Annotated in this window: 102 protein-coding genes and 1 other RNA gene (1 of these 103 running past the window's edge); 68 read left to right on the plus strand and 35 right to left on the minus strand. The window is 64.4% G+C overall.

Translation table 11 applies throughout. The features are described 5' to 3' along the window. Window positions 1-3,091 carry the 5' portion of an efflux RND transporter permease subunit gene (locus tag NFG57_RS06875; RefSeq protein WP_348815759.1) on the minus strand. The gene continues 23 nt to the left of window position 1, outside the view, so 3,091 of the gene's 3,114 nt are visible here — the first part of the coding sequence; its start codon is at window positions 3,089-3,091; the stop codon falls past the left edge of the window. Further along, window positions 3,091-4,215: an efflux RND transporter periplasmic adaptor subunit gene (locus tag NFG57_RS06880; protein ID WP_348815760.1), complete on the minus strand. Its 1,125-nt coding sequence runs from the start codon at window positions 4,213-4,215 to the stop codon at window positions 3,091-3,093. The genes NFG57_RS06875 and NFG57_RS06880 overlap by 1 nt, the downstream gene beginning before the upstream one ends. 435 nt (window positions 4,216-4,650) lie before the next feature. On the opposite strand from NFG57_RS06880, the gene NFG57_RS06885 reads away from it, so the two are divergent. Continuing rightward, complete coding sequence (locus NFG57_RS06885; RefSeq protein ID WP_348815761.1) at window positions 4,651-5,826, plus strand: NAD(P)/FAD-dependent oxidoreductase; 1,176 nt, start codon at window positions 4,651-4,653, stop codon at window positions 5,824-5,826. Window positions 5,827-5,845: 19 nt separating this feature from the next. Here the strand turns inward: NFG57_RS06885 and NFG57_RS06890 are convergent, their stop codons facing one another. Further along, window positions 5,846-6,748 (minus strand): LysR family transcriptional regulator, encoded by a 903-nt coding sequence (locus NFG57_RS06890; RefSeq protein WP_108132603.1) that lies wholly within the window; start codon window positions 6,746-6,748, stop codon window positions 5,846-5,848. 124 nt (window positions 6,749-6,872) lie between these two features. Between NFG57_RS06890 and NFG57_RS06895 the strand changes: the two genes are divergently transcribed. The 6 genes from NFG57_RS06895 to NFG57_RS06920 all read left to right on the plus strand — a co-directional run bounded on the left by NFG57_RS06895 (window position 6,873) and on the right by NFG57_RS06920 (window position 15,472). Beyond that, window positions 6,873-7,937, plus strand: coding sequence for a tartrate dehydrogenase (locus NFG57_RS06895; RefSeq protein WP_045993316.1), 1,065 nt, complete (start codon window positions 6,873-6,875; stop codon window positions 7,935-7,937). A gap of 188 nt (window positions 7,938-8,125) precedes the next feature. Next, the gene (locus tag NFG57_RS06900) at window positions 8,126-9,103 is read left to right on the plus strand and encodes a TAXI family TRAP transporter solute-binding subunit (RefSeq protein ID WP_045993315.1); all 978 of its coding nucleotides are present in this window, start codon (window positions 8,126-8,128) and stop codon (window positions 9,101-9,103) included. A gap of 229 nt (window positions 9,104-9,332) precedes the next feature. Further along, window positions 9,333-11,387, plus strand: a complete 2,055-nt coding sequence (locus NFG57_RS06905) for a TRAP transporter fused permease subunit (protein WP_261395561.1) — start codon at window positions 9,333-9,335, stop codon at window positions 11,385-11,387. Window positions 11,388-11,664: 277 nt separating this feature from the next. After that, the gene (locus tag NFG57_RS06910) at window positions 11,665-12,228 is read left to right on the plus strand and encodes an RNA polymerase sigma factor (RefSeq protein WP_348815763.1); all 564 of its coding nucleotides are present in this window, start codon (window positions 11,665-11,667) and stop codon (window positions 12,226-12,228) included. Window positions 12,229-12,434: 206 nt separating this feature from the next. Beyond that, window positions 12,435-14,384 (plus strand): VWA domain-containing protein, encoded by a 1,950-nt coding sequence (locus NFG57_RS06915; protein WP_348815764.1) that lies wholly within the window; start codon window positions 12,435-12,437, stop codon window positions 14,382-14,384. 53 nt (window positions 14,385-14,437) lie between these two features. Further along, the gene (locus tag NFG57_RS06920) at window positions 14,438-15,472 is read left to right on the plus strand and encodes a CHAD domain-containing protein (protein ID WP_348815765.1); all 1,035 of its coding nucleotides are present in this window, start codon (window positions 14,438-14,440) and stop codon (window positions 15,470-15,472) included. 62 nt (window positions 15,473-15,534) lie between these two features. On the opposite strand, the gene NFG57_RS06925 is transcribed toward NFG57_RS06920, so the two are convergent. From NFG57_RS06925 to NFG57_RS06945, 5 genes are all read right to left on the minus strand, one after another. Beyond that, on the minus strand, window positions 15,535-16,269 hold the full coding sequence (locus tag NFG57_RS06925) for a ParA family protein (RefSeq protein ID WP_124804312.1): 735 nt from the start codon (window positions 16,267-16,269) through the stop codon (window positions 15,535-15,537). A gap of 235 nt (window positions 16,270-16,504) precedes the next feature. After that, on the minus strand, window positions 16,505-16,804 hold the full coding sequence (locus tag NFG57_RS06930; protein ID WP_045993311.1) for a YqjK-like family protein: 300 nt from the start codon (window positions 16,802-16,804) through the stop codon (window positions 16,505-16,507). Between the two features lie 38 nt (window positions 16,805-16,842). Next, window positions 16,843-17,259, minus strand: coding sequence for a phage holin family protein (locus NFG57_RS06935; RefSeq protein WP_045993310.1), 417 nt, complete (start codon window positions 17,257-17,259; stop codon window positions 16,843-16,845). After that, complete coding sequence (locus tag NFG57_RS06940; protein WP_045993309.1) at window positions 17,259-17,648, minus strand: YqjD family protein; 390 nt, start codon at window positions 17,646-17,648, stop codon at window positions 17,259-17,261. The genes NFG57_RS06935 and NFG57_RS06940 overlap by 1 nt, the downstream gene beginning before the upstream one ends. A gap of 136 nt (window positions 17,649-17,784) precedes the next feature. After that, window positions 17,785-18,909 (minus strand): phospholipase A, encoded by a 1,125-nt coding sequence (locus NFG57_RS06945; protein WP_348815766.1) that lies wholly within the window; start codon window positions 18,907-18,909, stop codon window positions 17,785-17,787. Between the two features lie 151 nt (window positions 18,910-19,060). On the opposite strand from NFG57_RS06945, the gene mscK reads away from it, so the two are divergent. Then, window positions 19,061-22,495, plus strand: a complete 3,435-nt coding sequence (gene mscK, locus NFG57_RS06950; RefSeq protein ID WP_045993307.1) for a mechanosensitive channel MscK — start codon at window positions 19,061-19,063, stop codon at window positions 22,493-22,495. Between the two features lie 129 nt (window positions 22,496-22,624). Here mscK and NFG57_RS06955 read toward each other — a convergent pair whose 3' ends face one another. Next, window positions 22,625-23,383 carry a TlyA family RNA methyltransferase gene (locus NFG57_RS06955; RefSeq protein ID WP_348815767.1) on the minus strand — a complete coding sequence of 253 codons (759 nt, stop codon included), beginning with the start codon at window positions 23,381-23,383 and terminating at the stop codon, window positions 22,625-22,627. 1,010 nt (window positions 23,384-24,393) lie between these two features. Between NFG57_RS06955 and NFG57_RS06960 the strand changes: the two genes are divergently transcribed. From NFG57_RS06960 to NFG57_RS06980, 5 genes are all read left to right on the plus strand, one after another. Beyond that, window positions 24,394-24,849: a hypothetical protein gene (locus NFG57_RS06960; protein WP_348815768.1), complete on the plus strand. Its 456-nt coding sequence runs from the start codon at window positions 24,394-24,396 to the stop codon at window positions 24,847-24,849. A gap of 89 nt (window positions 24,850-24,938) precedes the next feature. Beyond that, the gene (locus NFG57_RS06965) at window positions 24,939-25,286 is read left to right on the plus strand and encodes a GFA family protein (RefSeq protein WP_261395562.1); all 348 of its coding nucleotides are present in this window, start codon (window positions 24,939-24,941) and stop codon (window positions 25,284-25,286) included. A 165-nt stretch (window positions 25,287-25,451) separates the two neighbouring features. After that, window positions 25,452-25,862: a VOC family protein gene (locus NFG57_RS06970; protein ID WP_348815770.1), complete on the plus strand. Its 411-nt coding sequence runs from the start codon at window positions 25,452-25,454 to the stop codon at window positions 25,860-25,862. A gap of 641 nt (window positions 25,863-26,503) precedes the next feature. Further along, on the plus strand, window positions 26,504-26,887 hold the full coding sequence (locus NFG57_RS06975) for a VOC family protein (RefSeq protein ID WP_315900852.1): 384 nt from the start codon (window positions 26,504-26,506) through the stop codon (window positions 26,885-26,887). 83 nt (window positions 26,888-26,970) lie between these two features. Continuing rightward, a complete protein-coding gene (locus NFG57_RS06980) occupies window positions 26,971-27,534 on the plus strand; it encodes a GNAT family N-acetyltransferase (protein ID WP_348815771.1) in 564 nt (187 codons plus the stop codon). A gap of 253 nt (window positions 27,535-27,787) precedes the next feature. Here the strand turns inward: NFG57_RS06980 and NFG57_RS06985 are convergent, their stop codons facing one another. Next, complete coding sequence (locus tag NFG57_RS06985) at window positions 27,788-29,809, minus strand: hypothetical protein (RefSeq protein WP_348815772.1); 2,022 nt, start codon at window positions 29,807-29,809, stop codon at window positions 27,788-27,790. A gap of 174 nt (window positions 29,810-29,983) precedes the next feature. After that, window positions 29,984-31,207, minus strand: coding sequence for a carboxylate--amine ligase (locus NFG57_RS06990; RefSeq protein ID WP_045993197.1), 1,224 nt, complete (start codon window positions 31,205-31,207; stop codon window positions 29,984-29,986). Window positions 31,208-31,531: 324 nt separating this feature from the next. On the opposite strand from NFG57_RS06990, the gene ffs reads away from it, so the two are divergent. After that, window positions 31,532-31,628, plus strand: an RNA gene (gene ffs, locus NFG57_RS06995) — signal recognition particle sRNA small type. A 305-nt stretch (window positions 31,629-31,933) separates the two neighbouring features. Here ffs and NFG57_RS07000 read toward each other — a convergent pair. After that, window positions 31,934-32,896, minus strand: coding sequence for a hypothetical protein (locus NFG57_RS07000; RefSeq protein ID WP_108132611.1), 963 nt, complete (start codon window positions 32,894-32,896; stop codon window positions 31,934-31,936). A gap of 221 nt (window positions 32,897-33,117) precedes the next feature. On the opposite strand from NFG57_RS07000, the gene NFG57_RS07005 reads away from it, so the two are divergent. From NFG57_RS07005 to NFG57_RS07020, 4 genes are all read left to right on the plus strand, one after another. Further along, on the plus strand, window positions 33,118-34,143 hold the full coding sequence (locus NFG57_RS07005) for an aldo/keto reductase (protein WP_348815773.1): 1,026 nt from the start codon (window positions 33,118-33,120) through the stop codon (window positions 34,141-34,143). Window positions 34,144-34,314: 171 nt separating this feature from the next. After that, complete coding sequence (locus NFG57_RS07010) at window positions 34,315-35,685, plus strand: NAD-dependent succinate-semialdehyde dehydrogenase (protein ID WP_222516928.1); 1,371 nt, start codon at window positions 34,315-34,317, stop codon at window positions 35,683-35,685. Between the two features lie 248 nt (window positions 35,686-35,933). Further along, window positions 35,934-36,677 (plus strand): tellurite resistance TerB family protein, encoded by a 744-nt coding sequence (locus tag NFG57_RS07015; RefSeq protein WP_108132614.1) that lies wholly within the window; start codon window positions 35,934-35,936, stop codon window positions 36,675-36,677. Between the two features lie 209 nt (window positions 36,678-36,886). Continuing rightward, window positions 36,887-37,918 (plus strand): histone deacetylase family protein, encoded by a 1,032-nt coding sequence (locus NFG57_RS07020; protein WP_108132615.1) that lies wholly within the window; start codon window positions 36,887-36,889, stop codon window positions 37,916-37,918. A gap of 18 nt (window positions 37,919-37,936) precedes the next feature. On the opposite strand, the gene NFG57_RS07025 is transcribed toward NFG57_RS07020, so the two are convergent. Continuing rightward, the gene (locus NFG57_RS07025) at window positions 37,937-39,214 is read right to left on the minus strand and encodes a hypothetical protein (RefSeq protein WP_348815774.1); all 1,278 of its coding nucleotides are present in this window, start codon (window positions 39,212-39,214) and stop codon (window positions 37,937-37,939) included. Between the two features lie 282 nt (window positions 39,215-39,496). On the opposite strand from NFG57_RS07025, the gene dnaX reads away from it, so the two are divergent. The 6 genes from dnaX (at window position 39,497) to NFG57_RS07055 (ending at window position 44,980) form a co-directional block, all read left to right on the plus strand. After that, window positions 39,497-41,863 carry a DNA polymerase III subunit gamma/tau gene (gene dnaX, locus NFG57_RS07030; protein ID WP_348815775.1) on the plus strand — a complete coding sequence of 789 codons (2,367 nt, stop codon included), beginning with the start codon at window positions 39,497-39,499 and terminating at the stop codon, window positions 41,861-41,863. A 39-nt stretch (window positions 41,864-41,902) separates the two neighbouring features. Then, complete coding sequence (locus NFG57_RS07035) at window positions 41,903-42,229, plus strand: YbaB/EbfC family nucleoid-associated protein (protein WP_045993209.1); 327 nt, start codon at window positions 41,903-41,905, stop codon at window positions 42,227-42,229. Between the two features lie 92 nt (window positions 42,230-42,321). Beyond that, window positions 42,322-42,927: a recombination mediator RecR gene (gene recR, locus NFG57_RS07040; RefSeq protein WP_045993210.1), complete on the plus strand. Its 606-nt coding sequence runs from the start codon at window positions 42,322-42,324 to the stop codon at window positions 42,925-42,927. A gap of 36 nt (window positions 42,928-42,963) precedes the next feature. Then, window positions 42,964-44,097, plus strand: coding sequence for a ribonuclease D (gene rnd / locus NFG57_RS07045; RefSeq protein ID WP_045993211.1), 1,134 nt, complete (start codon window positions 42,964-42,966; stop codon window positions 44,095-44,097). A gap of 126 nt (window positions 44,098-44,223) precedes the next feature. Further along, window positions 44,224-44,517: a YcgL domain-containing protein gene (locus NFG57_RS07050; RefSeq protein WP_045993267.1), complete on the plus strand. Its 294-nt coding sequence runs from the start codon at window positions 44,224-44,226 to the stop codon at window positions 44,515-44,517. A gap of 4 nt (window positions 44,518-44,521) precedes the next feature. Continuing rightward, entirely contained in the window at window positions 44,522-44,980 is a 459-nt protein-coding gene (locus NFG57_RS07055) for a YcgN family cysteine cluster protein (protein WP_348815776.1), read from the plus strand. Window positions 44,981-45,075: 95 nt separating this feature from the next. On the opposite strand, the gene NFG57_RS07060 is transcribed toward NFG57_RS07055, so the two are convergent. Continuing rightward, window positions 45,076-45,984 carry a LysR substrate-binding domain-containing protein gene (locus NFG57_RS07060; RefSeq protein WP_045993213.1) on the minus strand — a complete coding sequence of 303 codons (909 nt, stop codon included), beginning with the start codon at window positions 45,982-45,984 and terminating at the stop codon, window positions 45,076-45,078. A gap of 132 nt (window positions 45,985-46,116) precedes the next feature. On the opposite strand from NFG57_RS07060, the gene NFG57_RS07065 reads away from it, so the two are divergent. From NFG57_RS07065 to NFG57_RS07090, 6 genes are all read left to right on the plus strand, one after another. Further along, window positions 46,117-46,872 (plus strand): 5-oxoprolinase subunit PxpA, encoded by a 756-nt coding sequence (locus NFG57_RS07065; protein WP_045993214.1) that lies wholly within the window; start codon window positions 46,117-46,119, stop codon window positions 46,870-46,872. Between the two features lie 81 nt (window positions 46,873-46,953). Continuing rightward, window positions 46,954-47,211 (plus strand): acetyl-CoA carboxylase, encoded by a 258-nt coding sequence (locus NFG57_RS07070; protein WP_045993215.1) that lies wholly within the window; start codon window positions 46,954-46,956, stop codon window positions 47,209-47,211. After that, entirely contained in the window at window positions 47,208-48,596 is a 1,389-nt protein-coding gene (locus NFG57_RS07075; RefSeq protein WP_348815778.1) for an acetyl-CoA carboxylase biotin carboxylase subunit, read from the plus strand. The genes NFG57_RS07070 and NFG57_RS07075 overlap by 4 nt, the downstream gene beginning before the upstream one ends. Then, on the plus strand, window positions 48,593-49,507 hold the full coding sequence (locus tag NFG57_RS07080) for an allophanate hydrolase subunit 1 (protein WP_348815779.1): 915 nt from the start codon (window positions 48,593-48,595) through the stop codon (window positions 49,505-49,507). The genes NFG57_RS07075 and NFG57_RS07080 overlap by 4 nt, the downstream gene beginning before the upstream one ends. Then, on the plus strand, window positions 49,497-50,513 hold the full coding sequence (locus NFG57_RS07085; RefSeq protein ID WP_348815780.1) for a biotin-dependent carboxyltransferase family protein: 1,017 nt from the start codon (window positions 49,497-49,499) through the stop codon (window positions 50,511-50,513). The genes NFG57_RS07080 and NFG57_RS07085 overlap by 11 nt, the downstream gene beginning before the upstream one ends. A 210-nt stretch (window positions 50,514-50,723) precedes the next feature. After that, entirely contained in the window at window positions 50,724-52,058 is a 1,335-nt protein-coding gene (locus tag NFG57_RS07090; protein ID WP_348815781.1) for an allantoin permease, read from the plus strand. A gap of 87 nt (window positions 52,059-52,145) precedes the next feature. On the opposite strand, the gene NFG57_RS07095 is transcribed toward NFG57_RS07090, so the two are convergent. Next, window positions 52,146-53,024, minus strand: a complete 879-nt coding sequence (locus NFG57_RS07095) for a hypothetical protein (protein WP_348815783.1) — start codon at window positions 53,022-53,024, stop codon at window positions 52,146-52,148. 57 nt (window positions 53,025-53,081) lie between these two features. Beyond that, a complete protein-coding gene (locus NFG57_RS07100) occupies window positions 53,082-55,265 on the minus strand; it encodes a prolyl oligopeptidase family serine peptidase (RefSeq protein ID WP_348815784.1) in 2,184 nt (727 codons plus the stop codon). 70 nt (window positions 55,266-55,335) lie between these two features. Between NFG57_RS07100 and NFG57_RS07105 the strand changes: the two genes are divergently transcribed. From NFG57_RS07105 to NFG57_RS07145, 9 genes are all read left to right on the plus strand, one after another. Then, window positions 55,336-55,788, plus strand: a complete 453-nt coding sequence (locus NFG57_RS07105) for a hypothetical protein (RefSeq protein WP_045993220.1) — start codon at window positions 55,336-55,338, stop codon at window positions 55,786-55,788. Window positions 55,789-55,968: 180 nt separating this feature from the next. Beyond that, window positions 55,969-57,783 carry a vWA domain-containing protein gene (locus tag NFG57_RS07110; protein ID WP_045993221.1) on the plus strand — a complete coding sequence of 605 codons (1,815 nt, stop codon included), beginning with the start codon at window positions 55,969-55,971 and terminating at the stop codon, window positions 57,781-57,783. Next, complete coding sequence (locus NFG57_RS07115; protein ID WP_045993222.1) at window positions 57,776-58,561, plus strand: class II glutamine amidotransferase; 786 nt, start codon at window positions 57,776-57,778, stop codon at window positions 58,559-58,561. Before NFG57_RS07110 ends, NFG57_RS07115 begins: the two co-directional genes overlap by 8 nt. A 125-nt stretch (window positions 58,562-58,686) precedes the next feature. After that, window positions 58,687-60,375 (plus strand): AMP-binding protein, encoded by a 1,689-nt coding sequence (locus NFG57_RS07120; RefSeq protein WP_045993223.1) that lies wholly within the window; start codon window positions 58,687-58,689, stop codon window positions 60,373-60,375. A 156-nt stretch (window positions 60,376-60,531) separates the two neighbouring features. Then, window positions 60,532-64,554 (plus strand): ATP-dependent RNA helicase HrpA, encoded by a 4,023-nt coding sequence (gene hrpA, locus NFG57_RS07125; protein ID WP_348815785.1) that lies wholly within the window; start codon window positions 60,532-60,534, stop codon window positions 64,552-64,554. Between the two features lie 92 nt (window positions 64,555-64,646). After that, window positions 64,647-65,774 carry a beta-ketoacyl-ACP synthase III gene (locus NFG57_RS07130; protein ID WP_045993224.1) on the plus strand — a complete coding sequence of 376 codons (1,128 nt, stop codon included), beginning with the start codon at window positions 64,647-64,649 and terminating at the stop codon, window positions 65,772-65,774. 160 nt (window positions 65,775-65,934) lie between these two features. Continuing rightward, window positions 65,935-66,705, plus strand: a complete 771-nt coding sequence (locus NFG57_RS07135) for a VacJ family lipoprotein (RefSeq protein ID WP_045993225.1) — start codon at window positions 65,935-65,937, stop codon at window positions 66,703-66,705. 12 nt (window positions 66,706-66,717) lie between these two features. Continuing rightward, window positions 66,718-67,911: a SpoIIE family protein phosphatase gene (locus NFG57_RS07140; protein WP_045993226.1), complete on the plus strand. Its 1,194-nt coding sequence runs from the start codon at window positions 66,718-66,720 to the stop codon at window positions 67,909-67,911. Further along, window positions 67,898-68,407, plus strand: a complete 510-nt coding sequence (locus NFG57_RS07145; protein WP_045993227.1) for an STAS domain-containing protein — start codon at window positions 67,898-67,900, stop codon at window positions 68,405-68,407. Before NFG57_RS07140 ends, NFG57_RS07145 begins: the two co-directional genes overlap by 14 nt. A gap of 210 nt (window positions 68,408-68,617) precedes the next feature. Here NFG57_RS07145 and tal read toward each other — a convergent pair whose 3' ends face one another. Then, the gene (gene tal, locus NFG57_RS07150) at window positions 68,618-69,556 is read right to left on the minus strand and encodes a transaldolase (RefSeq protein ID WP_045993228.1); all 939 of its coding nucleotides are present in this window, start codon (window positions 69,554-69,556) and stop codon (window positions 68,618-68,620) included. A 132-nt stretch (window positions 69,557-69,688) separates the two neighbouring features. Between tal and NFG57_RS07155 the strand changes: the two genes are divergently transcribed. The 6 genes from NFG57_RS07155 (at window position 69,689) to pstB (ending at window position 76,408) form a co-directional block, all read left to right on the plus strand. Then, window positions 69,689-70,888, plus strand: coding sequence for a Bcr/CflA family multidrug efflux MFS transporter (locus NFG57_RS07155; RefSeq protein ID WP_045993229.1), 1,200 nt, complete (start codon window positions 69,689-69,691; stop codon window positions 70,886-70,888). Beyond that, window positions 70,885-71,655, plus strand: coding sequence for a sulfite exporter TauE/SafE family protein (locus NFG57_RS07160; RefSeq protein WP_308812435.1), 771 nt, complete (start codon window positions 70,885-70,887; stop codon window positions 71,653-71,655). Before NFG57_RS07155 ends, NFG57_RS07160 begins: the two co-directional genes overlap by 4 nt. Window positions 71,656-71,973: 318 nt before the next feature. Further along, window positions 71,974-72,987, plus strand: coding sequence for a substrate-binding domain-containing protein (locus NFG57_RS07165; RefSeq protein ID WP_108132630.1), 1,014 nt, complete (start codon window positions 71,974-71,976; stop codon window positions 72,985-72,987). 106 nt (window positions 72,988-73,093) lie between these two features. After that, complete coding sequence (gene pstC / locus NFG57_RS07170) at window positions 73,094-74,350, plus strand: phosphate ABC transporter permease subunit PstC (RefSeq protein ID WP_108132631.1); 1,257 nt, start codon at window positions 73,094-73,096, stop codon at window positions 74,348-74,350. Window positions 74,351-74,368: 18 nt separating this feature from the next. Beyond that, the gene (pstA, locus tag NFG57_RS07175) at window positions 74,369-75,535 is read left to right on the plus strand and encodes a phosphate ABC transporter permease PstA (protein WP_108132632.1); all 1,167 of its coding nucleotides are present in this window, start codon (window positions 74,369-74,371) and stop codon (window positions 75,533-75,535) included. 63 nt (window positions 75,536-75,598) lie between these two features. Beyond that, complete coding sequence (pstB, locus tag NFG57_RS07180) at window positions 75,599-76,408, plus strand: phosphate ABC transporter ATP-binding protein PstB (protein WP_045993272.1); 810 nt, start codon at window positions 75,599-75,601, stop codon at window positions 76,406-76,408. Between the two features lie 182 nt (window positions 76,409-76,590). Here the strand turns inward: pstB and NFG57_RS07185 are convergent, their stop codons facing one another. Together NFG57_RS07185 and NFG57_RS07190 are read right to left on the minus strand one after the other, a co-directional pair. Then, window positions 76,591-77,781, minus strand: a complete 1,191-nt coding sequence (locus NFG57_RS07185) for an MFS transporter (RefSeq protein WP_108132633.1) — start codon at window positions 77,779-77,781, stop codon at window positions 76,591-76,593. A 174-nt stretch (window positions 77,782-77,955) separates the two neighbouring features. Then, window positions 77,956-79,140 (minus strand): acetyl-CoA C-acyltransferase, encoded by a 1,185-nt coding sequence (locus tag NFG57_RS07190; RefSeq protein ID WP_045993234.1) that lies wholly within the window; start codon window positions 79,138-79,140, stop codon window positions 77,956-77,958. Between the two features lie 231 nt (window positions 79,141-79,371). Between NFG57_RS07190 and NFG57_RS07195 the strand changes: the two genes are divergently transcribed. The 9 genes from NFG57_RS07195 (at window position 79,372) to NFG57_RS07235 (ending at window position 89,428) form a co-directional block, all read left to right on the plus strand. Beyond that, on the plus strand, window positions 79,372-79,938 hold the full coding sequence (locus NFG57_RS07195) for a TetR/AcrR family transcriptional regulator (protein WP_045993235.1): 567 nt from the start codon (window positions 79,372-79,374) through the stop codon (window positions 79,936-79,938). Between the two features lie 373 nt (window positions 79,939-80,311). After that, window positions 80,312-81,964, plus strand: a complete 1,653-nt coding sequence (locus tag NFG57_RS07200; protein ID WP_213228712.1) for an AMP-binding protein — start codon at window positions 80,312-80,314, stop codon at window positions 81,962-81,964. Between the two features lie 106 nt (window positions 81,965-82,070). Continuing rightward, a complete protein-coding gene (locus tag NFG57_RS07205) occupies window positions 82,071-82,832 on the plus strand; it encodes an SDR family NAD(P)-dependent oxidoreductase (protein WP_213228710.1) in 762 nt (253 codons plus the stop codon). A 121-nt stretch (window positions 82,833-82,953) separates the two neighbouring features. Continuing rightward, the gene (locus NFG57_RS07210; RefSeq protein ID WP_286985214.1) at window positions 82,954-84,765 is read left to right on the plus strand and encodes an acyl-CoA dehydrogenase C-terminal domain-containing protein; all 1,812 of its coding nucleotides are present in this window, start codon (window positions 82,954-82,956) and stop codon (window positions 84,763-84,765) included. Between the two features lie 260 nt (window positions 84,766-85,025). Next, a complete protein-coding gene (gene siaA, locus NFG57_RS07215; RefSeq protein WP_348815786.1) occupies window positions 85,026-87,095 on the plus strand; it encodes a biofilm regulation protein phosphatase SiaA in 2,070 nt (689 codons plus the stop codon). Further along, on the plus strand, window positions 87,083-87,613 hold the full coding sequence (gene siaB / locus NFG57_RS07220) for a biofilm regulation protein kinase SiaB (protein ID WP_108132639.1): 531 nt from the start codon (window positions 87,083-87,085) through the stop codon (window positions 87,611-87,613). Before siaA ends, siaB begins: the two co-directional genes overlap by 13 nt. A 15-nt stretch (window positions 87,614-87,628) precedes the next feature. Then, the gene (gene siaC / locus NFG57_RS07225; protein ID WP_249742852.1) at window positions 87,629-88,021 is read left to right on the plus strand and encodes a biofilm regulation phosphoprotein SiaC; all 393 of its coding nucleotides are present in this window, start codon (window positions 87,629-87,631) and stop codon (window positions 88,019-88,021) included. Next, window positions 88,018-88,803, plus strand: a complete 786-nt coding sequence (locus NFG57_RS07230; RefSeq protein WP_213228706.1) for a diguanylate cyclase — start codon at window positions 88,018-88,020, stop codon at window positions 88,801-88,803. The genes siaC and NFG57_RS07230 overlap by 4 nt, the downstream gene beginning before the upstream one ends. Before the next feature lie 85 nt (window positions 88,804-88,888). Further along, window positions 88,889-89,428, plus strand: coding sequence for a GNAT family N-acetyltransferase (locus NFG57_RS07235; protein ID WP_213228705.1), 540 nt, complete (start codon window positions 88,889-88,891; stop codon window positions 89,426-89,428). A gap of 11 nt (window positions 89,429-89,439) precedes the next feature. On the opposite strand, the gene NFG57_RS07240 is transcribed toward NFG57_RS07235, so the two are convergent. Continuing rightward, window positions 89,440-90,345: a cation diffusion facilitator family transporter gene (locus tag NFG57_RS07240; RefSeq protein ID WP_213228704.1), complete on the minus strand. Its 906-nt coding sequence runs from the start codon at window positions 90,343-90,345 to the stop codon at window positions 89,440-89,442. 110 nt (window positions 90,346-90,455) lie between these two features. Here NFG57_RS07240 and NFG57_RS07245 point away from each other — a divergent pair, with 110 nt between their 5' ends. Then, window positions 90,456-90,806 carry a hypothetical protein gene (locus tag NFG57_RS07245; protein WP_222516947.1) on the plus strand — a complete coding sequence of 117 codons (351 nt, stop codon included), beginning with the start codon at window positions 90,456-90,458 and terminating at the stop codon, window positions 90,804-90,806. Between the two features lie 50 nt (window positions 90,807-90,856). Here NFG57_RS07245 and NFG57_RS07250 read toward each other — a convergent pair whose 3' ends face one another. Beyond that, window positions 90,857-91,174, minus strand: a complete 318-nt coding sequence (locus NFG57_RS07250) for a winged helix-turn-helix domain-containing protein (protein ID WP_213228702.1) — start codon at window positions 91,172-91,174, stop codon at window positions 90,857-90,859. Between the two features lie 223 nt (window positions 91,175-91,397). Between NFG57_RS07250 and NFG57_RS07255 the strand changes: the two genes are divergently transcribed. The 4 genes from NFG57_RS07255 (at window position 91,398) to NFG57_RS07270 (ending at window position 94,716) form a co-directional block, all read left to right on the plus strand. Continuing rightward, a complete protein-coding gene (locus tag NFG57_RS07255) occupies window positions 91,398-91,943 on the plus strand; it encodes an iron transporter (protein ID WP_108447658.1) in 546 nt (181 codons plus the stop codon). Window positions 91,944-91,955: 12 nt separating this feature from the next. After that, window positions 91,956-92,354, plus strand: a complete 399-nt coding sequence (locus NFG57_RS07260; RefSeq protein WP_231498632.1) for a cupredoxin domain-containing protein — start codon at window positions 91,956-91,958, stop codon at window positions 92,352-92,354. Continuing rightward, entirely contained in the window at window positions 92,351-93,193 is an 843-nt protein-coding gene (locus NFG57_RS07265) for an FTR1 family protein (protein WP_348815787.1), read from the plus strand. The genes NFG57_RS07260 and NFG57_RS07265 overlap by 4 nt, the downstream gene beginning before the upstream one ends. Window positions 93,194-93,300: 107 nt before the next feature. Next, on the plus strand, window positions 93,301-94,716 hold the full coding sequence (locus NFG57_RS07270) for a 4Fe-4S binding protein (RefSeq protein WP_315900854.1): 1,416 nt from the start codon (window positions 93,301-93,303) through the stop codon (window positions 94,714-94,716). A 321-nt stretch (window positions 94,717-95,037) separates the two neighbouring features. On the opposite strand, the gene bioA is transcribed toward NFG57_RS07270, so the two are convergent. From bioA to NFG57_RS07335, 13 genes are all read right to left on the minus strand, one after another. Continuing rightward, complete coding sequence (gene bioA / locus NFG57_RS07275) at window positions 95,038-96,312, minus strand: adenosylmethionine--8-amino-7-oxononanoate transaminase (protein ID WP_348815788.1); 1,275 nt, start codon at window positions 96,310-96,312, stop codon at window positions 95,038-95,040. Between the two features lie 179 nt (window positions 96,313-96,491). Next, the gene (locus tag NFG57_RS07280; RefSeq protein ID WP_124804346.1) at window positions 96,492-97,016 is read right to left on the minus strand and encodes a hypothetical protein; all 525 of its coding nucleotides are present in this window, start codon (window positions 97,014-97,016) and stop codon (window positions 96,492-96,494) included. A gap of 51 nt (window positions 97,017-97,067) precedes the next feature. After that, entirely contained in the window at window positions 97,068-97,337 is a 270-nt protein-coding gene (locus NFG57_RS07285; RefSeq protein WP_045993249.1) for an HPr family phosphocarrier protein, read from the minus strand. Between the two features lie 2 nt (window positions 97,338-97,339). Then, window positions 97,340-98,221: an RNase adapter RapZ gene (gene rapZ, locus NFG57_RS07290; RefSeq protein ID WP_222516951.1), complete on the minus strand. Its 882-nt coding sequence runs from the start codon at window positions 98,219-98,221 to the stop codon at window positions 97,340-97,342. 53 nt (window positions 98,222-98,274) lie between these two features. Next, the gene (gene ptsN, locus NFG57_RS07295; protein WP_045993251.1) at window positions 98,275-98,760 is read right to left on the minus strand and encodes a PTS IIA-like nitrogen regulatory protein PtsN; all 486 of its coding nucleotides are present in this window, start codon (window positions 98,758-98,760) and stop codon (window positions 98,275-98,277) included. Window positions 98,761-98,765: 5 nt separating this feature from the next. Continuing rightward, window positions 98,766-99,074: a ribosome-associated translation inhibitor RaiA gene (raiA, locus tag NFG57_RS07300; protein WP_108447660.1), complete on the minus strand. Its 309-nt coding sequence runs from the start codon at window positions 99,072-99,074 to the stop codon at window positions 98,766-98,768. Between the two features lie 159 nt (window positions 99,075-99,233). Next, on the minus strand, window positions 99,234-100,646 hold the full coding sequence (locus tag NFG57_RS07305) for an RNA polymerase factor sigma-54 (RefSeq protein ID WP_213228699.1): 1,413 nt from the start codon (window positions 100,644-100,646) through the stop codon (window positions 99,234-99,236). A 272-nt stretch (window positions 100,647-100,918) separates the two neighbouring features. Continuing rightward, entirely contained in the window at window positions 100,919-101,644 is a 726-nt protein-coding gene (gene lptB, locus NFG57_RS07310; protein ID WP_348815789.1) for an LPS export ABC transporter ATP-binding protein, read from the minus strand. Beyond that, the gene (lptA, locus tag NFG57_RS07315; RefSeq protein ID WP_348815790.1) at window positions 101,644-102,174 is read right to left on the minus strand and encodes a lipopolysaccharide transport periplasmic protein LptA; all 531 of its coding nucleotides are present in this window, start codon (window positions 102,172-102,174) and stop codon (window positions 101,644-101,646) included. The genes lptB and lptA overlap by 1 nt, the downstream gene beginning before the upstream one ends. Window positions 102,175-102,186: 12 nt before the next feature. Continuing rightward, window positions 102,187-102,762 (minus strand): LPS export ABC transporter periplasmic protein LptC, encoded by a 576-nt coding sequence (gene lptC / locus NFG57_RS07320; RefSeq protein ID WP_108132651.1) that lies wholly within the window; start codon window positions 102,760-102,762, stop codon window positions 102,187-102,189. Further along, the gene (locus NFG57_RS07325) at window positions 102,759-103,325 is read right to left on the minus strand and encodes an HAD hydrolase family protein (RefSeq protein ID WP_108132652.1); all 567 of its coding nucleotides are present in this window, start codon (window positions 103,323-103,325) and stop codon (window positions 102,759-102,761) included. Before NFG57_RS07325 ends, lptC begins: the two co-directional genes overlap by 4 nt. Before the next feature lie 32 nt (window positions 103,326-103,357). Next, the gene (locus NFG57_RS07330; protein ID WP_108447960.1) at window positions 103,358-104,356 is read right to left on the minus strand and encodes a KpsF/GutQ family sugar-phosphate isomerase; all 999 of its coding nucleotides are present in this window, start codon (window positions 104,354-104,356) and stop codon (window positions 103,358-103,360) included. A gap of 30 nt (window positions 104,357-104,386) precedes the next feature. Next, window positions 104,387-105,337, minus strand: coding sequence for a calcium/sodium antiporter (locus NFG57_RS07335; protein WP_108195019.1), 951 nt, complete (start codon window positions 105,335-105,337; stop codon window positions 104,387-104,389). 249 nt (window positions 105,338-105,586) lie between these two features. Between NFG57_RS07335 and NFG57_RS07340 the strand changes: the two genes are divergently transcribed. From NFG57_RS07340 to hisD, 9 genes are all read left to right on the plus strand, one after another. After that, window positions 105,587-106,399, plus strand: coding sequence for an ATP-binding cassette domain-containing protein (locus NFG57_RS07340; RefSeq protein WP_045993258.1), 813 nt, complete (start codon window positions 105,587-105,589; stop codon window positions 106,397-106,399). After that, window positions 106,396-107,178, plus strand: coding sequence for a lipid asymmetry maintenance ABC transporter permease subunit MlaE (mlaE, locus tag NFG57_RS07345; RefSeq protein ID WP_045993259.1), 783 nt, complete (start codon window positions 106,396-106,398; stop codon window positions 107,176-107,178). Before NFG57_RS07340 ends, mlaE begins: the two co-directional genes overlap by 4 nt. Window positions 107,179-107,195: 17 nt before the next feature. Next, window positions 107,196-107,660 carry an outer membrane lipid asymmetry maintenance protein MlaD gene (gene mlaD, locus NFG57_RS07350; RefSeq protein WP_045993260.1) on the plus strand — a complete coding sequence of 155 codons (465 nt, stop codon included), beginning with the start codon at window positions 107,196-107,198 and terminating at the stop codon, window positions 107,658-107,660. Window positions 107,661-107,694: 34 nt separating this feature from the next. Next, on the plus strand, window positions 107,695-108,345 hold the full coding sequence (locus tag NFG57_RS07355) for an ABC transporter substrate-binding protein (protein ID WP_045993261.1): 651 nt from the start codon (window positions 107,695-107,697) through the stop codon (window positions 108,343-108,345). Beyond that, window positions 108,342-108,677 (plus strand): STAS domain-containing protein, encoded by a 336-nt coding sequence (locus NFG57_RS07360; protein ID WP_045993262.1) that lies wholly within the window; start codon window positions 108,342-108,344, stop codon window positions 108,675-108,677. The genes NFG57_RS07355 and NFG57_RS07360 overlap by 4 nt, the downstream gene beginning before the upstream one ends. Before the next feature lie 282 nt (window positions 108,678-108,959). Further along, window positions 108,960-109,214 carry a BolA family protein gene (locus tag NFG57_RS07365; protein ID WP_045993263.1) on the plus strand — a complete coding sequence of 85 codons (255 nt, stop codon included), beginning with the start codon at window positions 108,960-108,962 and terminating at the stop codon, window positions 109,212-109,214. 13 nt (window positions 109,215-109,227) lie between these two features. Next, complete coding sequence (gene murA, locus NFG57_RS07370) at window positions 109,228-110,490, plus strand: UDP-N-acetylglucosamine 1-carboxyvinyltransferase (protein WP_108132653.1); 1,263 nt, start codon at window positions 109,228-109,230, stop codon at window positions 110,488-110,490. Window positions 110,491-110,578: 88 nt separating this feature from the next. Then, window positions 110,579-111,229 (plus strand): ATP phosphoribosyltransferase, encoded by a 651-nt coding sequence (gene hisG, locus NFG57_RS07375; protein ID WP_045993265.1) that lies wholly within the window; start codon window positions 110,579-110,581, stop codon window positions 111,227-111,229. 66 nt (window positions 111,230-111,295) lie between these two features. Further along, the gene (gene hisD / locus NFG57_RS07380) at window positions 111,296-112,609 is read left to right on the plus strand and encodes a histidinol dehydrogenase (protein ID WP_348815792.1); all 1,314 of its coding nucleotides are present in this window, start codon (window positions 111,296-111,298) and stop codon (window positions 112,607-112,609) included. Between the two features lie 156 nt (window positions 112,610-112,765). Here hisD and NFG57_RS07385 read toward each other — a convergent pair whose 3' ends face one another. After that, window positions 112,766-114,019, minus strand: a complete 1,254-nt coding sequence (locus tag NFG57_RS07385; protein ID WP_222516955.1) for a Do family serine endopeptidase — start codon at window positions 114,017-114,019, stop codon at window positions 112,766-112,768. Window positions 114,020-114,119 lie beyond the last annotated feature (100 nt).

Below are 114,119 nucleotides of genomic sequence, written 5' to 3' on the forward strand. Positions count from 1 at the left end.
CCATCTCTCGCTCCAGCTTGCGCGCCACGTCGCCGGGCGAGCCGGTGCGCCGTGCCATCAGATCGTAGGCCACCGGTACCACGAACAGCGTAAAGAAGGTGGCGGCGGCGACGCCGGTGAAGATCACGGTGCCGATGACGATGCGCGTCTCGGCGCCGGCGCCGCTGGACAGGATCAAGGGCACGCTGCCGGCGATGGTGGTGACCGAGGTCATCACGATGGGACGCAGGCGGGTCATGGCTGCACGCATCAGCGCCTCGCGGAACTCGGTGCCTTCGTCCCTGAGCTGGTTGGCGAACTCGACGATCAGAATGCCGTTCTTGGCGGCGAGCCCCACCAGCATGACCAGGCCCACCTGGCTATAGATATTCAGCGACTGACCGGTCAGCCACAGGCCGAGCAGGGCCCCGCCGATGGCCAGGGGCACCGTCAGCATGATCACCAGCGGATGGACGAAGCTCTCGAACTGGGCCGCCAGCACCAGGAAGACCACCAGGGTGCCGAGTACCAGCAGGAAGGTGGTGGCGCCGGTGGACTCGCGATAGTCCCGGGCCGCGCCCTTGACGTCGGTCTGCACGCCCGCCGGCAGCACCTCACTGACGGCGTTCTCGAGGTAGTCCAGCGCTTCGCCCATGGAGTAGCCGTCGGCCAGATCGGCCTGCAGGGTGATCGCGCGCAGGCGGTTGTAGCGGTTGAGCTGGCTGGGCCCGGCGAAGGCCTCGACGGTGACCAGGCTAGACAGCGGGACCAGCTCACCGGTGCGGTCCGAGCGCACCCGCACGTTGTCCAGGGAACTCGGCGTGGGGGTGGAGCCGCGCTCGCCTTCGAGGATGACGTCGTATTCTTCGCCCTGGTCGGTGAAGCGGGTCACGGTGCGGCCACCCAGCAGTGTCTCCAGGGTGCGGCCGATCTCGCTGACGGTGACGCCGAGATCCGCGGCGCGGGTGTAGTCGATATTGACGTTGAGCTGGGGCTGGTTTTCCTCGTAGTCGCTCTCGAGGTTCAACAGTCTCGGATTGGTCTGGCGAATATGGTCCATCAGGGCGTCGCGCCAGGTCACCAGCTGCTCGTAGCTGCCCCCGCCAAGCACGAACTGCACGCCCTGTTCGGTGCCGCCGCCGAAGCCCTGGCGCATCACCGGGAAGGCGCGGATGCCGGGCAGGTCGGCCAGTGACTGGCGCACCTCGTTCATGATCGGCCAGGCGGGCCGGCGCTCGGCCCAGTCCGACAGGCCGACGATGGCGAAACCGGAGTTGAAGTTCTCGGTGTTGCCGCGCCCCTGGGGAGCGATGATCAGCACCCGTTCGACCTCGCCGGTCTCGCGCAGGGGCAACAGCCGCGCCTCGACCTCGTCCATGTAGTCCTCCATATAGGAGAAGGTGGCGCCGGGCGGGCCGCTGATGATGACGAAGAAGGTGCCGCGGTCTTCCCGCGGGGTGTACTCGGCCGGCAGTTGAGGATACAGCCAGGCGATCCCGGCCAGCATCGCCACAAAGCAGGCTACCACCAGCCAGCGCGCCTTGAGCACGACCTCCAGGCAAGCCCGGTAGACGCCCTGGGCCCAGTTCAGCCCTTCGTCGACCCAGTGGGCCAGGCGTCCCTCGTGAAGACTCGGCGACAGGATCTTGGAGGCCATCATCGGGGTCAGGGTCAGCGCCAGCAGGGTGGAGATGGCCACCGCCGCCGACAGGGTCAGGGCAAACTCGGTGAACAGCTTGCCGACGTCGCCCTGGATAAAGCTCAGGGGCACAAACACCGCGATCAGCACAAGGCTGGTGGCGATGACCGCGAAGGCCAGCTGGCGGGCGCCGCGGAAGGCAGCCACCAGCGGTGTCTCGCCGTACAGGTGCATGCGTCGATGGATGTTCTCCAGCACCACGATGGCGTCGTCCACCACCAGGCCGATGGCCAGCACCAGTGCCAGCAGGGTCAGCAGGTTGATGGTGAAGCCCATGGCCGCCAGGGCGGCGAAGGTGCCGATCAGGGTGACCGGCACGGTGACCGCCGGCACCAGGGTGGTGCGCAGGTTACCGAGGAACACGAAGATCGCCACGACCACCAGGCCGATGGCGATCAACAGGGTGCTGACCACCTCGCGAATGGCGCCGGACACGAAGGTGGAAGCGTCGTAGTTGAGTGACAGGCTCATGCCGTCCGGCAGGCGAGGGGACAGCCGTTGCATTTCGGCGCGCACCGCCTTGGACAGCGCCATGACGTTGGCGGTGGACTGCTTGACCATGCCAAGGCCCACCACCGTCTGGCCGTTGCCGCGAAACAGCGAGCGCTCCTCCACGGTGCCGAGTTCCACCCGGGCCACGTCGGCCAGGCGCACCAAATAGCCGCCTTCGCCGCGATCGAGCACCAGGGCGCGGAAGTCCTCGGGGGTCGAGAAGCTTCGTGGCAGGCGCACCATGAACTGACGATCCTGTGACTCCACCGCGCCGCCGGGCAGCTCGACGTTTTCAGCCCTGAGTGCGGACTCCACGTCGCTGACGGTCAGCCCGCGGGCGGCCAGGGCGTCATTGTCGAGCCACACCCGCATGGCGTATTCCTTGGCGCCGCCGACGAACACCCCGGAAACGCCTTCCTGCACCGAGAAGCTGTCCACCAGGTAGCGCTCGGCGTAGTCGGTCAGCTCCGCCGTGGTATAGCCCTCGCCGGACAGCATCAGCCACATCACCACCTCGGAGCTGGTGTCCTCCTTGCGCACCTCCGGTGGGTCGGCCTCGTCCGGCAGATTGTCGACGGCGCCGGAAATACGGTCGCGCATGTCATTGGCGGCGGCGTCGATGTCGGTGGACAGGCTGAACTCGACGTTGATATTGGAGCTGCCGTCGGTGGAGGTGGAGGAGATCACCTCGATGCCGGCGATGCCGGCGATGCGCTCTTCGAGTACCTGGGTGATACGGGTCTCGACCACGTCGGCGGACGCCCCGGGGTAAGCGGTGCGGATGCTGACGATGGGCGGATCGATGGTCGGGTATTCCTGCAGCGGCAGACGGGTCAGCGCCAGCAGGCCGAAGGCGACGATCAGGGCGGCGAGGACGGTGGCCAGCACCGGGCGCTGGACGGAAACGTCGGACAGGCGCATCAGGTGTCGTCTCCCTGGCGCTGCTCGAGCAGGATGTCACTGACGCTGGTGGTGTCGTCCTCGATGCCGATCAGCGTGATCCGGGAGGCTTCATGCAGGCGGTCATTGCCGTGGGTGACCACCAGCTCGCCGGCCTCGAGTCCCTTGACGACTTCCACGTCGCCTTCGCGCCGCGAGCCTACCTCGATATCCCGGCGGACCACCTCACCGGCCTCGGTCGACGTCGGCTCGCGGGTGGTCAGTACCCACACCCGCTGGCGCTGACCTTCAGGGACCAGCGCGGACTCGGGAATCACCAGCGCCTGACGAGGGCTTCTGGCGATGGTCACCCGCATCAGCATGCCGGGACGCAGCAGCCTCTCTTCGTTGTTGAGCAGGGCACGCACCGAGATGCTGCGGCTGATCGGGTCGATGCGCGAGTCGATGGTGGCGATCTCGCCCTCGAACACCCGGTCCGGGTAGGCCGCGGTGGTGGCGGTAAGCGTGAGCCCCCGTGACAGCGAACCGAGCTGGACCTCGGGCACGTCGAAGTCGAGCTTCATGTGGGAGACGTCGTCCAGGGTGGTCAGCTCGGTGCCCGGGGTGACTAGGGTGCCGACGCTGATGTCACGCACCCCGACCACGCCGTCGAAGGGCGCCTTGACCCGGTAGTTCTCGAGCATCGCCTCGAGCCCGGCGATGGTCGCGTCCACCTGCTGAAGCTGGGCACGGCTGTCCTCGACGTCGGCGCGGGGCGCCAGATTGCGGCTTTCGAGTTGGGCGAAGCGATTGACCGCGTTCTGTCGCTCGGTGCGCAGTGCCTGGGCCTCGCGCAGGGCGGCGCGTTCCTCGATATCGGACAGCTCCACCAGCACATCGCCTTGGCTGACCTCTTCCCCGCCCTCGAAGTTGAGCGCCGAGACGGTGTCGGTCACCGTGGCCGACAGGGTCACGCTCTCGTTGGCCGACAGCGTCCCCAGCGACTCCAGCGGATCGGACCAGGCCTCCTGGGTCACCTCGGCGGCGATCACCGGGGTGGGGGGAGGCCCCTGGGTGCCGGCACCGCGCTGCTGCGCCAGGCTGGGCGACACCACACCCGCCAGCACCGGGGCCAACACCAGAGCCAGGGCCAGGCGAACCCCCATCCTCCCTGGTCTCGACGTGCGATGCGATAGGGTCCTGGGGCAACGAACTGACGGCATGGCAAGCTTCCTGCGTTGGGCATTCTACGGTGGACGGCGCTCGAGGCGTGGCCGACGCACAGCGTAAACGATCGGATACGATGGTCGTACACAAGTGTCCGAGGATAGCGACAGCATGCCTGAGACATGGCCTCGCTGGCTTGAGCAAGGTGCGGGTTGCACAATCTTTTCGCAAGTCGTTCGCCGAGTAACAACAGGCCGTTGCATGCCACGGTGTTTCAGGGCGAATCGAGTGGACGGCTCTGCTAGTATGGCGGGCTTTTGTTGCGCCAAGGGTTTCGGCAGCGCGCTTGCACATGGCGACCAGCCCAGGGTGAGGCGCGGCCGACGAGGGCGCCAGGGCGTGATGCGAACAACGGGCGGTGAGGGGAATGATCCATGAAGGTTGACGTGGTAGTGATTGGTGCCGGAGCCGCCGGTCTGATGTGTGCGCTGACGGCGGGCTACTCCGGACGCTCGGTGCTGGTGATCGATCACGCCAACAAGCCGGGCAAGAAGATCCTGATGTCCGGCGGCGGGCGCTGCAACTTCACCAATATGGCGACGACCCCGGCCAACTTCTTCTCCGCCAATCCCCACTTCTGCATCTCGGCGCTCAAGCGCTATCGCCCGGAGCACTTCGTCGAGCTGGTCGAACGCCACGGCCTCGAGTACGTCGAGAAGGCGCCGGGACAGTTGTTCTGCGCCGACTCCGCCAAGGACCTGCTCCAGGTGCTGCTGACCGAATGCGACTGGGCCGGCGTCGAGCTACGCCTGAAGACCAGCGTCGAGCGCATCGAACGCCAGGGCGAGGGCATGCGCCTGGCCACTTCCGCCGGGCGCATCGATGCCGGTGCAGTGGTCGTCGCCACCGGTGGGCTGTCGATCCCCAGCATGGGCGCCACCGGCTTTGGCTACGATATCGCCCGTCAGTTCGGCCTGGAGGTCACCGATACCCGGGCGGCGCTGGTGCCCTTTACCCTCACTTCGCAGTGGAAGGAGCGGGCGGCGGCGCTTGCCGGGGTGTCCACCGACGTCGTCGCCCGCTGTCGCGGGGGCGAGTATCGTGAACCCTTGCTGTTTACCCATCGTGGGCTGTCCGGTCCCGCCATGCTGCAGATCTCCAGCTACTGGCAGCCCGGCGACGACCTCGAGATCGACCTGATGCCCGGCAAGGACGCCTTCGAGGCGCTGTGTCAGGCCCGCCGCGATACCCCCAAGCGTCGCCTGTCCACCTGGCTGTCCGAGCACTACCCCAAGCGCCTGGCGCAGTCCCTGGTGGAGTGGCAAGGCGATGACGGCGTACTCGCCGAGCGCTCCAACGCAAGCCTTGCGGCCTGGGCGGACTTCCTCAACCGCTTTCGCATCAAGCCCGCCGGCACCGAAGGCTGGCGCACCGCCGAGGTGACCATGGGCGGCGTCTGCGTCGACGCCATCTCGTCGAAGACCTTCGAAGTCCAGGGCCTGCCCCAGCTTCGCTTTATCGGCGAGGTGCTCGATGTCACCGGCGAACTCGGCGGCTACAACTTCCAGTGGGCCTGGGCGTCGGCCGTGGCCTGCGGCCAGTCGGTGTAGACGCTTCGTCCCCCCCTGCCTACTCATGCGACGGCAAGGCCTCCATCTCGCTGACCAGATGGTCGATGAAGCGGCGGATGCGGATCGGCAGGTGATCGGCGTAGGGGTAGACCGCGTAGATGTCGGCGTTGGGTAGCTGGTAGTCCGGCAGCACCCGTACCAGGCGTCCCTGCTCCAGATGTTCGTGCACGTCCCACTCGGCGCGCACGGCGATGCCGTGGCCGCGAATGGCCCAGGTCAGCACGCTCTCGCCGTCGTTGGCCGACAGGTTGCCACGGACCTTGACCTGATGGTGACGTTCTCCCCGGGTGAAGCGCCAGTTGCCGTAGGTGTCCTCGTTCTGTCTGAGCACGATGCAGTTGTGTTCGCTCAATGCTTCCGGGGTGTCGGGATGCCCGTGTTTCTTCAGATATTCGGGTGATGCACAAAGCAGACGTCGGTGGGAGGCGATCTTTCTGGCATGCAGTCCCGAGTCGGGAAGGGTGCCGAATCGGATACCGATATCGAAGGCATTTGCCACCAGATTAAGCGGGTGATCCGAGAGGTGAAGCTGACAGTCGATATCGGGGAATTGTTCGACGAAAGATGCGACGAAAGGAGCAATATGACGTCGACCGAATCCGAAGGGGGCGTTGATTCTTATCTGTCCCGAGGCTTCGTCGGCGTTCACCTTTAGTGCATGGTGAAGCGCTTCCATGTCGGCCAGCATGCGCTTCGCGTAGCGCAACATGACGACCCCGTCCGGGGTCAGACTCATGGCTCTCGGGGTGCGGTAAAAAAGCTGGGTGTCCAGGGATTTTTCCAGATTTGCCAAGCGCTTGCTGGCAGCAGCCGGGGTGATGTCGAGATCCTTTGCGGTGCGCGACAGGCTGCCCGCTTCACACAGGATGACAAAGAATTCGAGGTCGGCAAGCGATTTCATGGTTAACCCAGGCGTCATGGTAGCTTCAACCGCCAGTCTATTGCCGCCAATTGTCCCTGTCACCTAGCCTTCGTGAACCCGGCAAGACCTCCGGTTTACAGAATCTTCAGTGAGGTGACAGCAGATGAGAACGCATAAGGTGGCGGTGATTCCCGGTGACGGTATCGGCCTTGAGGTCATCGAGGCAGGCAAGCAGGTCATCGAGGCGCTGGCCAAGAAGAGCGGCGACTTCAACTTCGAATTCGAGGACTTCGACTGGAGCTCGAAGCGCTATCTGGAACAGGGCGAGTACATCCCCGAGGGTGGCCTTGCGAAGCTCGCGAAGTTCGACGCCATCTACTTTGGCGCCGTGGGCAGCCAGGACGTGCCCGACCACGTGTCGCTGTGGGATCTGCGCCTGGCCATCTGCCAGGGCTTCGATCAGTACGCCAATGTGCGCCCCGCTCGGGTGCTGCCGGGTGTGAAGAGTCGTCTCGAGGGCGCCGACAAGATCGACTGGGTGATCATCCGCGAGAACAGCGAGGGTGAGTACTCCGGCAACGGCGGGCGCGTGCACCAGGGGCTGCCCGACGAGATCGGCACCGAGCTTTCCATCTTCTCGCGCAAGGGCATCGAGCGGATCCATCGCTTTGCCTTCGAGATGGCCCAGAGCCGCCCGCGCAAGAAGCTGACCCTGGTGACCAAGTCCAATGCCCAGCGTCACGGCATGGTGCTGTGGGACGAGGTGTTCTTCGAGGTGGCCAAGGACTTCCCCGAGGTCGAGATCGATCGTGAGCTGGTCGATGCGGTGACCACCCGCATGGTGCTCAAGCCCGAGACCCTGGATGTGGTGGTCGCCACCAACCTGCACGCCGACATCCTCTCGGATCTTGCGGCAGCGCTTTCCGGCAGCCTGGGTATTGCGCCTACCGCCAACCTCAACCCCGAGCGCAGCTTCCCCTCCATGTTCGAGCCGATCCATGGCTCTGCCTTCGATATCGCGGGCCAGGGGATCGCCAATCCGGTGGGCTCGTTCTGGACCGCGGCGATGATGCTCGAATACCTCGGCGAGAACACCGCCGCCGAGCGCCTGATGGCAGCCATCGAGCGCCTGACCGAGTCCGGCATGCAGACCAAGGACCTGGGCGGCGACGCCATGACCCGCGACGTGACGGCGGCCATCTGCGCCGACATCGAGGCCCAGGGCTGAGTCTGAGATCCCCGTCGTTTCCTGCCCCCTGCGGGCAGGAGGCGATGACCTTGTCCCCGTCGGATGGCATCGATGCCGAAACACCGACGCGGGATTCGGGGAGGCTCGGCTTTCGAGCAGAGACTCCCCGCTCCACGAGCCCATCGAGAGGCTTGGCAGTAACAATCACAACGCCAAGGAGCAACGCCATGAAATCCCAAACCCTTCTTTTCAGTGCAGTGATCGCCGCGGTGGCGGCGAGTCCGAGCATGGCCGCCGACGACCAGAGTGACTGGCCCCAGAGTGTCACCATCGGCACCGGTAGCCAGGGCGCTACCTACTACATCTACGGCAGCGGCTGGGGCAACCTGGTCGGTGAGCGCACCGGCATCTCGTTCGGCGCCGAGGTCACCGGTGGCCCGGTACAGAACGTCACCATGGTGCAGATGGGCGAGCACGAGTTCGGCATGGTCACCATGGGACCGGCCTACCAGGCCTGGCAGGGCAACAGCAAGCTGGCTCCGGGGGTCGAGCACACCGACGTGCGCGCGGTCTTCCCGATGTACCAGACGGCGCTGCAGGTGATCGCGCTCGAGGACTCGGGCATCGACTCCATCGATGACCTCGACGGCAAGACCGTCGGTATCGGGCCGGCCGGTGGTACCGGCGATCTGTATTTCCCGCAGATCTTCGACAAGCTCGGGATCGAGGCAGATACCCGCAACGGCGGCGCTGCCGACCAGGCCGGTCAGGTCCAGGATGGCCTGCTCGATGCGTTCGCCTTCGCCTCGGGGATTCCGGTATCGGCGTTCAGTCAGCTGGAAGCCCAGGCCGACGTCAACATCTTCTCGTTCTCGCCGGAGGAGAGTGAGCAGTTCCTTGAGGACTTCCCGGCACTCAGCGCCTCGTCGATCCCGGCCAGCGCCTATCAGTCGCTGGACGAGCCGACACCGGCGGTGTCGATCTGGAACTTCGCCATCACCCACAAGGACATGCCGGAGGGGCTGGTCTACGAGGTGACCAAGGCCGTGATGGAAGAGCATGAGCGCATGCTCAAGGTCCATGGCTCGGCGAAGGAAACGCTGCCGGAAAACTTCTCCCAGAACAGCTTCATGCCTTGGCATCCGGGCGCCGTGCGCTGGTTCGAGGAGAACGGCTACGACATTCCGGACGATCTGGAAGGCTGAAGTGCTATGGCGCCGGCCGTCTGAGACGGTCGGCCCTTGAAGCTCGTGAGCCGGGGTCCGCCAGGGCCTCGGCCCTCGTGACCTGAGGTACAGCGAGATGACAACGACAAGACAACCGGAGCCCGCCGACGAGGTGGCTCCGCTTCAGACGGTGGTGGCGGATGGCGCCGACGAGCTGCCCCGTGCCCACAACGAGCGCGTCCTCGGCGGGCTGGTCGGCAGGACAGTGATGCTCGGCTGCGTGCTGTTTACCGCGATGCACCTCTACGCGCTGAATATCGCGCCGATCGAGACCTGGACCTTTCGCATTCTGCACATCGCCGGTGGACTGATGGTCGGCTTTGCCATCACCGCAGCGATGTCGGTGGACCCTGAAGGCGGGGCCGGCAAGGGCTCAAGGCCAGCAGGACTCGAACGTCTCGCTGCGCTGATCACGGCACTCGCCAGTGGCTACGCGGGTGCCTGCGCGCTGGCCCTGTGGGGGCTGAGTGAAGGCCCTGGTGTGGCGGTGACCAACTGGCTGCCGCTGCATCTGGCGGTGGCGCTGGCGATCGCCAGCGTGGCGGGGGTGGTATCGAGCTGGTGCTTTCCCAGTCGTGGTGATCGCATTCACTGGCCGGATCTGGCGCTGATGGTATCGGCGCTGGTGGTGGCGGCCTTTCTGATCTTCGTACTGGGACGCTGGCGCATGGCGGCGGGCACTCCGCTGGTGGGCACGCCTGAACTGCTGGTCTCGGCCAGTGGGGTGCTGTTGATCATGGAGCTGACCCGGCGTATCGCCGGTCTGGCGCTGATCGCCATCACCAGTGTCTTCCTGCTCTACGCCTTTGCCGGGCCCTACCTGCCGGGCATCCTCGAACATGACGGCTACACGGCCAAGCGCTTCTTCACCTACCTGTACACCGACAGCGGGGTGCTGGGGCCGACCACCGCGGTGTCGTCCACCTACATCATCCTGTTCATCACCTTCGCCGCCTTTCTGCAGGCCTCCAAGGTCGGGGACTACTTCGTCAACTTCGCCTTCGCCGTGGCCGGGCGTTCGCGCGGTGGCCCGGCCAAGGTGGCGGTGTTCGCCTCGGGGCTGATGGGCATGATCAACGGCACCTCGGCGGGCAATGTGGTGGCCACAGGCTCGCTGACCATCCCGTTGATGAAGCGGGTGGGCTACCATCCGCTCAGCGCGGGCGGCATCGAAGCGGCAGCTTCCACCGGTGGCCAGATCGTGCCGCCGATCATGGGCGCCGGCGCCTTTATCATGGCCGAGATCACCGGCATCCCCTATACCGAGATCGCCTTCGCCGCGCTGATACCGGCGGCGCTGTACTTCCTCGCCATCTATCTGATGGTGGACCTGGAAGCCCGCCGCGACGGCATGCAGGGTCTGCCCAAGGACCAGTTGCCGCTGGTCACCGAGATGCTCAAGCGGGTCTATCTGTTCCTGCCGATCATCATCCTGATCACCACCCTGTTCATGGGCTATTCGGTGATCCGTGCCGGCACCCTGGCGATGGCCAGCGCCGCCGTGGTGTCCTGGCTGACGCCGCACTGGATGGGGCCCAAGGCCTTGCTGCGGGCGCTGGAACTGGGGGCCCGAATGTCGGTGCCCTTGATCGCAGTGTGCGCCTGTGCCGGCATCATCGTCGGCGTGATCTCGCTGACCGGCGTCGGTGCGCGCTTTGCCTCCATGCTGCTGGGGCTGGCCGACACCAGCCACTTCCTGGCGCTGTTCTTCGCCATGTGCATCTCGATTCTGCTTGGCATGGGCATGCCGACCACGGCGGCCTACGCGGTGGCGGCGTCGGTGGTGGCGCCGGGGCTTCAGCAGATCGGTATCTCGCCGCTGGTGTCACACTTCTTCGTGTTCTACTACGCGGTTCTGTCCGCGATCACGCCACCAGTGGCGCTGGCCGGCTACGCGGCGGCGGCGATCTCCAACACCAATGCGCTGAAGACCGCGGCCACTTCGTTCAAGTTCGGCCTGGCGGCGTTCATCGTGCCCTTCATGTTCTTCTACAGCCCCGAGCTTCTGATGCAGGGGGCCTGGTGGGCGATCCTGAGGGTGGCGATCACCGCCGGTATCGGCATCTATCTGCTGGCGGCGGCGCTTCAGGGCTATTTCCTGGCGGCTCCGGCGAATCTGCTCCAGCGTGTGGTGCTTGGGGCAGCCGCCCTGGCGATGATCTCCGGTGGCCTCGTCACCGACTTGATCGGCCTGGGACTGGGCGCGGCGATCTGGGGCGTGCAACGCTGGCGCCACAAGAGCGCCGGTACGCTGCCCTCCTGAGGAGCGCAAGGCAGCAAAGCCAGGACGCCGCGGTACCTGGCGTCCTGGACCTGAGCGCAAGCCCAGGTGGTAAATCGCGGGGGAGGCGGCCTACGGGCCGCCTCTTTTTGTGCTACTACCGTTTGCAGACGTGGAGGCTTCCTGTTCAAGCGATCCCTGTCCGCCACTTTTTTTCTCAGCCGCCCAAGGAATCGGCTACCAGCGACGTCTTTACATGTAGATGCCCCCCTGTGGGCTGATGTGTATTTCCGAGAGCCCGACCGCGAGGAGCGGCCACTTGTCGATTCAAGAGCCCGAAACCCGGGCGCCAACGGATGTAGAACTGGTGAAGGGCGCCGCCGGAGGCGAGCGTGAGGCCTTTGCGTGCCTGCTGTCTCGCCACTACGACCGGCTGTTTGCGCTGGCCTGGCGGCTGACCGGCAGCCGCGCCGAGGCCGAGGATCTGACCCAGGACATCTGTCTTGCGTTGCCCGACAAGCTAATCCGCTTCGATGGGCGCGCCGCCTTTACCACCTGGCTCTATCGGGTCGCGGTCAACGCCGCCCACGATCGTCGCCGGCAGCAAGCCACGCGGCGCAAGGCTGCCGAGGGCTGGGAGGCCTGGGAGCGTGGCCGACACCAGCGCAATCGACAGCGCGACGATGAACAGCGCTGGCTCGCCAGGGCGATGGCGACGCTATCGACTGACCTGCGTGACACCGTGGCGCTGTCCCTGGGCGAAGGCATGACCCAGGCGCAGGTGGCCGAGGTGCTGGAGGTTTCAGAAGGTACCGTGGCCTGGCGCATGAGCGAGGTGAAACGACAATTGAGCGCGCTGGCCCAGGCGGAGGAGGAAAGATGAGTGATGAGCTGAAGCGCCTCGAACGGGCCTTGTCATCGGCACCCGTGCCGGAGGCGGAGGTGAAGTCCGGGCATCTAAAGGCGGCGCTTGACCGGTTCGATCAACGTCAGGCCGCCGACCAAGAGTCCAACGCCGAGCCACGTCTCTCGGGGGAAGGTCGCGATGACATCAGGTCGCGGCCGCGTTCACCCCGGAGGGATGCCAGCATGAACCGATCGCTTAGCCACAGCCCGTCACACCGTCGCCCATTGCATCGTCGCCCATTGCATCGTCGACCATCAGTGGCTGCGGCCGCCTCGCTGGCGGCGCTGTCACTGGGGCTTTACCTGCTGTGGCCCCAGGGCCAGGACTTCGACGCCATGACAGGGCCCGAGCCGAGCCAGGATGCCGAGATGGCCGTCTCGCCACCTCGAACAGCCAGCAAGCCCGAGTCTGCCCCTGAGTCGACCGAGGGCGAACGTCTGGCGATTGTGGCGAGCAAGACAGGACCGGTGGCAGACCAGATGGCCGGTGACATGCCCCTTGATACGGCCGTCGTGACGGCTGTCGAGACGGAAAGCAAGTCTGCGGGGCAGGTCACTCAGTTGGCCGAGGCACCGAGGCTCTCTGTGTCGCGATCTCCCGCGCTCTCTTCTTCACCATCGACGTCGCTCTCTCCTTCGACATCGATGGAGATGCGCGGCCTGATGCCGAGTCAGGAGGTCGCACGGATAGCGCCCTTGCCGAGCCCGGGACCTTCGGTCCAGATGCCCACCGCCTCCTCGGAAGCCTATCCCGAGTTCGACGCCTCGAGTGTCAGGGTGACCGCCGAGACGCCGGTGTCGACCTTCTCGGTGGACGTGGACACGGCAAGCTACGCGGTGGTGCGTTCTTCGCTGATGCAGGGACAGTTGCCGCCGCCCCAGGCGGTGCGTATCGAGGAGATGATCAACTACTTCGGCTACGACTACCCCCAGCCGGACGCCGAGGCGTTTCGCCCTATGGTCGATGTCTTTGCCTCGCCGTGGAATCCCGAGCGTCAGCTGGTGCGGGTGGCGCTGCAGGGCAGGGCGGCCACGCCTGGGCCCCGCTCGCCGGTCAACCTGGTGCTGCTGATCGACACCTCCGGCTCGATGCGCTCGCCAGACAAGCTGCCCTTGCTCAAGCGCTCCATGTCGCTGTTGCTGGGTGAGCTGAATGACGACGACGAGGTCGCCATCGTCACCTACGCCGGCAGCGCCGGGGTGGCACTGGCACCGACTGCGGCATCGAACACAGAGGAGATCATGCAAGCGCTCGAGAGCCTGGCGCCCAGCGGTGGTACCGCCGGCGAAGCCGGCCTGAGCCAGGCCTATCGGCTGGCGGGGCAGATGAACGGCGAGGACGAGGCGACCCGGGTGCTGCTGGCCACCGACGGCGATTTCAATCTGGGGCTGAGTGATCCCGAGGCGCTAGAGCGCTTTATCGCCGACCGGCGTGAGGGCGGAGTGTATCTGTCGGTGCTGGGCTTTGGCCGAGGTAATCTCGACGACGCCGTGATGCAGTCGCTGGCCCAGCATGGCAACGGCCAGGCCGCCTATATCGACAGCCTGGCCGAGGCGCAGAAGGTGCTGGTGGACCAACTGGCGGCGTCGCTCGAGCCCATCGCCAACGACGTCAAGGTGCAGGTCGAATTCAATCCGGCGCGGGTGCAGGAGTATCGCTTGATCGGCTACGAGACCCGAGCGCTCAGGCGGGAGGACTTCCGCAACGACCGTGTCGATGCCGGCGATATCGGCGCGGGTCATCAGGTGACGGCGCTCTACGAGATTGCCCCGGTGGGCTCGAGCGCTGCCCTGACCCGGCCATCCCGCTATCAGCAGGGACAGCAAGTGACGGGGGGCCAGCATGACGAGCTGGGGCATGTGGCGCTGCGCTACAAGGTGCCGGGGGAGTCGCAAAGCCGCCTGATCGAAACGCCGATCTCGCCAGGCCTGACGACAGCCGACAGCGAGGCGTCCTTCGCCGCCGCCATCGCCGGCTTCGGCCAGCTGCTGGGTGACGATCGCTACCTGGGCGACTGGGGGTGGGATGAGGCTATCGCGCTGGCAGAGGCCAGCAAGGGCAAGGACCGCTACGGCTATCGCGCCGAGGCGGTACGCCTGATGCGCCTGGCCGGCGGACTGTCGGATCGCTGAGTTTCTGCGCTACGCTTGAATGCATCATCTATTTCTTGTTCAGGAGAGAGTGTATGGCCAAGGCGCTGGGACAACGGCGGCTGGGGACGGTGCTTGAAGCCGTCATCCTTGAGATGCTCGATGAGGCTCGTCAGGCCTATCCGCGCATCCAGGACCCCGAGGACAGCGAAGGGCTGCACGATTTTCGGGTGGCCTTGAGGCGCCTGCGCAGCACCATCAAGGAGTTTGGCGATCAGCCGGGGTTTGCGATCGACAAGGCGCTGTTGCGCCAGTTGACGGCGCTGGCGCGAGCCACCAACGACGCTCGTGACGGTGAGGTGATGCTGGCCTGGCTCGATAGTGTGGCCGAGACGACGGGAGCGCCGGAGCGTGGCGCCATCGGCTGGTGGCGGGAGCGCCTGGCGGCGCAGGTGGAACAGGCGTACGCCTCCATCGACGCCAGTGTGGCGGGGTTTCCGCTGCTCGACACCCGCCTGCGCGAGGCTGCCGGCAAGGCCGCTCTCAAGGACAAGGGCAAAGACAAGGACAGCAAGAAGAAGGACAAGAACAAGGACAAGAAAAAAGGCAGCAACAAGGCCGGCAAGGAGCCTCGGTTTGGTGACGCCTCGGCCCAGGTGCTGGCCCGGCTTGGTGAGGGCTGGCTTGAGGAGCTCGCAGCGGTAAAAGGGCGCGAGGAAGAAGAGACGCTGCACCGGCCGCGTATTACCGGCAAGCGGCTGCGCTACCTGCTGCGTCCCTGGCGGGAGCAGGGCGAGGTCTTCGCCGAGCTCGAGGAAGAGCTGAAGACCTTTCAGGATGCCTTTGGCGATCTCCACGACGACCTGGTGAGGGGCGACGTGCTGACCACGGCGGCGCTCTTGCATACCGAGGAAGAAACCCTGGATCGCCTGGAGGCAGCGCTCGAGCAGGCCTCACCCAGGGCCACCGCGCCTCGCCATCTACGCGGCTTCATGCTGCTGCACGCGCACCACGAGGCGCAGACAGAGCAGAACCTCAAGCGGGTGCAGGCGCTATGTCGCAAGCCGCGCCTGGAGCGTCTCGAGGCCAGGATCAATGAGGCCGTGACACTGATGAAGGCTCCGCAATAGCGCTGAAAAAGACCCAGGGCGGCCCTGAGGGCGCGCCCGAGAACAAGCCTCGGGCCGTTCAATCAGGCCAGGCGCTGTTCGATCTCCTTCCACAGGCTGGCGTAGGCGCGACACGCTGGGGTATAGGGGGCGAAGTGGCGTACTGGGGCGCGCTCCAACCCCATGCGCTCCACCGCACTTGCCGCCGGGATGACGCTGGACAGCCGTAGCGGCCAGCGCTTGCCGAAGCTTTCCATCACCTCGCGATGCATGGTGCGGCGACGATCGGCCAGGGTGATGAAGGGCCACAGCGGGCAGACCAGGTCCTGGTCGTCGAGGAAGGTCTCGAGTTGCTCCAGGGTGCGTAGCGAAAGGGTGGAAGGCACCACCGGCACCAGCAGGGCGTCGACGCTGGTGAACATGTTCTCGGACATGTGGGACAGCGTCGGTGGGCAGTCCAGGATGACCAGATCGTACTCGTCGCGTACCTTGCCGAGGATCTGACGCAGATGACTGGAGCCATGATGCTCGAGCAGCTGGTCCATCTCGCGGGAGTCCAGCGAGGCCGGCAGCACATCGAGGCCATCCACGTTGGTCGAGCGGATGACCTTGTTGAAGGCCGCCTTGCCTTTCACCAGCTTCTCGACGCCACCGCGGATCTTGGGCTTGATCTTCAGATAGAACGTCGTTGCCGCCTGGGGATCCAGGTCCCACAGCAGCACCCTGTGGCCACAGGCGGCGGCTTCGCAGGCTAGATTGACCGCCGACGCCGTCTTGCCCACGCCCCCCTTGATGCTGTAAAGCGACAACATCCGCATCGCAATTCGCCCCGTGAATTTGATGAACTAGAACAACGACTTTAGCACAGCTTTGTGCAGTGAATTGCGTTGTTCACCAGGGGATATTGACGTTGTTTTGTATACGGTCTTGGTAGTCGCTGCAACAACAACCTTTCTTGATTGAAGTTCTGGGCGCTGAAGGTTGGGGTGCTGAAGGTCTGGGCGCAGAGGGGCTGGGTGCTGTAGAGCTGGACAGTGGGGTGGCGGTGTCCTGTCAGCGCTTGACCAGGCGCCTGACGCGCTGGATGGCGAGACCGGTCACCACCAGCTTGCGACCCCAGCGAGCCAGTCGGCCGGGGTGGCGCAGCACGGGAATCAGCGCCGTGCCGGCGGCAAGCAGGGCCGGCGTGCGATAGCGACTGAGGGCCTGCCAGCCGGCGTCGATGCGCTCTCCGGCAAGATGGAAACGGCGCGAGGCCAGCAGGATGTCCAGCCGCTGCTGTTCGATGGTGGCCTCGAGTTCGGCCTTGCGCTCGGCGCGAGAGGGGCTCGCACGGCGGTCATCGCGGCTCATGGCATTGCTCCCTGACGTGTCGGCAGAAAGATGGCGGCTCATCGACGATGTGGCTCATCGACGTCCGGCCGCATCGATTCTTCGGCAAGCTCTCGATCCAGGGCCAGGTGCTTCAAGGTGCTGACCAGCAGCGTGCGACGGCGTGCCAGGCGCATCGCCGCCAGGGCCAGCCCGACGCCTCCTGCCAGAAGCACCGCCGCGCATACGGCGATGGCGGTAAGCCGGAAGGAGTTCCAGAACAGCACCACGACGAAGGCCGTCAGGGTGGCGATGCCGAGCATCAACAGCACCATGCTCAGCCCCAGCAACAGGGCCAGGGTTACCAGTCGAGCGCGTTCTTCCTCGAGTTCCAGAACGGCGAGACGCAGGCGCGTCTCGCCGGTGGCGATCAGGGTCGAGAGGACCCGCTTGCCCGCCCCGAATAGCCGTTGTGCCGGTCCTTGGCTGTCTGCCATCAGCGCCGCCCGATCAGCATACCGACGATGCAGCCGACGGCAGCACCGATGCCGATGCTCTTCCAGGGGTTGTCGTGGACGTAGCGATCACAGGCATCGACCTGGTCGGTGACGCTGTCGCGGGTCTGACGATAGACGCGCTCTCCAGTGGCTTCGAGGCGAGCACGGGTATCCTTCAGTCGCGCCTCTGCCTTGCTGCGCCATTCCTTGACGGTCTCGCTGGAGTCGTCGGCGGTGGCGCTCAGCAGGTCTTCGAGGGTGCTCGACAGCTGCTTGAGGTCGTCCCTGAGCTGCTCGGTGGAGGCGCTGGAGCTGCTGGTGTCCGCGTCGCTTGCAGCGCTCTTGGCGTTGGACTTGCTGGCGGTGGTGCTGGAGCTTCGTGTAGCCATCGTGTCTTCCTTTGACGCAGGTGGATTAATTGTACCAAGGATGAATCTTTACCCGTTCATGCTCGCATCAGAATAGCAGTCACGGCAATGGCCGGCGGCCGACCGTGCAAAGAAGCACAATTGGCCGCCGCCGGCATCACGGATTGAAGCCGCCCGCCGAGAACAGCGGGTTCATGCTGAAGCCGATACCCAGGCGATTGACGCGCTCGTCGTAGTCGATAAGGCTCTCGCCGTAGCCATAGTAGTACTGCACGTGGCCACGCACCTTGCCGAACAGCGGCCAGGAGTAGTCGAGTTGGGTGCCGTAGTTGCCTTCGTCGGGGTTGCCGCGCATCAGCAGGCTGGCTTCGTGGGTGTCGAACATCTGCCGGGCCACGGTGACGTCGGCATAACCCACGTAGTCCTCGATGTCGGGGTTGTCGTCATCACTATCGTCTTCCGGGATGCGCCAGAACGGCGAGACTGCCAGCGCCCACTCGTCGTTGATCCAGGAAGTGGTGCCGATGACCCGGTTCCAGCTGCGAGACAGCGGGTCCGAGCGGCCATTGGACTGGTGATTGAGCGAGATGCGGTTGTTGACGTTGGTCCAGCCCCACAGGGTGGTGTCGTTCTGGAAGTCGATGAAGAACTCAGGCTCGTAGTTGGTCTCGCGAAATGGCGAGGACTCGTCGCTGTTGTAGGCCTGCCACCAGCTCTTCTGGGTGTAGGCGAAGTAGAGGTCGGCGTTGTCGAACAGCACGTCCTCGGCGATGTTGAACTTGGCACTGAACTGAAACTTGAGTTCGGTGTTGTCCATGTCAGCATCGTCTTCACCGGCACGAAAGGCGCCGGAATTCGGGTTGGTGTTGTAGCTGATCGGCAGGATGTAGTTGCGCCGGTGGGTGGTGATCGAGAACGGGTTGCTCTCGGACTCCTGCTCCAGCTGACGACGCTCCTCGACGGTCTCCTCGATGGGCTTGCCCGAGGCACGTGCAACGATCTCCTCGGAGGCGGGCAGACCGGTGGTGTCGGGGGCTTCGGTGTTGACCGTCGATGAAGTGCCGGCGCTACTGACGGCCACGGCCTGTGCACCCTCGCGCTGGGCCTCGTCATCGTCGAGTTCATTTTCCAGCTTGGCGAGCTCAGCCTTCAGGGCCTCGATACGCGCCTCCTTGGCCGCGCGCTCGGCGTCGGTCAGGCCGCCGTCGGCGACGGCCTGTCCACTGATGGCAAGCGCCAGCAGGGAAGGGAACAGGGAGGAACGGACGGCGGGGCGGGTCATAGGGTGAATCCATTCGACAGGTGGAGGCGTTGTTCTACCATGGCGGCGCAGCGAGTCAACTTCGTGGAAGAATCTTGCACTGGATTGCCATACTGACACACTGGGTTGAGAATCTCGCCTCCTCCACGCTGCGACAGGAAGTTCTCTTAAGATGCCCAGCTCGCCTTCTTCGCTGTTCCGAATACTCCCCCTCTTGCTGGTGTTGCTGCTGTCTCTGCTGTCGGTATCTGCGGTGGTGGCCCAGGAAGCGCCCGAGAAGAGGCTGCCGGACAAGCAAGAGCTGCAGTCGCGCCTTGACGAGCGCGTCGCCAATGCCAGCGATCCGCCAAGCGCCACGGCGCAGGAAGAGATCGATGCGCTGTCAGAGGCGATCGATGCGGTGGAGAAATTGGCCGAGGTCGAGCGTGACCTGGAGAGTCTAGAGCGGCGTATCGAGGAGGCACCCGAACGGCTGGCGGCGCTTGAGGAAGCGCTGCGCCAGAGTGAAGAAGGCGAGTCGCACAATCTGGCTGAGCTCGAGGGGCTGAAGATGCCGGCCGTCGAGCAGCGCCTGAGCGACGCCACCCGAGTGCTGCAGTCGACCCAGGATACCCTGACCAGTGTGCAGAGCCAGTTGCTGGGGGCCCAGACGCTGCCGGAGCGGGCGCAACAGGCCATCACCGAGGCCAATCGGGAGATGGATGAGGCGAGGGTCAAGCTCGAAGACCTCAATCGTCGTGACGTGCCGGAAGATGCCCCCTTGCGGGTGGCGGCGCGGGCGCGCCAGGCTCTGGCCGAGGCTCAGCTCGAGCTGCACCAGCGTCAGCTCAATACCAATACACGTATGCGTGAGGTGCTGCAGCAGCGCCTCGCGCTGTTGAAACTGGAGGCGGCAAGCGAGGAGGCCTGGGTCTCCGCGCTGCAGGGTCGGCTCGATCGACTGCGCCGCGAGCAGACCGAGCGGGCCATCGCCGAGGCGGTACGCGATGAGCCAGAGGCCATCTCACGGCATCCGGTGATTCAGGCGGCCCAGACCACCAACCGTCAGCTCTCCAAGGACTTGCTCAACGCCACCTCGCGAGCCAACGATCTGGTGCGTGACGGACTCGAAGTGCGTCGCCAGCTCGAACGGGTGCGTCGCCTGCAGCAGGGGCTGACCCAGAACATCGAGGCGGTGCGCGGCAGTGTACTGTTGTCGCGCATCCTGCGTGAGCAGCGCGGATCGCTGCCCGAAGTGCAGCCACGGCCGGGCCTGCGTGACGAGATCGCCGATGTACGCCTGGCGCAGTTCGAACTCGACAGCGAACGCGACGCCTTGCGCTCCCCGGAGGCACTGGCAAGGGAGGTGTTGGCGCAGGCCGAGGTGGATGAGCCCGAGCCCCTGGTGGAGCCGCTGGTGCAGCTGTTCAATTCTCGGCGTGAGCTGATCAGCCAGCTAGAGCCCACCTACGGTCAGATCCTCACGGCTGCCATCGATATGCAGCTCAACCAGCAGCAGTTGCTCGACATCAGTGCGCAGTTGCGCACCAGCATCGACGAACAGCTGTTCTGGGTGGCTAACGCCAGGCCCATCGATCTCGGCTGGCTGATGAAGATCCCCCAGAACCTGATGATGGAGTGGCGGGAAGGCGAGTGGCGCCAGATCCTGCCTCACAACTGGCGCTGGCCGGGGCCTGGTGCCTGGGTAGCGGTCCCGGTACTGCTGGTGGTGTTGCTGCTGCTGGCGCTCAGGCGCGCGATCATGCGTCGACTGGTCACCCTGCACGACCAGATCGGTCGACTTCGCTACGATTCTCAGCTGCATACGCCCAAGGCGGTGGCGCTGAACGCCCTGGTGGCCGCACCAGGACCGCTGTGCCTGGTGGCCTTCGGCCTGCTGTTGACCCTCGGTGGCTCCGAGGTGGCCGCGGATGTCGGCTACTCGGTACTGCAGCTTTCACTGGCCTGGGGCGTGGTCGCCTGGTCGCGTCGACTGCTGGTCAGCGACGGCGTGGCGACACGTCATTTCCACTGGCCGGTCAAGTACGTGGGCAAGCTGCGCTGGTGGCTCTTGTGGCTTGGCGTCAGCATGGCGCCGGTGCTGCTGATCGCGCCGCTTGCCAGGGACGCTGCGGTGACCTTCAACCAGCGCCCGCTGGGGCTCGGGCTGTTGCTGCTGGGGCTGATCGGCATGAGCGTGGCGCTCAGCAAGCTGATCATGGCCCACACCCCCTTCTTCGGGGTGAAGCTCTTTCGCCTGGTGCTGGGGCTGGCGCTGGCGATGGTGCCGGTGGTGCTGGGTGGCGCCGTGCTTTATGGCTACGTCTACTCGGCGTTGAGCCTGGTCAGCCGCTTCGTGATCTCGTTGTACCTGCTGGGCGTGTGGATCCTGGTCGAGGCGGCGGTGGTCCGCGGACTGGCGGTGGCGGCCCGGCGTCTGGCCTATCGTCGTGCGCTGGCTCGCCGGCGAGCCCTGGCCCAGGACGACAACGACCGTGGCCTCGATATCGTCGAAGAGCCGCCGCTGGACATGGAGCAGGTCAACCAGCAGTCGCTGAGGCTGTCCAAGCTGCTGCTGACCATCGGCTTCGCCGCCTTGCTGTATCTGGTCTGGACCGATTTCCTCGGGGTCATCGGCTACCTCGACAACGTCACCCTGGTGGAAGGCGCCACCGGAGAGGGTGGCGAGGCGCTGGAGGACAACCTGAGTGTCGGCGACGTGCTGGTGGCCTTGTTCATCGCCGGGGTGACCATGATGCTGGCGCGCAACCTGCCGGGTCTGCTCGAGGTGATGGTGCTGTCGCGCCTGGAGCTCAAGCAGGGCAGCGCCTACGCCATCAGTTCGCTGTTGTCCTACACCATCGTCGGCACCGGTACGGTGATGACCCTGGGCGCACTCGGGGTGTCATGGGCCAAGTTGCAGTGGCTGGTAGCGGCTCTTGGTGTGGGTCTCGGTTTCGGTCTTCAGGAGATCTTTGCCAACTTCATCTCGGGTCTGATCATCCTGTTCGAGCGGCCTGTACGCATCGGCGACACCATTACCCTGGGCAACCTTACCGGTACGGTGAGCCGGATTCGTATCCGCGCGACCACGGTCACCGACTTCGATCGCAAGGAGATCATCATCCCCAACAAGACCTTCGTCACCGACCAGCTGATCAACTGGTCACTGTCGGACAGTGTGACGCGGGTGACGTTGAAGTATGGGGTCAGCCACGACGCCGATCGCAGCCTGGTGCATCGCCTGCTCGAGCAGGCCGCCGAGGAGAACGAGCGGGTGCTGTCCGACCCGCCCCCCGAGATCTACTTCATGGCCTACACCGCCAGCACCATGGAGTACGAACTGCGCATCTACGTGAATGCCCTGGGGGATCGACTGCTGGCCACCGACGAGCTCAACGGCCGCATCGGCGACATGTTCTCCGAGCATGGCATCCGTATCGCCTTCGACCAGCTCGATGTACACATTCGACGCTCGGGGCAGCGCGACGTGTGGAAGGGCGTGCATCGGGTCAAGGGCGACCCTCAGGAAGGCCATCCGCCCCCCGGGGCCAAGGGTGACCCGGGTGACGTCGGTATCGGGGATGGCGGCGGCAGCGATGGGGGCGGAGACGCCGGCGGGCGCTGAGGGCGACCGACCGCGGTCGCTGGCGAAAGGCTACATGGTCTGCTGTAAGGCCTGCTGCATGGCATGTCGCACAGCCCGTTGCATGGCATGTCGCATAGCCCGTCGCATGACACGTCGCACAGCCTATCGCTAGCGCCGGCGGGCCTGTAGCAGAAACTCGCGATTGCCGTCGCCACCAAGGATCGGACTTTCCTGCCAGTGCAGGATCTCGAAGCCGACCGAGGCGCAGCAGTCGCGGATGCGCTGCTCGACCTCGGCGTAGCGGCGTGGGTCGCTGACCACGCCTCGCTGATCCACCGCACCAGGCCCCAGCTCAAACTGGGGCTTCACCAGAGACAGCAGCAGGGCGTCCCGTGCCAGCAGCGTCGCCAGCTCCGGCAGGATCAGCGTCTGCGAGATAAAGGACACGTCCATCACCGCCACCTCCGGCCGACCGATTTTCTCCATCAGCGTCGCCAGTTCGCGGCTTTCGCTAAGGTGGCGGGCGTTGAGCCCCTCCAGACAACTGACGCGGGCGTCGCCCCGCAGGCTATCGTCGAGCTGTCCGTGGCCTACCTCGATGCCGATGACGTGGCGCGCACCGCCGGCCAGGGCGCAGTCGGTAAAGCCCCCGGTGGATTGGCCCACGTCCAGCACCAGGCGGCCGTCCAGTGACAGTTCCAGCGCCGAGAGCACTGCTTCCAGCTTGAGTCCGGCGCGGGAAATGTAACGCTCCTCCGGGTCCTCGGCGACCACCAGAGCGAGGTCGTCGGGGCACTTCTCCCCGGGGCGTGTCAAAACCTTGCCGTCATCCTGGCGGGATACGCGGCCGTGGCGGATCAACCGCTGGGCGCGGGTGCGAGAGCGAACCAGGCCCTGGCTGACGAGGAGTTGGTCGAGACGTGGCATGGGGTGTTCCTGTGGCGCCTTGGTCGGGCCGTCTGGAGTTCAAGCAGAAAATGCCGGCGCATTATGCCACGGCGAGGCCCCTGTGGGGGCGCACACCAGCCTCCACCGCTTTGAGCCGGCTATCACCACCCTTCATCACATCCCGTCAGTTACTACTCGCTAACCTGTCGTTTGCCGATGGTAAGCGCTCGTCCCCTTTCAACATCGCCTGGGCTCTCACACCGTAGGGAGACTATCCAGTTTTAGCGCCACCTTCCGGTCGAAATGGCCAGGATCGCAGGCTATGCTAAAAACCAACAAGCTTACTTAGGATTGCACAAGGCGTCAGGTTCTGTGCGGAGTTGCGACAAGTGGCGGCGTGACAAGCAGTACGGCGAGGGAATGCTGATCGAACGACGGAATCAGGTGACAAGCCAAAGCCACAACCTTGGCTGCTAATACGTCATGTCACACCACGCGCAGCACCCAGTCCCAGCCTACCCAACTTGTAATATTTCCCCGCCAGAGAGCGATGACGTCGCCACCGTGATGTTCAGGGAAGGGACTTGCACGGGTGGCATGTCCTCCCGGTAGGGTGCTCGAACGGTTCTTTTCACTGTGCCCCATCGCCAGCTCTGCGCCACCTGATTAACAATGACTGATTGCCCGTTGGAGGGACGTCAACAAGGGCCTCCTGATGGTGCTGCAGCGCTCGTTCTAATATGGATTTATATACAGTATATCTGGCTGCACACCGAGGGCTGGCAGAGAATGCTGAAAGTGGGTGCTCACTTAATGCGCATAGTCTCAAGGTTTTGGTTGGAAAAACAAAAGGATAGAAAAAAGCCTCGAAGCAATATGCGGCACGGTTATCGGAAAAAATGAGCATGCACGTTTTCAGATTTCGCGAATTGACGGAGAAGTGAAACCACCCGTGGGATTTCAAGTAGATAATCGGGGGACTTTGCGGAACTAGTCGCGGAAAATTTGAGCACCCCTACGATTAAAAATGTTAGAGTTTCAGGAAAGGTATGAGCATTCCCACTGATTTAGAGATTCTAAATACAGTTTATCGTTTATATTATTCAAGCTATATTTCTTTCGAAAGTGGTGACGAGGCTCGTGGTTCGAAAATCTATGTGCCGGTGGATTGTAGGAAGATTGCTAACGAACTTAGAGTAGATGCCGATATCGTTTTTGGTCGGTTGTACTACCATCTAGATAAAAAGTACGGTTATAAGCGAGAAGATGGGAGCAGCGTTCATCTTTTCGCTATTAAGGTCGGGAAAGATGCGAACTGTGTTAACTTCCCACTTATGAGTTCAGTATTGGCCGGACTTCGCCAGGAGCGGGGTAGATTTTGGATCGGGACTGTCATTGCCATACTTGCTTTGATCGTTTCATCCGTATCTTTAACCGTTTCAATCACACAGATGGAAAACTCTAACAAGTCAATGCAGACGACCGCTGAAGCGGCGTCTGATTGAGGCGTTAGGCCGCACGGATGCGTACTGCTCACTGGAGGCAATGAATGGCCACATACAACGGTGGTTGCCTATGTGGTGCCGTTCGAATTATGGCATCAGGCCAGCCTTATCGCGTCGGCCTGTGCCATTGTCTTGACTGCCGCAAGCACCATGGTGCCCTCTTTCACGCTTCCGCCGTTTTTCCCAGAGACGCAGTCATGATCGATGGCGAGACCAGAAACTATGAGGAGCGTCATTTCTGCCCACAATGCGGCTCATCGGTCTATTCGTGCAGCGCAGATGAAATCGAGGTCAATCTAGGTTCGCTGGACTTTCCTGATCAACTAACCCCGACCTACGAACTCTGGACGAGCCGTCGAGAGTCTTGGTTGCCGGCGTTTCCATCTGTCCGGCGCTACACCCAAGATCGTGACCCCACGAGCCGTGTTGAAGAATAGGCCGCCGATGAATCGTCGCGCTTCTTTTCACAATCATCAAAGGTTGAGCCGGTGCGGCCTAACCAGTTGCTGCAGGGGACGTTTGACCCGACACCCGCTTGCTATCGCAAAGCGCAAATGCCCCTGAGTTCAGGTGTTAGGCTCCATGAGCCACGGAGGAATTGAGTGGAAATCAAGTGTATTGCAGGCTTTGCATCAATTACCAAAGACCCTGCGGCAAGTACGTCCTTGTATGAGGATGCGCTAGGTCTGCCGCTAGAAAAGATGGACGATTATCGTTTCATGGATAAATTCCCAGGAGCGAATCATTTCGGGGTATGGCCCCTCGCTATGGCGGCCCAATCTTGTTTTGGGCAGGAGGAATGGCCTGACCATGTTCTTGAGCCGACAGCTACAATTGAATTTGAGTTGGCGGACGCAGCTGCAGTGGAAGCGGCAGTGAAAGAATTGAAGGAAAGGGGGCAGGAGTTCGTTCATGAATCCCGGACTGAACCTTGGGGGCAGACAGTTGCAAGGTTTATGAGCCCCGAGGGAGTGTTGGTAGGTCTGAGTTATGCGCCATGGCTTCATGAATAAGAGCCTAACCATAGCATCAACGCGGACTGGTTTTTCCGGTGACGCTGAAAAGCCAACCGGTTACGCTGGGCGTTATGCAGAAGGAGAGTGACAATGCAGTGTCCAAAGTGTGGATCTTTAAAGATTGACAAGCGGAATTATGGAAAGCGAGCCGGCGCTACCATCGGGGGGATGGGTGGAGCAGCGGGTGGGGCGGCAACGGCGGTTGCTGGCGCTGCTGCGGGAGGAAAAGCAGGTGCGGCAGTTGGCGTGATTGCTGGCCCTCTTGGTGCGGCAGCGGGAGCCTCGATTGGAACAGTGGCGGGAGCTATCGCGGGTGCCTTGGCAGGAGGTACAGTAGGTGCCACGGCTGGAGCGATGACGGGTAGGGCAGTAGACGAGAATATTCTTGATAATTTTAAGTGTTTGATCTGCGAGCACGCATTTAATGAGGCTTAGTTGCGGTGTGACAAGTGGCTGAAGCCGCAAGAAGGTTGAACACTTCCCATTCCTTCCATGTTGTGGTCGATATGTCGGTTATCTTTTCGATATGGAGTAAACTCGCCTAACCACCGCGTGAACGCGGGCAAGCTTTGTCGCTGCGCTCCATATTTCGCCGGTACGCTAAACGTCAAGCAGTAGGGGGAATTGTGTACGCGAATGTGTCCCGTTACGGAATTATCCTGAACTCCGAAAACTATTCGGATTGCGTTGCTTTTTATCGCGACCTATTTGGTCTTCCTCTACTGTTCGAAAAAAATGAGGATGACTTTAAACTATCCTGTTTCGAGTATGGAAGCGGATACCTGATGGTTGAACAGGGGGGCAAGGCGAAGAAGGGAATCAAGTCGCCAAAAGAGTGCAGTTTCAAGTTGCGGTTCAACGTTGATGACCTGGAAGATGCGCTGAGGGAAATTAGGTCATGGGGCATCGAAGCTTCTATTACCGAGAGTGCATGGGGAAGAACCATCAATATCAGTGATCCTGATGGCAACCGAGTTGGAGTTCGGGATGAGTCCGGCTTTGTGCAACAGATCACTGCATAACGAATCGCATCAGTACGGGGCCGTTGGCTGCCACTGAAGTGGCGTCGCTGTGCTCAGCGTTATACGCAAAAGTGGAGGGGTGAATGTCGAAAGAGTTATTTTTTCCAGTTGTGGAAACTGAACGATTGGTACTTAGGCCTATAGTGATTGAGGACGCGGAAAGCCTGCTGGGAATTTTCTCTGATCCTGAGGTTATGCGGTATTGGAATACTGCGCCTTGGGAAACCCTTCAGGACGCCATTGACTTCATTAATGCGAGTAATGATGCGATGCGACGTCAAACATCGCTCGTACTTGGCGTATATCTGAAGTCTACGGGTGATCTGGCTGGTAAATGTATGTTGTTCAGCTATGACAAGGAATCCAGGCGTGCCGAGATCGGATTTGGGTTGGGTCGTTCTGCTTGGGGAAAGGGTTACATTGGTGAGGCTGGCGAGGCATTAATTCAGTATGGTTTCAATTCATTGGGGCTACGGCGAATTGAGGCAGAAATCGATCCGGACAACCAGGCTTCTGCAAACGCGCTTGAGAGACTCGGGTTTTCCCGAGAAGGCTTGTTGAGGCAGCGTTGGGAAGTCAACGGCATTGTCTCTGACTCGGCGATGTATGGTCGACTGGCAAGCGACCCTTCAGCAATGGCTAGCTGAGAATTGCACGTGGCAAGCGCATGATGGCGACGTTAATGAGGTAGAAGACCTCGAATCCAGACATTCATGCACCGGCAGGCCCGGCAAGCCGAGTCGGGTGGCGGCGAGGGTAGCAGGTCCTCTGACACCGTGTGTTCGGTGTCTGTTGTGTCTGGACGACGTCTCAAAAAGGTTTACACAGGTAGAGGGAAGGGCACTGGCCCGGATTTGGCGGAAGGAAGCACTCTTCCGGCAAGTCCGGGCCAGTGGCGTTTTAGACGCCCTCGTCGGCCTGTAGGCCACCTGCCGGGATGCGGTCGGCGCCCCAGCTTTCCTGAATCATGGCGACGACGCGGTCGAGTTCCTGCTGGTCGACCTGGGCCAGTTCGCCGTGCTCCAGCGGGTCGTAGTGGTAGATGTACAGACGCGAGGCGAACTGCTCGAAGGGCAGAGAGGCCTCGCCAAAGCGCTCTCCGTGGCTGGAGGTGCTGACCTTCACGCCCATGCCCCAGTCCTGGCCGCTATCGTTGTTGGGGTTGAAGAAGTAGATGCGCATCTGTCCCGACGGATCCAGCGAGGCCCGCAACACGGTGATGGCATGCCAGCCGATGAAGCGCCCGGCGCTGTCGGTGACGGCGATGCCGGCGGGCTGGGGGTGAATCAGCGGCTGGTTACCGTTGTAGTAGGGGTGGTAGCTCGCATAGAAATGGCGTAGGAAGGTGTCCAGGTCGGTGAGCTGGCCGGTGGCCACGTCGACATTGATACGAAACCCGCGTCCTGCCCACCAGCCATGGAATTCCGGGTTGACCCAGCGGTGGGGGTCTCCCTCACGGCCCAGGCAGCGACGCCCCATCTCGGCGTAGATACGGTCCAGATGCGGCACGACCAGCAGCGACACTGGATCAAGGTCCAGCGGCAGGGTCTGTGCGACGCCGGAGAGGCTCTCCTGAGACGAGATCGGCTGGCCTTCGAAGTGCATCAGGATCTCATCGTCGCGGGCGGCCCAGGCTACCATCTGCAGCAGATAGTCCGGGTCGTTGTAGGCCCACATGGACAGCGCCCGCGCCGACTGGCAGGTCGGGTTGTTGCCCTGGCCGACCCCCAATGGAAGGCCCAGCATGCACAGCACACCTTCCATCAGGCGGGCCCGATAGGACACGCCATCACCGAAGGCGGCGTGGAGTCGCGCCTCGGACCAGTCGGATAGCTTGAGGCCAAGCTGCCGCCACAGTGCCGGCGCCACCGGTGGCTGGTAAAGGATGCCACGTTCCAGGGTCAGTGCCAGCCCATAGACGGCCTGTGCGGTCTCTGGATAGATGGCGGTGCGCACCATGGTGTGGACCAGATCGCAGTAGCACAGCAGGCAATCGCGGCCGGTGGACGAAAGCCCCAGCGCCTCGGACAGCAGGTTGTCACCAAAGTCGAGCAGGTGGCGCAGCAGCACCGGGTGATAGGGCGACACCAGGCCGGTGTCGTGCATCGCTCTGGCAAAACCGCTGGCTTCGTACTGCAGGCCTCTCGCGTCCATGCTGGCTAGCCGTGCGCGGTAGACCTCGATGCCCGGGTCCTCACGGCAGCCCTGGGTCGGGCCAAACAGCGAGCTGACCAGGCGGTCCGCGCCCTGGCCGCTGGCGCCCAGGTCGATCTCGGGGTTGGCCTGACACAGGGCGATCTGGGTGATCATCTGCTTGACCGGATCGACCTGGATCGGGCGCTGCTGCAGGATCCGCCAGATCTCGCTGATCAGCTCGTCGATGACGTGTTCGTAGCCGATGCGCTCGGCCAGGTACTGAAACAGCTGGCGGGGAATCTCGGCCAGACGGCCCTGGGTCTCACGCTCTGCCTCCGACGGGGCGGAAAACAGCAGCGGCAGATTGATCGCCATGACCTGGGTGAGGTAGTGGTGGGCCCCCTCATCGGAAATGAGGTGGTGGCGATAGCGTCCCTTGGCGACTGCCAGCATGCGCAACTCGCTCAAGGCCTCGATAACCACCAGCGAACTATCGGCGCTCTTGAGCGACTGGGTGGTCAGGGAGGGGATCAGAATATGCGGACTGGCCCAGTCCGATCCCAGAAACAGGCCTGCCTGTTCGAGGGTTTCGGCGCGCTGCTCGATTTCCGCGCAGCCTCCTGGCTGCATCAGCACACGGCGGCAGGTATCGATGACCCGAGGCAGCTTGGCCGGTTTGGCGAACTCCCGGGACTCGCCAAGGCTGGCGATCGCGTCGTCCAGCTTGGTCAGCAGGCCCCGAAGCTTGTCGTTATCCGCGGGGGATGGAGTGTCTGGGTTGGTCACACCGGCTCCTTGTCGTCCTGAAGTTGGCTCCCGGAGGAGTTCCGGCAGCAGTCCCTACATCAGGGGGTCGAGTCGTGTCACGTCGAGCGGACGACGCCAGTATACGCATGCTCGGGCGGCGGCGTCGCCAATCCGGCGGCGCTGCCCCGACGGGGCAGCGCTTAACAGGCAGGCCTAGATGTAGTAGTCCTCGTCTTCCTGTGCCTTCAACAGGTCGCGCAAGGTATGGGCGTCGTCGCCCTTGAAGTAGACCAGGCCCCAGTGGGTACCGAAGGCGGTACGCTTGGTGACGGTCTCTTCCAGAGGTGCGGTCAGCTCGTGTGACTCGAAGTAGGGGTGGTCTTCCACCGACTCCGGGATTTCCAGACGGCTGACCACACGGCGGCGCGGATAGACCCCGAAACAGCCGGCGAAGCCGTTGGCGTCGACCACTTCGCGCGGGAAGAACTCGGCGACTTCCTCGGGCGTGGTCTTGGGGTCGAACACCAGCATGCTGGCCTGGTAGGCGTTGAAGCCATAGACCCGCTCGAGCAGCTCGAACACCTTGAAGCCGGGCGGACGATAGGCCACTTCGCCGAAGTACATCTCGCCATCGCTGGTGACGAAGTACTCGGGGTGGATCAGGCCGAAATCGATGTCGAAGGCCTTGATCAGCTTCTCGATCTGCACGCGGATCTGCTCGCGGTAGCGCTCAAGCTCCGGCGAGGCCGGCACGAACACCGAATAACCCAGGGTCACGTACTCGGAGATATTGAGAAAGGCGATCTTGCCATCATGGATCCAGGCCTCCACCGCGAACTCCCAGCCGTCCAGGTGGGATTCCATCAGCACCGGAAATTCCTCTTCCGGGATGGTGTCGACCTCGTCGGGTGTACGGATCACCCGGTGTCCAAGGCAGCCAGCCTTGTCGAAGGCCTTGAGGTGGATCGGGTCGTTGGGGTCACCGTCGAGCTTGAGCAGGGTCTGGTTGACCCGCTTGAGGAAGCGGATGACGTCCTGGTGGTCGTGGGCTTCCTCGAAGATGCCGACGCGAATACCGCCGAGCTGCGCACGCCGCTTCATCAGGGCCTTGTCACGCAGCAGCAGCGACTGGCCGTAGAGGCGCGGGTTGTCGAGTAGCACTGAGTTGATCGCACCGGCCCACTCCACGGTTTCCTCGAACAGCGGAATGGACACGTCCACGCCCATGTCGCGCAGGGTCTCGGCGATTTCCAGTGAGCGGTCGTTGAGCCGTTCGAAGTTCCAGGAGACGTAGGGGATATCGTGCTGCTTGCAGTAGTCCTCGGCCCAGTCCGGGGCCACGACAACGTAGCGACGGTCGAAATTCTCGGCGGCCTCGATGGCGTTCAGGCTCCAGCCGAGTAGTGCGATGTAGCCTTTGTTGGGATCCTTGTTCATGCAGCGCCTCCTTGGAATGGGCGTTGGTGGGCGTAATGGTGCTGGTTGTTCGTGGTCGTCATCCTCAAAAAGTGACGCCTGGTGAGTATGAGCTCCCAGGCGTTAAGGTGCTTCCACCATACAGCTTCAGTGTAGAAGTCTCACATTTCGAGCGCTGCATGACTGTTGAGGCAAAGTCTACTGGGTTTGCCCTTGTGGCCCGGGCATGACCTTGGTATAGTGCCCGCGTCCTGAGCAAGAGGCTGATTTTTCAGGCCTTGCCCGGTGACGTTTTCAGGCAGTCGACATTTCCTTGTTGTCGAGCTCGCCTTGCAGTGGTGGCCCTGTCGGTCCTCCCGCAACGCTAGACCGCAAACCCCGCCAGGCCCGGAAGGGAGCAACGGTAGTGGTGGACGCGTGTGCCGGGATGTGGCTGTCGGGGCCGCCTCCATTTCAGGCCATGCCTTTGATCCTGCAGGACCTTCTACCTCATTGATCCCGCTGTTACACAACAGTGGTGCAAAGAGGTGGGACAACCGTGTCTGCTATCTTGCGCTGAGTATTCCTTATTCCCGCATTTGTGGGTCGGTATTGAGGTGCCCCTTCGATGTGGCATTCGCCGGTCTGATGCGCCGCCCGCGCTGCGATATCAGGAACTTCCTGTTTACACAGCGGAGCGCCTTGCTCGGCGCCCCTACCTGTCTTTCTCGTCTCGGCTCTTCCTCGCCCAGGCGGATACTGCCTTGCCTAGCGGATCTCGCGATCCAGGGCAAAGTAGTCATCGGACTTGAGTTTGGCGATCTCCGCCGAGAGAGTGGATTCTTCGTTGCGCGACAGCAGCACGCTGGCGACGGCGCTCAGCGAACACAGCACCTCCTTGCATTCGGTGCGGGTGCGCTGGATCGACTGGCGTGCCAGCAGCAGGCACATGGCCTGGGCGCGGGCAGGGCGCTTGATCAGGGTGCCGTAAAGGTTACCGATGACCACGCCACTCAGCTCCTGGTCCTGGATCTCCCGATTGTCGTACTCACGGTAGAAGGCTTCTTCCTGGCCGTCGGGGATGAAGTAGTGGATGAACTCCTTGTAGTCGGGGTCGTAGGCGATGCTGCTGACGGCGTTGACCAGCTTCTTTTTCAGGGCGGCGTGCTCGGGATCCTGCTCGTCGACCTTGGCGAGCCGGCTGGCAATCTTGACTGCGCCTTCCAGTTCACGCAGCAGGTGGGCGTAGCCTGAGTTGATCTCGTCATGGCAGCGGGCGATATCGTCGAAGTCGCTCTTGATGCTGGCGACCATGCCGTCGCCTTCGGGCAGGCTGCCGAGGACAGGGAACAGCAGGTACTTGTGGACGTGGCAGCTCTCGTAGTAGCGCGAGACCTCGTCCTTGAACGCCTGCAGGTATTCGCCGACCTCTTCCAGGTAGTCGTCGTTCTGCTCGATATGCCGCTGGACCGCATCCACACCATCCTGTTTCCACAGCCGGTTGAGGCGTCGTTCGATCTTGCCGGCGTTGGTGATCATGCTGTTGAAGTCTTTTGACAGCTGGATGGTGGTTTCCTGGACCTTGGTCACGGCGATGGCGCGGGCCTGGTCATTGATGCCGACCTCGCGAGCCATGCGCCGCTGACGGTGATTGTCCAGCGTCCAGGACACGAAGGCACCAAGGATCGCCAGGCTGGTGGCGATGTCCACGCCAATCGATAGGTTGTCCACTGCGTTGTCTATCCTTTTTAGGGGTTATCGTTATGTGCTGGGAATCGCTTCCGGGGTTACCAGAAGCGATGGCCGTCTCACGGGCATACTGGTGTAGCCTTAAACAGGTATGCTGAATCAGGCTAATACGATAGTAGTGGCTGTCGATGACGCTTAGAAGGGGAAATCCCGTCGTTTCGATGTGGGTTGTCAGTTTTTTATCAACATGATCGGGAGATTGCATGTCAGACGTCCTTCGTCGGCTCGAGCGGTTGCGGGCGCCAGCCATCGGCCTTGGCTGCATGAACGTGTCCCACGCCTATGGCAGTCCGTTGCCGGAAGCCGAGGCGGTCAGGGTGTTGCAGCACGCTTTCGAGGTGGGCTACCGCCACTTCGATACCGCCACCCTCTACGGCAAGACGGCCAATGAGCGAGTCGTGGGGCAAGCGCTTGCCGGTCGCCGTGAAGAGGTCTTCCTGGCCAGCAAGTGTGGCATGGCCTTCGACCCGGAGATCGGTACCAAGCGCATCGACGGGCGGCCTGAGACGCTGCGCCGCCAATGCGAGCAGAGCCTTTCGCGGCTGAAGACCGATCATCTGGATCTCTACTACCTGCATCGACGGGATCGTCAGGTGCCGATCGAGGAGAGCGTGGGAGAACTTGGACGACTCGAGCAGGAAGGCAAGATCGGCGGGCTCGGGCTGTCCGAGGTGTCGGCGGCGACGTTCAGGCAGGCCCGTCAGGAGCATCCCATCGCGGCGGTGCAGTCGGAGTACTCGGTGTGGACGCGCAACCCCGAGATCGCGCTGCTCGACGCCTGCCGTGAGTCGAATACCGTGCTGGTGGCGTTCAGCCCGCTGGGCCGCGCCTTTCTGACCGGTACCCTGCGTGACCCCGCCAGGCTCGAGGAGGCCGACATGCGTCGAGGCATGCCGCGCTTTAGTGCCGATAACTACCCGCGCAATCTTGCCCTGCTGGCCGAGTTCGAGGCGCTGGCGCGCCAGCGCGAGTGCACCCCCGCCCAGTTGGCGCTGGCCTGGCTGAGAGGGCAGGGGGCGGACGTGATACCGATCCCCGGATCGCGTACCGCCGCCCACCAGAAAGAGAACCTGGCCGCCGAGGCGCTGACGCTGGATGCCGGCACGCTTGCGCTGATCAACGCCATGATGACGCCGGACCAGGTGGTCGGTGCGCGTTACAGCGAGGCCCAGCAGGCGGATATCGACACCGAGGAGTTTGCAACGGCGCGTGGCGACGGGGATCACTGAAGCGTCGACAGGCCTCGGGGAGAAATTTGTTCGGCAGCCACGCCGAACTCTGGTCGAATCCTCCTGTCCACCGTGGCGGGCCGGCGCTATGCTGTTTAGCCCCCTGAATCTGCCGAGAGCCTTCGCCATGCGAAGGCTGGTCGCACAGCCATGCCGCAAGGAGAGACAGCCATGAGCCATTACAAGGTTACCAACCCGGCGACCGGAGAGGTCGAAGCCACCTACCCCGACGCCAGCGACGGCGAGATTCTGAAGGCCGTGGAGTCGGCGCATCAGGCGTATCTGGCCTGGCGTGACGTCACCCCCGCCGAGCGTGCGGCGCTGCTGCACCGGGTCGCCGACCTGCACGAACAGCGCCGTGACCAGCTCGCCGATATCATCGTGCGCGAGATGGGCAAGCCGAAGTCCCAGGCCCTGGGCGAAATGTCGGTGGTGGTGGACATATACCGCTACTACGCCGACAACGGCCCGGCCTGGCTGGAGCCGGAGCCCATCGTCACCGGCGGCGCCAAGGCCGAGGTGCGCAAGCAGGGGCTCGGGGTGCTGCTGGGCATCATGCCCTGGAACTTCCCCTACTATCAGGTGGCGCGCTTTGCCGGTCCCAACGTGCTCAACGGCAACACCATCCTGCTCAAGCACGCTCCCCAGTGTCCGGAGTCGGCCAAGGCCATCGAGGACATCTTCACAGAGGCGGGTGCGCCCAAGGGGCTTTACACCAACCTTTACGCCAGCAACGAGCAGGTGGGCGAGCTGATCGCCGACCCGCGGGTGCAGGGCGTGTCGCTGACCGGTTCAGAGCGTGCCGGTGCGGCGGTGGCCGAGCAGGCCGGTCGCCAGCTCAAGAAGGTGGTGCTGGAGCTGGGTGGCTCCGATCCCTTCCTGGTGCTGCCCGACGCCGATCTGGAGCAGGCCGTCAAGCAGGCGGTGCAGGGACGTTTCGGCAACTGCGGTCAGGCCTGCAACGCGGCCAAGCGGATCATCGTCGACGACGCCGTCTACGACGACTTCCTGGCGGCCTTCCACGAGGCGGTGGAGCAGATCAAGGTCGGCGATCCCATGGCGGACGATACCGTGATGGGACCGATGTCCTCGGAGCAGGCGCTTACCAACCTGGATGCTCAGGTCCAGGACGCGATCCGCCAGGGCGCGACCCTGGTCACCGGCGGCAAGCGCCTGGATCGCGCTGGCGCCTGGTACGCCCCGACCCTGCTGACCGGCGTGACCCGCGACATGCGCATCTTCCAGGAGGAGCTGTTCGGACCGGTGGCTGTGGTCTACCGCGCCGCCGATCTGGAGGACGCGATCGACCTGGCCAACGACACGCCCTATGGCCTGGGTGCAGTGATCCAGACCTCCAACCCCGAGGGAGCGCTCGAGCTGGCCAATCGTCTCGAGGTGGGCATGGTCCACATCAACGAGCCGCCCGGCAGCGAAGCCGAGCTGCCCTTCGGTGGCGTCAAGCGCTCCGGCTTCGGCCGTGAGCTTGGCAAGGATGGCATGGATGAGTTCGTCAACCGCCAGATGGTGAAGATGGCACGCTGATCCCGGGCCGACATTTGAGCCGACAGCGGGATGCGCCGCTGGACAAGGACCCGTCAAGTTCGCTTGGCGGGTTCTTGCGTTCAGGGGGCTTGGTCTGGATGGACAAAACAGGAGGCCAAGGCTAGTGCCAGTGTCTATGGTGACGCCATGGGCCCTTGTCCGCGGTTGAATCGAGATGGCGGCTCGTATCCAGGGAACCTCGCCGTCGTCGAGCTTTCCAATGACCATCGACCAAGGAGGAGTGCGATATGAATGCCAAGTACCTGCTCGACCAACTGATGAAACAGGCCGGCGGTTCGTCTTCCGGCGGTTCGTCTTCCGGCAAGGGCGGCTTCGACGTGCAGGGGCTGATCAACAGCGTCTCGTCCCAGCTTTCCGGGGGATCGTCGTCGTCCAGCGGTGGCGGCGGCATGGACATGAAGAGCCTGCTCGGGGGCGGCGCGCTGGGCATGCTGATGGGATCCAAGCGCGGCCGCAGCATGGGCGGCAAGGCGATCAAGTATGGCGCCATCGCCGGCGTCGGCATGCTGGCCTGGAAGGCCTGGCAGAAGTCCCGTGGCGGTGACGAGGCCACCCCCGCGTCTCAGGGGGCTCAATCCGGTGAAGGGGCTCCGCTGGAGGAGCTCGGCGGCGAGGCCCAGGAACGGCGTAGCCTGGAGGTATTGCAGGCGGTGATCATGGCGGCCCGGGCCGACGGCCACATCGACGCCCAGGAGCGCGCCCTGATCAGCGAGCAGATTCAGCAGCTCGGGGCCGATGATGAGCTGCATGCCTGGGTCGAGCGTCAGCTCCAGGCGCCGCTGGACGCCCAGGCGCTGGCCAGTCAGGCCGACTCGCCCCAGGCGGCGCGGGAGATGTACCTGGCCAGCGCCGCGGTGATCGACGACCAGAATGCCATGGAACGCGCCTGGCTGGACGAGCTGGGCACCGCGCTGTCGCTGGACGAGAACGTGCGTCGCGAACTGGAACGCCAGCTCGAGGGGCAAGGCTGAGCCACCGTCACGCACGACCGCTTGAGAAGCCCTCGGACACGCAAGCTCTGACAACAGCCCTGACAGAAAAGCCTTTTGATGATGAAGCCCGGCGCCGGTCGCCGGGCTTCCCTTGTTGACGGGCCCGGCGGCACAATACGTTCGCCCGATTTGCGCTGAAGGCGTTGTCGGTCAACCCGTCGCCGGTCAACAAAAGGAATAATGCAAGCATGCAGGTGTACCACAGTGAAGCGACCAAGCTGCGTCGTGCCAGGACCGAACTCCACGATGGCCAGCTGATGACCCCCTTCGAGTGCCCCGAGCGGGTCGACCTGGTGCTCGCACGGCTCCGTGACAGCGGTGTCGGACCGGTCGCCGCGCCGAGGGAGCACGGCCTGGCGCCGGTGCTTGCGGTGCATGATGCAGCCTACGTCGAGTTTCTCTCGACCTGCTGGGACGAATGGCAGGCCGCCGGTCACGGCGGCGAGGCCATCCCCACCATCTGGCCGACACGCACCATGCGCGAAGATCGTATTCCCGGCCATGTCGGCGGCAAGCTCGGCTACTATGCCCTCGGTGGCGATACCTCGATTTCCCCCGGCACCTTCGAGGCGGCGATGGCCAGCAAGGACGTGGCGCTGTCGGCCTACGAGCACACCGCTTCCAGCGGCCAGCCGAGCTTCGGCCTGTGCCGCCCGCCGGGGCATCACGCCGCCAGTGATCAGTTCGGTGGCTACTGCTTTTTCAACAATGCGGCCATCGTGGCCCAGCGTGCGCTCGACGATGGTCACGCTCGGGTGGCGATCCTCGACGTCGACTTCCACCACGGCAACGGCACCCAGCAGATCTTCTATGGCCGTGACGATGTCCTGACCCAGTCGATCCACGGCGACCCGGACCAGTGCTTTCCCTACTATCTCGGCCACGCCGACGAGAAGGGCGAGGGGCCGGGGCTTGGCTACAACGTCAACTATCCGCTGCCGCCGGGTACCGACTATGCCACCTGGCGCGAGCGCCTGGAGCTTGCCCTGGCCGAGATCAGCGACAAGCAGGCAAGCCTTCTGGTGGTGTCGCTGGGTGTCGATACCTTCGAAGGCGACCCCATCTCGAGCTTCCGCCTCAAGAGCGATGACTTCCTCGACATGGGGCGTCGGCTGGCAAGCCTGGGCCTGCCCAGCGTCATCCTGATGGAGGGCGGCTACGCGGTGGAAGAGATCGGCGTCAATGTGGCCAAGGTGCTTCAGGGCTTCCAGGGCGCCTAGGCTTCCAGGGGGCGGCGTTCAGTCTCGCGACTCGACGTCTGCCTGGGGTGGCGGATGGATCACTCGCTCCTGCCTGGGTGGCGGCAGGCGAAGCGATGCCCCGGGCCGCGAATACAGCCCCTTGAACAGCTTCAGCCCAAGCCATAGAAACAGCAGCGGAATCACCAGGGTGCGCATCACAAACAGCGCCATCAACTGGAGGATGGCGTTGGTGCCGGATTCGACTCGGCTCTGAATGGCGCTGATGCTGAGGCCGTCGGTAAGGGCTCCGATGCGCTCGGCCAGGCTGTCGAACAGGCCTTCGTCCGGGTCCTCGCCCGCCAGGCGGCGGCGCAGGGTGTCGCGTTCGCGGTCCACGGCGGCGAGCTCGGCGAGCTGGCTCTCGCGCTCGTCGGTGAGCTCGGCCAGGCGCTGTCGCCGTTGGCCAAGCTGCTGTTCGAGGCGCTCGATCTCGGGGTTGTCGTGGAAGGGGTTGAGGCGCTCGGTCAGACTCAGCCGGGCGGTCAACAGCGACAGCCGACCGCGACTCTGTTCCACCGCGTCCTCGGCCTTGCCGATCTGTCGATTGGTCTCGATCAGCGTTTCGCGTAGTTGCTGGCGTCGCTGGTCGGTATCGGCCATCTCGGCCTCAAGCCGCTCGCGCTGCTGTGGCGTCAAGGCATCGCCGGCCTCGGCCAGGCCGGTGGCCTGGACCTCTTCGGACAGGCCCTGGACCTCGGCCATGCTGGCGCTGGTGCGCTCATCGAGAAACGCCTGGTCCACCAGGGTGCTGGCCACCAGTGTCAGCAGCAGCAGAAACCGGCCGAGTCCGATCAGTGCGAAGGCCTTCCACGCCAGTGGCGTCAGCCGCCAGTCTCGCCACAGGCACAGGATCAGCAAGGCACCGGCCAGGCTCAGGGCGATCTTGAACATCAGCGAGCCGGTGATTTCCAGCAGCAGGGTCTGGCCGATCAGTGAGCCGATGGCCAGCTTCATCACGCTGGCGTAGTCCTCCACCAGGTCGTTGAAGGGGTCCAGCGCCTCGAAGGGATGGGTCGACACGCCAACGCCCATCTCGGTGGACTGCAGCACCGAGATGCCCGCGTTGAGCCCGCGGGCCGCAGCGAAGGCGAGCAGCGCCTGGGTAGTGGCGCCCTCGACCTGACGCTGGGTCGCACGATCGAGCACATCGAGCCAGGACAGCGCCATCACCGCGACGATGGCCAGCGTCAGCAGTACCTTCAGTCGCCGTGAGGGCGAAAGCCGTCGCTTCGCGGTGGGGGGCGTCTCGGAGGAGGTGGGCGCGGAGTCAGACATGAAGGGTCCTGTGGCAATGGAAGGCGGGACGCTACCGTCGGTTGGCTGCGGGTACCTCTCACCAGTGGCGGATGCGAGCAACGCCAGACGGGCGCACAGGTGTGAGGTGCCGCTTCAACGGCGTGAACCCCCCTTGGCCTTTGCGCCCAAGGCCCCACCCGGTAGAATGCCACGACCATCGGGCGGGAAACACCGTCGCGTGACCGCCACGCCGCCTCGCTCCCGCCGCGTTGTCTCAGCGGGTCGCCTGGCCCAAAGCCCAGCCGCAGGAAAGAACGTTCAATGAGCTATCAGGTACTGGCCCGCAAATGGCGGCCTCGCACCTTCCATGAACTGGTGGGGCAGGAGCATGTCCAGCGGGCGTTGGTCAATGCCCTGGACCAGGGCCGCCTGCACCATGCCTACCTGTTCACCGGGACCCGAGGTGTCGGCAAGACGACCCTGGCGCGTATCCTGGCCAAGTGCCTCAATTGCACCGACAAGGGGGAAGGTGACGACGGCGTGACCTCGACCCCCTGTGGCCGTTGCGATAGCTGTCAGTCCATCGACCAGGGCCGCTTCGTCGACCTGATCGAGGTCGACGCCGCCTCGCGGACCAAGGTCGAAGACACCCGCGAGCTGCTCGACAATGTTCAGTACGCGCCGACCCAGGGTCGCTACAAGGTGTACCTCATCGATGAGGTGCACATGCTCTCCACCAGCAGTTTCAATGCGCTGCTGAAGACTCTGGAAGAGCCGCCGCCCCATGTGAAGTTCCTGCTGGCGACCACCGATCCGCAGAAGCTGCCGCCGACGGTGCTGTCGCGCTGCCTGCAGTTTACCCTCAAGCATATGCCGCCGGAGCGTATCGTCGGCCACCTGTCCAAGGTGCTGGAAGCCGAGCAGGTACCCTTCGAGGAGTCTGCACTGTGGCTGCTGGGCAAGGCCGCCGCCGGCTCCATGCGCGATGCCATGAGTCTGACCGACCAGTCGATCGCCTTCGGCCAGGGTGAGGTTCGCCACGCCGACGTCGCCGCCATGCTCGGTACCCTCGACCATCGCCACGTGCTGGCGCTGATCGAGGCGCTGGCCGAGGTGGACGCCGCGCGGCTGCTCCAGGAGGTGGCGAGCCTGGCCGAGCAGGGCCCGGACTTCGGCGCGGTGCTCGACGATCTGACGGCGGTGCTGCACCGCCTGGCGATCGGTCAGATGGTGCCGTCGGCGCTGGACAACGGCCACGGCGACCGTCAGGCGCTGCTTGAGCTGGCCGGACGCTTCGCCGCCGAGGACGTGCAGCTCTACTATCAGATCGGAGTGCAGGGGCGTGCCGACATGGCCCACGCCCCAGACCTGCGTACCGCCCTGGAAATGACCCTGCTGCGGATGCTGGCGTTTCGTCCCCAGGGCGTGCCCAGGCCCGCCCGGACGCCGCTGCCGATGCGCGGCGAGGCAGCGCCGCAGGCGGGTTCAGCGTCTACCGCGCAGCCTGACTCTAGGAGCGAACCGCAGCCCGAAGTTAAGACACAAGTTCAGAACCAAGCCCAGAACCAAGCCCAGAACCGAGCTCAGCCTCACGGCCAGGTTCAGACTCAGCCCGAGGCTCAACCTCACGTTCAGCCCGCACCGCAGCCTGAACCACAGCCCGAGCCTGGTGCGCCATCCCCGTCCGAGACCCAGGCGCAGACGGCGGCGCCGGTCGAGGCCAGTGTCGATGCCGCGCCGGCGCCCGTCGATGGGCCTGCGCCCATGCCGGGTGAGGCGCCAGACAGTCGCGATGATAGTGGTGGCGAAGCCGACTATCGTGCGAACAACCACGCCAGTGACGTGCCGCCGCCCTGGGAGGGCGGTGCTCCCGAGGACCCTACGCCGGGCGCTGACGCGCCCACCGCCGTCGCCAGCGAGCCGGTCGGCCTGGCCGAGACGCCGTCCGCCGAGGCCCAGGCCGGGCAAGCGATGGCGTCCACACAGGACCAGCCGCTCCCGACCGAACCGCTCCCGGTTGAGTCGCACCTGGCCGAAACGCCTGCGGTCGCCGGGAGCGAAGCGAGTAGCGAAGAGCCAAGCCCCGAGCCAAGCTTTGGGCCAAGCCTAGAGCCAAGCGCAGAGCCCAGCCCCGAGCCAAGCCTTGAGCCCGACGCCGAGGTCGAGGAGATGGCGGCAGAGGCGATGGCGGCCGAGGCGATGGTCGACGAGGCCTCGCAGCACCAGCAGCACGCCGCAGAGCCCGCCGCTGGCGAGGCTGCCGCGATGCCGACAGGGGCGCTGACTCACAGCGCCTGGCTGGCCCACTTCGATGATCTTGGCGTGTCGGGCCTGACCCGTAACCTTGCCGCCCACTGCGTGGTGGCCGCCGACGACGGTGAACGGCTACATCTGCATCTGGACCCGTCGCAATCGGCGATGAACGCCGAGGTTCACCAGAACCGGATTCGCGATGCCCTCGAGGCCCTGGGGTATCCCCGTCGACTCGAGATCGAGGTGCGTCAGCTCGACACCCGCGTCGAGACCCCGCGGCAGATGGCCGAACGCCTGGCAGCGGAACGCCACGCCGAAGCGGTTGAGGCCTTGAAGCGTGATCCCCATATTCAACAATTGCAGCAGACATTCGGCGCCAGGCTGGTGGAGTCCACCGTGACCCCCGCCGGCGAGACCCGCAAGGCCAGACGCTGAGCGTCTGCGCCTGACAGTTTAAAACGAGAGGATCGGACCATGATGAAAGGTGGAATGGGTAACCTGATGAAGCAGGCCCAGGAAATGCAGGACAAGATGCAGCGGGTCCAGGAAGAAATCGCCAAGGCCGAGGTGCTGGGTGAAGCCGGCGCCGGCATGGTCAAGGTGACCATGAACGGCCGCCATGACGTCAGCAAGGTCGAGATCGACCCGTCGGTGATGGAAGAGGACAAGGAACTGCTCGAGGACTTGCTGGCCGCTGCGGTCAACGATGCCGTGCGCAAGGTCGAGACCAGCTCCAAGGCCAAGATGGAAGAGGTGACCTCGGGCCTCAACCTGCCGCCCGGCTTCAAGATGCCGTTCTAAGCCGACCCTGACGCGACCCGGGCCAGCGACTGGCCTGGGCGAGAGTGTATCCGCCGGACGCAGTGTTTGCCCGGCGCTGGACGAGTTTGCCCATGAGTTTTTCTCCCCTGGTCGAGCAATTGATGGACGCACTGCGCGTGCTGCCGGGCGTCGGGCCCAAGACCGCCCAGCGCATGGCCATGCACCTGCTGGAGCGCCAGCGTGAAGGCGGCCAGCGTCTGGCCGAGGTGATGCGTGAGGCGGTCGAAAGGGTAGGCTACTGCCAGCGCTGCCGGACCCTGACCGAAGAGCCGCTGTGCGGGCTATGTCAGAGCGCGCGTCGGGATGACAGCCTGCTGTGTGTGGTCGAGTCGCCGGCGGATATGCTGGCCATCGAGGAGGCCGGCGGCTTTCAGGGACGTTACTTCGTGCTGCACGGCCACCTGTCGCCTCTGGACGGTATCGGGCCCGAGGACATCGGTCTCGATCAGCTCGAGACCCTGATGGAAGAGGGCCTGATCGAAGAGGTGGTGCTGGCGACCAATCCCACCGTGGAAGGCGAAGCCACCGCCCACTATATCGCCACCCAGATCCAGCGCCACGGTGCACGTCTGTCGCGTCTGGCCTATGGTGTTCCCATGGGGGGTGAGCTCGAGTACGTCGACGGCGGGACCTTGAGCCGCGCCTTTTCCGGTCGCCTGCCCTTCGACAGTGAATAAGTCGGGCGAACGTTGTTGCCTCAAATGGATGCTTGAATGCCTGTAATCCCTGATATTCGATGGATCGATAGCGCCGACGCTCTCGACGACGCCTGCCAGGCGCTGTCCCAGGCACCGGTACTGGCGCTGGACACGGAGTTCTTTCGCGAGAAGACCTTTCACCCGGTTCCCGCACTGATCCAGATCTACGGTGGCGACGCCACCTATCTGATCGACCCGCTGGAGGTCGCCTGCACCGAGCGTTGCCGGCAACTGCTGACCAATGACGCCTTGAAGCTGCTGCACGCCAGCAGCGAGGACCTCGAGGTATTCGGCCACTGGGCCGGGGTCGCGCCGACGCCGCTGGTCGACACCCAGGTGGCCCAGGGGCTCCTGGGCGAAGACGCCGCCATGGGCTACCAGCGGCTGGTGGAGTTCTGGGTGGGCGAGACGCTGCCCAAGGAAGAGACCCGTTCGAACTGGCTGGAGCGCCCCCTGAGCGATTCCCAGCTGAGCTACGCGGCGCTGGACGTGGTCTACCTGCTGATGGTGTGGCAGCACCAGCGTGAGTCGCTGGAGCGCCACGGTCGACTCGAGTGGGTGCTGGAGGACTGTACCGACCTGGTGGCCCAGTCGCAGCGCTCCAGCGAAAGCGACGGCCAGTGGTACCTGCGCCAGCGTCAGCTATGGCGGCTGGCCCCGCGTCAGGTCGAGGCCTACCGCCTGATGACCACCTGGCGCGAGGGCGAGGCCCGGGCCAGGGACCTGCCGCGCAACTGGGTGATTCAGGATCGTGTGCTCTACGCCATCGCCGAGAAGATGCCGGCCAACCGTCATGACCTGGCGGCGGTGGAGGGCGTCAAGCCGACCCTGATCAAGCGAGAGGGCGACACCCTCTTGGCGATGGTCAAGCAGGCCGCCCACCGAGAGGTCTCGGAGCTCGCACCTGCGCCACTGGCACCAACCTTGCCGCCGTTCAAGGCGCGCATGAAGGCGCTCAAGAAGGTGGTCAATCTCGACGCCGAGTCGCTGGGCGTCGCCCCCGAAGTGCTGCTGCGCCGGCGTGAGCTGGAAGCCCTGGTCACCGCCAGCCTGCGCAACCAGCCGCTGCCGCTGCCCAGTGGCTGGCGTGGCGAACGACTTAATGAGCGCCTTGAAGGAGCCCTGGGGGAGTTGGCCCAAGCCGGCTAGAAAGAAGGACTCGACCAGGCTGACGAAACACTAACAGCAACGACGAGGCGTCCGATGAATCGAAAGGACGCCCACCAGACCGACAGGGCAGCCCAGGTGGCGCCCGATGAGACCGACATGACGACGATGCAGGGCAAGATGCTGTGCGAGATATTCAAGAGCTCGCGCAAGGACGAGATGTATCTCTACGTGGACAAGCGCGAGGGGCTCAAGCGGGTCCCCGAAGCGCTGATGGAGCGCTTCGGCACGCCGGTATCGGTGATGACCATGATCCTCACCGCCGACAAGGCGCTGGCGCGCGCCAGCGGCGCCGAGGTGATGGCGGCGATCGAGGAAAAGGGGTTCTATTTTCAGATGCCGCCGGCCAAGGACGAGTATCTGCTGGACCTGTATCGCACCCCCACCGAAGCCCGCTACTGACGTCATGGCCGAGCTGAGAGAACGTTTCTGGGAGCGCTACGCGCTCGATGAGCTGACCCAGCAGGAATGGGAGGCGCTGTGCGATGGCTGCGGCCAGTGCTGCCTGCGCAAGCTCGAGGACGAGGACACCGGCGATCTGGCGGTGCTGGGCCTGTCCTGCCGGCTGCTCGATACCCACAGCTGCCGCTGCAGCGACTATGACAATCGCCTCGCCAAGGTGCCGGACTGCACCCACCTGACGCCCGAGCTCGCCCACCAGTTCAAGTGGTTGCCGCACTCCTGCGCCTACCGACGGCTGGCCGAGGGACGAAAGCTCGCCGGCTGGCACCATCTGATCTGCGGTGATCCCGAGCGGGTCCACCGCAAGGGTATCAGCGTGCGCAGCTTCGCCATCCCCGAGACCGAGGTGGACGAGGCCGACCTCGAGGACCACATCATCGCGGTGATCCCGGTCGAGGGCTGAACGCCTCTTGTGGCAACGCCACCTGCAATCTCTGATAGCGACCTCCTTCGGGAGGTCGCTTGCGTTGTGGCATGCCCCTGGTACCTGGCGTGCCGTCAGCCCGCCGCCATGGCCTCGATCAGGGCGTCGCGAAACGCTTGGGCCGGCGGCGACAGTGCTCTCTTGCGGTCCCAGGCGAAGCCCACGTCCATGGTCGGGATGGGGTCGGCCAGGTCGATGTGCTCGATGCGTCGGCCCTCCAGCGACCAGGGCCGATAGACCATGTCCGACAGGATGCTGACGCCCGAGCCGCTGGCGACAAGGGAGCGCACCGCTTCCACCGAGGATGTGCTGAACAGCGTCTGTGGGCCGAGTCCCGATGGTGCCCAGTAGCGCAGTGCGGTCTGCTCGGCCTCGTCGACGTTGAGCATGATATAGGGCTCGCGGGCGACGTCGGCCAGGCCAACGTCGCGCCTGCCGTGAAGAGGGTGGTGGCTGGCGACCCACAGGCGGCGGGGCGATCGGATCAGCAGGTGCTGGGCCAGCGGGGCACCCGGTTCAAGGTTGGAGATCAGCATGATGGCCAGATCGAAGCGCCCGCCGAGCAGGCCGGCCTGGATCGTCGGCCTCGAGGCCTCGTGCAGGCGTACCGTCACACCGGGATAGCGACGTTGAAACTGTGCCAGCAGCGGCGGAAGAAAGTAACCCGCCACGGTATAGCTCATGGCCAGATCGAGGCGTCCCTCCAGCGTCGGCGAGTGCACCCGGGTCGAGTCGAAGGCCTCGTCCACCGCCTGGAAGACGTGTCTGACCCGGTCGAGAAAACGCGTGCCTTCGCGGGTCAGCACCATGCCCTGGGCCTGTCGGTCGAACAGCTTGACGCCCAGCTCGTCCTCGATTTCCCGCACCCCGGTGGTGATCGACGACTGGGACACGTTCAGGTCCACCGCGGCCTGGGTCACCTTGCCGCTTTCCGCCACCGCCACGAAGTAGCGCAGCTTGCGAAGGGAAGGACTGCGCGCCATGTGAGATCTCCCTCAAGTTCTGTTGTTCGAACCTGTTATTCGGATTTTTTGATAATGCCAAACAAGAATTGGTATTTCCAATCAGTGGCGTCTCTCATATACAACGATGGAACACCCGCGAGGAGACCCACAATGACAACACTGGACCTCAATGCCGACATGGGGGAGGGATTCGGCGCCTGGCGCATCGGCGGAGACATCGACGATCGCATCATGGCCGGCATCAGTTCCGCCAATATCGCCACCGGCTTCCACGCCGGCGATCCCACCATCATGACCCATAGCCTGCAGCAGGCGGCGAAGCACGGTGTCGCGGTGGGGGCCCATCCCGGTTTCCGCGACCTGGTCGGCTTTGGTCGCCGGCATATTCACGCCGCCGCCGATGAACTGGTCAATGACGTCATCTATCAGCTCGGCGCCCTGCGCGAACTGGCCGCCCGGGAGGGCCTAGGCCTTCATCACCTGAAGCTTCACGGGGCCCTGTTCATGCACGCGGCCAGGGACGAGGGCTTCGCCACGGCGCTATGTCGCGCACTGATGACCATCGACGCCAATCTGCCGATCTACTGCCTGGCCGGGTCGGTGATCGATCGGGTCGCCGAGGCCGAGGGCATCCAGCGCGTCCACGAGTTCTACGCCGATCGTGACTACGACGATCAGGGTTCCATCGTCTTTGTCCGGCAGGTGCAGCGCCTCGACCCCGAAACGGTAGCCGAGAAGGTGCTGCTGGCGGCCCGCGAGGGCGTGGTCGAGACCGCCAGCGGCAAGCGTGTACCGGTCAGCTTTCAGTCGGTGTGTCTGCACAGCGATTCCCCCGGGGCGCTGGAGATGCTCGACGCCATCCGCCGCCGGCTGGCCGATGCCAGCATCGAGCTCAAGGCTCCCTGAGCCTGCGGCCGCCTGGCCACAGCCATCTTCACCTTGATCGTGTTCAGCGCAAACCAATTCCAATGACAAGCGAGAGACCTCATGTCCCAGCAAACACAGCAAGCCCCCTTTCCCGGCGTCTTCTATCGCCGTCCCTCGCCCGAGGCCGAGGCCTTCGTGTCCCCGGGTGATAGCGTCCAGGCCGGCGACACCATCGGCCTGCTCGAAGTGATGAAGCAGTTCTGCGAACTCAAGGCCGAGGTGACAGGCCAGATCGCGTCCATCGAGGTGGATGACGGCGATGTGCTGGAAGCCGGTCAGGACATCCTGGTCATCGACGTTTCGGAGGGCGAGGCATGAATGCGACCCGTCTGTTGATCGTCAATCGCGGTGAGATCGCCGTGCGGGTGGTGCGCGCCGCCCGCGAACTCGGCCTGACCAGCATCGTCACCCACAGTGAGGCCGACGCCGACAGCCTGGCGGTCAAACTGGCCGATGAGGCGGTATGTATCGGCCCGGCCCAGGCCGCCAAGAGCTATCTGAACATCGAGGCGATCCTGGCGGCAGCCCGGGAAGTCGGTGCCGAGGCGGTCCATCCCGGCTACGGCTTCCTGTCGGAGAGCGCCGACTTCGCGCGCCGTGTGGTCGAGGCCGGCATGATCTTCGTCGGCCCCGACGCCGAATTGATCGAGCGCATGGGCAACAAGGCCGAGGCCAGGCGCACCGCTCTGGTCGCAGGTGTTCCGGTGGTGCCGGGGTCGCCGTCGGCGGTGGCCGACGTGGAGGAGGCGGTGAAGGTCGCCCTGGAGGTCGGCTATCCACTGCTGATCAAGGCCGCCGCCGGCGGTGGCGGGCGCGGCATTCGCACCGCTGCCGACGAGGCGGAACTCCGCGCCCAGCTACCGCTGGCCCAGAGCGAGGCGCGAGCCGCCTTCGGCGATGACAGCGTCTATCTCGAGCGTTTTATCGAGCGTGCACGACATATCGAGGTGCAGATCCTGGCCGACGGTGAGCGTGCCGTGCATCTGTACGAGCGGGAGTGCTCGCTGCAGCGACGGCGTCAGAAGGTGTTCGAGGAAAGCCCATCGCCGGCGCTGGACGAGGCCGCCCGCGAGCGCCTCTGCGCCTCAGCGGTGGCGCTCGCCGAGCACGTCGGCTACAAGGCCGCCGGGACGCTTGAGTACCTGTACGACGATGACAGCGGTGAGTTCTTCTTTATCGAGATGAATACCCGCATCCAGGTGGAGCATCCGGTCACCGAGATGATCACCGGTGTCGATCTGGTGCGGGCGATGCTCAGGGTATGCCTGGGTGAGCCGCTGGGGGTGGCCCAGGACGATATCGCGATACGTGGCTGGGCCGTGGAGATGCGTATCAACGCGGAAGACCCGGACAATGGCTTCTTCCCATCGCTGGGGCAGGTCGAGCGACTGATCTGGCCCACCGGCCCGGGCGTGCGCGTCGACAGCGCCCTGTACGAGGGCTACAGGATGCCGCCGTTCTATGACTCGCTGGTGGCCAAGCTGGTCGTCTGGGACGAGGATCGCGCCTCAGCGCTGGTCCGTGCCGGTCGTGCCCTCGACGAATTCACGCTGGAGGGCTTCACCACCACGGCGGGGCTGCATCGTCGGCTGGTGGAGGACCAGGCGGTACGTCGCGGCGACTTCCATACCGGCACCCTGGAGCTCTGGCTGGACACAGCATCGGCGGCGTCAGCGCCATCAGTACAGGAGAAAGCGTCATGAAGCCATCCACCCAGCGTGACCCCGGGCAGGCCAAGCCCGCACGCTACAGCGCCGCCGGTGACGAGTTCCTGTTCGTCGAACTGTCCGAGGCGATGAACCTGGAAGCCTTCTTTCGTGGGGTGTCGATCACCAGTCGGCTTGCCGAGCGCAAGATCCCCGGGGTGACCGAGATCTGTCCCGCCAACGCCTCCTATCAGGTTCGCTACGATCCTGACCGGCTGCCGCTGTCACGCTTGATCGAGACCCTTGAGCAGATCGATGCCGAGGTGCTCGGCCAGCAGGTTCAGCGCCTGGAGACCCGGGTGGTGGAGGTGCCGGTGCTCTACAACGACCCCTGGACCCACGAGACGCTGATGCGCTTTCGCGATCGCCACCAGGACCCGTCAGGCACCGACCTGGAGTACGCCGCCAGGATCAACGGTTTTACCAGCGTCGATGGCTTTATCGAGGCCCACAGCGCCAGTCCCTGGTTCGTGTCCATGGTGGGCTTCGTCGCCGGCCTGCCGTTCATGTACCAGATGGTGCCCCGTGAGCGGCAGATCGAGGTGCCCAAGTACGTGCGGCCTCGTACCGATACGCCCAAGCAGACCGTCGGCTATGGCGGCTGCTTCAGCTGCATCTACTCGGTGCGCGGCGCCGGGGGCTATCAGATGTTCGGGGTGACCCCCATGCCGATCTACGATCCCAGCGGCAGCCAGCCCCACATCGACGACTCGATGATCTATTTCCGCCCCGGGGACATCGTCAAGCATCGGCCCGTCGATCGCAGCGAGTACGACGCCATGGTGGCCGCCGCCGAGGCCGGGCGCTTCCGCCCGAAAACCGCGCCATTCGTGTTCGACCTGGATGAATATCGCGAGGCCCCCGAAGCCGTGGCCCGTCGCGTCGAGGAGGTGCTCAATGAGCATTGAAGTGATCAAGCCGGGGCTTGCGACCTCGGTCCAGGATGCTGGACGCGCCGGTCATTACCACCTGGGCATTCCGCCCTCTGGCGCCATGGACCAGTTCGCCATGCGCTCGGCCAACCTGCTGCTGGGCAACGCCGAGGACGCCGCGGTACTCGAGTGCGCCCTGATGGGGCCGGAGCTGCGCTTTACCCAGGCCTGTCGTATCGCCACCGGCGGCGCGGAAATGGTGCCGAAGATCGATGGTCAGCCCCATCCCAACTTCGAGGTGCTCGAGGTGCCAGCGGGCAGTGTGCTGAGCTTCGACTTCGTGCGTGCCGGGGCGCGGCTCTACCTGGCGGTGGAGGGCGGCATCGATGTGCCCGAGCGTCTGGGTAGCCGCAGCACCTACGCGCTCGGCGCCCTCGGTGGCTACGAGGGGCGTCCGCTCAAGGCTGGCGATGTGCTGCCCGTCGGTCAACCCAACGCCGCAACCCGCGCGGCAGTCGGTCGGCGTCTTCCCGAGGCCTTTGTGCCGCGCTTTGCCAAGCACTATGAGTTGCGCGTTGTACCCGGACTTTACGACCACCTGCTCGAGGAAGAGGCGAGGGAACGCTTCTATCAGGAGGACTGGAGCGTGGCCTCGGAGGCCGATCGTATCGGCTATCGCTTCAAGGGCGGCACGCCGCTTCGGTTCATCGAGCGAGAGCCGCCCTTCGGGGCAGGTGACGACCCGTCCAACATCGTCGATGCCTGCTATCCCATCGGCTCGATCCAGGTGCCCGCCGGCAGCGAGCCGATCATCCTCCACCGAGACGCCGTGTCCGGCGGTGGTTACGCCATGGTTGGCACGGTGATCAGCGCCGACATGGATCTGGTGGGCCAGATCCAGCCCCATCAGAAGGTGCGCTTCGTACAGGTGTCCCTCGAACAGGCGCTGGAGGCGCGCAAGGCCTACGCAGGGCGCCTGGAGGCGCTGCGTCAAGCACTGGGCGATGCCCGGGACCAGGCCCTCGGCCAGGCGCTCGACTAGCCGGCTGAAAAGGATCGAAGGCAAGAGCCTGAGTGCTTCGATCCCGTCTCACTTATTCCCGCAATTGTCACTTTGCCCGGCGGAGCCAGACGTCTCTGCCCGGGCTCCCCTTGCCCCGGAATGTCACTCGAGCCCTGTCACCGAGGTATGGGCTGACTCTTCTGTCCAAGGGGCTTCGTCCAACCACAACAACAGCACGAGGCAACAACCATGAACGACACGACATCCCACGAGAAAGCTGGGCAAGGCGCCGGCGACTTCGCCGACCGCCCCATGCCCCTGGACCAACGCATGCCCAGAGGCAATTTGATGATGGCCTGGTGGGCGGTATGCAGCGCCATCTTCTACATGGTGGTGGCCGCCGCCATGGCCCGCAGCTACGGCACCACCAACGCGCTGATCGGTATCGCCCTGACGGTGGTCTGCTACGGCGTCATCAATGCGGTGATCAGCCGTTATGCGATACGTACCGGACTGACCGTGGCGCTGTTTTCCCGGGTCCTGTTCGGTCATCTGGGGGCGATGATCGCAACCCTGATCTTTTTTGCCACCGCGCTCTACTACGCGGTGTTCGAGGGCTACGTGATGGCGCTGGTGCTGTCCGAGTGGTCGCCGTCGCTCGGCATGGCCAGCGCTACCCTGATCGTGGTGGTGGTCGGGGTTTCGCTGATCTTCGGCAGCGTCCAGCACTGGCTCGACAAGTTCAACGGCGTGCTGCTGCCGGTGTACATCGTCGGCATGCTGATCGCTGTGGGCATGGCGATGGCCGAGTTCGGCTATCCCTCCGGCTGGCTGTCCCGAGTGCCCGAAGGAGGCGCCAGTCCCTTCGGCTGGATGTCCACCTTCGCCTACTACATGGGGGTCTGGGTATTGATGATGTTTACCTTCGACTACGCCCGCTTCGGTCGCGTCGAGGATAGCCGCTTCCATGCCCGCGTCACCTTCGGCATTCCCTTTTATCTGATGACCTTCGTGTTCAGCGGAGTGGTGGGGATCCTGCTCGACGCCTGCCTGCCTACCGACGGCCTGTCGGAGGCGTCCATCGTGCTGGGACTGCTCGAGCTCATGGGGCTCGGTGGGCTGGCGCTGGTGTGGGTGACCCAGAGCCGTATCAATACCGCCAACTTCTACCTGGCGACGGTCAATCTCGAGGCCTTCGTCGGCAAGCTCACCGGCCTCAAACTCAACAAGATCCTGGCCGGCTGTCTGGTGGGCGGGCTTGCCTACCTGCTGATGCGGGCGGACGTGTTCAGCTACCTGCTGGCGGCCCTGGCCTATCAAGGCGTGTTCGTGGTGGCCTGGGTGGGGGTGGCACTGGCCCATATCCTGTCGCCGGAGGGGCGTCTCGAGGTCGATCTGGACGCTGACATCAGCGCCTTCAACCCTGTGGGGCTGGCGGCCTGGGCCCTGGCGGCGATCGTCGGCATCGCGCTGATGCTGTCGCCGAGTCTGGCCGGAGCCTCGGCACCGCTGACCTTTGTGGTGGCGTGGGGGATCTATGTCCTGGGGCGTGGTCTGGCCAGGCATGGAGCCACCGCCGCCTGACCGGCTAGATAGGGAAACGACAGCGCCGGGCCTCGTGAAGAGGCCCGGCGCCTTGTCGGCAAAGAAGGCTTCGCCGAGTGTTGGCGATCAATTGCCGCTGTGGCTAGCGTCCGTTTGCCGGTTGTCGCCGTCTTCTGTGCTTTCTCCTTCGTGGTCAGCCTGGTCGTCATCGCTACCTTGCGGTGCGGCGGCTGTAGCGGCGGCGTCGGGGTCGACCTCCGGCTCTGAACGCTCGCTTTCCATCGCTTCTTCCATCTCGCCTTCCATGTCACCTTCGAGAGACCCCGACATGGCCCCCTCACCGGTGAACAGCGGACGGGCGTCATCGAGGCTGTTGAAGTCTTCGATCAGGACGGTGGCGTTCTCGGCCTCGCCTTCGTTGCCCTCGGCTTCGACGTAGCTGCTGCCGTCGAAGCGCAGGTGCAGGGCCTGAGCCGGCTGATCGGCGGCCAGGTGGCGCTTGACCACCAGGTCTCGCCAGCCCTCGTGAGATGCTTCGCCAAGCTGGATCGGAGGCTGGGTGGTGGGCTGGGCGCTGATGACGCGGTAGGCGTCGTCCTGGGCTTCGAGGATCAGGGTATCGCAACCACCGGTGCCGCAGACCATCGGGCCGACCACGTGGACCACGGCCTCGTCCTGACCATCGTCGTTCAGGTCACTCCAGCCGACCAGATAGCGAATCTCGCCGAGCTGGGGATCAAAGTTGGCGCGCAGGGACTGCTCCAGTGCCTCGCGGCGATCCGCCTGGCTCATCTCCGAGATGTCGTCGCCTTGTTCGCCGCTGGTGTCGTCTTCACTGGCTGAGTCCGCGCTCTCGTTGCTGCCGCCACCGTTACCGGAGGTGACGTTTTCGCTCTGCTGTGACGTGCCCTCGGACGTCTCGGACTCGTTGTCGTCGGAGCAGCCGACGAGGGAGGTGCCGAGCCATAGCGCAGCGGTGAGGGCGAGCATCGGTTTGGCGTTCATGAAATTCCTTATTCTGAAAGTGGCCGCTAAAGCGGCCAAGGGCGTCCAAAGGTGCGGTCAGGCCTGCGGGTTCTCGTCGGTGGAGCAGGGATGGGGCCTTGGTGATTCGACCGGAGGGTTGCCCATCAGGTCCGCATTCACCAGGTCTGCATCCAGCAAGTCCAGGGCCCAGAGCACGAAGGCATCCTGGCGTGCCCCTTCGCGCCAGGCCTTGAAACGACCCGAGGCGCCGCCGTGACCGGACGTCATGTCGGTCTTCAATAGGGTTGTCCGGTTGGACAGTGCCGCCTGCTCGGCGTTCGCCAGGCTCAGGCGTGCGTAGAGCTTGGCCGGCTCCCAGTAGGGCACACGGCTATCGTGCCAGCCACCCTGCAGGAATACCGGCGGCCAGGCCTCGGCATCGAGGTTGTCCAGCGGTGAATAGCTGCCGATGCGTCGGGCGTCGGCGGCGTGGCTGGGGTTGCCCCATTCGGTGTACTCCGCCGTGGTCAGCGGCAGGTCCGGGTTTTCCATGGTACGCAGGACGTCCACAAAGGGCACGTCGAGTACCGCCGCGCAGAATGCCTGTGGCGCGCGATTGAGGCTGGCGCCCACCAGCAGACCGCCGGCGCTGGCGCCGTAAGCGACGATACGCTGGGGATTCGATACACCCGCGTCGACCAGGGCGTCACGTGCGGCCAGGAAGTCCTCGAAGCTGTTGGGCTTGTGCTCGAGCTTGCCGGCCAGGTACCAGGGCTCGCCGCGCTCACCGCCGCCTCGCACGTGGGCCACCGCGAAGGCCGCGCCACGCCGGAGCAGTTCCAGTCGAGACACCGAGAACCAGGGATCCAGCGCCTCGCCGTAGGCACCGTAGCCATACAGCAGCGTCGGCAGCGGCTGGTTCGCCAGGTCCTTGCGGCAGACCACGGACACCGGGACCCGCTCGCCGTCGTGGGACTCGGCCCACAGCCGTTGGCAGTGCAGGTCTTCCGGTGCCAGATCGCCGTGCAGAGGCTGCCGCTTGAGCAGTCGGCGCTCGCCGCTATCAAGATCCAGCGACCACCAGCTTGGCGGGGTGCAGAAGGATTCCTCGCGCAGGCGCAGTATCCGGTCGTCAAAGTGTGGGCTGTCGCCGAGCCCCAGGCTAAGCGGTGCGGGCGAGCAGGGCAGGGGGGCGTCGAGGGTGACGCTGTGGTCGCCGTCGAACTCGAGGCGACGCAGGCGCACCTGGGCCTCGAGGTGGTCGCGTTCGGCGATCACCAGGCCCCAGGCGTAGGCATCGACACCCTCCAGGGTGGTCTCCTGGCGATGGGGCACCAGTACTCGCCGCTGACCGGAGCGGTCTTCGTTCTCCACTTCCAGCTGAAAGTGCACCAGCCCTTCGTTGTGCAACACATAGAAGTGACCGGGACGATGATCGAGGGCGTACTCAACGCCCGGGCGACGGGGCTGAAAGCAGTGCGGGGGAGTCGCTGGCGCGTGGGCCGGAACCAGATGGGTCTCGCTGGTGTCCTTGGAGGCCGACTCGATGGTCAGCCAGGCCCGCGATCGGGTCTTGCCCAGACCGATCCAGAACTCGGCGTCGTCCTCGCGCAGGACCAGCTCGTCGGTCTCGACCCTGGCGTCTGCGCTGGCCGCATCCAGCGACAGGCTGAGCCGCCAGGCGCTGTCGGGTCGCTGGGTGGCGTCGTAGCGGGTGAACAGCAGGGTCTGGCCGTCCTCGGCCCAGCACAGCTCAGGGCCGATGTCGTCCAGCAGTCGATGCTCGGCGCCATCGGGCAGGCGCTTGATGAACAGGCGATAGGTCTCGTCACCCTGGGTGTCCTCGGTCCAGGCCAGCCACTGCTCGTCCGGGGACAGCGCCATGTCACCGAGTTCGAGGAAGGTGTGCTCCTGCGCTCTGGCCTCGAGGTCGAAGAACACCTCGCGCGACTGCGGGGCATCGTTGGGGTGGCGCCACCAGACCGGATAGTCGGCGTCGGCGGCGGTCTCGCTCCACAGGGTGAAGTGGTCCAGGCGACTGGGCAGCCCCTTGACGGCCAGCTCTCGCCGCGCCAGGTGGCCCTGGTAGAGTCGCTCGATCAAGGATTCCAGAGGGGCAAACCAGGTGTCTGCCTGGCGGTTGGCGGCCTCGAGAAAGTCACTCACGGCGGGATCGTCGCGATTCTCGAGCCAGTGCCAGGCGTTATCGTCCTGACGCGTGAAGTCCAGGGCGGGGCCCCGAGTTGCTGCGGCCGGTGCATTTGGCGGCTGTGCTTTCATGGTGCGAGATGTACCATACTCAAGAGAAATTTCATCTGTGCGCGGCGCGCACGTCAGGTTGGAGCATGCAATGTTGATTTCGGATTCCATGTCCACGCTGTGGTTGATCTATGGCGCATTGTCGCTGGTCGTACTGTTGGCTGGCTACCTTGGACTGGCTTTTTTACCGCGCCTGCCACGCCTGGTGCTGACCTGGGCAGTGGCCGGCGTGATGTGGATGCCGTCGATGTTCGAACTGCCGTTGATCGAGGAAGGCCAGGTCTACAGCGGTCAGGCGCCGGCCATCATGGTGGCAGCGGTCGCCTTCATGGACGGCAACAATGGCGTGCTGGTGCCGGCGGCCACGCGCGTCATCGTCGGCGCGGCGATCGGTGCGCTGTTTGGACTGGCACTGTGGTGGAGTGGCCGTCGTCGCCGTCTGCGCAAGGCCGAGGCCGCTGCAGCGGCGCGTGACCAGGACGCAGAGGCTCATGGGACGTCGCGTGAAGAAGGGCGGGAGCGTCAGGAGCCGGTGCTCGGCTAGAAACTGCTCGGCTAGAAACTGCTGGCGAGGTCGCTCTGGCCACCGTGAACGGTGAACCATCGATAAACACGTCGAAGGGGGATGTAAAAGACGTCCACCGCCCACGGCCTGGAGATTCCGGGCAAGTTCCAAGGAGGACACATGGCCAAGCGGGGCCAGCAACGCTGCGGGAAAGGGGTAATGATGGCGACAATCGTGGCGTTGTGCCTGTCGCCGCTGACGGCGCTTGCCCAGTCGGTGACTGGGCAAGCGGGCTCGGATGAGCCACCGGACGTTCGCGTCGTGGTGGACGTGTCCGGCAGCATGAAGACCAATGACCCCAATCGCCTGGCAGGCAGTGCGCTGGACATGCTGGTGGCGCTGTTGCCGAGTGGTGTCAGCGCCGGCATCTGGACCTTCGGCGAGTCGATCGACAATCCGTTGCCTCTGGGGCAGGTCGACGCCCAGTGGCGCGAGCGGGCCTTGGCGCTGCCGCCGGCGCTGGAACAGTATCAGCAGCATACCGATATCGAGGCGGCGCTGCGCACCGCGGCAGCAGCCGAGGGTGACGGCTGGCGCCACCTGGTGTTGCTGACCGACGGGGTGATCGACCTGTCGCCGGGCAGGGGTGCCAAGCCCGACGTGGACCTTGCCTCTCGCCAACGCCTGGTCGAGGCGATGGTGCCGGACCTGGCCAACCAGGGGGTGGCCATCCACGCCATCGCCTTTTCGCCAGGCGCCGACGTTGCCTTGGTCGAGCGACTGGCGCAGCGCACCGGGGGACTGGCGGCGGTGGTCGAGACACCGGACGCCCTGTTGGGCGCCTTTCTCGATATCGTCGAGCGCATCTTCCCGGTGGATCAGGTGCCGCTTGAGGACCGCCGTTTCACCGTCGATGCCGGCGTCGACGATTTTTCCGCGTTGATCTTCCATGACCCCGGCCAGGGAGAGGTGACCCTGGTGGCGCCGGACGGCACCCGTTACACCCGCGACACCGCACCCGCAGAGGTGCGCTGGCAGCGGGAACCACGCTTCGACCTGATCCGCGTACCCGACCCCGCCCAGGGGGAGTGGCGGATCGAGGGTCCTCTGGCGGCGGACTCGCGGATTACCGTCAACAGCGATCGCCACCTGGTGACGGAGGCGCTGCCCGCGACGCTGTATTCCGGCTTCGAGGTGCCGTTGGCGGTGCGTGTCGAAAGTGACGGCGAGGTGACGGTGCCCGAGGGGCTCAAGGTGACGGCGGAGCTGTCCGGCGAGGCGGTGGACGGCCTGCAGATCCTGGCGCTTGGCAACGATGATGGCGTGTTTCGCGGGCGGCTGCCGTCGCCGTCGGGCACCGGCGCGGCTGAGCTGGTGATCACCGCCGAGGGCGAGGACTTCCATCGCCGACGGGTGCAGGCGGTCAATGTGCTGCCGGCCGTCGGCGCGGCACTGGACGAATCCGGGCGTCGGGTGACGCTGGTGGCCGAACATCCGCGCCTTGGCCACGACAACACCCGCTTCGAGGCCGATCTGCTGGGCCAGTCGCTGGAGGTGGCCCCGGCAGACGCCAGGCGCTGGAGCCTGGAAATTCCGCCCCAGGAGGATGAGGTCAGCCGTCCGCTGCGGATCTCGGCGGTGGCGACGATCGACGGCAACGAGACCCGCTGGAACCTGCCGCCGCTGTGGATCAATCGCGATGGCGAGGTGGCCCTGGATCGGGCGCTGGCAGGCCCCACCCTGTCCGGTGAACGCTTCGCCGAAGCCAGTGAGCGACAGGCCGAGGAGGAGGCTGGCGAGGCGCTGGCCGACCAGTTTGTGGCGTTGGTGAATGAAGGCCCCGAGCGGCTGGTGCAGTGGTGGCGCGAGGGAAGGCCTGGTCTTGAGCCCGCCCTCGAGCGTGCTCGACATGATCCGCGCAGCTGGCTGGTAGCCGCTATCCTGGCGGTGGTGGTGATCGCCTGGCTGTTGTGGCGTCGCCGGCGCACTCGCCTGGCTGCGGCCGGGTCAACAAGAGAGGAACCCCATGTGTGAGCTTCTGGGCATGAGTGCCAATGTGCCCACGGATATCTGTTTCAGCTTTACCGGCTTTCTGCATCGTGGCGGCGGCACCGGCCCCCACCGTGACGGCTGGGGCATCGCTTTTTACGAAGAGGGGGGCTATCGCGAATTTCGCGACCCTCATCCTTCGGTGCACTCGCGAATCGCCCGGCTGATCTGCGAATACCCGATCAAGTCGAATATCGTCATCAGCCATATCCGCCAGGCCAATGTGGGTGGAGTGAAACTGGCCAATACCCATCCGTTCGTGCGCGAGATGTGGGGGCAGCCCTGGTGCTATGCCCACAACGGCCAGTTGTCCGGCTGGGAGACGCTGGAACTCGCCAGCTATCGACCGGTGGGGTCCACCGACAGCGAGCACGCCTTCTGCCACCTGCTGGGTGAGCTCCGGCGGCGCTATCCAGACCCGCCGGAGGATCGTCGCGGTCTGTGGTCTTCGCTGCACGAGCTGTGCGAGAAGCTCAGAGGTCTGGGGGTCTTCAACCTGCTGCTGGCCGACGGCGAGTACCTGTACACCTATTGTTCCACCAAGCTCGCCCATATCACCCGCCGCGCGCCCTTTGGCGAGGCCAACCTGTCGGACGCCGAGATGGTGGTCAACTTTGTCGAGCACACCACCCCCGACGATGTGGTCTCGGTGCTGGCCACCGAACCGCTCACCGACAACGAAGAGTGGGTGCGCATGCAGCCGGGTGAGCTGCTGGTGTGGCGGGAAGGCGAGATCGTGGCCCGTTATCTAAGCGATGAATAGCGGGTTTTAAACGAAAGTTTGAATCAAGCGTATTACAGTCGCTGCGGGACTGGGCTATGGTAGCCAGTGTCGACACCACAATTTGATAATAAGAGGGGACCTGGTCCCCCGAATGGAGAACGCCCATGAGTGAGAACGCCGCTGCATCGATCGTTCGGGGGGAGGCCCTGGAAGGGCTCGATGACTATCATTCGGTGATGGATATCTTCCACCGCTCCGTCAAGCGCTACGACGAAAAGGTGGCCTTCTCGTGCATGGGCAAGTCCCTGACCTACGCCGAGCTTGACCGGCTGTCCGGTGATTTCGCCGCCTGGCTGCAGCACGAGACCAACCTTGAGCCCGGTGATCGGGTGGCGATCCAGTTGCCGAACCTGCTGCAGTTCCCGGTAGCGGTGTTCGGCGCCATTCGCGCCGGCATGGTGGTGGTCAACACCAATCCGCTGTACACCGAGCGCGAGATGACCCACCAGTTCAAGGATTCCGGCGCCAAGGCGATCCTGATCCTGGCCAACATGGCAGACAAGCTCGAGCGGGTGCTGGACAAGACCGACATCGAGCATGTGGTGATCACCGAGATCGGTGATCTGCACGACTTCCCCAAACGACCGCTGATCAACTTTGTGGTCAAGTACGTCAAGAAGATGGTGCCGCGCTACTCGATCCCCAAGGCGGTCAGGTTGCGTCAGGTGCTCAAGCAAGGCGCCTCCCTCGAGCACCGTGAGGTAGAACGCGAGCTCGACGATATCGCCGCGCTGCAGTACACCGGGGGGACCACCGGGCTTGCCAAGGGCACCATGCTGACCCACCGCAATCTGGTGGCCAACATGCTGCAGGCCAAGCAGATCATCGGGGGTGGCTTGAGCGAGGGTAGCGAGGTGGTCGTCGCGCCGCTGCCGGTCTATCACATCTATACCTTTACGGTGAACTGCCTGTTCATGCTGGAAGGCGGCAACCATTCGCTGCTGATCACCAATCCGCGGGACCTCGATACCTTTATCAAGGAGCTCTCGAAGACGCGTTTCACCGGCTTCGTCGGACTCAATACGCTGTTCAATGCGCTATGCAATCGTGACGACTTCAAGGCGCTGGACTTCTCCCACCTGCACCTGACCATCTCCGGCGGCATGGCGCTGACCAAGGCCGCGGCCAAGCGTTGGGAAGAGGTGACGGGCTGCCCCATCGCCGAGGGTTACGGCCTGACCGAGACCTCGCCGATCGTCAGCTTCAACCCGGTGGAGGCGATACAGCTGGGCACCATCGGCCGCCCCGTCGCCGGCACCGAGCTCAAGCTGTGCAACCCTGACGGTGGCGACCCCGAGCCGGGCGAGCCGGGCGAGCTGTGCGTGCGCGGCCCCCAGGTGATGAAGGGATACTGGAACCGCGATGACGAGACGGCCAAGGTCATCGATGCCGATGGCTTCTTCCACACCGGTGACATCGCGGTCATCCAGGACGATGGCTACGTGCGTATCGTCGATCGCAAGAAGGACATGATTCTGGTGTCCGGCTTCAACGTCTATCCCAACGAGATCGAGGACGTGGTCGCGGCCCACCCCAAGGTGGTCGAGTCCTGCGCCGTCGGGGTGCCCGACGATACCAGCGGCGAAGTCATCAAGCTGTTCGTGGTGGCCAAGGACAGCTCCTTGACCAGTGACGAGCTGCGCGCCTGGTGCAAGCAGGAGTTGGCCGGCTACAAGGTGCCCAAGCTGGTGGAGTTTCGTGACGAACTGCCCAAGACCAACGTCGGCAAGGTGCTCCGGCGCCAGTTGCGTGACGAAGGCAGCACCGAAACCGGGACCGGCACCGACGGCTGACGCCCGCCGACAAGGTCCGGGGAAGGGCAGGGGCCGGCGATTGGCCCTTGCCTTGGCTGCGGCGTTACAATAGCGCCCTTTGCGTTGCGGGAGCCTTCCCGCCCCGCGTCCGTGCGACGCGGCGCCCATGATCCACCCGGAGCCTTCGACCCCAACGTGAGTAGTTCTACGCCCACCGCCCAGCAAAACGCCGACGACGCCTCTCGCCTGAAGTCTCTGACCGAAGGACTGGAACAGGTGATGCTTCGCGATCGCCCGACGCTGGCCAAGCGTCTGGCCGGTCTCGAGCGTCGTCGACGCGACGGCAAGCCCATCGACCGGGGACTCAAGGAGGTCGAGCACCACTGGCAGCGCTCTCGTCAGACCCTGGCCTCGCGCCAGGCGCGCCCGGTCACGCTCGACTATCCCGAGCAGCTCCCGGTGGCGGCGCGGCGAGCCGATATCCTCAAGGCACTGGAGTCCCATCAGGTGGTGGTGGTGGCCGGCGAAACCGGCTCCGGCAAGACCACCCAGCTGCCCAAGCTGTGTCTGGAGCTGGGGCTTGGCCGTCGCGGGCTGATCGGCCACACCCAGCCGCGGCGCCTGGCGGCGCGCTCGGTGGCGACCCGTCTGGCAGAAGAACTGCAGGTGCCGCTGGGCGAGCAGGTGGGTTATCAGGTCCGCTTCACCGACCAGACCAACGACGACACCCTGGTCAAGCTGATGACCGACGGCATCCTGCTGGCGGAGACCCGCCAGGATCCGGACCTGCGCCGCTATGACACCCTGATCATCGACGAGGCCCACGAACGCAGCCTCAATATCGATTTCCTGCTCGGTTACCTCAAGCGCCTGCTCGACCGCCGCCCCGACCTCAAGGTCATCATCACCTCCGCCACCATCGATGTGGAGCGCTTCAGTCAGCACTTTGCCAGCCGAGACCAGGACGGCGTCGTGCGTCCTGCTCCGGTGGTGGAGGTCTCGGGTCGTACCTACCCGGTGGAGGTGCGTTATCGTCCGCTGATCCGCGACGAAGATGACGAGGAAGACCGCACCCTCAGCGAGGGTATCCTTCACGCGGTGGAGGAAATCGAGACCATCGAGCGCGAAAAGCGCTGGTTCCATGGTCCCCGCGATATCCTGGTGTTTCTGCCCGGTGAGCGTGAGATCCGCGAGACCGCCGACGTGCTCCGGCGCGCCGATCTCAAGAGCACCGAGATACTGCCGCTCTACGCCAGGCTTTCTAACGCCGAGCAGAACCGCGTGTTTGCTCCCCACAGTGGGCGGCGCATCGTGCTCGCCACCAACGTGGCCGAGACCTCGCTGACGGTGCCGGGTATCCGCTACGTGATCGACCCGGGGCTGGTGCGCATCAGTCGCTACAGCTATCGCGCCAAGATTCAGCGCCTGCCGGTGGAGGCGGTGAGCCAGGCCAGCGCCAATCAGCGCAAGGGCCGCTGCGGCCGGGTGGCGGAAGGCGTGTGTATCCGTCTGTACGACGAAGACGACTTCCTGGCGCGCCCTGAGTTTACCGATCCGGAGATCCGGCGCACCAACCTGGCCTCGGTGATCCTGTCGATGCTGTCGCTGAAACTGGGCGACATCCAGGACTTCCCCTTCGTCGATCCACCTGACTCGCGCTTCGTCACCGATGGCTTCAAGTTGCTCTATGAGCTGGGTGCGGTCGACGACAACAGCCGCCTGACGACATTGGGGCGACGGCTGGCGCGGCTACCCATCGATCCGCGCCTGGCCCGCATGGTGCTGGCCGGGGTCGAGCAGCAGAGCCTGCGCGAGGTGCTGATCGTGGTCTCGGCGCTGGCGGTGCAGGACCCGCGTGATCGACCCTCCGACAAGCGCGAAGCCGCCGATCAGGCCCACCGCCGCTGGCAGGATCCGGATTCCGACTTCGTGGCGCTGCTCAATCTGTGGCACGGCTTCGAAGCCGCCCGAGAGGAACTCTCGGGCAACCGGCTGCGTCGCTGGTGTCGCGATAATTTCCTGAATTACCTGCGCCTGCGCGAGTGGCACGATACCTTCCGCCAGTTGCGTCAGCTGCTCAAGGACATGGATATCCAGGTGCCGTCGGCCAGGCCCGCCATCGCCGCCGAAGGTGAAGATGACGACGGTCAGGCCAAGGAGCGCCAGCGTCAGCAAACGGTGGCCATGCACAAGGCGCTGTTGACCGGCCTGCTGAGTCATCTGGGCACCCTGACCGAGAACCGCGAGTACCTGGGGGCGCGCAATCGCAAGTTCATGATTCATCCGGCATCGGGGCTTTCGAAGAAGTCTCCGAAGTGGGTGATGGCGATGGAGCTGGTCGAGACCTCGAAGCTGTTCGCGCGCAGCGTGGCCAAGGTCGAGCCTCAGTGGATCGAGCCTCTGGCGGGCCATTTGGTCAAGCGCAGCTACAGCGAGCCCCATTGGGAGATGAAGCGGGCCCAGGTGGTGGCCTTCGAGCAGGTCACCCTGTTCGGGCTGCCGATCGTGGCCCGGCGCAAGGTCCACTATGGTCCCATCGCCCCGGTCGAAAGCCGTGAGCTGTTCATCCGCCGGGCGCTGGTGGAAGGCGAGTTTCGCACCAAGGGCGAGTTCTTTGCCCACAACCGGGCGCTGATCGACGAGGTCGAGGACCTCGAGGATCGCGCACGGCGGCGCGACATTCTGGTGGACGAGGAGCAGCTGTTCGACTTCTACGACGCTCGCCTGCCTGAGGATATCGTCAACGGCAAGGGCTTCGAAGCCTGGCGACGCAAGGCCGAGCGCAGTGACCCTGAGCTTCTCAAGTTCGACCGTCAGGCGCTGCTGGCACGGGAGGCGGATGACGTCACCGGTGACGCCTATCCTGACGAGCTGTCGATCGACGGTGTGCGCTATCCGCTGGCCTATCACTTCGCGCCGGGGGCCGAGGATGACGGTGTGACCATGACGGTGCCGGCGGCGATGCTGTCTCAGCTGTCGTCGTCTCGTCTCGAGTGGCTGGTGCCGGGATTGCTCCGGGACAAGTGCATCGCCCTGTTGAAGTCGCTGCCCAAGTCGATACGCCGACAGGTGGTGCCGATCCCCGACTGGGTCGACGCAGCGCTGGAGGCACTGGTGCCCGGGGACGGTAGCCTGACCGAGGCGCTCGGTGAATTTCTGCGGGTCAAGACCGGGTTGCGCCTGTCGCCGGACGACTGGCGCCTCGATCAGCTCGAGCCCCATCTGGTGATGAACCTCAAGGTGGTCGACCACAGCGGCAAGGTGCTGGGCCAGGGCCGTGACCTGCGGGCGCTGGAGCGGCGTTTCGAGGCTGCCGCCAGTCAGGGTGCCCGGGCGCTGGCCAAGAGCGTGGAGAGCCAGTCCGAGCTGTCGGGCTTCCCCGAGCAGGCATTGCCGGAGTCGCGGGTGACCTCCCAGGCCGGGATTCGCGTCGAGGCATTCCCGGCGCTGGTGCCTTCGTCGAGCGGGCTCACTCTCGAGCTGTTTGATCATCCGGCCAAGGCCCATGAAGCGCATCGCCGCGGGGTGGTCAAGGCGGCGATGGAACGCCTGCCAGATCAAGTGAAGGCCATCGAGCGTACCCAGGGACTGTCGACCTGTGCTCTATTGTTCGCCAAGGTAGGCAGCAAGCGTGCACTGACCGAAGATGTGGTGACGGCCGTCTTCCGGCAGGTCGTGGCGGTGGACCCGCTGCCGCGAAGTGCCGAGGCCCTGGAACAACGCATTCAGGCGGTTCGCCAGGATATCGTTCCCCATGCCGACAAGCTGGTGGCGGTGCTCAAGCCGGCACTGGAAGGCCACCTGGCGGTGACAAAGGCGTTGAAGGGTAACCTGAGCCTGTCGCTGGCGCTGGTATACAGTGACCTCAAGGCACAGATGCAGCGGCTGGTGTACCCGGGGTTCGTGACCGACGCCGGTGCCTGGCTCGAGGCTTATCCGCGCTACATGGAGGCCGCCCAGGTGCGCCTGGAGAAGGCCCCGCGCGAGCGCATGCGCGACCAGATGCTGATGCAGACGGTGCAGGACTTCGAGACGCGCCTCGAGACGCGTCGACAGGCCGAGCACCGAGGCGGCGTCGAAGATCCATCGCTGGTGGAGTTTCGCTGGTGGATCGAGGAGTTGCGGGTATCGCTGTTTGCGCAGCAGCTGGGTACCGCCATGCCGGTATCGGAGAAGCGCCTGGAGAAACGCTGGGCGGAATTGACCGGGCGGGGGTAAGGCCCCCGCGCCAAAGATGACGAAAGTGAGTGGCCGCCCCGGGCGGTCGCGATCGACCGGCGGCACCGAGGTGCCGCATGAAGGAGAAGGGCATGACCCCAGCGAAGGTGCTTATTACCGGCAGCGGCCTGTATACCCCGGCCAACGCCATCGACAACGACGCCCTGGTGGCGTCGTACAACGCCTGGGTGGATGCCGAGAATGCCCGCCACCGCGAGGCGATCGAGGCCGGGGAACGTGACGCCCTGGCGCATTCCAGCAGTGAATTCATCGTCAAGGCCTCGGGTATCCACAGCCGCTACGTGCTGGACGCCGAGGGTATCCTTGATCCTGAGCGCATGCGCCCGAAGCTCGACGAGCGCGACAACGACAGCCCCGGCATCCAGTGCGAGATGGCGCTGGCCGCCTCGCACGAGGCGCTGGCCGCAGCCGGGGTCGAGGCCGCCGACATCGACCTGGTGATCGTGGCCTGCTCGAACCTGGAGCGCCCCTATCCGGCGGTGGCGGTGGAGTTGCAGCGTGCGCTGGGCACCGGGGGCTACGCCTTCGACATGAACGTGGCCTGTTCCTCGGCCACCTTCGCCATCGACAACGCCGCCAATGCCATCCGCTCTGGCGGCGTGCGCCGCGCCCTGGTGGTCAACCCCGAGGTGTGTTCGGCACACCTGAACTTCCGCGACCGTGACAGCCACTTCATCTTTGGCGACGCCTGTACCGCCCTGGTGCTGGAAAGCGACCAGGTGGCGACAGCCGAGACACGGTTCGAGGTGCTCGGGACCCGACTGGTGACGCAGTTTTCCAACGCCATTCGCAATAATGCGGGCTTTCTCAACCGCGTCACCGACGCCGACCCCCAGGCAGCCGACAAGCTGTTCGTGCAGGAAGGCCGCAGGGTCTTCAAGGAAGTCTGCCCGATGGTGGCACAGTTGATCCGTGACCACCTGGAGAGCCTGGATATCGCGCCTGGTACGCTGTCGCGGTTATGGCTGCATCAGGCCAATCGACACATGAACGATCTTATCGCACGACGGGTGCTGGGCCAGGAGCCTGCTCCGGATCAAGCGCCGATTATTCTTGACCGTTACGCTAATACAAGTTCTGCCGGTTCGATCATCGCGTTCCATCTGCATCATCAAGACCTGGAACCGGGCGCTACCGGGGTGGTGTGTTCCTTCGGCGCGGGCTACAGTGCGGGCTGCGTGGTGATTCGCAGGGACTGAGGCCGACCCTCCGGGGAACCGACCGCTGACTCGTCGGCGGAACCAGACGACTGCCGTACGCAGAGGCGTCGTCGCTGACGCTACCCGGAGTCCAACCCCGGACAACAGCGCCGATAGATTGACGATCGTGACAAGGACAGGCAAGGGAGGCAGTCGAACGATGAACGCGAACTACAGCGGTGCCCTGGGCAAGGGCATGCAGAGGGGTGTCCTGGTCATGGCCGTCGCCCTGGCGGCAAGTGGCTGCGCCAGCAGCGGCGTATCCAGCGAGCCCAATCCAGCGGACCCCTGGGAGGGCTTCAATCGCAGGGTCTTCGCCTTCAACGATGTGCTGGATCGCTATGCACTCAAGCCTGCCGCCCAGGGTTATCGCTACGTGACCCCGGACCCGCTCGAGCGCGGCGTCAGCAACTTCTTCGACAACCTCGGCGAAGTGCGCACGGTGTTCAACAGCCTGTTGCAAGGCAAGGGTGCCAATGCGGGCAACTCGAGCATGCGCTTTTTGATGAACACCACCTTCGGTCTGGGTGGTCTTCTGGATCCGGCGACCCATGCCGGCTTTATCGCCGACGAGGAAGACTTTGGCCAGACCCTGGCTGCCTGGGGTGTGGGCGAGGGGCCCTTCGTGGTGCTGCCGTTCCTCGGCCCCAGCACAGTGCGTGACACCAGCGCCTTGCCGGTCGACTGGTACACCTACCCGCTGACCTACGTCGAGGACGACACCGTGCGCTACTCGCTGCGTGGTCTCGAGCTGCTCGACGCGCGTGCCAGCCTTCTCGATCAGGAGGATCTGATTCGCGGTGATCGCTACAGCTTCATTCGTGACGCCTGGCTACAGCGTCGTCGTTTCGAGGTCACCGATGGTGAGCTTGGTGACGACAGCTTTATCGACGATGGCTTTGACTACGACGAAGATGCCTTCGCCGAGTAAGGTGGCATCTGCATGCAAGCAGCCAAACCTCTGATCGGGGTAATCGACCACCCGGGCGAGCACCGCGACGCCCTGGTGGACGCGATTGCTCGCGACGGACTTGCGGTCTTTGCCGCCGCCAGCGCCGATGAGCTTCCCGGCTCCACGGCGCTGGTGGTAGCACACTCGCTGGCGGTACCGAGTCGCGAGTGGATGGTGCTGGCCGAGCGCTGGCCCACCCTGGTGGTCAGCGAGGACCGGCGAGACGACGATCTGCTCAAGGCCGTTGACGCGGGCCTTGTCGACTACGTGATCGACCCCTTGCGCCATGCCCATCTGCTCAGGCGGATGATCCGGCGTGTGGTGGACGTCAATCGTCTGGCCCGGGAGCGTGAAGAGGATCGAGCGCGACTGGAAGAGCTCAACGAGAGCCTGGAGACCCACCTGGCGATGCTCCGGCTCGACCAGCAGGCCGGCGGTCAGATCCAGCGTCGCATGCTGCCGCCGAGGCCGCAGCAACTGGGGGCGATCGGCTGTGACTACTGGCTTGCGCCCTCGTTGTATCTGTCAGGCGACTTTCTCGATATCCAGGCGTACAATGAGCGCTATACATTATTCTATTTCGCTGATGTGTCGGGCCACGGAGCCTCGTCCGCCTTCGTGACGGTGCTGCTCAAGTATCTGTTCAATCGCTGGCAAGGCGAGTGGGACGGTGAGGCACCCGAGGCATTGCCGCCGCGCTGGCTGTCCCAGTTGAACCGGGAACTGCTGGACACGGGGATCGGCAAGCACGCCACCCTGTTCGTCGGCGTGATCGACCAGCAGAAGCGCTATCTGCACTATTCTCTCGGCGCGCAGCTGCCGATGCCGCTATTGAAGTCCGACGAGGGCGTCACCACGCTGGCGGGAGAGGGCATGCCGGTAGGCTTGTTTCCGGAGGTCAGTTATCCGGCACTGGGATGTGACTTGCCCGATGACTTTTCGCTCTGGCTCTGCTCCGATGGGGTGCTGGAGTGCTTGCCGGGGGACAGTCTCGAGGCGCGCCTTGACGATCTCAGGCAGCGGGTCGAAGACAGTGATTCCCTGGATACGATGCGTCGGGGGCTGGCCCTGGGGGCGCTCTCCAGCGATGAAGAAGCGCTGGAGGATCCCACCTCGGGGCGCGAAGAGCTGCCCGACGACTTGACGATCATGTTGGTGAGCGGGTTTGGCGATGAAAGTGCATGAAGGTCGACTGAAGGCGGCATTCGAGGCCGGTGTGTTCGTCCTGAAGCTATGTGGCGACGTGCGCCTGACCCTGTGTGCCACCCTGGATCTCCAGGCCCAGCAACTGGCCGACACGCCGGGACTCAAGGCGGTGATGATCGACCTGCGCGAGGCCAGCAACGTCGATTCCACGGCGCTTGGCTTCCTGGCCAAGGTGGCCATGGCGCTGCGCGGCAAGCTCGAGCAGGCGCCGACCATCGTGGCCGACAATCCCGACGTCAAGCGGATGCTCGAGGTGATGGGCTTTGGCGCTTTCTTTACCTTGCTGGAGCGTCCCATCGCCGAGGTCGACGACTTCGAGGAGCTCCCCGAAGTGCCCGCCGATGAAGAGGGGCTGCGGGAGCGCATCCTCGAAGCGCATCGTATCCTGATGCGCATGAACGAGCATAACCACGAACAGTTCCAGCCGCTGGTCGAGATGCTCGAGGCCCAGAACGACGCTTCGCACAAGGCCTGATCCTGCCCTTGCCGGGCCTGACGTCGACGCGCCGAAGGCGTGTTCAGCAGAAGGCGCCGAAGGCGTAGAAAATGGCGAACTCCGAAAGCGGAAAGCGGTGTCAGATCGCCGCAAGCTGGCAACCGCATAATGCAAGAGGGCGATCCATGGATCGCCCTCTTGATCATCTGCAGCCAGGCCCAGCAAGGCTTGCCGGTGGTGCGCTCGTTATCATCCCTGGCGCAGTTCGGTCAGCAGGGTTTCCAGCTTGCGCTGATCGGCCATGAACTTGCGGATGCCTTCGGCCAGTTTTTCGGTGGCCATGGCGTCTTCGTTCATGGCCCAGCGGAAGTCGTCTTCGGTCTGGGGCTCCGGTGCGCTGGTCTCGGCGTCGCTGCGCACGAGGCGGCGTTCGAGAGCGCCTTGCTGACCGTGCAATTCCTCGAGCAGTGCCGGCGAGATGGTCAGACGGTCGCAGCCGGCCAGCGCCTTGACCTCGTCGGTGTTGCGGAAGCTCGCGCCCATCACGATGGTCGAGTAGCCGTGGCCCTTGTAGTGGTCGTAGATGCGCTTGACCGATTGCACGCCGGGATCGTTGTCGCCGCTGAAGTCGGCCTCCGGCTGCTGGGCCTTGTGCCAGTCGAGGATGCGGCCGACGAAGGGCGAGATCAGCGTGACCCCGGCATCGGCGCAGGCCTGGGCCTGGGCGAAGCTGAACAGCAGCGTCAGATTGGTGCGGATGCCTTCTCGCTCCAGCGTCTTGGCGGCACGAATGCCTTCCCAGGTGGACGCCACCTTGATCAGGATGCGCTCGGCGCCGACGCCTTTGCGGGCATAGCGCTCGATCAGTGAATGGGCGCGGGCCAGGGTACCTTCGGTATCGAACGATAGCCGTGCGCTGACCTCGGTCGACACATAGCCAGGCACCAGCTCGCTGATCTCGCTGCCGATGTCCACCGCCACGGCATCGAGGGCGTCATCGATGTCGTTGGCCTCCTTGGCAATGGCGGCCAGGCGGGCGCGACGATCGGCGTGGCTGGCGGCCTGCAGGATCAGCGACGGGTTGGTGGTGGCGTCGGTGGGCTGGAAGCGACGAATGGCGTCCAGGTCGCCGGTGTCGGCGACCACCGTGGTCATCGCCTTCAGTTGGGTCAGCAGATCGTCTGCCATGTGGCAATCTCCGTAGTTGGGCGGTGGTGAGCTGGACCTACTGTACCAAGGCGTCGATGTGGACAACAGCCGCAGCGGCGTCACGATCAACCCGATGACAATTTTTCAAACCTTGTTCTTCATGGAGCGCCTGTGTCCCTGAATGCCCGGCGTGTCGCCCTGCTGGTGGCCGCCAATACCGCCCTTGCCCCCTTCGCCATCGACGCCTATCTGCCGGCCATGCCGGCGCTGGCCGAGTCGGTGGGGGCCAGTGTTCATCACACCGAGCTTTCACTCAGCGTGTTCATGGTCGGCTTTGCCGTGGGCCAGCTCACTTGCGGGCCGCTTTCCGACCGCATCGGACGCAAGCCGGTGCTGCTGGCCGGACAGATCCTGTTCTTGATCGCCAGCCTGGTGATCGTCAGCGTCGATTCGTTGACGGAGCTTCTGGTCTGGCGCTTTGTCCAGGCGCTCGGCGGCGGCGCCTGCGTGGTCAATTCCGCAGCCATCGTGCGCGACTGTTTCAGTGGCCGCGAGGCGGCCAAGGTCATGTCGACCATGGCGATGATCCTGATGCTGGCGCCGCTGGTGGCGCCGATGGTCGGCAGCCTGCTGCTGTACCTGGCCGACTGGTGGCTGATCTTCGTCTTCCTGGCGGTCTATGCCGCCTTCCTGATGTGGCTGCTCGGGGCCTTTCTGCCGGAGACCCGGCCAGCAGGGGCACCGGTGGCCTCGCCCCGTCAGGTGCTGCGCAACTACGCAAGTGTGCTGACCGACCGTCAGGCCATGGGCTACATCCTGGCGGTGGCGGCGTCCTTCGCCGGCATCTTTGCCTTCGTCACCTCGTCGCCGTTTCTCTACATGCAGCACTACGGGCTGTCGCCGGCGGCCTATCCCTTTGTCTTTGGTGCCAATGTGGTGGTGATGGCGCTGTCCAACCGGGTCAATATTCGCCTGCTGCGTCGGCGTACACCCCAGCAGAACCTGCGCCTTGGTCTCGCCATTCAGCTGGTCGCCGCCGGCGGCCTGCTGGTGGTAGTGGCCACGGGGACGGACTCGCTGTTCACGGTGGTGCCTCTGGTGATGGCGTTTCTGGGCGTGGTGGGTCTGATCTCGCCCAACGCCATTTCGTCGCTGCTGGAGCGTTTCAGTCATATGAGCGCTACCGCCACGGCGCTGCTCGGCAGTATCCAGTTCAGCAGTGCAGCACTGTCCGGTGCCCTGGTCACCGCCTTTGAAATCGACTCTGCCTGGCCCATGGTGATCGCCATGGTCACGGTGGCGTTGATCGGCAACGTCGGCCTGCGCGTGCTCGCCGGACGTCCGCCTCGGGTCGAGGAGGCGGCGTCATGATGGCGTCGTTGCTGGCCGCAGTGCAGGACTGCGCAAGGGAGTGGTGGGTGCTCAGCGAGCTGACCCTCGGCTCGTGGCTGTGGGTGGGGGCAGTACTGGCGTTGGGGACCTTCGTCCAGCGTACCACCGGCTTCGGCATGGCGGTGGTGGGGGCGCCACTGATCCTGTTGAAGGCGCCGTCCCTGGTGCCGGTGGTGCTGGTGGTCTACGGCTTTCTGGTGTCCTGTCTGGTGGTACGCCGCTATCGCCGGGAAGTCGCCATGACCGATATCTCCATGGCGTTGGTGGGCAAGGTGCCGGGAACCCTGCTTGGGGTCTGGCTGTTGCTGGTGGCACCCATGGCGACGCTGGAGGTGATGATCGCCAGCATCGTGCTGTTTGCGGTGGTGGTGACGCTGTTCAAGCTGCGTCTGCCGGTCAACCGCTCGTCACTGTTTGGTGCTGGTTTTCTGTCGGGAGTGTTCGGTGCCGTGGCGGCGATCGGCGGACCGCCCATCGTGCTGCTGATGCACGGCATGCCGATGGACCGCCTGCGGGGCAACCTGGCGGCGTTCTTTCTTATCTCGTCGTTGATGACCCTGGCGAGCCTGGCCGCCGTGGGCAGGGTGCCGCTGTGGCTGTTGGGCGTGAGCCTCAGTTTCATGCCCATGGTGGTGGCGGGCCACGCCCTGGGGGCGGTGCTGGCGCCGAAGTTGCCTCGGCGACTGTTGCAGGCGGCGTCCTTGACCCTGTGCGCCGCGGCGGCATTGGGGCTATTGATCAGCTGACCCCGTTGTTTCATGTCGTCGCTATCGCAGCGACTCCAGATGGGCCGTCCGGCGCAAAGCCGGGCGGCCTTTTTTTGCGGCACCTTCTTTTGTGTCCGCTCAGGTTGCCGTCGGCTGTAAAAGCGTGGCATTGACCGGGGTCGCGGTGACAGAGCCGTGACGCCGTCATGACATGGCCGGGCAGGAGGAGGGGCAGGGGGGAAGCGTAAGAGGTATCGGGAAGGCGTCAACCGGAGTGCACTGTCATGAAGCTGTCATTTTTCTGCGGCATTGTGTGTTTCGCGAAGGTTGACCATCTCATCATCAGGAGCTTTCTCCATGAACCGCATCCTCAAGACCACCGCTATCGCCGCCGCCGTCATGGGCGTGGTGGGTGTCGCTCAAGCCCGCGATCAAGTCCGTATCGTTGGTTCCAGCACCGTCTACCCGTTCTCGAGCTACGTGGCCGAAGAGTTCGGTGCCACCACCGACTTCCCGACGCCGGTCATCGAGTCCACCGGCTCCGGTGGCGGCATGAAGCTGTTCTGCTCCGGTCTGGGTGACGATACCCCGGACATCACCAACGCCTCGCGTCGCATGAAGACTTCCGAGTTCGAGACCTGTGAAGCCAACGGCGTGACCGACATCACCGAAGCCTTCATCGGCTATGACGGCATCGCCTTCGCCCAGTCCGGCGACAACGAGGCCATGGACGTCACCCGCGAGCAGATCTTCCTGGCGCTGGCCGCCAAGGTGCCGGTCGATGGTGAGCTGGTCGACAACCCCTACACCAAGTGGAGCGACATCGATTCCTCGCTGCCGGATCGCGAGATCGCCGTCTATGGACCGCCCACCACCTCCGGTACCCGTGATGCCTTCGCGGAGCTCGTGATGGAAGCCGTTTCCGAGGACATGGAGGCCTACGGCGGTGAAGGTTACACCGACGTGCGCGCCGACGGTGCCTTCATCGACGCTGGCGAGAACGACAACCTGATCGTTCAGCGTCTGGCCGAGAACACCGATGCCTTCGGCATCTTCGGCTACTCCTTCCTGGAAGAGAATTCCGACACCCTGATCGGCTCCAGCATCGACGGCGTCGAGCCGACTCCGGACGCCATCGGCAGCGGTGAGTACCCGGTGTCTCGCTCCATGTTCTTCTACGTGAAGAACCAGCACGCCGAAGACGTACCGGCCATGTACGAGTACGCCAACATGTTCATGAGCGAGCAGATGGTCGGTGACCTCGGCTACCTCAAGGGCATCGGCCTGATCCCGGCGCCGGAAGACGAGCGCGCCGAGGCTCGCAGTGCCGTCGAGAACCACGAGACCCTCGAGCTGGCCGACCTGAAGTAAGGGACACGGTCCTGATCACGCCGGCCGGCATCCTGCAACGGGTGTCGGCCGGTACACGTTCCGGCAAGCCCATGCTTGCTTGAGCACAGAACCCCGAGAGACACCCATGCAGACCAATCAACTCCTGGCGATGTTCAGCGGCTCGCTGCTTCTGCTCGGTCTGATCGCCTTCTTCCTGGCCCGCGGCAAGGCCGCCAGAGTCCGAGCCTCCGGCACCTCCATGTACGCTCAGCCCGATCAGTACGGCTGGTTCACCGTCATGTCTACGGCGGGTCCGGCGCTGGTGGTCGGTGCCGTGGGTAGCTTCATCATGCTGCTCGTGGGTGCCGAGATTCCGCCGCTGCTGCTGCTGGCCAGTTGCCTGGTCATCGCCTGCATCGGCCTGGTGCTGGGCGTGGCGATGGTGCGTCCCGACTTCCACGCGCGTCAGGCGATCGAGCGGGTCATCCGCTTCTTTCTCGCCGGCGCGGCCCTGATCTCCATCTTCACCACCCTGGGGATCCTGCTGTCCATCGTCTTCGAGGCGATCCGTTTCTTCCAGATGCAGAGCTTCTGGGACTTTATCACCGGCACCACCTGGAACCCGGGTGCCAGCTTCCTCGAGGCCGCCGGTCGCGCCGAGGAAGGGGCCAGTGCCGCCAAGTTCGGTTCGGTGCCGCTGTTCGCCGGTACCTTCATGATCACCTTCATCGCCATGCTGGTGGCGATTCCGATCGGTCTGCTGGCGGCCATCTACATGGCCGAGTTCGCGCCGCCCAAGGTGCGTACCATCGCCAAGCCGGTGCTCGAGGTGCTGGCCGGCATTCCGACCGTGGTCTACGGCTTCTTCGCCGCCATCACGGTGGCGCCGATCATCGTTGCCGTGGCCGGGTTCTTTGGTCTCGAGGCCTCGTTCAACAACGCCCTGGCCCCGGGCATCGTCATGGGCATCATGATCATTCCGTTCATCTCCTCGCTGTCCGATGACGTCATCAACTCGGTGCCCAACAGCATGCGCGAAGGCTCGCTGGCGCTGGGCCTGACCAAGGGCGAGATGATTCGCGACATCGTGGTGCCGGCAGCCCTGCCGGGCATCATCTCGGCCTCGCTGCTGGCGGTGTCCCGGGCGCTGGGCGAGACCATGATCGTGGTGATGGCGGCAGGCATGCGCCCCAACCTGACCTTCAATCCGCTGGAAGACATGACCACCGTGACCGTGCGCATCGTCGCCGCGCTGACCGGTGACCAGGAATTCGCCAGTGCCGAGACGCTGTCGGCGTTCGCACTCGGACTGATGCTGTTCGTGGTGACCCTGAGCCTGAATCTGGTGTCGGTGATCATGATCCGTCGCTTCCGCGAAAAGTATCGCGTCAACAACCTGTAAGCCGTGGAGCCAAAGCCAATGAGACAATCCTTCGATGACATCAGCGCCCAGCTCCGCGCTCGCCACCGCAGGTCGGCCCGACTGAAGTGGGCGTCCATGGGAGCGCTCGGCCTTGCCGGCCTGTTCCTGGTGCTGTTCTTTGCCGACATGCTGGTCAAGGGGCTGCCGGCCTTCCAGCAGGCCCAGATCCAGGTCGAGGTGGACTACTCCGAGCAGGCCAGCCAGATTCCCCTGGCGGCGGTTCAGGAAGACGTCCGCCCGCTGGTCAGTCGCGGCTATCTGCGCCTGATCCCCGGCCGGATGGAAGACAACCCGGACCTGCTCGGTACCTCCCGCATGGAGTGGGTGCTGGCCGACGGCCAGGTGGACCAGTACCTCAAGGGCCACCACGCCAAGCTCAGCAACAAGGAAATGGCGGTGGTCGATCGGCTGAAAGAGGATGGGCGGGCCGAGCTGCGTTTCAACTCGACCTTCTTCTCCAGCGGTGACTCCAAGATGCCCGAGCTCGCCGGTATCGCTTCGGCGGCCATGGGCACCGTGCTGACCCTGCTGGTGACCCTGGCGGTAGCCTTTCCCATCGGCGTGATGACGGCGGTCTACCTGGAGGAGTTCGCGCCGGACAACCGCTTTACCCAGTTGATCGAGATCAACATCAACAACCTGGCGGCGATTCCCTCGATCCTGTTCGGTCTGCTGGGCCTGGCGATCTTCATCAACTTCTTCGGCGTGCCGCGCTCCTCCCCGGTGGTCGGTGGCCTGACCCTGGCGCTGATGACCCTGCCGGTGATCATCATCGCCACCCGGACCGCGCTTCGCAGCGTGCCCGACTCCATCCGTCATGCCGCCTTCGGCGTCGGCTGCTCACGCTGGCAGATGGTGCGCGACCATGTTTTGCCGGTGGCGCTGCCGGGCATCATGACCGGTTCGATCATCGGCCTGGCTCAGGCCATGGGCGAGACCGCTCCGTTGATCATCGTCGGCATGGTGGCCTTCATCCCCGATGTGACCAACTCCTTTACCGAGGCGGCCACCGTGCTGCCGGCACAGATATTCACCTGGGCGGGCGAGCCTGACCGGGCCTTCATCGAGAAGACGTCGGGCGGCATTCTGGTGCTGCTGTCGATCCTTATCACGCTCAACGCCACCGCGGTGGTGCTGCGCAAGAAATTCGAGCGGCGCTGGTAAACCGGCCCCCAAACAGGATACGTTGCCATGAACATGAAAGTTGCCCAGCGCGGAGATAGCGTGATGAAGCAGGACCAGCCCGGCCAGCCGGTCACTCGCAACGAGGATGCCAACCACGAGTTGAGCATTCGAGTGAACGACCTGAATCTTTGGTACGGAGACTTCCACGCGCTGAAGTCGATCGACATGGATCTGTACCAGAAGAACGTGACCGCCCTGATCGGCCCGTCCGGTTGCGGCAAGTCGACCTTCCTGCGTTGCCTGAATCGCATGAACGATCTGATCCCGAGCGTACGCGTCAAGGGCCTGATCGAGATGGATGGCCGCGACGTCTACGAGCCCAAGATGGACGAGGTCGCGCTGCGGCGTCGGGTCGGCATGGTGTTCCAGAAGCCGAACCCCTTCCCCAAGTCGATCTACGACAACATCGTCTATGCCCCGAAGATGCATGACCTGGTCAGCCGCAAGGCCGACCAGGACGAGCTGGTCGAGCGCGCCCTGCGTGACGCCGGCCTGTGGGAAGAGGTCAAGGACAAGCTGCACCAGCCCGGCACCTCGTTGTCCGGTGGCCAGCAGCAGCGTCTGTGCATCGCCCGTGCCATCGCGGTCCAGCCGGACGTGATCCTGATGGATGAGCCGACCTCGGCGCTGGACCCGATCTCCACCGCCACCATCGAAGACCTGATGGACAAGCTCAAGCAGCAGTACACCATCATCACGGTGACGCACAATATGCAGCAGGCGGCTCGTGTCGCCGACTACACGGCGTTCTTCCACCTAGGCGAGGTCATCGAGTACAACGACACCAAGACCATGTTCTCGACCCCGCATACCAAGAAGGCCGAGGACTACATCACCGGTCGTTACGGCTAGGCCGAGAAGCGCCGGTCAGCGTGGTAGCGTTCACTGCGGTAGCAAAGGGAGGCCTTCGGGCCTCCCTTTTTACTACCTGTGAACCGGGCCCAGGAACGGTGGTGGTCCGCTCTGGTGTCAGGGTTGGTGTCTGCATCTGATGTCAGGGTCTGGTGCAGGGGGCTGGTGTCAGGGGGCTGGCATCAGGAACTGGCGGGCTGGCGGCGGACGTAGGCGGCGACACCACGCATCGACCACAGTCCCAGCACCGGTCCGGGCAACAGTAGCCACAACACGCTCAGTTCGTGTTCCTGCCACAGGCTGGCACCGAGCCAGATGCCGGGCAGGGTAAGGGTGAAGCCGATGGCGTTCATCACTGCCAGGGTCGCGCCGATGTGTGCCCTGGGGGCGGTGGCCGAGGCCAGTGACGAGAACTGGGCCGAGTCGGCGATGACGCTGAAGCCCCAGAGGTACAGCAGGCCCAGCAGCAGCAGGGGGCTGGCCTGACCAAGCCAGGGGTAGATCAGGCACAGGGCGCCGGAGGTGGCGAGCGCCAGGTTGGCGGCGCTGGCGCTGCCGTGGCGTCGACTGAGGGCGCCGGCCAGGATGCAGCCCAGCGCCCCCACGGCGATGACCGAAAAGCTTAGCCAGGGCGCCCAGTCGGCTGGCGCCTGAAGGCGCGTGACCTCACGGCCGACCAGGAAGGGCACCAGCAGCCAGAAGGCGTAGAGTTCCCAGCAGTGGCCGAAGTAGCCGCCGGCGACGCTGAGAAAGTGGCGATCACGAAAGGCGGCAAGGCCATCCTTCAGCCTGGCGCGAGACGCGTTTGCTGGCAGGTGCGGGCCGTCGCCCAATAGCGCCACGGCGATACCGCCGGCCACCGCCAGGGCCGAGGACAGGATCAGGGTCCAGGCCCAGGGGAGATCCAGGGTGGCGCCGCGCAGCAGATGGGGCATGGCCGTGCCGAGTGTCAGCATGCCCACCAGCCAGGCCAGGGCGGCCCCGGTGTGACGCGGGGTCCAGCCGATCACCAGCTTCATGCCCAACGGGTAAATGCCGGCCAGGCAGAGCCCGGTGGCGAAGCGCAGCAGCAGGGCGAGGGCGTGGTGCTCGGCAACCGTGATAAAGGCGAGATTGACCAGAGCGCCTGCCAGGCTTGCGCTTAGAAAGATGCGACTGGCACGGTAGCGATCGGCGAGTCCGCTGGCGGCGATCGTCAGGGTGCCGACGATAAAGCCGAGTTGCACTGCCAGCGTCAGGTGGCCGATTTCGGCCTCGCGAATGCCGAGGTCGCTTCCCAGCGAGGCGGCAACGCCGTTGATGCTGAACCACAGCGATGTACCGCACCACTGAGCCAGCACGATCAGCGGCAGGGCCAGGCGAGAGCGCTCCATGCGTGAGTCCTGTTGTGGATCCAGACCTGAGGTCAAAAAAGATGGCCGGGAGCGCCTGTGGGCGCCCCCGGCCATGCTGACCGCTTATCGGCGTGGAAGGCAAGCATCGCGCCTGCCTTTCAGACTACGACGTTGGCTAACCAGGTCTCGACGTCAGTCGATCAGCTCTCGGCCTCAGTCGATCAGTTCCACCGCCACGGCGGTGGCTTCACCGCCGCCGATGCACAGGCTGGCGATCCCGCGTTTTCCGCCCTTGGTGCGCAGGGCGTGGATCAGGGTGGCGATGATCCGCGAGCCAGTGGAGCCGACCGGGTGACCCTGGGCGCAGGCGCCGCCGAAGACGTTGACCTTGTCGTGGGGCAGCCCGAGATCGTCCATGGCCATCAGGGTGACCACGGCGAAGGCCTCGTTGATCTCGAACAGATCCACATCGTCCACCGACCAGTCGAGCTTCTTCATCAGTGACTCGATGGCGCCCACCGGGGCAATGGTGAACTCGCTGGGGTGGCGCGAGTGGGTGCTGTGGCCAAGCATGCGGGCCAGCGGGGTGGCGCCGAGGCGATCCGCCGCTGCCTGGGTGGACAGGATCAGGGCAGAGGCGCCATCGGAGATGGAGCTGGCATTGGCCGCCGTGATGGTCCCGTCCTTGGCAAAGGCCGGCCTCAGGGTGCGAATCTTGTCCAGGCGAGCCTGGAAGGGTTGCTCGTCATGCTCGACCAGGGTGTCGCCCTGACGGCTGGAGACCGTGACGGGGGCCATCTCGGCGGCCAGGTGGCCGGCCTCGGTGGCCTGCATCGCCCGCTCCAGCGAAGCGATGGCGAAGTCGTCCATGCGCTCGCGTTCGTAGCCGCGCTCGCTGGCGACTTCCTGGGCGAAGCCACCCATCAGCTTGCCGGTCTCGGCGTCCTCTAGGCCATCGAGGAACATATGGTCCTTGAGTTCGCCATGGCCCAGGCGGTAGCCGCCACGGGCCTTGGTCAACACATGGGGGGCGTTGGACATGGACTCCATGCCGCCGGCCAGCATGACCTCGGCGGTGCCGGCCCTGATCAGGTCGTGGGCCAGCATGGTGGCCTTCATGCCCGAGCCACAGAGCTTGTTGATGGTGGTGGCGCCGCGGTGGTCGGGAATGCCGGCCTGGCGCATGGCCTGACGGGCCGGCCCCTGCTTGACCCCGGCCGGCAGCACGCAGCCGAAGATCCCTTCTTCGATGGCGTCTGCCGGAATCCTGGCGCGCTCGATGGCGGCACGAATGGCGCAGGCGGCCAGTTCGGGGGCGGTCTGACTGGACAGGGAGCCCAGCATGCCGCCCATGGGGGTGCGGGCAGCGGCAAGAAAGACGATATCGGACTGACTCATGGCGTGACTCCTGAAACTCTTGCATGTCGATTCTGCGATCGAGCGGCAAGGTGTTGTGTTTGTGTGGGCCGTGGACACGGCGCTGTGATGTCAGTGTGGTTCAGTCCCCGGGGTTTCGCTCGCGACGCGAATCGCGTACGACAAGGTCAGCAAACGACGTTGACCCCGAGGGTGGGCTATGCTTTTCTCAACGAAACCAAGCAAGCGCTAGTGTAACTGTCGATGAATGTAATGAATGACTCGCCCCGTCGCAAGGAGCTGACCCGGCTCGCCGCTCAGCTGTTTGTCCAGGAAGGCTTCGATCGCACCACCGTGCGCATGCTGGCACAGGAAATGGGGATCAAGTCAGGAAGCCTCTTTCACCACTTTCGTGACAAGCAGGAGATTCTTGCTGCGGTCATCGAAGAGGGCACCCAGAACGCCTTGACGCTGGCTCGAGCCGCGCTCAAGGACAGTGCGCCCGACCCCTTGTCCAGGCTGCATGCCATGGCGCGGGCCCATCTGGATACGCTGTTGACCGACCGCAACGCCCACGTGGTAGCGCTGTATGAGTGGCGGCGCCTCGACGATGGCGCTCGGGACCACCTGACCCACCTGCGTGACGCCTACGAGGCGCTGTGGAACGAGGTGCTGGATGACGCCATCGCAGCGGATCTGGTCACCGGCGATCGCGCCCTGGTTTCGCGCTTTGTGCTGGGCGCCCTGAACTGGACGGTGCGCTGGTACGACCCGGACGGGCCGCGTGACCCCGAACAGCTGGCCCACGAACTGGTCGTGATGATCACCCGCCGTCCTTGATCTGCCAAGGGCAGAGTAGCGGGCCGCCCCCTGTGATGGAAAGCTGGGGCGCGCCGTGTGCCTGGTAGTCGGTTCTGCTCGTCTTTTCTCTTTCTCTTTTGCTCCTGTTCTCCTTTTCCCATTCCCGCGTTGTCGTTGCCTCGATGAGGTTCATTCTTTCGCCGAGTGCGCGGGCACGTCCGTCGTGCTCGGTCGGTGCGGTACTTCGAGGTATTCCTAGACGATGGTCTAGCGCACTCTTGCTTGTGTCATGACGTTGAAGCCTCTAGCTTCAACCCTAGCGCTTGCTAGGTTGACGCTTACGTCAACGGAATATTGCTGCCGGGGTCACCCTGGAGAGCTTCATCAACAATCACAACGCAAGAGGCCCGTCATGAGCCACGTCACGCCCGTCGATGCCGAGAGCTATCGCGAGACCTTCGACATCCAGCAGGTGATCGATCGTCTGGACGACCACCAGGATGGATATCTCAACGCCTATCATGCCTGCTGTGGTCGACATCTAGGGCAGGGCAGGGGCGACGTCCTGGCGCTGGTGCATGAGGACACCGCCGGTCAGGTGAGCCGGTTGACCTATCGTGAGCTCGACCAGCAAAGCGCGCGTCTGGCGGGCTGGATGGCGGCTCGGGGGCTGGGTGTCGGTGACCGTATCGCCTGCATGCTGCCGCGTTCGCCGCAACTGCTGGTCGCCGTGGTGGCGACCTGGCGTCTGGGTGCGGTGTACCAGCCGCTGTTTACCGCCTTCGGGCCGGATGCGGTGGACTACCGCCTGGGACGCGCCGACACCCGCCTGGTCATCACCGACGCGGCCAATCGTCACAAGTTCGACGGCCTGGAAAGCTGTCCCCCGGTGCTGGCGCTGGGTGGGGCCAGCGAAGCGCACCCGCAGGACCTGTCCTGGGATGAGGCGCTGGCCAGCGAAGCGCTTCAGGACTCGCCGCCGCGGCTGTCGCCAGACGCCCCCTTTCTGCAGATGTTCACCTCCGGCACCGTCGGCAAGCCCAAGGGGGTGGCGGTGCCGCTGTCGGCCATGCCGGCCTTTGCGCTGTACATGGAGCTGGCCGTGGACCTGCGGCCAGAAGACCGCTTCTGGAACATGGCCGATCCAGGCTGGGCCTATGGCCTCTACTACGCCATCGCCGGGCCGCTGCTGCTGGGCGTCACCACCCACTTCTGCGAGGCGGGGTTCAGCGCCGAGGGAGCGCTTGCCTTCATGCAGCGTCATGACATCACCAACTTTGCCGCGGCGCCCACCGCCTACCGCCTGATGAAGGCCTCGGGTCTGTTCGACAATGCCCATGAGACGCTGTCGTTGCGCGCGGCGAGTTCAGCGGGCGAGCCGCTCAATACAGAAGTGGTGAGCTGGGTGGAGTCGGCGCTGGGCTGTCCGGTGATGGATCACTACGGCCAGACCGAGACCGGCATGACCTGCAACAACCACCACCGGCTCGAGCACCCGAAGCACATCGGCGGCATGGGCGTACCCATGCCCGGTTACCGCCTGGTGATCCTCGATGCCGAGTACCAGGAGTTGCCCCCCGGTGAGCCCGGCGTGCTGGCGGTGGATATCGAACGCTCGCCGGCGCACTTCTTCCCGGGCTATACCTGGCAGGAGAAGCATCCCTTCGCCGAGGGTTACTACCTCACCGGAGACGTGGTGGTGCGCAACGAGGACGGCAGCTTCCAGTTCGCCGGGCGCGACGACGACATCATCACCACCGCCGGCTATCGGGTCGGCCCCACCGACGTCGAAAACTCGGTACTGACCCACCCCGCGGTGGCGGAATCCGCGGCTGTGGGGCAGCCGGACGAGATCCGCGGCGAGATCATCAAGTCCTATGTGGTGCTGCGTGACGGCTTCGAGGCCAGCGATGCCCTGGCCGATGAAATTCGTCAGCAGGTGCGAGAGCGCCTGTCGACCCACGCCTTCCCTCGGGTGATCGAGTTTGTCGATGAGTTGCCGAAGACCCCGAGCGGCAAGATTCAGCGCTTCAAGCTGCGAGCCGATGCCGCCGAAAAGGCTTGAGCGAGCCGTCGGTATGGTGTCGGGCCAGGCATCCAGATAGACGTTTTTACCTTACGCCCCGAGCGAGTGCTCGGGGCTTGTTGCATGATTGATCAGGAGAATTCGCATGCGTATCGAGAACGCGACCTTTGTCATCACCGGTGCCGGCTCCGGCCTTGGCTCCGCCTGTGCCGAACGCCTGGTGGCCGCCGGTGGTCGAGTCGTGCTGTGCGACTTGAGCGAGGGCGTGCAGGACCAGGCCAGTCGCCTGGGCGACGCTGCCATCGCGGTGCAGGGCGATGTCACCTCGGCGGATGACATCCAGGCGGTGATCGACGCGGCCCAGGCCCACGGTGACGGCCTTGCCGGAGTGATCCACTGCGCCGGTGTGGTCAGTGTGGCCAAGCTGGTGGATCGCCACGGCAACCCGGCCGACCTCGACGCCTATGCACGCACCGTGCAGATCAACCTGGTCGGGACCTTCAACGTCATGCGCCTGGCGGCGGCGGCCATGAGCCAGAACCCGCCGGGAGATGACGGTGAGCGTGGGGTCATCATCAATACCGCCTCGGTCGCCGCCTTCGATGGCCAGGTGGGGCAGTGCGCCTACAGCGCTTCCAAGGCGGGGGTGGTAGGCATGAGCCTGCCGGCCGCCAGGGAACTGTCGCGTCACGGCATCCGGGTGATGGCGATCGCGCCGGGCGTGTTCGAGACGCCGATGATGGCGGACATCCCCGAGGATGCCGTCGCCGCGCTGTCCCAGGCGGTGCCTTTCCCCAAGCGGCTGGGCAAGCCCGATGAATTTGCCCGCCTGGCGGAGCAGATCATCACCAACAGCATGCTCAATGGCGAAGTCATTCGCCTGGATGGCGGTATTCGCATGCAGTGAATCCTGCCCTGAAACGAACGCTTGACTTAGAGGGCGGTCGTCGCTACTTTCAAACACATGTTTGAAAGTGCGTCCTGGCGAGGTCCATCGCAGGCGCAGCCACCGAATCCAGGAGTGCCCCATGCCCGACTATCAGGCCCCGCTGCGCGACATGCGCTTCGTGATGGACGAACTGTTCGACTACCCGAGCCATTATGCTCGTCTTCCTGCCGGGGATGATGTCTCGCCCGACGTGGTGGCGGCGATTCTCGAGGAGGGCGCGCGCTTCGCCCGCGAGGTGCTGCTGCCCCTCAACCAGAGCGGTGATCGCGAGGGCTGTCGTCTCGAAGGTGGCGAGGTCAAGGCGCCGAGCGGTTTTCGCGAGGCCTATCGACAGTACGTGGAGGGTGGCTGGCCGAGCCTTGCCGCAGAGCCCGAGCACGGCGGCCAGGGCCTGCCGCCGTCACTGTCGATGCTGCTGTCGGAGATGATCTGTGGCTCGAACCTGGCCTGGGGCATGTATCCGGGGCTGTCCCACGGGGCGGCAGACGCGCTGCGTCACCACGGCACCGAAGAGCAGCAGCGCGTCTATCTGACCAAGCTGGTGGAGGGGAGCTGGACCGGCACCATGTGCCTGACGGAGCCCCACTGCGGTACCGACCTCGGGCTGATCAAGACCCGCGCGCTGCCCCAGGATGACGGCAGCTACAGTATCAGCGGGACCAAGATCTTCATCTCTGCCGGTGAGCACGATCTGGCCGACAACATCCTCCACCTGGTGCTTGCCAAGCTGCCGGATGCACCCGAGGGATCCAAGGGCATCTCGCTGTTTCTGGTGCCGAAATTTCTGCCTGATGGCCAGGGCGAAGCGGGTGAGCGCAACGGCGTGGTGTGCGGCTCCCTCGAACACAAGATGGGCATCCACGGTAACGCTACCTGCGTGATGAACTTCGACGGCGCCACCGGCTACCTGATCGGTGCGCCGAACAAGGGGCTGGCGTGCATGTTCACCATGATGAACGCCGCGCGTATCGGGGTCGGTATCCAGGGCCTGGGGCTCGCCGAGGCGAGCTTCCAGAACGCCCTGGCCTACGCCCGGGATCGACTGCAGATGCGCGCGCTGTCGGGCCCCAAGGCACCCGAAAAAGCCGCGGACCCGATCATCGTCCATCCGGACGTGCGGCGCATGCTGCTGACCCAGAAGGCCATCGCCGAAGGCGGCCGGATGCTGGTGCTGTATACCGCCCAGTTGGTGGACGTGGTCGAGCAGTGTTCGGCCGGCGAGGAGCGCGAGCGGGCCGAGACCCTGCTGGGCCTGTTGACCCCTGTCGTCAAGGCGTTCCTGACCGAGCTTGGTTTCGAGGCCACCAACGAAGGGGTACAGGTGTTCGGCGGCCACGGCTTTATCCAGGAATGGGGCATGGAGCAGATGGTGCGTGATGCACGCATCACACGGCTGTACGAAGGCACCACAGGGATCCAGGCGCTGGACCTGCTGGGACGCAAGGTGCTGATGAACCAGGGCGAGAGCCTGAAGGTCTTCACAAAGGAGATCCACAAGTTCTGTCAGGCCAACGCCGACGACGAGGCCATGGCGCCCTTTGTTGGCCCGCTGGCCAAGCTCAACAGTCAATGGGGCGAGCTGACCATGGGCATCGGCATGAAGGCCATGAGCGATCGTGAAGAGGTGGGGGCAGCCTCGGTGGACTACCTGATGTACTCGGGCTACGTGACCCTGGCCTATCTGTTCGCCCGGTCGGTCAAGTGCGCCCGGGAAGCGCTGGCGGACTCGCCCAGCGACGCCAGCTTCTACCAGGCCAAGATCCACACCGCGCGCTTCTACTTCGAACGGCTGTTGCCGCGCACCCGTACCCACGCCGCCCAGATGCAGGCAGGGGCCGAGGGCCTGATGGCGATGGACGCGGAAAGTTTCGGCCTTGGTTTCGAGGTATAGACGGGACTGCCTGTCGACACGATGTTTTGCTGAGCTCTCTCGATCGGGTGACTGATCGTTGATGGGCGGCGAGCCTGGCTCGCCGCCCTTTTTTTATCGAGGCGAAGCGAGCCCGGGGGATGCGTCTGTCGGAGCAGAAGACTGAGACACTTCATTAGCCGCCATACGGGTTTCATGGCATGATGCGCCGATACGCATATTCTTATAGTGAAGGTGATGCAAGACTCTCTCCATCTGTCGATTCTCGCCAAGGAGGCATCATGAGCCGCCACCTGGGATTGGGGGTCAAGTCGTTACTTATCCCGTTGTTGTCCTTTCTGGTCGCACTGGTGCCGGTGCTGTGGATCGGCAGCCACGCGCTTCAGGACGTCGAGCGCCACTTCGGACAACGCTTCGCCGAGCAGTACAGCCAACTGCATACCCAGCGCATGCTGACGCCGCTGTCCACCGAGCTGGCCCTGGCCAGGCGCTTCGGCGATCTGAAGGTCACCCGCGACTGGCTCTCGGATATCGACAACGAGGAACTCAAGGCCCGTTTCTTCGCCGAGTCCGAGGGATTTCGCCAGCAGTTCGACGGTGACGACTACTTTGTGGTGCATCACGACAGCCGCCAGTTCTACTTCAACGACGGCAAGATGAGTCCGAGCCGTGCCCCCCGCAACCAGCTGTCACGCAGTGACAGTGAAGACAGCTGGTACTTCCGCATGATGGACAGTGGGGCGCCTACCCGGGTTCAGGTCGCCTATAGTCCGGCGCTGGACATCACCCGGGTGTGGATCAATGTTCGCGTCGACGGCGAGAACGGGCCCCTTGGCATGGTCGGTGGCGGCCTCAATTTCAACCGCCTTCTGGCCAGCAGCTTCGACGATCAACCGTTGGGCGTGGCTTCCTTCCTGCTCGGCCGCGAGGGTCGGGTGCTGGCGATGGCAGAGGACGGAGAGCTCCAGGCGACCGACTTGAGCCAGGTCGATGAAGGTGGCGGCGTGCTCGATGCGGCGGTCGGGGATCCCGAGGCCCTCGCCGAGATGCTGGCATCGGCCCGGGAGAGCGGCGGAGAGGTAGAGACCCGCACCCTCGAGTGGTCCGGTGAGGAGCGAGTGGTGGCGGTCAGCTACATGCCGGAGCTCGACTGGTGGCTGGTGTCGGCGGTCGATCCCTACGCCGCCACCTTGCTGGAAAAGCGTTGGTTGTGGCCGCTGATGTTTGCCCTGGTGGCCAGTCTCGGGGTGGTGCTGCTGGTGGTGGTGATCGCCCTGCGGCGGCTGATCGTCAACCCGATGCGTCGCCTCAGTCAATCCGCCCAGGCGCTGGCCCAGGGCCGTTATGACACCAGGCTCGACAGTGACCGCGGTGACGAGATCGGCGATCTGTCACGGGATTTCCAGCGCATGGCCGATCAGGTTCAGGCCCATACCGAGGAGCTCGAGGAACGCATCCGTCAGCGCACCATGGATCTCACCCTGGCCAACCGGCAGATGAGTGAGGCCAAGCGTCAGATCGATGATTCCCTCGACTGCGCTCGGGTATTGCAGCAAGCGATCCTGCCCAGCCGCGACATGCAACGCTGCGCCGGGCTAAGGCACGGCGTGCTGTGGAGTCCCAAGGATACGGTCGGCGGCGACATCTTCGTGTTTCGGGACTTCGGTCATGACCGCGGCTATCTGCTGGGGGTCATCGACTGCGCGGGACACGGCGTGCCCGGCGCCCTGATGACCATGCTCGCCCGTGCGGCCTTCGACAACTCGGTCAACCAGGTGGGGCCCGAGAATCCGGCGGGTATCCTCGAGGAGATGGACCGGCGCATTCGCCGCACGCTCGAGGCCGACAGCGAGGCTCACGGCGTGACGCCGCACATGGATGCGGGGCTGGTGTGGGTCGGCGCCGGCCAGCAGCAATTGACCTTCTCCGGCGCCAAGCTGGATCTCTATGCCACCGATGGCCAGCGCCTGGAGGTACTGGCCGGTGGCCGACGCGCCCTGGCGTTCAAGCGTCGTGGGGAGTTCACCAATCAAACGTTGGCACTGGTGCCTGGCTGGTCCTGTACGCTGTGCAGTGACGGCTTCCTGGATCAGGCGGGCGGCGAGCACGGGTTTGGCTTTGGCAGGCGGCGTTTCGAGGCCATGCTGCTGGAGCACGCCGGGCTCGATCCCAGGGCACAGGTTGCGGCCTTCCTGGATGCGCTGGCGCGATTCCAGGGTGAGGCGCACCAGCGTGACGATATCACCCTGCTGTGCTTCCAGCCGGCGGTCGAGGACGAGCAGGATGGCACCGCGTCCGCGACGTCCAATATTCACCACGGTCATGATGAGGAAATTCCATGGACCTCTTGACGCTGCGCGACCAATTCGAGAAACAGCGCGTGCTGCTAAGCTTCAATGGCCCGATTTCCCATAGCCTGATCGAAGAGATCGGCAAGGCCATTCGCAACTACCTCAACAGCGAATCTGCGGCACCATCGGCGGCGATGGACGTGTTCTCGACCTACATCGAAATGACCCAGAACATCAGCCATTACGCCACCGCCATGGGCTATGACGAACAGCGCGCCACCGCCACCGTTGCGGTGGCGCGGGGCGAGCAGGGTCACTATCTGGTGTCGGCGGGCAACGTGGTCGAGCATGCCGATGGCCAGCGTCTGATGGCGACCGTCGAGGAACTCGGCGAGATGGACGCGGTCGAGCTCAAGCGATGCTACAAGCAGCAACTCAGAAAGCCGCGGGAAGACGGCTCCCGGGGAGCAGGGCTGGGATTGATCGACATGGCGCGAAAGTCCTGCCAGCCGCTTCAGTCGAACCTGACGCCGCTCTCCGATCAACAGAGCTTTTTCTGCATCACCGCCACTATCTGACGGAAAGTCGAGAAAATGATCAACGACATTGCGATTGACGGGACCCAGTCGACCCCTGACATTCGTTCTGACTGGGACGCCGGAACGCTGACCATGCGTGGCGATTCCTATCCCGAAAACACCTTCGAGCTCTACAGTGGCGTGCTGAACTGGGTAGATCACTACCTGCGAGACGGCGAGAGCCCCCTCGAAGTGTGCCTGGAACTGGTCTACCTCAACACCAGCTCGGTCAAGGCGATGATGGACATCTTCGACCTGATGGAGGAGGCCCACCTGGAAGGCAAGGCCTGCAGCGTGGATTGGCGCTACGATGTCAGAAACGAACGCATCGCCGAGCTGGCCGAGGAGTTCAAGGAAGACTGCAGTTTTCCGTTTGCGATCACCCCCGTCGAGGATACCAGTTCATGACCGAAAGGGATCGTCAGCTGCTGCGGGACATCGAGGCACTGCTGGCCTCGTCCGAGCATCAGGACAATCCACTGAAGGCACCGCTCGAAGCGCTCTACCGGCGGCATACCGAGCAGCTTGAGCGGCTGGACCGCATGGCTGCCATTTCCGATGGCTTTCAGCGCAACGTCAAGAGCGACCTGTCCACCGCCGAACGCCGGCTGGAGCGACAGCAGCGTCGCCAGCACAAGCTGTCACGCATCGCCGATGGTTATCAGGAGCTGCTGTTCGAGCGCAAGCAGACGCTGGAAAGCGAGGTCATGCTCGATCCATTGACCAAGATCCCCAATCGTCGTGGCCTGCACACCGAGCTGCGTCGACTGATGGCCGCCTCCAGCCGACAGCAACGCCCTTTTACCCTGGCGATGGTGGACATCGACCACTTCAAGCGCTTCAACGACGAGCATGGGCATGATGTCGGCGATCAGGCGCTGCTGGTAGTGGCCAAGGTCCTCGACGACACCCTGCGCGGTGGCGATATCGTCGGTCGCTGGGGTGGGGAAGAGTTTCTGATCGCCTTGCCCGGCGCTTCGCTGTGGGCGGCTGAACCCCTGTTCGAGCGGCTCCAGGCCAAGTTGCGTACCACCCAGGTGGTGAGCGACGACTCCCTGACGCTGACCGTCAGCATCGGCGCGGCGGAGCACCGCCATGACGAGACCTACGAGCAGACCATGAATCGCGCCGACCAGGCGCTGTATCAGGCCAAGCGCAATGGGCGAGATCGCTGGGAGGCCGCCGAGTGACGGGCGTTCTGACTCAGCATCAGATGGTGTGTCGGCGTTGGAGGTTGCGCGGGTCCGGACCTGGCAGGCAGGAGGTACCGGCAGCATGCTGAGGGTGTCCGAGCGGCTGTGGCTTGCGTCGATCGGCAAGGAACACTGTGACGCTCTGTGGCACGCCATCGACGCCAGCCGGGAGTCGTTGAGGCCCTGGCTGCCGTGGGTCGATGCGACCCGCGAGCAGGGAGATTGCGAGGTCTTCGTCACCGCTGCCATGGCCGAGCGGCGTCTGGGCACCGCTCGACACTTTGCCTTGCTCGAGGACGACGAGCTGATCGGCGTCGTCGGCTTCAACCGCATCGTCGAACGTCACCGCTGGGCGTCGCTGGGCTATTGGCTGCGCAGCGACCGCCAGGGTGGGGGCCGGATGTCGCAGTCCGTGGCAACCCTGGTGGAATGGGGTTTCGACGAACTCGAGCTTCATCGACTCGAGATTCGTTGTGCCGAAGGCAATAGCCGTAGTCGCGCTATCCCCGAGCGACTCGGCTTTCGCCAGGAAGGCGTGCTGCGCGAGTGCGAATGGGTCGGCGGACGGGCGCTGTCCCATGTGGTCTATTCGCGTCTTGCCGGTGACCCCGCGCCGGGCTGACGGCCTCGCCTTCAGGCCCAGCGTTCCTCGGCGGTAAAAGCGACGGTAAACCAGCGGCGCTCGGGGGGAATGCTCAGTCGTGAGGATATCTCCTCGCGGATCTCGTCCATCTCTACCATGCCGCGCCCGGCAGCGAAGTTCGGCGCGGTCACGATATGGATCTCGATAAAGTGGCCCCGGCCACTCTTGGCCACATGACTGTAGTAGTGGCTGAGACCCTCTCTTTGCATGATCTCCTTCATCGCCGCGTGTACCTCACGATCGATGGCGCTGGGTGCCATCAGCAGGATGTCCTTGGCGGCTCGCCGAATGATGTTGATGGGCACCGGCATGAACACCAGGGTCAGCACCACCAGCAGCGCCGAATCGACGTAGGGTGTCCAGTGGTCGAGCGCGGTACCTTCCAGCATAAGGGCGATCACGAAGGCCACCAGCAGCGCGCCGGTGATCAGCGCCGCCATCAGCCAGTTCTTCTGATCGATTCGCAGAAACTCGGAGTTGGCCCTGCGATTGATCTTCTTCAGATACACCGCCATGGCGCTGCAGATCACCAGCACCACGGCGGCGTAGAGGGTGGCCGCGCCGAAGGAGAGGGCGTGGCCGCCGCCCAGCAATTCCCGCAGCGCGTTGAGAAAGGCGTAGAAGCACAAGAGCAGCAGAATGCCACCGTTGAGCGCCGCCACCATCGGCTCGAAGTGCCAGAAGCCATGCTGGAAGCGTGAGGTCGCCTCGCGCACGACCAGCCGCGATACCGCCAGCGCAAGCCCCGACATGGCGGCGTCAATGGTGGAAAAGACGCCATCGAAGAGGATCGACTGGGAGCCGGCCAGCAGGCCGAAACTGACCCCGAGCAGGGCGACGCCCAGGGTGGTGATGATCGAGAGCGACAGGGCCCGTTGTTCGAGTCGTGAATCCATGATCCGATGCAGTGTCGAGGAAAGCTCGACTATAGGGGCTGGCGTCGTTTGGCACCAGCCGGGGCGTTCGCGTCGGCTATCACAGGGCGTGGATCAACAGGGAGAACACCATGAGCAACAATCTCTACGCCAGGGCAGAGTGTGGCTGCGGCGCCATTGCGCTGCTGGTCGCCGGTGAACCCGAGGCCGTCGATCCTCGCCTGAGGCTGGCCTGGTGGCCGGAGACAGCGCTGCAGTTGACGCAAGGGGCGGACTGGCTCGAGCTCACGGATGAACGGCGCGGAGAGCATCGCTTGCTGGTGGAGAGTTGCCGCCGCTGTGGTGACCGGCTCATGGTCTCACGGGGCGGCTGGGTCGAGACGACGCTTGAATGGGTGGAGAGGCTGGGGCTGGAGGTATCGACGCTCCGTGCCAGTGATGCACTTCGAGAGAGCTTCGGGCATGCACGCCCCGTTGACTGAGCCGTCGTGATCTCCACCCATGGGCGCTCGCTGCCTGCGCGGTGAAGGGATCAAGGGTGCGCGTTGGCGAGGGAGGGGTAGCCCAGCAACTGCCCCAGGCGCTCGGCGTGAAGCGACAGCCAGTCGGGATCGATCGGCCCCCAGTCCTCGATGCGATAGTGGCCGATATTATGAGGCTTGCCTGGCTGATGCTCGAAGCGGCAGCGGATGTCCAGTTCCTCGAGGGCGGCGAGGGTGTCCTGAGCGGTACGTCTCGGCATGCCGGTGGCGGCGGTGATGGCCGGCACGCTATCGATGCCGGTGGCCACCAGATGGGCCAGGTAGAGGCGTCGATAGAAGCTGGTGCGGGTCTTGCTGAGGCTGGTCATGGGCTTTCGCTATCTCGTCAGGGGCCTTTGGTACCGATGGTGCAGCGTCACGTAAAAGCGCGGCCAGTGCAACAGAGGTTCGAGACTTTGATGCACGTCACAGGCGTGCCTGCCGGCACAGGCTAGAGTGTGGCGACACCGGGCGGTGCTTCATGAACTTCGTCATGGAAATGATTCTTGAAGCGCGAACGGTTCTCGCCATTTTCTATCCCGAGGTTCTCGCATGTCTGCATCGCCGATCTTTGACCGCTCCGCCCTGGCCGCCCTGGCCACCACCCTCTGTCTTGGTGTCTTTTCCAGCAGTGCCTCGGCGCTGGAGTATCCGATCGGCGAGCCCGAACTGGTCAACGGCATGGAAGTCGCCGCGGTCTACCTGCAGCCGGTGGTCATGGAGCCTGCCGGTGAGCTGGCCGCTGCCGAGGCCGATATTCATCTCGAGGCGGATATTCACGCCCTCGAGGACAACGACAACGGTTTTCCTCCTGGCGCCTGGATTCCTTTTCTGCACATTGACTATCGGTTGCAGAAGGAAGGCAGCGACAGTGTGATCGAAGGTAGCCTGATGCCGATGATCGCCAGCGACGGCACCCACTATGGTGTCAATGTGGCGCTCGAGGGCATGGGGCGCTATCACCTGAGCTTCCACATCGAAGCGCCGCACCTGATGCGTCACATCGACAAGGAAACCGGCGTGGCACCCTGGTATGCGCCCTTCGACGTCGAGTACGACTTTGTCTACGCCGGCGTGGGCAAGAAGGGCGGCTACTGAGAGGAGGCGGTCATGTTGCTGCTACGTCGTTCCCGTCTCTCGGGCGCGCTGATCACGGCGCCGTTGGTCGCGCTGTCGCTGATGACACTGTGCGCCACCTCTGGTCAGGCAGAAGCCGGAGCGCTGCCTACCTACCGGTTGACCCTTGTTGACGGCAGGCTTGATCCCGTCGAACTCGAGGTCGTCGCCGGGCAGCGGTTCAAGATCGAACTGCATAATGCCGGAAGTACGCCGGTGGAATTCGAGAGTCGCCGGCTTCGCCAGGAAAAGGTGATGGGTCCCGGCGTTCACTCCTTCGTCGTGGTCCACCCGCTGAAGCCGGGGCGTTACGACTACTTCGACGAGTTTCACCTGCCCGATGCCCAGGGCGTGATCATCGCTCGGGAAGCCTCCGAGGAGGCACACCCATGAACGAAGCGGCCTTTATCGTGGTCCTGCGCGAGAGCCTGGAGGCCATCCTGGTGGTCGGCCTCGTCTACGCCTGGCTCGCCCGAGAGGGGCGTCGTGATGCCTTGAATTGGCTGTGGGGCGGTGTCGCGGCGGGTATCGCCCTGGCGGTGGTGCTCGGTGCTGTGCTGATGGGAGTAGGGCGCTGGTTGACCGGTGACGCCCAGACCCTGTTTCAGACCGCCATGTCGGCGCTAGCCGCCGCGTTGATCGTGCAGATGGTGGCGTGGATGCGCCGTCGCGGTGCCTCCTTCAAAAGCTCCATGGAGTGTGACGCCATGCTGTGTCTGTCGCGCTCACGGCTGTGGGGCATCGCTACCCTGGTGGCCCTGGCGGTGGCTCGGGAAGGCGCCGAGACCCTGGTGTTTCTGTACGGTCTGGGGCTGGCCCAGTGGCGAGGCGGACAACTGACCTCCTTCGCCCTGGCCGCAGGTCTCGGCTTTGTCACGGCGGCTGCCTGCTTCGTGATGCTGCAGTGGTCCTCGCGACGACTGGCCTGGCGCGGGTTCTTCCGGGCCAGCGAGATCCTGCTGCTGCTGGTGGCGGCGGGCCTGTGGGTAGCGGCGCTCGAGCGGCTGATGAATCTGGGCTGGTTGCCGGTCGGGATCGATCCGCTGTGGGACACCAGTGCCTGGCTGGATGATGGCCAGGGAGTCGGCGGACTATTGGCCAGTATCGCCGGTTACCGTGCCTGGCCTTCCTCGACGCTGGTGCTCGGCTACCTGTGCTATTGGGGCCTCGTCTACTGGTGGGTGGGCGGGCAGCGCCCGTCGCACAACGTCGTCGAGGGAGCGGTGTCGTGAACGAGGCGGCGGCGGTGACGGCAACAGGGACTGCAACAGTGACGCCAGCAGTGATGCCAGAAGCCAGCGATCGTCGCTGCGGGCCTGGCAAGGAGACTCGGCCAACCGTGGCTGAGAATCGGCATCCAGGCGCCCGCAAGACCCGACGCTGGGCACGTCTGGGAGCCTGGCTGAAGCATCATCGGCGCTGGATTCTGACACTGCAGTGGGCCGTGGTGGCGTTCTACGCCGTGCTGCTGCTGGTGCCGCCCTTGTTGCCCCTGCCGAACCATGAGGCACGCATCCTCGATCACCTCACGGTGTTCGCCGAGTTCGTGTTCTGGGGTATCTGGTGGCCCTTTGTCATGGTCAGCATGGTGGTGGCGGGGCGGCTATGGTGCGGGATGATGTGTCCGGAGGGTGCCATCACGGAAGCAGCCAGCCGTGTCGGCATGGGCCGGGCGATACCGCGCTGGATGCGTTGGGGTGGCTGGCCGTTCGTGGGCTTCGCCATGACCACGATCTATGGGCAGCTGGTCAGCGTCTACCAGTATCCCAAGGCCGCGCTGCTGGTGCTGGGGGGCTCGACCCTGGCGGCGGCCGTGATCGGTCTGGTCTACGGCAAGGGCAAGCGCGTCTGGTGTCGCCATCTGTGTCCGGTCAGCGGCGTCTTTGCGCTGTTGGCCAAGCTGGCGCCGTTGCACTACCGCGCCGACCCCGAGGTGTGGACCGAACACGGACGGCGCCAGCGCCGGCGTGAGGTGTCAAGAAGTCGGGCTCCGGACTGCCCGGTGCTGATCCCGCTGAAGCAGCTGGACAGCGCCAGTGACTGCCATCTGTGCTCGCGTTGTTCAGGCTACAAGGATGCTATCCATCTCGAGCTCAGGGCGCCCGGCATCGAGGTGTTGTCGCCACCGCCTCAGCGACCCGCGACCCTGTGGGAGTTCGTGCTGGTGGTGTTCGGCCTGCTGGGCATCGCGGTGGGGGCATTCCACTGGTCGGCGAGCCCCTGGTTCGTGGCCGCCAAGCAGCAGGCGGCTGTCTGGCTCTATCAGCACGGTTGGGGATGGCCGCTGGAAACCAGCGCACCCTGGTGGCTGCTGACCCACTATCCCGAACACAACGACGTCTTCACCCTGCTCGATGGAGCCCTGCTGCTGGGCTATATCGGTGCCACGACCCTGGTGCTGGGGGGGCTTGTCTCGCTGTCGCTGTCGCTGACCAACCGTCTGCTTGGCCGCTGGCGCTGGCAGCGACTGTGGCACCTGTCCTACGCCCTGATACCCCTGGCCGCGGTCGGCGTCTTCCTGGGCCTGTCGATGACCACCCTGACCCTGCTGCGAGGCGATGGCCTGCTGATCCACTGGGCCAATGACGCCAGGGCGCTGTTGCTGGGGCTTGGCGTACTGGCAAGCGCGGGGCTTGGATGGGGCATCCTCGGACGCTACGCCAGTGGCCCGCGTCGACTTCTGGCCATGCTGCCCATGCTCGCCGCCCAGGCGCCGGTGATCGGCGCCTGGTGGCTGCTGTTCTGGGGCTGGTAGAACGTGGTAGCGCCTGGTAGAGAGCCAGCCAGCGCCGACCCTGACTATGCAGAAAGAAACGGCGCTTTCATTGCGGTGATGATCTGGCGCATTTCGTCATCCGAGGTGATATAGGCCGGCGGGCTGGTAGAGAGCTAGTCAGCGCCGACCCTGCCCACTAATTATGCGTTTGCTGTGAAAGTTATGCGTTTGCTGTGAAAGGCGCCTTCATGGCCTTGATGATCTGGTGAATTTCCTCATCCGAGGTGATATAGGCCGGCGGGCTGGTAGAGAGCTAGTCAGCGCCGACCCTGCCCACTAATTATGCGTTTGCTGTGAAAGTTATGCGTTTGCTGTGAAAGGAGCCTTCATGGCCTTGATGATCTGGCGCATCTCGTCATCCGAGGTGATATAGGCAGGCATGGTGTAAAGCCATCTGCCGAAGGACCTCAGCCACACGCCCTGTTCACGGGCGATGGCGGCGGCGCCTTTCAGCGCTTTACTGTCGTGCACCTCGATCACGCCGGTGGCGCCGAGCACACGGATGTCGGCCACCGCAGGGTGGGCGCGCAGGTCACTGTCGCCGGCGAGTTCCTGCACAAGGATGGCGTTGAGCCGAGCGATACGGCCCAGATAGTCGTCCTCCTCGAAGACCCTGAGGCTTTCCAGTGCCACGCGACAGGCCAGCGGATTGCCCATGAAGGTCGGGCCGTGCATAAAGGCGTGAAGCTCGCTGTCGCCGATAAAGGTGTCATGGACACGGTCGTTGGCCAGGGTCGCCGCGTGGCCAAGGTAGCCGCCGGTCAGCCCCTTGGACAGCACCATGATGTCCGGACTGACACCGGCATGGTCGGCGGCGAACATGCGCCCGGTGCGGCCAAAGCCGGTGGCCACTTCGTCGAACACCAACAGCACGTCGAACTCGTCACACAAGGCGCGAGCACCCTTCAGATAGTCCGGAGAGGTCATGTTGAGGCCACCGGCAGCCTGCAGCAGGGGCTCCATCAACAGCGCGGCGATCTCGTGGTGGTGGGCTTCCAGCACCGCTCGCAAGGCGTCGAGGTCGGCGGCGACCTGCTCTGGCGTGGCCGTATAGGGTGCCGTCGGCGCCGGGGCGAAATGGTGCTTCGGAAGAAAGCCGGAAAACAGCGAATGCATGCCCTCTTCGGGGTCACACACCGCCATGCAGCCGGCGGTATCACCGTGGTAGGCCTTCATCAGCGACAGCATGCGGTGCTTGTTGGGGCGGCCGCGCAGATGGTGGTACTGCACCGCCATCTTCATCGCCACCTCCATGCCCACCGAGCCGCTGTCGGAGAAGAACACGTGGTTGAGGCCCTCTGGCGTGATGCGAACCAGTTCCCGGGCGAGCTGGTCGGCGGGATCGTGGGTTAGTCCTCCAAGCATCACATGACACAGCGTGGTAGCCTGCTCCTGAATCGCCTTGACCAGCCGTGGATGTCCGTAGCCGTGGATCATGCACCACCAGGAGCAGGTCGCGTCGAGCAATGATTCGCCGCTGTCCAGGGTAAAGCGGGTGCCCTGGCCGCCGACTACCCGGGGGGCAGGGGCCTGGGTCTTGAGATGGGCGTAGGGATGCCACACCGGAGAGGTCATGTCGGCTCCTGAAGGACGCTTGGTGGTAAACTGAGTGACGAGTTAAAAGTTTACCACCGCTGCTGCTGCCGTCGCCAACACCAGCGCTCGTACCCGGAAAATCGGGGTAGAGCGGGGCAGGCGAGGGCGCAAGGAGGAGCGGTGCTTTCTCAGGGTTGCTGGGCTTAGGGATGCCGGGCTCAGGGATGCTGGGCGTCGACACGTTCGAGAAAGCGCTCGAACAGGAACGCCTCGTCGTTTTTCAGCGAGCGACTCAGGCAGTCGATGAACTCTCGGCGCGGATAGGTGAAGACCCGCGGCGCCTTGTAGGCATCCAGATCGATGGCGATCACCTCTCCGTCGACGACCAGGAAGTTCTCGGTGTGCAGGCCACGACAGTGGATACGGTCACGGTACAAGGCTTCGAGAATGTCCAGGTAGCGGTTCTGCAGTTCCGGAGAGTCGAGGACCAGCTTTTTAAGCGCGATGCCGTGCACGTTGGCGGTGACCAGGCGATAGCGCTCTGCCGACAGGATTTTCGGTGTGGCGATACCCAGTCGCTCCAGTCGGCCGGCGACATAGCGAAAATTGTGGCCGGGGTAGCGCCGGATGCCCAGGCGGTAGCGCCAGCGATCGCTGGTCTTGGGCGTGAAGGTCTTGATGAAGGCGTCCTGGTCCGGATCGTAGTGGACCTCGGTGTACTTGCCGGTCTGGATCAGTTGCATGGCGTCCTTGGCAGGCAGGGGGTGGCGGTCAAAACAAGGAGAGGGAAGACGTCAGGCGTCTTCGTCGAAGCGTGCGTCGAACAGTGCCTCCAGAGCGTCCAGCACCGCGTCCGCGTCCTTGCCTTCGGCCTCCAGGGTCAGTTCCGTTCCGCAGGGGGCGGCCAGCATCAGCAGCGACATGATGTTGGCGGCGTCACCCGAGCGGCTGCCATGGTGGACGGTGACGGTGGCGTCAAAGGGTTGGCAGCAGGTAACCAGGCGAGTCGCGGCGCGTGCATGCAGGCCGCGACGATTGGTCAGGGTCAGGGTGCGTCGGGCCACGCCTAGAGTCCTCCGCTGTCCAGTCGGCGTTGCTGGCCGAGTTCGCGGTGGCGTAGACGGACGCGGGGATGCTGGTCGGCCAGGGCCGAGGCGATTCCCTCGGCCAGGTAGACCGAACGATGCTGTCCTCCGGTGCAGCCCACCGCCACGGTGAGGTAGCTGCGCTGGCTTTGCTGATAGCGCGGTAGCCAGGTGCGCACCCAGCCGAGGATGTCGCGCTTCATGTCGGCGACGTCCTGATAGCGTTCGAGGAAGTCGATGACGCTGGGATCGCAGCCATTGGCATCACGCAGCGATGGTTCCCAGTAGGGGTTGGGCAGACAGCGGGCATCGAACACGATGTCTGCATCCGGCGGCACGCCACGCTTGAAGCCGAAGGACTCCACGGTCAGGCTCAACTGGCCGCTGCGGTGGTCGGCGACCTGTTCGGCGATGCGCGAACGCAGTTCGTGCACCGACAGGCGAGAGCTGTCGATGACCAGATCGGCCAGGTCTCGAATACCCGAAAGGGCCTTCTGCTCGGACTCGATGGCTTCCGCCAGGGTCATGTCGCTATCACGGGTCAGGGGGTGACGGCGCCGCGTGTGGGAATAGCGCTCGAGCAGAATTCGCGCATCACTGGTCAGGTAGACCACCTGGCAGTCGATCGGACTCTGCTTGAGGGACGCCAGCTGGGCGGGGAAGCGTTCCAGCGCCTCAGGCAGGTTGCGGGCGTCGACGCTGACGGCGATACGGCGGGAATGACCGTTTTCCAGCTCGTCCACCAGGGCGCCCAGCAAGGTCGCGGGAAGGTTGTCGATGGCGTAGAACCCCAGGTCCTCCAGGGCCTGAAGGGCCACGGACTTTCCCGAGCCGGAGCGACCACTGATGATCACGAGCTGCATGTCCTGTCTCCTTGGGCAGGCGTCCATTGCTGATGGCCTAGGCAAGGCCGCGATCAGGAGGGAGTGTCGTCCCCCGGCGCCTGTTGGCGGATGGCTTCCTGCAGGCGCTCGTGAAGCTCGCGCTGGGAGCTGGCGTGGCGCAGACGGTGACGTGTGTCGGCGTCGTTCATGACGCCGGCGACCTGGCCGAGCAGGGCGAGATGGGCGTCGTCGGCCTCTTCCGGTACCAGCAGCACGAACACCAGATCGACGGGCTCACCATCGATGGCATCGAAGTCGACAGGTTCCGCGAGTTTGAGGAAGCCGGAGATGGGCGCCTTGCAGTGGGGGTTGCGGGCATGCGGAATGGCGACGCCATTGCCGATGCCGGTACTGCCCAGGCGCTCACGTCCGATCAGCCGACTGAAGACCTCCTGGCTGTCCAGGCTCGGGGTGTTCTGCGCAATGAAGGTGCTGAAAAACTCCAGCACCCTCTTCTTGCTGCCTCCCGGGACATCGAACAATGTGCGCTCGGGAGGGAGAATGGCTTCCAATGTCATGAGAGTCAGCGAATTCCGGCGCCTTGGGCGCGGGCTTGGGATTTTTCCTTGTGCTTGACCAGCTGGCGGTCCAGCTTGTCGGCAAGGGCGTCGATAGCAGCATACATGTCGCCGTCCTGCGCTTCGGCATGCAGGTCGGCACCGGCGGCGTGAAGAGTGCAGGCGGCCAGCTGGCGTTCCTTTTCCACCGAGAGGGTCACCTGGACGTTGGTGATGTTGTCGTAGTGGCGCTCCACACGGGTGAGCTTCTCTTGTACGTAGTCACGCAGGGGATCGGTCAATTCGACGTGGTGGCCGGTGATGTTGACTTGCATGACAGGCTCCTTGCTCTTTCGGGTGGTGGCTTGATTGTAACCCTTTTTCCGATCCTGCAAACCCCCTCGACGCTACGCAGAAAGACGCAGATGTCATGCGAAATTTCAAGTGCTTGCGCTTTCCCGATAACTAGGCTAGCGACGCCGCAGCGCAAGGCCTCAGCGCAGGCGCTTGCGCTCGCTGGAAGACGGAATATTCATGGCTTCCCGGTACTTTGCCACGGTGCGTCTGGCGACATTGACGCCGTCTTCCGCCAGCAATTCCACCAGTTTGCTGTCCGACAGAGGTTTGCGGGCAGGTTCCTTTTGAATCAACGATTTGATCATGGCGCGGATGGCGGTACTGGAATGGGCGTCGCCATCCTGGCCGACCTGGCTCGAGAAAAAATACTTCAACTCGAACACGCCGCGAGGCGTGTGCACGAACTTCTGGGTGGTCACGCGGGAGATGGTGGACTCGTGCATCTCCACCTTGTCTGCGATATCGGCCAGCACCAACGGTTTCATGGCCGCTTCTCCCTGCTCGAGGAAGTCGATCTGACGCACCATGATTTCCCGGCCGACCTTCAGCAAGGTGTCGTTGCGGCTGGACAGACTCTTGATCAGCCAGCGCGCCTCCTGCAGGTGGTCCTTGAGGAACTGGTTGTCCTGGCTCTTGTCCGCGCGCCGAATCAGCGCAGCGTAGTCGGGCTGGATGCGCAGTCGGGGCATTGCATCCGGATTGAGTTCAACGCGCCAGCCCTCTTCGGTGTGGCGTACCACCAGGTCGGGAATGACGTAGTCGTTATCGCTGTCACCGAATTGGCTGCCGGGACGTGGGTCGAGGCTTCGGATCAGCTCGATGACGCTGTCGAGTTGGTCGTCATCGAGTCCTAGTCGGCGCTTCAGCAGACGTCGGTCGCCGCTGGCAAGCGCCTCGAGAAACTGTCTTACCAGTCGTCCGGCCTGGGGCAGCAGGACGGTATCGCGAGGCAGGCTATCCAGTTGCAGCATCAGACATTCGCGCAGGTCGCGGGCGAACACTCCGGTCGGTTCGAACTGTTGCAGCCGAACCAGCACCGCCTCCACCTCGGCGAGGGGAGGGGGGCGACGACCGTCTTGCTCGAGCCCCTGGGCGATGTCATCCAGTGTCTGCTCGAGATAGCCGTCGGCGTTGACCGCGTCGAGCAGGCTCTCGGCGATCAGGCGTTCCTGGTCGCTGACGTCGAGCATCGCCAGTTGCCAGCTCAGGTGGCTGTGCAGTGACTGGGAGCTTGCCTGGCGCTCGAAATCCGGCGCCTCGCCACTGCCGGCGGGGGTGGTGCCCAGGTCCTGGTAGGTGTCGGACCAGTCGCTGTCCACACTGAGTTCCGAGGGAATCTGATCCGCCCAGTCATCTTCCACGGCTTCCCTGGTCTGCTGTTCGCCGAACTCGTCCTCGAGTTCGAGCATGGGGTTGGCCTCCAGCGCCTGCTGGACCTCCTGGCGCAGGTCCAGGGTCGAAAGCTGCAGCAGGCCGATCGCCTGTTGCAGTTGCGGGGTCATGGTCAGCTGGGTACCGATGCGCAGCTGCAGTGACGCCTTGAGGGCCATGGGTCGGGATCCACCAGTGTTGTCGAAAGGCTTTACCCTAACGACGAGTCATCAGACATGCAAGCATCTTGCCAAGTTGGTGTTTTTTGACCTGTGGGAGGGAGTGAAAAGGTCGATGTGGAACAACTTGGTAGGGGGGGAGGTGGTTCTTTCGAGGGGGGGCCCCTGTGTGCAAGGTGAGGCCGACCCTTTCGGGGCCGGCGGTTGGATGCTGATGCTGGCAAGTGTTGCGGCCGCTTGATGCGACTGCGGCTGTCGGGCGGCCCTGCGGCCTAGAGGCGGAAGTTCTCGCCCAGGTAGACCTCCTTGACGCGCTGGTTGGCGAGGATGGACTCGGCGCTGCCCTCGGCGATGATCTGGCCGTCGCCGACGATGTAGGCACGATCGCAGATATCGAGGGTCTCGCGCACGTTGTGATCGGTGATCAGGACGCCGATATCGCGGGCCTTGAGTTGACGAATGATGGACTTGATCTCGCCCACCGAGATCGGGTCGACCCCGGCGAAGGGTTCATCGAGGAGGATAAAGGCCGGCTCGGTGGCCAGGGCGCGAGCGATCTCGACCCGGCGCCGCTCCCCGCCGGACAGGCTCATGCCGGCGTTGTCGCGAATATGGCTGACGTGGAAATCCTCGAGGAGTTGCTCGAGACGTGCTTCTCGGCCCTCGCGGTCGAGGTCCTTGCGGGTCTCGAGGATCGCCATGATGTTGTCGGCCACCGACAGCTTGCGAAAGATCGAAGCCTCCTGAGGCAGGTAGCCGATACCGGCCAGCGCGCGCTGGTGCATGGCCGCGCGGCTCAGGTCCCGATCATCGATGCTGATGCTGCCGGCGTCGGCTCTGACCAGGCCGACGATCATGTAGAAGGAGGTGGTCTTGCCGGCCCCGTTGGGGCCCAGCAGACCGACGATGCTGCCCTGCTCGATCGACAGGCTGATGTCCTGGACGACGCGACGCTTCTTGTAGCTCTTGGCCAGATGGCGAGCGTGGAGAGTCTTCATCAGTTTCCTTGGCTTTCCGGCTCGAGGGTCATGCGAATGCGCTGCTCGCCCTGGACGCCCTGGGCGCTGGAGCGGGCCTGGACCACGCGGCGATCGAGGAAGTACTCCAGATAGGCACCGTCGAAGGTGTCATTGGCCTTGTGCAGCTCAGCCTGGTCGATCAGCTCCATGCGGCGTTCGGCCACGTGGTAGATCACCTTGCGGCCCCAGCCCTTGACCACCGGTTCTTCCGGGGATGGCTTCTGCTCGAGGTAGGCACGTGAGCCGGTCGCGGTCGCCAGTGACAGTTGTCCCTGGTCGTTGCGCTGGATCTCGACGCGTTCGCCGGTGAGGATCATGCTGCCTTGCACAATGCGCACGTCGCCGGTATAGACCGCGGTACCGGCGCGATCATCGAGATCCAGCTGGTCGGCCTCCACCTGAATCGGTGCGCTGCGATCACTTTCCAGCGCCAGGACACTGCTGCCGGTGGCGCCGGCGGCCAGGCCAAGGGCCAGGGCAAGCAGGAGGGCGGGACATGGACGCATCATGGAAGGGGCTCCTTATTGAGGCTCTGGCGGATGATGACCGGTGACATTGTCGGTCAGGCGAGCGGTATTGTCATGGATCCAGGCGTCGAAGCGCTCCCCTTGCATCTGTTGAGGGGGTTGGCGTAGGACGGCTGGCGTTTCGCTCCAGACATGGCCACTGTCGCTGTCGTAGACCAATACCTCTGTATCAAGCTGCCAACGCTCCGCGGGGGCCTCGAGATGGGCGTCGCCCGACAGGGTCAGGGGGTTGCCGTCCGGACCCAGTTCACCGTTGTCGGCGTCGGCGATCCACTCTCGGCCGCTGTCGTCGATCAGCGCAAGGTCCGGCTGGTCCACCCGGGTGACGTCGTCGAGCGGTGTGTGCACAAGGCGTGGCGTATCGATGCGCTGATGGGGGGTGCCCTGGGCATCGAAGCGGGTCAGGCGGGCATCCACCAGGTAGTAGTCGGGCTCGCCGGCCTTGTCATTGGGTACCAGGTCGGGGACGTTGCTCTCGCGGGGGTCGAGCAACGTCAGGCCGCCACCGAGTACCAGCAGCAGGATAACCAGCCAGAAGCGAAAGCCCGGACGCAGTGCGCTCAGTTTCATGTCAGCGGTCCGTTGCTCAGGTAGCTGTCGATGATATCGTCGAGGCGGCCCTGGGCCATCAGCAGGGTGTCGGTGATCTCGCGCACCGCGCCATGTCCGCCGGCAACCTGGGTGACCCAGTCGGCGTGCTGACGAAGGTAGCAGGGGGCGCCTGGCACGGTGATGCCGACCGCACTGCGATGGATGCAGGGCAGATCCGGCAGGTCATCGCCGCAGTAGGCGACCTGGTCGAGGGTCAGGCCCAGCGAATCGCACAGCGATTCAAGGGCGGGCAGCTTGCGCTCGACCCCTTGCTGTACGTGCTCGATGCCGAGTGCTCTGGCTCTCTGGGTGACCATGGGGGAGCTGCGCCCGGTGATCAGGGCCACCTGGATGCCGGCGCGCTTGGCCAGCTTGAGGCCGTGGCCATCCAGGGTGTTGAACGCCTTCAACTCGGAGCCGTCGGCGTGGAAGTACAGTCGACCATCGGTCAGTACGCCGTCCACGTCCAGCGCCAGCAGCTTGATGTGGCGCAGGCGCTCCACCAGTTCCGGCGCGAGGGAGGCGAGAAGCTCGTGAGACATGACGGCGTTCCTTGTAAAGGGATAAATGAGGCTCAGATGACACCGGCGGCCAGCAGGTCGTGCATATGCAGTGCACCGACTGGGCGCTGCTCGTCATCGACCACCGCCAGGGCGGTGATCCGGCCTTCCTCCATCAGCTTGACCGCTTCCGCCGCCAGGGTGGCGGGGCCGATGCGTCGCCCGGGGGTGGTCATCACGTCATCCACGGTAAGCGAGCTGAAGTCCTGATGGCGATCCAGGGTACGGCGCAGGTCGCCGTCGGTATAGACCCCGGCCAGGGTGCCGTCGGGGGACACCACGCAGGTAAAGCCGAGTCCCTGACGGGTGATCTCGAGCAGGGCATCGCGCAGCGGCGAGCCCGACGGTACCGAGGGCAACCGGTCGCCGGTATGCATCAGGTCGGCCACGGTCAACAGCAGTCGCTTGCCCAGGCTGCCGCCCGGGTGGGACAGGGCGAAATCCTCGGCGGTGAAGCCGCGGGTCTCGAGCAGCGCTACCGCCAGGGCGTCGCCCAGCGCCAGCGCTGCGGTGGTCGAAGAGGTCGGGGCCAGGTCCAGTGGGCAGGCCTCGCGCTCGACCCCTGCGTATAGATGGGCTTCGGCGTGGCGGGCCAGGGTCGACTGTGCTCGGCCGGTCATGCTGATCAGTGGAATGCCCATGCGCTTGAGCAGCGGCAGCAGGGCAGTGACCTCGGCGGTTTCGCCGGAGTTGGACAGTGCCAGGACGACGTCGCCGGGCGTGATCATGCCCAGGTCACCATGACTGGCTTCGCCGGGATGGACAAAGAAGGCCGGCGTGCCGGTGCTGGCCAGGGTGGCGGCGATCTTGCCGCCGACATGTCCCGACTTGCCCATGCCGGTGACGACCACCCGGCCGCGGCAGGCCAGCAGCAGTTGGCAGGCACGGTCGAAGTCGCCGTCGAGACGCCCGATCAGGGCGTCGATGGCGTCACGTTCCAGCTCCAGGGTGCGTCGTGCGATATCGCGGACGCTCAGGGTCGGCGTCTGCGCCGAGGAGGGGTGTTTGCTCATGGCCATGATTGTTGCCGTTTACTGCCGTTGTCACAAGGGGCCTGCCGCGACCGAAAGGCCGAGCCAGGTCAGATAAAGCGCATAGGTGCAGGCCAGCAGCGCGCCGATCCAGCGCCCCAGGCGCCCTCGGCGTTGCCACAGCAGCAGCGCCGCCAGCAGCAGCGTCAGGCCAAGCATTACCGGAAAGTCGCGGCCGGCGGCTGCGGGATCGGTGGCTCCCGGCGCCAGCAGCGCCGGTACCGGCAGTACCGCCAGCATATTGAACAGGTTGGAGCCGATGACGTTGCCGATGGCCAGATCGTGGTGGCGCTTCAGCGCGCTGGCCACGCAGGCGGCGAGTTCCGGCAGGCTGGTGCCGATGGCGACGACGGTCAGACCGATCACCAGCTCGCTTACGCCAAAGGTGCGTGCCAGCTCAGTGGCGCCCCAGACCAGGGCGCGGGAGCTGGCGATCATCACCGCCAGGGTCAGCACCAGCCAGCCGATGGCCTTGCCCAGTGCCATGCCGGGAATGTCGTCGGCCATCTCCTGTTCGGCCTCGTCGGCGCGAAACAGCCACCACAGACTGAATACCAGCAGCGCGATCAGCAGGGCCGCGTCGAGGCGATCGAGGCTGCCATCGGCCAGGGCGTAGCCGGCGAGGCCGGTGGCGCCCAACAGCAGTGGCAGCTCGCGGCGCACGATGGTGAAGCGCACCGGGATCGGCACCACCAGTGCAGTCACGCCCAGTACCAGCGCGATGTTGGCGATATTGGAGCCCAGCGCATTGCCGGTGGCCAGGTCGGGGGCGCCATCCAGCGAGGCCATCACCGAGACCACGATTTCCGGGGCAGAGGTGCCGATGGAGACGATGGTCATGCCGACCAGCATGATGCTCATGCCGGCGCGGTAGGCGGTGGCGGCGGCGGCGCCGACAAAGCGATCCGCGCTCCAGAGCAGGCCCACCAGGCCCAGGGCGACGACGACAGACGGTAACAGCATGGAGAACGACTTGGTTGCAGAAAGGGCGCCCATTGAACCCTTAGATAAACCTGCGCGCAAGCGCGCAACCGGGGCACTGGCATGCTGCATTTGAGTTAAGATACGATGTTCGAAAACCGAGCGCGGCTCAAGGCGCTCTATTCTCAAGGTTCGGGCTCAGGTCTGGCCAGGCGTCGAATCCGAGGATTCGGGGCGGGCGTCCGGTCTGAACCGCCGGTTCACGGTGATACTGACTCTATAGGGACTGCGATGACGGCTTCCTCCTTGGTGGAGGTGGAGAATCTGCATTTCACGCGCGGCGACAGGGATATCTTTCGCGGCGTGGATCTCTCCATACCCCGCGGCAAGATCACGGCCATCATGGGGCCAAGTGGCACCGGGAAGACTACCCTGCTGAAACTGATCGGGGGGCAGCTCAACCCCAGTGGCGGACGCGTCCTGATCGATGGTCAGGACGTCCATCGCCTGTCGCGCAAGGATCTGTTCCAGATGCGTCGGCGTATGGGCATGCTGTTCCAGAGTGGCGCGCTGTTTTCCGATCTCAGTGTCTACGAGAACGTGGCCTTTCCGCTGCGGGTGCACACCGATCTGCCGGAAAGCATGGTGCGTGACGTGGTGCTGATGAAGCTCGAGGCGGTGGGGCTGCGTGGGGCCAGAGACTTGATGCCAGCAGAGCTGTCCGGCGGCATGACACGGCGTGTGGCGCTGGCGCGGGCGGTGGCGCTGGATCCTGAATTGATTCTCTACGATGAGCCCTTCGTCGGCCAGGATCCGATCTCCATGGGTGTGCTGGTCCAGTTGATTCGACGGCTGAATCAGGCGCTGGGCTTGACGGCGGTGGTGGTCTCCCACGATATCAAGGAGACCCTGTCCATCGCCGACTACGTCTACGTGGTCGCCGACGGGCGGGTCATGGCCCACGGCACGCCGGCGTCGCTGGACGTGGAACAGGACGCCCGAGTCAGTCAGTTCGTGCATGGTGAGCCGGATGGCCCTGTGCCGTTTCACTACCCGGCCAACGATTTTCACGATGACATTCTGGGCCAGGGGAGCCGTCCATGATCGAACGAATCACCCATATGGGACGGCGCGGCTGCGACCTGCTGGAGGCCGTCGGCCGGGCCAGCATCTTTCTCGGCCAGTCCATGCTGGGGCGCCCCTCGGCAGAAGGGTTCAGCCTGTGGGTGGCCCAGGTCTATGCGGTCGGTGTGCTGTCGTTGGCCATCGTGCTGGTGTCGGGGCTGTTCATCGGCATGGTGCTGGCGCTTCAGGGTTACACCATCCTGGTCGGGTTCGGTGCCGAGGACGCGCTCGGCCAGATGGTGTCGTTGGCCCTGTTGCGTGAACTGGCGCCGGTGGTGGCGGCGCTGTTGTTCGCCGGGCGCGCGGGCTCGGCATTGACCGCCGAGATTGGCCTGATGAAGGCCACCGAGCAGCTGACCAGCATGGAGATGATCGGCGTCGATCCGCTGCGTCGTATCGTGGCGCCACGCCTGTGGGCGGGGTTCGTCTCGCTGCCGCTGCTGACCATCGGCTTCAGCGTGGTCGGCGTGTACGGCGGCTACCTGGTCGGGGTCGAGTGGCTCGGGGTGTTCGAAGGCTCGTACTGGGGCAACATGCAGGCCAGCGTCGGCTTCTTTACTGATATCGGCAACGGCGTGGTCAAGAGCATCGTGTTCGCCATAGTGGTCACCTGGATTGCCGTGTTCCAGGGGTATGATCTGGTGCCGACCTCGGAAGGTATTTCGCGGGCCACCACCCGTACCGTGGTGTATTCCTCCCTGGCCGTGCTGGGCTTGGATTTCGTTCTTACCGCCGTGATGTTCGGCGGGCTTTCCTGATTCTGCGGAGACTGTCCATGAAGCGCAGCAAGACGATGGAGTTTGGTGTGGGCCTGTTCATGCTGGCCGGTATCCTGGGGCTGGTATTCCTGGGGCTCAAGGTCAGCGGCCTGGACCTGCAACGTGCCGACGACACCTACGAGCTCCGGGCCAACTTCGCGAATATCGGTGGGCTCAAGCCGCGGGCACGAGTGACGATGGCCGGGGTGACCGTGGGACGGGTAGAGAGCATCGAGCTGGATACCGAGTTCTACGATGCCGTGGTGGTGATGTCGCTGGACAGCTCCCTGGCCGGCAAGCTGCCGGATGACAGCACCGCGGCGATCCTTACCTCGGGCCTGCTTGGTGAGCAGTACATCGGGCTGTCGGTCGGGGGATCACCGGAGATGATCGCCGAGGGTGAGGCGATTCGTGATACCCAGTCCGCGCTGGTGCTCGAGGAACTGATCCAGCAGTTCGTGTCCAATCTGACGAAAGACTGATCCGGCAGTTTCCGGAGATACAAGGAGGCAACCCATGACCCGTTCTTTGCCCGCAATGGTTCACCTGCGCCGCTGGTTGATGGCGCTGATGATGGTGCTGGCCAGTCTGCCGGCCATGGCCCAGCAATCCCCCGAACAGCTGATTCGCGACAGCGTCAATGATCTGATGGGGATGATCGGCGGCCGAGAGGCCTACTTCATGGACCGTCCCGACGAGCTCAAGCAGATGGTCGACGAGAGTCTGCGTGGCGTCGCCGACTTTCGCTACATCGGCGCCAGTGTGATGGGCCGCTACTTCAACAATGCCACGCCGGAGCAGCGTTCGCGCTTCGTCGAGGTGTTCAAGCAGACCCTGCTCGACACCTATGCCAAGGGCCTGGTGACCTTCGAGTACAAGGAAGTTCGCGTGCTCGATAACCAGTCCGCCTCACGCTATGACGATCAGGACAGCGTCGAGATGGAAGTGGTGGCTACCGATGGCACCATCTACCCGGTCAACTACACCCTGCGCAAGTCCAACGGCCAGTGGCGGGTGGTCAATGTCATCGTCAACGGCATCAATCTCGGTCTGACCTTCCGCAACCAGTTCGATCAGGCCATGCGTGACCACAACCGTGACTACGACGCCGTGATCAACAACTGGTCGCCGGATGTCGGCGTCGACGAACTGGAGCGCGGTGCGTGAGCGTGTTGATGGAAGTGGCGTCGGCCCGCCTGCTCGAGGACGGAAGTACACTCCGGGTGTGTGGCAAGGTCGACTTCGACGGGGCCGCGGACATGGCCGAGGCAGGTCGTGAGTGGCTCCAGAGTCGGGCATCGGGCACCTCGGTGTGCCTCGACCTGAGCGAGGTGGAGCACGTCTCCAGCGCGGCGCTGACCATGATGCTCGAGTGGGCGCGTACCATTCGCCGGATCGGGCTGTCGCTCAACAGCATCAAGCTGTCGGCGCAGCTCAGGCAGTTGACCGAGCTTGCCGGTCTGGATGATCTGTTGCCTTCCAGCACCGTTACCGCCTAGCGGCGGTTGTCTGGCTGCTGGTGTCCGTGATGCGCCTGGTTCGACGTCTGAATCCAGCGCCTTGATCCGGGCTGCTCGCCCTCGCCGCTAGCCCTTCCGGCACCCCCGACCACCGCAAGGTGGCCGGGGGTGTCTTTTTTGTGACGGATGTATAGGTGGAAACCTCGCTGCGTCATCGCCAAGCGCGCCGCTTTTCTTTACCATATGCCCTTTGAGTTTTTTCGGGACGTCACGGCGAGGCTGTGGGCGTCCCCGTCATTGGTCTGGTCAAGGAGCAGGTGCATGCAACCCAGCGACGTCAAAGCGCTGCTCGAGAGCCGTGTCGACGGCTGTGAATTTCATATCCAGGGTGAAGGCTGCAACTTTCAGGTGATTGCGGTGGGCGAACGCTTCGCCGAGCTGTCACCGGTCAAGCGTCAGCAGGTCATCTATGGTGCGCTGTCCGAGGAAATCGCCTCCGGCGCCCTTCATGCGGTCAGCATCAAGACCTATACCCCCGCACAGTGGCAGGCTGCCGCCGAAAACACCGGAGCCTGATGGTACCGCCTTCATGGACAAATTGATCATTACCGGCAACGGACCCGCCGAGGGCGACGTCTGGGCCAGTGGCGCCAAGAATGCAGCGCTGCCCATCCTGTGCGCCACCCTGCTGTCCGAAGAGCCGGTCACCATCGGCAATCTTCCCCACCTGCAGGACATCACCACCACCCTGGAACTGCTCGGCCACATGGGCGTGCAGGCGGTGATGGGCGAAAAGATGTGCATTCAGCTCAACGGAGCCCAGGTCAGCGATTGCCACGCGCCCTATGAGCTGGTCAAGAAGATGCGCGCCTCGATCCTGGTGCTGGGACCGCTGCTCGCCCACTTCGGCAAGGCCGACGTATCGCTGCCGGGCGGGTGCGCCATCGGCTCGCGTCCGGTGGACCTGCATATTCGTGGCCTCGAGGCCATGGGTGCCGATATCCGGGTCGAGGGTGGCTACATCCGTGCTACCACGCCGGGCCGCCTCAAGGGTGCCACCATCTTCTTCGATACCGTGACCGTGACCGGTACCGAGAACCTGCTGATGGCCGCGACCCTGGCCGACGGCACCACGGTGCTCGAGAACGCCGCCAAGGAACCCGAAATCGTGGATCTGGCCGAGTGCCTGATCAAGATGGGTGCCGATATCCGTGGTCACGGTACTGACACCATCACCATCGAAGGGGTGGAGCGGCTCCACGGGGCTCGCCACGACGTCATGCCGGACCGTATCGAGACCGGCACCTTCCTGGTCGCAGCGGCGCTCAGCCGTGGCCGCGTTCGGGTGCGTCGTACCCGTGCCGACATTCTCGAGGCGGTGCTGGCCAAGCTCGAGGAGGCGGGGGCCAGGATTACCACCGGTGAGGACTGGATCGAGCTGGACATGGAAGGGCGCAGGCCCAAGGCGGTCAATATCAGGACCGCTCCCTATCCGGCCTTTCCCACCGACATGCAGGCCCAGTTCGTGGCCATGAATGCGGTGGCCGAGGGCTCCTCGCGAGTGGTCGAGACGATCTTCGAGAATCGTTTCATGCACGTGCAGGAGTTGAACCGCATGGGCGCCAACATCGCCCTGGAAGGCAACACTGCCGTCATCGAAGGCGTCGAGCATCTGTCCGGTGCACCGGTGATGGCCACCGATCTGCGCGCTTCGGCCTCACTGGTGATCGCGGCGATGATGGCCAAGGGCGAGACCCTGGTCGATCGTATCTACCACATCGATCGCGGCTACGAATGCATCGAGGAAAAGCTCCACCTGCTGGGTGCTCGGATCAAGCGCGTCCCGGGCTGAGCTTTCTTCGCCCAGCCGGCTCGGACTGCCCGAGCCGGCGCGGGGAAACACGCCACATTGACTTCCAACCCGACAACCGGGCGAGACCATGAGCAAGCAATTGATAGTGGCGCTCTCCAAGGGGCGCATTCTCGACGAGACGCTGCCACTGCTGGCGGATGCCGGCATCCGGCCCGCCGAGGACCTGGGCAAGAGTCGCAAGCTGTTGTTCGACACCAATCTGCCAGACGTCAAGCTGGTGGTGATTCGTGCCACCGATGTGCCGACCTATGTGCAGCTGGGGGCGGCGGACCTGGGGGTAGCCGGCAAGGATGTGCTGCTGGAGCACGGTGCCGAGGGGCTCTATGAGCCGCTGGACCTCAATATCGCGCGTTGCAAGCTGATGACGGCTGGTATTCAGGGTGCCGAGCCCGCCCGTGCCCGGCGTCGGGTGGCGACCAAGTTCGTCAATGTGGCGCGGCGCTATTACGCCGAGCAGGGCATCCAGGCCGAGGTCATCAAGCTGTACGGTGCGATGGAGCTGGCGCCGCTGATGAACCTGGCCGACGAGATCGTCGATATCGTCGATACCGGCAATACGCTGCGTGCCAACGGTATGGAGCCACGGGAACTGATGGCCCATATCAGCACCCGGTTGGTGGTCAATCAGGCCTCGATGACCATCAAGCATGATCAGATCAAACCGCTGCTGCGCCGCTTGAGCGACGCCGTCGAGGCGCGGCGGCAGGCGGCAAGCTGAGCGCACCAGCCAACGGAACCTGAGGGTTCTCAACGTATGGCCAAGACAGAAGCGGAGATTTCCGACATGAGCCAAGACACGCCCCTGGTGGCCCGACTCTCGACCCGGGACGAGGATTTCGAGTCCCGTCTCACCGACCTGCTGGCGTGGGAAGGCGTGTCGGACCATGGTGTCCAGCAGGCGGTCTCCGAGATCATCAGCCAGGTGCGTCGGGAGGGGGATGCCGCCCTGGTGGCGCTGACCTGTCGCCTCGATCGCCTCGAGGCCTCGAGCATGGCGGATCTGACCCTGGGGGCCGATCGTCTCGAGGCTGCCTACGCCGCTCTGCCCGACGACCAGCGTCAGGCGCTGGCCACCGCCGCCGAGCGTATCCGCGTCTACCACGAACGCCAGAAGCCCACTTCCTGGCAGTACACCGAAGATGACGGCACCGTGCTGGGGCAGAAGGTGACGCCGCTGGATCGCGCCGGTATCTATGTGCCCGGCGGCAAGGCCGCCTATCCCTCATCGGTGCTGATGAACGCTGTGCCGGCCCACGTGGCGGGAGTGCGGGAGATCATCATGGTGGTGCCCACGCCCGACGGCGTGGTCAACGATCTGGTGCTGGCGGCGGCGCATCTGGCCGGGGTCGACAAGGTGTTTACCCTGGGCGGTGCCCAGGCCGTGGCGGCGCTGGCCTATGGCACCGAAAGCGTGCCCAGGGTCGACAAGATCGTCGGGCCGGGCAACATCTATGTGGCCACCGCCAAGCGCGCGGTCTTTGGCCAGGTGGGGATCGACATGATCGCCGGGCCCTCCGAGATCCTGGTAGTGTCCGACGGCCAGACCAATCCTGACTGGCTGGCCATGGACCTGTTCTCCCAGGCAGAGCACGACGAAGACGCCCAGGCGATCCTGGTCAGCTGGGACGTGGAGCATCTGGCGGCGGTGGAAGCGTCCATGGAACGGCTGCTGCCGACGCTCGAGCGCGAAGCCATCGCCGGGGCCTCGCTGCGTACGCGCGGTGCACTCATCGCCTGTCGTGACGAGGGCGAGGCGCTGGAGTTGATCAATCGCATCGCGCCGGAGCACCTGGAGTTGTCGGTGGAGCACCCGGAGCGACTGGCGGAGCAGGTGCGCCATGCCGGTGCCATCTTCATGGGACGGCATACCGCAGAGGCGCTGGGCGACTACTGCGCTGGTCCCAATCACGTGCTGCCGACCTCGGGTACGGCGCGCTTCTCGTCACCGCTTGGCGTCTACGACTTCCAGAAGCGCTCTTCGATCATTCACTGCTCGCCACAGGGGGCTTCTACCCTGGGCAAGACCGCCTCGGTGCTGGCTCGTGGTGAATCGCTGACCGCCCACGCGCGTTCGGCGGAGTACCGCATCAAGGATTGAAGCGACGCAGGGCCGGTGGTCGTTGTGACCGAGCGCCCCCGGCCCCAGACAGGCATCCAGACATGAAAAGGCCCGGAGCAATTCCGGGCCTTTTCATGTCTGGACGGTGGGGCACGCCTGGACACTGCCTCTGCGTTACCCACCTCGGAGTGCGTCTCAGGGAGCTGACTGGCTGCTGCCGGTCTGCTGCGACTGGGATTGGGGCGTGGGGCGCTCGCCGACTTCCAGTTCCACCTCGATCGGCTTGCCGTCGCGGGCGACGCTGACGGTCAGGGTGGTGCCGGGAGCCACCGCAGCGATGTCGCTCATGGTGCGACGCGGATCGATCACCGCGCGACCGTCGACCTCCAGCAGCACGTCTCCGGGTTTCAGTCCCGCCCGGTCGGCAGGTCCCTGGGACACCACGCCGGCGATGATTACCCCGGCTGGCGCCTGCAGGCCGAAGGAAGCGGCCAGTTCCTGGTTCAGCTCCTGGGCCTCGATGCCGAGCCAGCCGCGGATGACCCGGCCGTGGGTGACCAGCTCGTCGAGGATGCTGCGGGCCAGGTTGGCCGGGATCGCGAAACCGATACCCTGGGAGCCCCCCGAGCGGGAGAAGATGGCGGTGTTGATGCCGACCAGGGCGCCGTCGGGGTTGATCAGGGCGCCGCCGGAGTTGCCCGGGTTGATCGCCGCATCGGTCTGGATGAAGTCCTCATAGGCGTTGAGTCCCAGATGGCTGCGACCGGTGGCGCTGATGATGCCCATGGTCACCGTCTGGCCGACCCCGAAGGGGTTGCCGATGGCCAGCGAAACGTCGCCCACCGCGACCTTGCGCGAGTCGGTCAGCTCGATCACCGGCAGGTCGCCGAGATCGATCTTGAGTACCGCCAGGTCGCTTTCGGGATCGGTGCCGATGACCCGGGCCAGGGTCTCGCGGCCGTCGCGCAGCGCCACCTGGACCTGGTCGGCGCCGCTGATGACGTGGTGGTTGGTCAGCACGTAGCCGTCCTCGCTGACGATGACGCCGGAGCCAAGGCTCGAAAGCATGCGTTGGCGCGACGGCACGTCATTGTTGCCGAAGAACTGGCGGAAGAAGGGGTCTGACATCAGCGGGTGGGTTTCCCGTTCCACGACCCGCGAGGAGTAGACGTTGACCACCGCGGGCGCGGCCTTCTCCACCGCCTCGGCGTAGCTCACGGGGCCGCCACGGCGGTCCAGCGGCGCAGCTTCCTTGACCTCAGGGGCAGGCCGTTGCGGTGCCTGCTGCTCGGTGGGTGTCGCTGGTGGCGTGGCGGGAACTACCGTCAGGCTGTCACCGCTCGGTGACGGTAGTCTGCCGAGCCGTTCGGGGAAGGCATTGATCAGCACGATGGCGAGCAGAATGCCGATGAGGACCGGCCAGATATAGGTCGAGAGGGTGCGTCGCATGCGGCGATGATCCTTGGCGCTTGGCAGTGAGGCGGTCGCGGGCCGGCGGGGCGGTGCGTACAATGTGCGCCATTGTAGCATCGCCAACCTGATGCTTGTT

This window comes from Halomonas sp. H10-59 (genome assembly GCF_040070555.1).
GTDB lineage: Bacteria > Pseudomonadota > Gammaproteobacteria > Pseudomonadales > Halomonadaceae > Halomonas > Halomonas litopenaei.

Excerpts from the sequence above, each read along its gene's own strand:
- NFG57_RS06880 (WP_348815760.1), bottom strand. The coding sequence starts at position 4,215 with ATGGGGGTTCGCCTGGCCCTGGCTCTGGTGTTGGCCCCGGTGCTGGCG.
- NFG57_RS06885 (WP_348815761.1), top strand. The coding sequence starts at position 4,651 with ATGAAGGTTGACGTGGTAGTGATTGGTGCCGGAGCCGCCGGTCTGATG.
- NFG57_RS06890 (WP_108132603.1), bottom strand. The coding sequence starts at position 6,748 with ATGAAATCGCTTGCCGACCTCGAATTCTTTGTCATCCTGTGTGAAGCG.
- NFG57_RS06895 (WP_045993316.1), top strand. The coding sequence starts at position 6,873 with ATGAGAACGCATAAGGTGGCGGTGATTCCCGGTGACGGTATCGGCCTT.
- NFG57_RS06900 (WP_045993315.1), top strand. The coding sequence starts at position 8,126 with ATGAAATCCCAAACCCTTCTTTTCAGTGCAGTGATCGCCGCGGTGGCG.
- NFG57_RS06905 (WP_261395561.1), top strand. The coding sequence starts at position 9,333 with ATGCTCGGCTGCGTGCTGTTTACCGCGATGCACCTCTACGCGCTGAAT.
- NFG57_RS06915 (WP_348815764.1), top strand. The coding sequence starts at position 12,435 with ATGAACCGATCGCTTAGCCACAGCCCGTCACACCGTCGCCCATTGCAT.
- NFG57_RS06920 (WP_348815765.1), top strand. The coding sequence starts at position 14,438 with ATGGCCAAGGCGCTGGGACAACGGCGGCTGGGGACGGTGCTTGAAGCC.
- NFG57_RS06925 (WP_124804312.1), bottom strand. The coding sequence starts at position 16,269 with ATGCGGATGTTGTCGCTTTACAGCATCAAGGGGGGCGTGGGCAAGACG.
- NFG57_RS06930 (WP_045993311.1), bottom strand. The coding sequence starts at position 16,804 with ATGAGCCGCGATGACCGCCGTGCGAGCCCCTCTCGCGCCGAGCGCAAG.
- NFG57_RS06935 (WP_045993310.1), bottom strand. The coding sequence starts at position 17,259 with ATGGCAGACAGCCAAGGACCGGCACAACGGCTATTCGGGGCGGGCAAG.
- NFG57_RS06940 (WP_045993309.1), bottom strand. The coding sequence starts at position 17,648 with ATGGCTACACGAAGCTCCAGCACCACCGCCAGCAAGTCCAACGCCAAG.
- NFG57_RS06945 (WP_348815766.1), bottom strand. The coding sequence starts at position 18,909 with ATGACCCGCCCCGCCGTCCGTTCCTCCCTGTTCCCTTCCCTGCTGGCG.
- mscK (WP_045993307.1), top strand. The coding sequence starts at position 19,061 with ATGCCCAGCTCGCCTTCTTCGCTGTTCCGAATACTCCCCCTCTTGCTG.
- NFG57_RS06955 (WP_348815767.1), bottom strand. The coding sequence starts at position 23,383 with ATGCCACGTCTCGACCAACTCCTCGTCAGCCAGGGCCTGGTTCGCTCT.
- NFG57_RS06960 (WP_348815768.1), top strand. The coding sequence starts at position 24,394 with ATGAGCATTCCCACTGATTTAGAGATTCTAAATACAGTTTATCGTTTA.
- NFG57_RS06965 (WP_261395562.1), top strand. The coding sequence starts at position 24,939 with ATGGCATCAGGCCAGCCTTATCGCGTCGGCCTGTGCCATTGTCTTGAC.
- NFG57_RS06980 (WP_348815771.1), top strand. The coding sequence starts at position 26,971 with ATGTCGAAAGAGTTATTTTTTCCAGTTGTGGAAACTGAACGATTGGTA.
- NFG57_RS06990 (WP_045993197.1), bottom strand. The coding sequence starts at position 31,207 with ATGAACAAGGATCCCAACAAAGGCTACATCGCACTACTCGGCTGGAGC.
- NFG57_RS07005 (WP_348815773.1), top strand. The coding sequence starts at position 33,118 with ATGTCAGACGTCCTTCGTCGGCTCGAGCGGTTGCGGGCGCCAGCCATC.
- NFG57_RS07010 (WP_222516928.1), top strand. The coding sequence starts at position 34,315 with ATGAGCCATTACAAGGTTACCAACCCGGCGACCGGAGAGGTCGAAGCC.
- NFG57_RS07015 (WP_108132614.1), top strand. The coding sequence starts at position 35,934 with ATGAATGCCAAGTACCTGCTCGACCAACTGATGAAACAGGCCGGCGGT.
- NFG57_RS07020 (WP_108132615.1), top strand. The coding sequence starts at position 36,887 with ATGCAGGTGTACCACAGTGAAGCGACCAAGCTGCGTCGTGCCAGGACC.
- NFG57_RS07025 (WP_348815774.1), bottom strand. The coding sequence starts at position 39,214 with ATGTCTGACTCCGCGCCCACCTCCTCCGAGACGCCCCCCACCGCGAAG.
- dnaX (WP_348815775.1), top strand. The coding sequence starts at position 39,497 with ATGAGCTATCAGGTACTGGCCCGCAAATGGCGGCCTCGCACCTTCCAT.
- NFG57_RS07035 (WP_045993209.1), top strand. The coding sequence starts at position 41,903 with ATGATGAAAGGTGGAATGGGTAACCTGATGAAGCAGGCCCAGGAAATG.
- recR (WP_045993210.1), top strand. The coding sequence starts at position 42,322 with ATGAGTTTTTCTCCCCTGGTCGAGCAATTGATGGACGCACTGCGCGTG.
- rnd (WP_045993211.1), top strand. The coding sequence starts at position 42,964 with ATGCCTGTAATCCCTGATATTCGATGGATCGATAGCGCCGACGCTCTC.
- NFG57_RS07050 (WP_045993267.1), top strand. The coding sequence starts at position 44,224 with ATGCAGGGCAAGATGCTGTGCGAGATATTCAAGAGCTCGCGCAAGGAC.
- NFG57_RS07055 (WP_348815776.1), top strand. The coding sequence starts at position 44,522 with ATGGCCGAGCTGAGAGAACGTTTCTGGGAGCGCTACGCGCTCGATGAG.
- NFG57_RS07060 (WP_045993213.1), bottom strand. The coding sequence starts at position 45,984 with ATGGCGCGCAGTCCTTCCCTTCGCAAGCTGCGCTACTTCGTGGCGGTG.
- NFG57_RS07065 (WP_045993214.1), top strand. The coding sequence starts at position 46,117 with ATGACAACACTGGACCTCAATGCCGACATGGGGGAGGGATTCGGCGCC.
- NFG57_RS07070 (WP_045993215.1), top strand. The coding sequence starts at position 46,954 with ATGTCCCAGCAAACACAGCAAGCCCCCTTTCCCGGCGTCTTCTATCGC.
- NFG57_RS07075 (WP_348815778.1), top strand. The coding sequence starts at position 47,208 with ATGAATGCGACCCGTCTGTTGATCGTCAATCGCGGTGAGATCGCCGTG.
- NFG57_RS07080 (WP_348815779.1), top strand. The coding sequence starts at position 48,593 with ATGAAGCCATCCACCCAGCGTGACCCCGGGCAGGCCAAGCCCGCACGC.
- NFG57_RS07085 (WP_348815780.1), top strand. The coding sequence starts at position 49,497 with ATGAGCATTGAAGTGATCAAGCCGGGGCTTGCGACCTCGGTCCAGGAT.
- NFG57_RS07090 (WP_348815781.1), top strand. The coding sequence starts at position 50,724 with ATGAACGACACGACATCCCACGAGAAAGCTGGGCAAGGCGCCGGCGAC.
- NFG57_RS07095 (WP_348815783.1), bottom strand. The coding sequence starts at position 53,024 with ATGAACGCCAAACCGATGCTCGCCCTCACCGCTGCGCTATGGCTCGGC.
- NFG57_RS07100 (WP_348815784.1), bottom strand. The coding sequence starts at position 55,265 with ATGAAAGCACAGCCGCCAAATGCACCGGCCGCAGCAACTCGGGGCCCC.
- NFG57_RS07105 (WP_045993220.1), top strand. The coding sequence starts at position 55,336 with ATGTTGATTTCGGATTCCATGTCCACGCTGTGGTTGATCTATGGCGCA.
- NFG57_RS07110 (WP_045993221.1), top strand. The coding sequence starts at position 55,969 with ATGATGGCGACAATCGTGGCGTTGTGCCTGTCGCCGCTGACGGCGCTT.
- NFG57_RS07115 (WP_045993222.1), top strand. The coding sequence starts at position 57,776 with ATGTGTGAGCTTCTGGGCATGAGTGCCAATGTGCCCACGGATATCTGT.
- NFG57_RS07120 (WP_045993223.1), top strand. The coding sequence starts at position 58,687 with ATGAGTGAGAACGCCGCTGCATCGATCGTTCGGGGGGAGGCCCTGGAA.
- NFG57_RS07130 (WP_045993224.1), top strand. The coding sequence starts at position 64,647 with ATGACCCCAGCGAAGGTGCTTATTACCGGCAGCGGCCTGTATACCCCG.
- NFG57_RS07135 (WP_045993225.1), top strand. The coding sequence starts at position 65,935 with ATGAACGCGAACTACAGCGGTGCCCTGGGCAAGGGCATGCAGAGGGGT.
- NFG57_RS07140 (WP_045993226.1), top strand. The coding sequence starts at position 66,718 with ATGCAAGCAGCCAAACCTCTGATCGGGGTAATCGACCACCCGGGCGAG.
- NFG57_RS07145 (WP_045993227.1), top strand. The coding sequence starts at position 67,898 with ATGAAAGTGCATGAAGGTCGACTGAAGGCGGCATTCGAGGCCGGTGTG.
- tal (WP_045993228.1), bottom strand. The coding sequence starts at position 69,556 with ATGGCAGACGATCTGCTGACCCAACTGAAGGCGATGACCACGGTGGTC.
- NFG57_RS07160 (WP_308812435.1), top strand. The coding sequence starts at position 70,885 with ATGATGGCGTCGTTGCTGGCCGCAGTGCAGGACTGCGCAAGGGAGTGG.
- NFG57_RS07165 (WP_108132630.1), top strand. The coding sequence starts at position 71,974 with ATGAACCGCATCCTCAAGACCACCGCTATCGCCGCCGCCGTCATGGGC.
- pstC (WP_108132631.1), top strand. The coding sequence starts at position 73,094 with ATGCAGACCAATCAACTCCTGGCGATGTTCAGCGGCTCGCTGCTTCTG.
- pstA (WP_108132632.1), top strand. The coding sequence starts at position 74,369 with ATGAGACAATCCTTCGATGACATCAGCGCCCAGCTCCGCGCTCGCCAC.
- pstB (WP_045993272.1), top strand. The coding sequence starts at position 75,599 with ATGAAGCAGGACCAGCCCGGCCAGCCGGTCACTCGCAACGAGGATGCC.
- NFG57_RS07185 (WP_108132633.1), bottom strand. The coding sequence starts at position 77,781 with ATGGAGCGCTCTCGCCTGGCCCTGCCGCTGATCGTGCTGGCTCAGTGG.
- NFG57_RS07190 (WP_045993234.1), bottom strand. The coding sequence starts at position 79,140 with ATGAGTCAGTCCGATATCGTCTTTCTTGCCGCTGCCCGCACCCCCATG.
- NFG57_RS07195 (WP_045993235.1), top strand. The coding sequence starts at position 79,372 with ATGAATGACTCGCCCCGTCGCAAGGAGCTGACCCGGCTCGCCGCTCAG.
- NFG57_RS07200 (WP_213228712.1), top strand. The coding sequence starts at position 80,312 with ATGAGCCACGTCACGCCCGTCGATGCCGAGAGCTATCGCGAGACCTTC.
- NFG57_RS07205 (WP_213228710.1), top strand. The coding sequence starts at position 82,071 with ATGCGTATCGAGAACGCGACCTTTGTCATCACCGGTGCCGGCTCCGGC.
- NFG57_RS07210 (WP_286985214.1), top strand. The coding sequence starts at position 82,954 with ATGCCCGACTATCAGGCCCCGCTGCGCGACATGCGCTTCGTGATGGAC.
- siaA (WP_348815786.1), top strand. The coding sequence starts at position 85,026 with ATGAGCCGCCACCTGGGATTGGGGGTCAAGTCGTTACTTATCCCGTTG.
- siaB (WP_108132639.1), top strand. The coding sequence starts at position 87,083 with ATGGACCTCTTGACGCTGCGCGACCAATTCGAGAAACAGCGCGTGCTG.
- siaC (WP_249742852.1), top strand. The coding sequence starts at position 87,629 with ATGATCAACGACATTGCGATTGACGGGACCCAGTCGACCCCTGACATT.
- NFG57_RS07230 (WP_213228706.1), top strand. The coding sequence starts at position 88,018 with ATGACCGAAAGGGATCGTCAGCTGCTGCGGGACATCGAGGCACTGCTG.
- NFG57_RS07235 (WP_213228705.1), top strand. The coding sequence starts at position 88,889 with ATGCTGAGGGTGTCCGAGCGGCTGTGGCTTGCGTCGATCGGCAAGGAA.
- NFG57_RS07240 (WP_213228704.1), bottom strand. The coding sequence starts at position 90,345 with ATGGATTCACGACTCGAACAACGGGCCCTGTCGCTCTCGATCATCACC.
- NFG57_RS07245 (WP_222516947.1), top strand. The coding sequence starts at position 90,456 with ATGAGCAACAATCTCTACGCCAGGGCAGAGTGTGGCTGCGGCGCCATT.
- NFG57_RS07250 (WP_213228702.1), bottom strand. The coding sequence starts at position 91,174 with ATGACCAGCCTCAGCAAGACCCGCACCAGCTTCTATCGACGCCTCTAC.
- NFG57_RS07255 (WP_108447658.1), top strand. The coding sequence starts at position 91,398 with ATGTCTGCATCGCCGATCTTTGACCGCTCCGCCCTGGCCGCCCTGGCC.
- NFG57_RS07260 (WP_231498632.1), top strand. The coding sequence starts at position 91,956 with ATGTTGCTGCTACGTCGTTCCCGTCTCTCGGGCGCGCTGATCACGGCG.
- NFG57_RS07265 (WP_348815787.1), top strand. The coding sequence starts at position 92,351 with ATGAACGAAGCGGCCTTTATCGTGGTCCTGCGCGAGAGCCTGGAGGCC.
- bioA (WP_348815788.1), bottom strand. The coding sequence starts at position 96,312 with ATGACCTCTCCGGTGTGGCATCCCTACGCCCATCTCAAGACCCAGGCC.
- NFG57_RS07280 (WP_124804346.1), bottom strand. The coding sequence starts at position 97,016 with ATGCAACTGATCCAGACCGGCAAGTACACCGAGGTCCACTACGATCCG.
- rapZ (WP_222516951.1), bottom strand. The coding sequence starts at position 98,221 with ATGCAGCTCGTGATCATCAGTGGTCGCTCCGGCTCGGGAAAGTCCGTG.
- ptsN (WP_045993251.1), bottom strand. The coding sequence starts at position 98,760 with ATGACATTGGAAGCCATTCTCCCTCCCGAGCGCACATTGTTCGATGTC.
- raiA (WP_108447660.1), bottom strand. The coding sequence starts at position 99,074 with ATGCAAGTCAACATCACCGGCCACCACGTCGAATTGACCGATCCCCTG.
- NFG57_RS07305 (WP_213228699.1), bottom strand. The coding sequence starts at position 100,646 with ATGGCCCTCAAGGCGTCACTGCAGCTGCGCATCGGTACCCAGCTGACC.
- lptB (WP_348815789.1), bottom strand. The coding sequence starts at position 101,644 with ATGAAGACTCTCCACGCTCGCCATCTGGCCAAGAGCTACAAGAAGCGT.
- lptA (WP_348815790.1), bottom strand. The coding sequence starts at position 102,174 with ATGATGCGTCCATGTCCCGCCCTCCTGCTTGCCCTGGCCCTTGGCCTG.
- lptC (WP_108132651.1), bottom strand. The coding sequence starts at position 102,762 with ATGAAACTGAGCGCACTGCGTCCGGGCTTTCGCTTCTGGCTGGTTATC.
- NFG57_RS07325 (WP_108132652.1), bottom strand. The coding sequence starts at position 103,325 with ATGTCTCACGAGCTTCTCGCCTCCCTCGCGCCGGAACTGGTGGAGCGC.
- NFG57_RS07330 (WP_108447960.1), bottom strand. The coding sequence starts at position 104,356 with ATGAGCAAACACCCCTCCTCGGCGCAGACGCCGACCCTGAGCGTCCGC.
- NFG57_RS07335 (WP_108195019.1), bottom strand. The coding sequence starts at position 105,337 with ATGCTGTTACCGTCTGTCGTCGTCGCCCTGGGCCTGGTGGGCCTGCTC.
- NFG57_RS07340 (WP_045993258.1), top strand. The coding sequence starts at position 105,587 with ATGACGGCTTCCTCCTTGGTGGAGGTGGAGAATCTGCATTTCACGCGC.
- mlaE (WP_045993259.1), top strand. The coding sequence starts at position 106,396 with ATGATCGAACGAATCACCCATATGGGACGGCGCGGCTGCGACCTGCTG.
- mlaD (WP_045993260.1), top strand. The coding sequence starts at position 107,196 with ATGAAGCGCAGCAAGACGATGGAGTTTGGTGTGGGCCTGTTCATGCTG.
- NFG57_RS07355 (WP_045993261.1), top strand. The coding sequence starts at position 107,695 with ATGACCCGTTCTTTGCCCGCAATGGTTCACCTGCGCCGCTGGTTGATG.
- NFG57_RS07365 (WP_045993263.1), top strand. The coding sequence starts at position 108,960 with ATGCAACCCAGCGACGTCAAAGCGCTGCTCGAGAGCCGTGTCGACGGC.
- murA (WP_108132653.1), top strand. The coding sequence starts at position 109,228 with ATGGACAAATTGATCATTACCGGCAACGGACCCGCCGAGGGCGACGTC.
- hisG (WP_045993265.1), top strand. The coding sequence starts at position 110,579 with ATGAGCAAGCAATTGATAGTGGCGCTCTCCAAGGGGCGCATTCTCGAC.
- hisD (WP_348815792.1), top strand. The coding sequence starts at position 111,296 with ATGAGCCAAGACACGCCCCTGGTGGCCCGACTCTCGACCCGGGACGAG.
- NFG57_RS07385 (WP_222516955.1), bottom strand. The coding sequence starts at position 114,019 with ATGCGACGCACCCTCTCGACCTATATCTGGCCGGTCCTCATCGGCATT.